Source organism: Acidovorax sp. SUPP1855, assembly GCF_030158955.1.
GTDB lineage: Bacteria > Pseudomonadota > Gammaproteobacteria > Burkholderiales > Burkholderiaceae_C > Paracidovorax.
In genome coordinates this window covers 1-109,422 of sequence record NZ_BQXI01000017.1, presented here as the reverse complement: position 1 = coordinate 109,422, position 109,422 = coordinate 1, and the positions used below count along the sequence as shown (strand labels likewise).

The 109,422-nt window shown below is 65.9% G+C and carries 109 protein-coding genes and 1 other RNA gene; 58 read left to right on the top strand and 52 right to left on the bottom strand.

Going from position 1 to position 109,422, the window contains the following annotated elements; translation table 11 throughout:
- The 4 genes from AVMA1855_RS16015 to AVMA1855_RS16000 all read left to right on the top strand — a co-directional run.
- The coding region (locus AVMA1855_RS16015) for a hypothetical protein (protein WP_284426468.1) at positions 1 to 240 on the top strand (240 nt) is incomplete at its 5' end.
- A 658-nt stretch (positions 241 to 898) separates the two neighbouring features.
- Positions 899 to 1,027 carry a hypothetical protein gene (locus tag AVMA1855_RS16010; RefSeq protein ID WP_284426467.1) on the top strand — a complete coding sequence of 43 codons (129 nt, stop codon included), beginning with the start codon at positions 899 to 901 and terminating at the stop codon, positions 1,025 to 1,027.
- Positions 1,021 to 1,302 carry a hypothetical protein gene (locus tag AVMA1855_RS16005; RefSeq protein ID WP_284426466.1) on the top strand — a complete coding sequence of 94 codons (282 nt, stop codon included), beginning with the start codon at positions 1,021 to 1,023 and terminating at the stop codon, positions 1,300 to 1,302. The genes AVMA1855_RS16010 and AVMA1855_RS16005 overlap by 7 nt, the downstream gene beginning before the upstream one ends.
- Positions 1,283 to 1,789 carry a hypothetical protein gene (locus AVMA1855_RS16000; protein ID WP_284426465.1) on the top strand — a complete coding sequence of 169 codons (507 nt, stop codon included), beginning with the start codon at positions 1,283 to 1,285 and terminating at the stop codon, positions 1,787 to 1,789. The genes AVMA1855_RS16005 and AVMA1855_RS16000 overlap by 20 nt, the downstream gene beginning before the upstream one ends.
- Before the next feature lie 211 nt (positions 1,790 to 2,000).
- Here the strand turns inward: AVMA1855_RS16000 and AVMA1855_RS15995 are convergent, their stop codons facing one another.
- The 5 genes from AVMA1855_RS15995 to AVMA1855_RS15975 all read right to left on the bottom strand — a co-directional run bounded on the left by AVMA1855_RS15995 (position 2,001) and on the right by AVMA1855_RS15975 (position 12,100).
- Positions 2,001 to 2,933 (bottom strand): manganese catalase family protein, encoded by a 933-nt coding sequence (locus AVMA1855_RS15995; protein ID WP_284412686.1) that lies wholly within the window; start codon positions 2,931 to 2,933, stop codon positions 2,001 to 2,003.
- Between the two features lie 389 nt (positions 2,934 to 3,322).
- A complete protein-coding gene (gene nadE / locus AVMA1855_RS15990; RefSeq protein ID WP_284426464.1) occupies positions 3,323 to 4,171 on the bottom strand; it encodes an NAD(+) synthase in 849 nt (282 codons plus the stop codon).
- A 324-nt stretch (positions 4,172 to 4,495) separates the two neighbouring features.
- Positions 4,496 to 9,115, bottom strand: coding sequence for a PAS domain S-box protein (locus AVMA1855_RS15985; RefSeq protein ID WP_284426463.1), 4,620 nt, complete (start codon positions 9,113 to 9,115; stop codon positions 4,496 to 4,498).
- 340 nt (positions 9,116 to 9,455) lie between these two features.
- Positions 9,456 to 10,865, bottom strand: a complete 1,410-nt coding sequence (locus tag AVMA1855_RS15980; RefSeq protein ID WP_284426462.1) for a sigma-54-dependent transcriptional regulator — start codon at positions 10,863 to 10,865, stop codon at positions 9,456 to 9,458.
- An 83-nt stretch (positions 10,866 to 10,948) separates the two neighbouring features.
- On the bottom strand, positions 10,949 to 12,100 hold the full coding sequence (locus tag AVMA1855_RS15975; RefSeq protein ID WP_284426461.1) for a sensor histidine kinase: 1,152 nt from the start codon (positions 12,098 to 12,100) through the stop codon (positions 10,949 to 10,951).
- A 282-nt stretch (positions 12,101 to 12,382) separates the two neighbouring features.
- Here AVMA1855_RS15975 and rpoN point away from each other — a divergent pair, with 282 nt between their 5' ends.
- From rpoN to AVMA1855_RS15955, 4 genes are all read left to right on the top strand, one after another.
- Positions 12,383 to 13,753 carry an RNA polymerase factor sigma-54 gene (rpoN, locus tag AVMA1855_RS15970; RefSeq protein ID WP_284426460.1) on the top strand — a complete coding sequence of 457 codons (1,371 nt, stop codon included), beginning with the start codon at positions 12,383 to 12,385 and terminating at the stop codon, positions 13,751 to 13,753.
- 51 nt (positions 13,754 to 13,804) lie between these two features.
- Positions 13,805 to 14,083 (top strand): hypothetical protein, encoded by a 279-nt coding sequence (locus tag AVMA1855_RS15965; RefSeq protein WP_272568929.1) that lies wholly within the window; start codon positions 13,805 to 13,807, stop codon positions 14,081 to 14,083.
- A gap of 118 nt (positions 14,084 to 14,201) precedes the next feature.
- A complete protein-coding gene (locus AVMA1855_RS15960; RefSeq protein ID WP_284403773.1) occupies positions 14,202 to 14,513 on the top strand; it encodes a KGG domain-containing protein in 312 nt (103 codons plus the stop codon).
- A gap of 282 nt (positions 14,514 to 14,795) precedes the next feature.
- Positions 14,796 to 15,245 carry a hypothetical protein gene (locus tag AVMA1855_RS15955; protein ID WP_284426459.1) on the top strand — a complete coding sequence of 150 codons (450 nt, stop codon included), beginning with the start codon at positions 14,796 to 14,798 and terminating at the stop codon, positions 15,243 to 15,245.
- 45 nt (positions 15,246 to 15,290) lie between these two features.
- Here the strand turns inward: AVMA1855_RS15955 and AVMA1855_RS15950 are convergent, their stop codons facing one another.
- The 3 genes from AVMA1855_RS15950 to AVMA1855_RS15940 form a co-directional block, all read right to left on the bottom strand.
- Positions 15,291 to 16,754 carry an iron-containing redox enzyme family protein gene (locus AVMA1855_RS15950; protein ID WP_284426458.1) on the bottom strand — a complete coding sequence of 488 codons (1,464 nt, stop codon included), beginning with the start codon at positions 16,752 to 16,754 and terminating at the stop codon, positions 15,291 to 15,293.
- Positions 16,755 to 16,847: 93 nt separating this feature from the next.
- Positions 16,848 to 18,173 (bottom strand): phosphoribosylamine--glycine ligase, encoded by a 1,326-nt coding sequence (locus AVMA1855_RS15945; RefSeq protein ID WP_284426457.1) that lies wholly within the window; start codon positions 18,171 to 18,173, stop codon positions 16,848 to 16,850.
- Positions 18,170 to 19,141, bottom strand: a complete 972-nt coding sequence (locus tag AVMA1855_RS15940) for a methyltransferase (RefSeq protein WP_284426456.1) — start codon at positions 19,139 to 19,141, stop codon at positions 18,170 to 18,172. Before AVMA1855_RS15940 ends, AVMA1855_RS15945 begins: the two co-directional genes overlap by 4 nt.
- A 342-nt stretch (positions 19,142 to 19,483) precedes the next feature.
- Here AVMA1855_RS15940 and carA point away from each other — a divergent pair, with 342 nt between their 5' ends.
- From carA to AVMA1855_RS15920, 4 genes are all read left to right on the top strand, one after another.
- Positions 19,484 to 20,647, top strand: coding sequence for a glutamine-hydrolyzing carbamoyl-phosphate synthase small subunit (gene carA, locus AVMA1855_RS15935; protein ID WP_284401007.1), 1,164 nt, complete (start codon positions 19,484 to 19,486; stop codon positions 20,645 to 20,647).
- Positions 20,647 to 23,892 carry a carbamoyl-phosphate synthase large subunit gene (gene carB, locus AVMA1855_RS15930; RefSeq protein WP_284426455.1) on the top strand — a complete coding sequence of 1,082 codons (3,246 nt, stop codon included), beginning with the start codon at positions 20,647 to 20,649 and terminating at the stop codon, positions 23,890 to 23,892. The genes carA and carB overlap by 1 nt, the downstream gene beginning before the upstream one ends.
- Before the next feature lie 185 nt (positions 23,893 to 24,077).
- A complete protein-coding gene (gene greA, locus AVMA1855_RS15925) occupies positions 24,078 to 24,554 on the top strand; it encodes a transcription elongation factor GreA (protein WP_272568938.1) in 477 nt (158 codons plus the stop codon).
- 15 nt (positions 24,555 to 24,569) lie between these two features.
- Positions 24,570 to 24,977: a DUF4149 domain-containing protein gene (locus AVMA1855_RS15920; RefSeq protein WP_284401003.1), complete on the top strand. Its 408-nt coding sequence runs from the start codon at positions 24,570 to 24,572 to the stop codon at positions 24,975 to 24,977.
- A 36-nt stretch (positions 24,978 to 25,013) separates the two neighbouring features.
- Here AVMA1855_RS15920 and AVMA1855_RS15915 read toward each other — a convergent pair whose 3' ends face one another.
- Positions 25,014 to 25,736, bottom strand: coding sequence for a glycosyltransferase (locus AVMA1855_RS15915; RefSeq protein WP_284426454.1), 723 nt, complete (start codon positions 25,734 to 25,736; stop codon positions 25,014 to 25,016).
- Between the two features lie 20 nt (positions 25,737 to 25,756).
- Positions 25,757 to 26,233 (bottom strand): YhbY family RNA-binding protein, encoded by a 477-nt coding sequence (locus AVMA1855_RS15910; protein ID WP_272568941.1) that lies wholly within the window; start codon positions 26,231 to 26,233, stop codon positions 25,757 to 25,759.
- A 21-nt stretch (positions 26,234 to 26,254) separates the two neighbouring features.
- On the opposite strand from AVMA1855_RS15910, the gene AVMA1855_RS15905 reads away from it, so the two are divergent.
- From AVMA1855_RS15905 to glmM, 4 genes are all read left to right on the top strand, one after another.
- A complete protein-coding gene (locus AVMA1855_RS15905; RefSeq protein ID WP_284426453.1) occupies positions 26,255 to 26,917 on the top strand; it encodes an RlmE family RNA methyltransferase in 663 nt (220 codons plus the stop codon).
- A 190-nt stretch (positions 26,918 to 27,107) separates the two neighbouring features.
- Positions 27,108 to 29,027, top strand: a complete 1,920-nt coding sequence (gene ftsH / locus AVMA1855_RS15900) for an ATP-dependent zinc metalloprotease FtsH (RefSeq protein WP_284426452.1) — start codon at positions 27,108 to 27,110, stop codon at positions 29,025 to 29,027.
- A gap of 84 nt (positions 29,028 to 29,111) precedes the next feature.
- The gene (folP, locus tag AVMA1855_RS15895; protein WP_284426451.1) at positions 29,112 to 29,951 is read left to right on the top strand and encodes a dihydropteroate synthase; all 840 of its coding nucleotides are present in this window, start codon (positions 29,112 to 29,114) and stop codon (positions 29,949 to 29,951) included.
- 34 nt (positions 29,952 to 29,985) lie between these two features.
- Complete coding sequence (glmM, locus tag AVMA1855_RS15890; protein WP_284426450.1) at positions 29,986 to 31,320, top strand: phosphoglucosamine mutase; 1,335 nt, start codon at positions 29,986 to 29,988, stop codon at positions 31,318 to 31,320.
- A gap of 53 nt (positions 31,321 to 31,373) precedes the next feature.
- Here glmM and AVMA1855_RS15885 read toward each other — a convergent pair whose 3' ends face one another.
- Positions 31,374 to 33,593: a sensor domain-containing protein gene (locus AVMA1855_RS15885; protein ID WP_284426449.1), complete on the bottom strand. Its 2,220-nt coding sequence runs from the start codon at positions 33,591 to 33,593 to the stop codon at positions 31,374 to 31,376.
- A 259-nt stretch (positions 33,594 to 33,852) separates the two neighbouring features.
- Here AVMA1855_RS15885 and AVMA1855_RS15880 point away from each other — a divergent pair, with 259 nt between their 5' ends.
- The 3 genes from AVMA1855_RS15880 (at position 33,853) to AVMA1855_RS15870 (ending at position 37,452) form a co-directional block, all read left to right on the top strand.
- On the top strand, positions 33,853 to 34,689 hold the full coding sequence (locus AVMA1855_RS15880) for a GNAT family N-acetyltransferase (RefSeq protein WP_284426448.1): 837 nt from the start codon (positions 33,853 to 33,855) through the stop codon (positions 34,687 to 34,689).
- A 70-nt stretch (positions 34,690 to 34,759) separates the two neighbouring features.
- The gene (gene ppk1 / locus AVMA1855_RS15875; protein ID WP_284426471.1) at positions 34,760 to 36,991 is read left to right on the top strand and encodes a polyphosphate kinase 1; all 2,232 of its coding nucleotides are present in this window, start codon (positions 34,760 to 34,762) and stop codon (positions 36,989 to 36,991) included.
- Positions 36,988 to 37,452, top strand: a complete 465-nt coding sequence (locus AVMA1855_RS15870) for a SixA phosphatase family protein (protein WP_272568952.1) — start codon at positions 36,988 to 36,990, stop codon at positions 37,450 to 37,452. Before ppk1 ends, AVMA1855_RS15870 begins: the two co-directional genes overlap by 4 nt.
- A 51-nt stretch (positions 37,453 to 37,503) precedes the next feature.
- On the opposite strand, the gene AVMA1855_RS15865 is transcribed toward AVMA1855_RS15870, so the two are convergent.
- From AVMA1855_RS15865 to AVMA1855_RS15855, 3 genes are all read right to left on the bottom strand, one after another.
- Positions 37,504 to 38,022 carry a hypothetical protein gene (locus tag AVMA1855_RS15865; RefSeq protein WP_284426447.1) on the bottom strand — a complete coding sequence of 173 codons (519 nt, stop codon included), beginning with the start codon at positions 38,020 to 38,022 and terminating at the stop codon, positions 37,504 to 37,506.
- A 15-nt stretch (positions 38,023 to 38,037) separates the two neighbouring features.
- Positions 38,038 to 39,516, bottom strand: a complete 1,479-nt coding sequence (locus AVMA1855_RS15860) for a Ppx/GppA phosphatase family protein (RefSeq protein ID WP_284426470.1) — start codon at positions 39,514 to 39,516, stop codon at positions 38,038 to 38,040.
- Positions 39,517 to 39,641: 125 nt separating this feature from the next.
- Positions 39,642 to 40,316 (bottom strand): fasciclin domain-containing protein, encoded by a 675-nt coding sequence (locus AVMA1855_RS15855; protein ID WP_349817116.1) that lies wholly within the window; start codon positions 40,314 to 40,316, stop codon positions 39,642 to 39,644.
- Positions 40,317 to 40,327: 11 nt separating this feature from the next.
- On the opposite strand from AVMA1855_RS15855, the gene pstS reads away from it, so the two are divergent.
- From pstS to phoR, 7 genes are all read left to right on the top strand, one after another.
- Positions 40,328 to 41,368, top strand: a complete 1,041-nt coding sequence (pstS, locus tag AVMA1855_RS15850; protein WP_284426446.1) for a phosphate ABC transporter substrate-binding protein PstS — start codon at positions 40,328 to 40,330, stop codon at positions 41,366 to 41,368.
- Between the two features lie 72 nt (positions 41,369 to 41,440).
- Positions 41,441 to 42,454 (top strand): phosphate ABC transporter permease PstC, encoded by a 1,014-nt coding sequence (gene pstC, locus AVMA1855_RS15845; protein WP_284426445.1) that lies wholly within the window; start codon positions 41,441 to 41,443, stop codon positions 42,452 to 42,454.
- Entirely contained in the window at positions 42,451 to 43,332 is an 882-nt protein-coding gene (gene pstA, locus AVMA1855_RS15840) for a phosphate ABC transporter permease PstA (protein WP_272568960.1), read from the top strand. The genes pstC and pstA overlap by 4 nt, the downstream gene beginning before the upstream one ends.
- A gap of 19 nt (positions 43,333 to 43,351) precedes the next feature.
- The gene (gene pstB / locus AVMA1855_RS15835) at positions 43,352 to 44,134 is read left to right on the top strand and encodes a phosphate ABC transporter ATP-binding protein PstB (protein ID WP_272547864.1); all 783 of its coding nucleotides are present in this window, start codon (positions 43,352 to 43,354) and stop codon (positions 44,132 to 44,134) included.
- 11 nt (positions 44,135 to 44,145) lie between these two features.
- Positions 44,146 to 44,847 (top strand): phosphate signaling complex protein PhoU, encoded by a 702-nt coding sequence (gene phoU / locus AVMA1855_RS15830; RefSeq protein ID WP_272547863.1) that lies wholly within the window; start codon positions 44,146 to 44,148, stop codon positions 44,845 to 44,847.
- Positions 44,848 to 44,863: 16 nt separating this feature from the next.
- On the top strand, positions 44,864 to 45,571 hold the full coding sequence (phoB, locus tag AVMA1855_RS15825) for a phosphate regulon transcriptional regulator PhoB (RefSeq protein ID WP_272568962.1): 708 nt from the start codon (positions 44,864 to 44,866) through the stop codon (positions 45,569 to 45,571).
- A 53-nt stretch (positions 45,572 to 45,624) separates the two neighbouring features.
- Positions 45,625 to 46,998, top strand: a complete 1,374-nt coding sequence (gene phoR / locus AVMA1855_RS15820; RefSeq protein WP_284426444.1) for a phosphate regulon sensor histidine kinase PhoR — start codon at positions 45,625 to 45,627, stop codon at positions 46,996 to 46,998.
- Here phoR and AVMA1855_RS15815 read toward each other — a convergent pair.
- The 3 genes from AVMA1855_RS15815 to AVMA1855_RS15805 form a co-directional block, all read right to left on the bottom strand.
- Positions 46,961 to 48,319 carry an MATE family efflux transporter gene (locus AVMA1855_RS15815; RefSeq protein ID WP_284426443.1) on the bottom strand — a complete coding sequence of 453 codons (1,359 nt, stop codon included), beginning with the start codon at positions 48,317 to 48,319 and terminating at the stop codon, positions 46,961 to 46,963. The two genes, phoR and AVMA1855_RS15815, sit on opposite strands and share 38 nt — an antisense overlap.
- Positions 48,319 to 50,034 (bottom strand): hypothetical protein, encoded by a 1,716-nt coding sequence (locus tag AVMA1855_RS15810; RefSeq protein ID WP_284426442.1) that lies wholly within the window; start codon positions 50,032 to 50,034, stop codon positions 48,319 to 48,321. Before AVMA1855_RS15810 ends, AVMA1855_RS15815 begins: the two co-directional genes overlap by 1 nt.
- Before the next feature lie 176 nt (positions 50,035 to 50,210).
- A complete protein-coding gene (locus AVMA1855_RS15805; RefSeq protein WP_272568968.1) occupies positions 50,211 to 50,471 on the bottom strand; it encodes a type B 50S ribosomal protein L31 in 261 nt (86 codons plus the stop codon).
- 142 nt (positions 50,472 to 50,613) lie between these two features.
- Here AVMA1855_RS15805 and sbcD point away from each other — a divergent pair, with 142 nt between their 5' ends.
- Positions 50,614 to 51,834, top strand: coding sequence for an exonuclease subunit SbcD (gene sbcD / locus AVMA1855_RS15800; RefSeq protein WP_284426441.1), 1,221 nt, complete (start codon positions 50,614 to 50,616; stop codon positions 51,832 to 51,834).
- A complete protein-coding gene (locus AVMA1855_RS15795) occupies positions 51,831 to 55,292 on the top strand; it encodes an AAA family ATPase (protein WP_284426440.1) in 3,462 nt (1,153 codons plus the stop codon). Before sbcD ends, AVMA1855_RS15795 begins: the two co-directional genes overlap by 4 nt.
- Here AVMA1855_RS15795 and AVMA1855_RS15790 read toward each other — a convergent pair.
- Positions 55,256 to 56,470 (bottom strand): citrate synthase family protein, encoded by a 1,215-nt coding sequence (locus tag AVMA1855_RS15790; RefSeq protein ID WP_284426439.1) that lies wholly within the window; start codon positions 56,468 to 56,470, stop codon positions 55,256 to 55,258. The genes AVMA1855_RS15795 and AVMA1855_RS15790 overlap by 37 nt on opposite strands.
- Positions 56,471 to 56,570: 100 nt before the next feature.
- Between AVMA1855_RS15790 and AVMA1855_RS15785 the strand changes: the two genes are divergently transcribed.
- Positions 56,571 to 57,980 (top strand): CoA transferase, encoded by a 1,410-nt coding sequence (locus tag AVMA1855_RS15785; RefSeq protein WP_502870340.1) that lies wholly within the window; start codon positions 56,571 to 56,573, stop codon positions 57,978 to 57,980.
- Positions 57,981 to 58,087: 107 nt separating this feature from the next.
- Here the strand turns inward: AVMA1855_RS15785 and rho are convergent, their stop codons facing one another.
- Both rho and trxA read right to left on the bottom strand, forming a co-directional pair.
- Positions 58,088 to 59,350, bottom strand: a complete 1,263-nt coding sequence (rho, locus tag AVMA1855_RS15780) for a transcription termination factor Rho (RefSeq protein ID WP_272547856.1) — start codon at positions 59,348 to 59,350, stop codon at positions 58,088 to 58,090.
- Positions 59,351 to 59,614: 264 nt separating this feature from the next.
- The gene (gene trxA / locus AVMA1855_RS15775) at positions 59,615 to 59,947 is read right to left on the bottom strand and encodes a thioredoxin TrxA (RefSeq protein WP_272568977.1); all 333 of its coding nucleotides are present in this window, start codon (positions 59,945 to 59,947) and stop codon (positions 59,615 to 59,617) included.
- Positions 59,948 to 60,056: 109 nt separating this feature from the next.
- Here trxA and AVMA1855_RS15770 point away from each other — a divergent pair, with 109 nt between their 5' ends.
- The 3 genes from AVMA1855_RS15770 (at position 60,057) to AVMA1855_RS15760 (ending at position 67,494) form a co-directional block, all read left to right on the top strand.
- Positions 60,057 to 62,624, top strand: coding sequence for a PD-(D/E)XK nuclease family protein (locus AVMA1855_RS15770; protein WP_284426438.1), 2,568 nt, complete (start codon positions 60,057 to 60,059; stop codon positions 62,622 to 62,624).
- 10 nt (positions 62,625 to 62,634) lie between these two features.
- Entirely contained in the window at positions 62,635 to 66,057 is a 3,423-nt protein-coding gene (locus AVMA1855_RS15765; protein ID WP_284426437.1) for a UvrD-helicase domain-containing protein, read from the top strand.
- Between the two features lie 69 nt (positions 66,058 to 66,126).
- Positions 66,127 to 67,494 carry a TIGR03862 family flavoprotein gene (locus AVMA1855_RS15760; RefSeq protein WP_284426436.1) on the top strand — a complete coding sequence of 456 codons (1,368 nt, stop codon included), beginning with the start codon at positions 66,127 to 66,129 and terminating at the stop codon, positions 67,492 to 67,494.
- Here AVMA1855_RS15760 and AVMA1855_RS15755 read toward each other — a convergent pair whose 3' ends face one another.
- Together AVMA1855_RS15755 and ffs are read right to left on the bottom strand one after the other, a co-directional pair.
- Entirely contained in the window at positions 67,495 to 68,712 is a 1,218-nt protein-coding gene (locus AVMA1855_RS15755) for a GGDEF domain-containing protein (RefSeq protein ID WP_284426435.1), read from the bottom strand.
- Between the two features lie 448 nt (positions 68,713 to 69,160).
- Positions 69,161 to 69,257: signal recognition particle sRNA small type (gene ffs, locus AVMA1855_RS15750), an RNA gene on the bottom strand.
- 154 nt (positions 69,258 to 69,411) lie between these two features.
- On the opposite strand from ffs, the gene dnaX reads away from it, so the two are divergent.
- The 6 genes from dnaX to AVMA1855_RS15720 all read left to right on the top strand — a co-directional run bounded on the left by dnaX (position 69,412) and on the right by AVMA1855_RS15720 (position 74,624).
- The gene (gene dnaX, locus AVMA1855_RS15745) at positions 69,412 to 71,424 is read left to right on the top strand and encodes a DNA polymerase III subunit gamma/tau (protein ID WP_284426434.1); all 2,013 of its coding nucleotides are present in this window, start codon (positions 69,412 to 69,414) and stop codon (positions 71,422 to 71,424) included.
- A gap of 85 nt (positions 71,425 to 71,509) precedes the next feature.
- Positions 71,510 to 71,842: a YbaB/EbfC family nucleoid-associated protein gene (locus AVMA1855_RS15740; RefSeq protein ID WP_272568985.1), complete on the top strand. Its 333-nt coding sequence runs from the start codon at positions 71,510 to 71,512 to the stop codon at positions 71,840 to 71,842.
- Between the two features lie 168 nt (positions 71,843 to 72,010).
- Positions 72,011 to 72,601 (top strand): recombination mediator RecR, encoded by a 591-nt coding sequence (gene recR / locus AVMA1855_RS15735; RefSeq protein WP_284400952.1) that lies wholly within the window; start codon positions 72,011 to 72,013, stop codon positions 72,599 to 72,601.
- Between the two features lie 65 nt (positions 72,602 to 72,666).
- Positions 72,667 to 73,071, top strand: a complete 405-nt coding sequence (locus AVMA1855_RS15730) for an MAPEG family protein (RefSeq protein ID WP_284426433.1) — start codon at positions 72,667 to 72,669, stop codon at positions 73,069 to 73,071.
- 170 nt (positions 73,072 to 73,241) lie between these two features.
- On the top strand, positions 73,242 to 74,294 hold the full coding sequence (locus AVMA1855_RS15725) for an ABC transporter substrate-binding protein (RefSeq protein WP_284426432.1): 1,053 nt from the start codon (positions 73,242 to 73,244) through the stop codon (positions 74,292 to 74,294).
- 177 nt (positions 74,295 to 74,471) lie between these two features.
- A complete protein-coding gene (locus tag AVMA1855_RS15720) occupies positions 74,472 to 74,624 on the top strand; it encodes a DUF3096 domain-containing protein (protein WP_272547845.1) in 153 nt (50 codons plus the stop codon).
- A gap of 85 nt (positions 74,625 to 74,709) precedes the next feature.
- Here the strand turns inward: AVMA1855_RS15720 and AVMA1855_RS15715 are convergent, their stop codons facing one another.
- A complete protein-coding gene (locus tag AVMA1855_RS15715; RefSeq protein ID WP_284403829.1) occupies positions 74,710 to 76,239 on the bottom strand; it encodes a transglycosylase SLT domain-containing protein in 1,530 nt (509 codons plus the stop codon).
- Positions 76,236 to 77,012 carry a hydroxyacylglutathione hydrolase gene (gene gloB, locus AVMA1855_RS15710; protein ID WP_284426431.1) on the bottom strand — a complete coding sequence of 259 codons (777 nt, stop codon included), beginning with the start codon at positions 77,010 to 77,012 and terminating at the stop codon, positions 76,236 to 76,238. Before gloB ends, AVMA1855_RS15715 begins: the two co-directional genes overlap by 4 nt.
- On the opposite strand from gloB, the gene AVMA1855_RS15705 reads away from it, so the two are divergent.
- Entirely contained in the window at positions 77,011 to 77,865 is an 855-nt protein-coding gene (locus tag AVMA1855_RS15705; RefSeq protein WP_284403833.1) for a class I SAM-dependent methyltransferase, read from the top strand. The two genes, gloB and AVMA1855_RS15705, sit on opposite strands and share 2 nt — an antisense overlap.
- Before the next feature lie 5 nt (positions 77,866 to 77,870).
- Complete coding sequence (rnhA, locus tag AVMA1855_RS15700; RefSeq protein ID WP_284426430.1) at positions 77,871 to 78,320, top strand: ribonuclease HI; 450 nt, start codon at positions 77,871 to 77,873, stop codon at positions 78,318 to 78,320.
- Between the two features lie 39 nt (positions 78,321 to 78,359).
- Here the strand turns inward: rnhA and AVMA1855_RS15695 are convergent, their stop codons facing one another.
- The 9 genes from AVMA1855_RS15695 to AVMA1855_RS15655 all read right to left on the bottom strand — a co-directional run bounded on the left by AVMA1855_RS15695 (position 78,360) and on the right by AVMA1855_RS15655 (position 87,870).
- Positions 78,360 to 78,692, bottom strand: coding sequence for a thioredoxin family protein (locus AVMA1855_RS15695; RefSeq protein ID WP_284426429.1), 333 nt, complete (start codon positions 78,690 to 78,692; stop codon positions 78,360 to 78,362).
- A gap of 154 nt (positions 78,693 to 78,846) precedes the next feature.
- Positions 78,847 to 80,211: a molybdopterin molybdotransferase MoeA gene (moeA, locus tag AVMA1855_RS15690; protein ID WP_284426428.1), complete on the bottom strand. Its 1,365-nt coding sequence runs from the start codon at positions 80,209 to 80,211 to the stop codon at positions 78,847 to 78,849.
- Entirely contained in the window at positions 80,208 to 80,756 is a 549-nt protein-coding gene (locus AVMA1855_RS15685; RefSeq protein WP_284426427.1) for a GNAT family N-acetyltransferase, read from the bottom strand. Before AVMA1855_RS15685 ends, moeA begins: the two co-directional genes overlap by 4 nt.
- Complete coding sequence (gene mobA, locus AVMA1855_RS15680; RefSeq protein WP_284426426.1) at positions 80,753 to 81,430, bottom strand: molybdenum cofactor guanylyltransferase; 678 nt, start codon at positions 81,428 to 81,430, stop codon at positions 80,753 to 80,755. The genes AVMA1855_RS15685 and mobA overlap by 4 nt, the downstream gene beginning before the upstream one ends.
- Positions 81,431 to 81,433: 3 nt before the next feature.
- A complete protein-coding gene (gene moaA / locus AVMA1855_RS15675) occupies positions 81,434 to 82,573 on the bottom strand; it encodes a GTP 3',8-cyclase MoaA (RefSeq protein WP_284426425.1) in 1,140 nt (379 codons plus the stop codon).
- Between the two features lie 73 nt (positions 82,574 to 82,646).
- Positions 82,647 to 83,417, bottom strand: coding sequence for an SDR family oxidoreductase (locus tag AVMA1855_RS15670; protein ID WP_284426424.1), 771 nt, complete (start codon positions 83,415 to 83,417; stop codon positions 82,647 to 82,649).
- A 46-nt stretch (positions 83,418 to 83,463) separates the two neighbouring features.
- Complete coding sequence (locus AVMA1855_RS15665) at positions 83,464 to 84,768, bottom strand: FAD-dependent monooxygenase (RefSeq protein WP_284426423.1); 1,305 nt, start codon at positions 84,766 to 84,768, stop codon at positions 83,464 to 83,466.
- Positions 84,769 to 84,772: 4 nt separating this feature from the next.
- On the bottom strand, positions 84,773 to 85,750 hold the full coding sequence (locus AVMA1855_RS15660) for a LodA/GoxA family CTQ-dependent oxidase (RefSeq protein WP_284426422.1): 978 nt from the start codon (positions 85,748 to 85,750) through the stop codon (positions 84,773 to 84,775).
- Entirely contained in the window at positions 85,717 to 87,870 is a 2,154-nt protein-coding gene (locus AVMA1855_RS15655; protein WP_284426421.1) for a LodA/GoxA family CTQ-dependent oxidase, read from the bottom strand. Before AVMA1855_RS15655 ends, AVMA1855_RS15660 begins: the two co-directional genes overlap by 34 nt.
- Before the next feature lie 454 nt (positions 87,871 to 88,324).
- On the opposite strand from AVMA1855_RS15655, the gene AVMA1855_RS15650 reads away from it, so the two are divergent.
- Positions 88,325 to 88,876, top strand: coding sequence for a hypothetical protein (locus AVMA1855_RS15650; protein WP_284426420.1), 552 nt, complete (start codon positions 88,325 to 88,327; stop codon positions 88,874 to 88,876).
- Positions 88,876 to 89,046, top strand: a complete 171-nt coding sequence (locus AVMA1855_RS15645; RefSeq protein WP_284426419.1) for a hypothetical protein — start codon at positions 88,876 to 88,878, stop codon at positions 89,044 to 89,046. The genes AVMA1855_RS15650 and AVMA1855_RS15645 overlap by 1 nt, the downstream gene beginning before the upstream one ends.
- 1 nt (position 89,047) lies before the next feature.
- Here the strand turns inward: AVMA1855_RS15645 and AVMA1855_RS15640 are convergent, their stop codons facing one another.
- The 18 genes from AVMA1855_RS15640 to AVMA1855_RS15555 form a co-directional block, all read right to left on the bottom strand.
- Entirely contained in the window at positions 89,048 to 89,401 is a 354-nt protein-coding gene (locus tag AVMA1855_RS15640; protein WP_284426418.1) for a Mor transcription activator family protein, read from the bottom strand.
- On the bottom strand, positions 89,398 to 90,060 hold the full coding sequence (locus AVMA1855_RS15635) for a regulatory protein GemA (protein WP_284426417.1): 663 nt from the start codon (positions 90,058 to 90,060) through the stop codon (positions 89,398 to 89,400). The genes AVMA1855_RS15640 and AVMA1855_RS15635 overlap by 4 nt, the downstream gene beginning before the upstream one ends.
- 60 nt (positions 90,061 to 90,120) lie before the next feature.
- Complete coding sequence (locus tag AVMA1855_RS15630) at positions 90,121 to 90,393, bottom strand: HU family DNA-binding protein (protein ID WP_284426416.1); 273 nt, start codon at positions 90,391 to 90,393, stop codon at positions 90,121 to 90,123.
- A gap of 188 nt (positions 90,394 to 90,581) precedes the next feature.
- Positions 90,582 to 91,016, bottom strand: a complete 435-nt coding sequence (locus AVMA1855_RS15625) for a hypothetical protein (RefSeq protein ID WP_284426415.1) — start codon at positions 91,014 to 91,016, stop codon at positions 90,582 to 90,584.
- Positions 91,013 to 91,633, bottom strand: a complete 621-nt coding sequence (locus AVMA1855_RS15620; RefSeq protein ID WP_284426414.1) for a hypothetical protein — start codon at positions 91,631 to 91,633, stop codon at positions 91,013 to 91,015. The genes AVMA1855_RS15625 and AVMA1855_RS15620 overlap by 4 nt, the downstream gene beginning before the upstream one ends.
- Positions 91,630 to 92,106, bottom strand: a complete 477-nt coding sequence (locus AVMA1855_RS15615) for a hypothetical protein (RefSeq protein ID WP_284426413.1) — start codon at positions 92,104 to 92,106, stop codon at positions 91,630 to 91,632. Before AVMA1855_RS15615 ends, AVMA1855_RS15620 begins: the two co-directional genes overlap by 4 nt.
- Complete coding sequence (locus AVMA1855_RS15610; RefSeq protein ID WP_284426412.1) at positions 92,103 to 92,330, bottom strand: hypothetical protein; 228 nt, start codon at positions 92,328 to 92,330, stop codon at positions 92,103 to 92,105. The genes AVMA1855_RS15615 and AVMA1855_RS15610 overlap by 4 nt, the downstream gene beginning before the upstream one ends.
- On the bottom strand, positions 92,330 to 92,875 hold the full coding sequence (locus AVMA1855_RS15605) for a hypothetical protein (protein ID WP_284426411.1): 546 nt from the start codon (positions 92,873 to 92,875) through the stop codon (positions 92,330 to 92,332). Before AVMA1855_RS15605 ends, AVMA1855_RS15610 begins: the two co-directional genes overlap by 1 nt.
- Before the next feature lie 14 nt (positions 92,876 to 92,889).
- Entirely contained in the window at positions 92,890 to 93,159 is a 270-nt protein-coding gene (locus AVMA1855_RS15600; protein WP_284426410.1) for a hypothetical protein, read from the bottom strand.
- A 9-nt stretch (positions 93,160 to 93,168) separates the two neighbouring features.
- A complete protein-coding gene (locus tag AVMA1855_RS15595) occupies positions 93,169 to 93,366 on the bottom strand; it encodes a hypothetical protein (RefSeq protein ID WP_284426409.1) in 198 nt (65 codons plus the stop codon).
- Positions 93,366 to 93,593 (bottom strand): hypothetical protein, encoded by a 228-nt coding sequence (locus AVMA1855_RS15590; RefSeq protein WP_284426408.1) that lies wholly within the window; start codon positions 93,591 to 93,593, stop codon positions 93,366 to 93,368. The genes AVMA1855_RS15595 and AVMA1855_RS15590 overlap by 1 nt, the downstream gene beginning before the upstream one ends.
- Positions 93,590 to 93,739, bottom strand: a complete 150-nt coding sequence (locus tag AVMA1855_RS15585; protein ID WP_284426407.1) for a hypothetical protein — start codon at positions 93,737 to 93,739, stop codon at positions 93,590 to 93,592. The genes AVMA1855_RS15590 and AVMA1855_RS15585 overlap by 4 nt, the downstream gene beginning before the upstream one ends.
- A complete protein-coding gene (locus AVMA1855_RS15580; protein ID WP_284426406.1) occupies positions 93,736 to 94,974 on the bottom strand; it encodes an ExeA family protein in 1,239 nt (412 codons plus the stop codon). The genes AVMA1855_RS15585 and AVMA1855_RS15580 overlap by 4 nt, the downstream gene beginning before the upstream one ends.
- A 5-nt stretch (positions 94,975 to 94,979) precedes the next feature.
- Entirely contained in the window at positions 94,980 to 96,803 is a 1,824-nt protein-coding gene (locus AVMA1855_RS15575; protein WP_284426405.1) for an integrase, read from the bottom strand.
- Between the two features lie 5 nt (positions 96,804 to 96,808).
- Positions 96,809 to 97,432: a hypothetical protein gene (locus AVMA1855_RS15570; RefSeq protein ID WP_284426404.1), complete on the bottom strand. Its 624-nt coding sequence runs from the start codon at positions 97,430 to 97,432 to the stop codon at positions 96,809 to 96,811.
- A 340-nt stretch (positions 97,433 to 97,772) separates the two neighbouring features.
- On the bottom strand, positions 97,773 to 98,084 hold the full coding sequence (locus tag AVMA1855_RS15565) for a helix-turn-helix domain-containing protein (RefSeq protein WP_284426403.1): 312 nt from the start codon (positions 98,082 to 98,084) through the stop codon (positions 97,773 to 97,775).
- On the bottom strand, positions 98,081 to 98,341 hold the full coding sequence (locus tag AVMA1855_RS15560; RefSeq protein WP_284426402.1) for a hypothetical protein: 261 nt from the start codon (positions 98,339 to 98,341) through the stop codon (positions 98,081 to 98,083). The genes AVMA1855_RS15565 and AVMA1855_RS15560 overlap by 4 nt, the downstream gene beginning before the upstream one ends.
- 2 nt (positions 98,342 to 98,343) lie before the next feature.
- On the bottom strand, positions 98,344 to 98,814 hold the full coding sequence (locus tag AVMA1855_RS15555; protein WP_284426401.1) for a hypothetical protein: 471 nt from the start codon (positions 98,812 to 98,814) through the stop codon (positions 98,344 to 98,346).
- 96 nt (positions 98,815 to 98,910) lie between these two features.
- Between AVMA1855_RS15555 and AVMA1855_RS15550 the strand changes: the two genes are divergently transcribed.
- Positions 98,911 to 99,156 carry a hypothetical protein gene (locus AVMA1855_RS15550; RefSeq protein ID WP_284426400.1) on the top strand — a complete coding sequence of 82 codons (246 nt, stop codon included), beginning with the start codon at positions 98,911 to 98,913 and terminating at the stop codon, positions 99,154 to 99,156.
- Positions 99,157 to 99,183: 27 nt separating this feature from the next.
- On the opposite strand, the gene AVMA1855_RS15545 is transcribed toward AVMA1855_RS15550, so the two are convergent.
- The gene (locus AVMA1855_RS15545; protein ID WP_284426399.1) at positions 99,184 to 99,447 is read right to left on the bottom strand and encodes a DNA-binding protein; all 264 of its coding nucleotides are present in this window, start codon (positions 99,445 to 99,447) and stop codon (positions 99,184 to 99,186) included.
- A 187-nt stretch (positions 99,448 to 99,634) separates the two neighbouring features.
- Here AVMA1855_RS15545 and AVMA1855_RS15540 point away from each other — a divergent pair, with 187 nt between their 5' ends.
- The 15 genes from AVMA1855_RS15540 (at position 99,635) to AVMA1855_RS15470 (ending at position 109,375) form a co-directional block, all read left to right on the top strand.
- Entirely contained in the window at positions 99,635 to 99,985 is a 351-nt protein-coding gene (locus AVMA1855_RS15540) for a helix-turn-helix domain-containing protein (RefSeq protein ID WP_284426398.1), read from the top strand.
- Between the two features lie 36 nt (positions 99,986 to 100,021).
- On the top strand, positions 100,022 to 100,447 hold the full coding sequence (locus AVMA1855_RS15535) for a hypothetical protein (protein ID WP_284426397.1): 426 nt from the start codon (positions 100,022 to 100,024) through the stop codon (positions 100,445 to 100,447).
- 129 nt (positions 100,448 to 100,576) lie between these two features.
- Complete coding sequence (locus AVMA1855_RS15530; RefSeq protein ID WP_284426396.1) at positions 100,577 to 100,942, top strand: putative holin; 366 nt, start codon at positions 100,577 to 100,579, stop codon at positions 100,940 to 100,942.
- A 2-nt stretch (positions 100,943 to 100,944) separates the two neighbouring features.
- A complete protein-coding gene (locus AVMA1855_RS15525) occupies positions 100,945 to 101,544 on the top strand; it encodes a transglycosylase SLT domain-containing protein (RefSeq protein WP_284426395.1) in 600 nt (199 codons plus the stop codon).
- Positions 101,545 to 101,546: 2 nt separating this feature from the next.
- The gene (locus AVMA1855_RS15520) at positions 101,547 to 101,678 is read left to right on the top strand and encodes a hypothetical protein (protein WP_284426394.1); all 132 of its coding nucleotides are present in this window, start codon (positions 101,547 to 101,549) and stop codon (positions 101,676 to 101,678) included.
- Positions 101,675 to 102,208: a hypothetical protein gene (locus tag AVMA1855_RS15515; RefSeq protein ID WP_284426393.1), complete on the top strand. Its 534-nt coding sequence runs from the start codon at positions 101,675 to 101,677 to the stop codon at positions 102,206 to 102,208. The genes AVMA1855_RS15520 and AVMA1855_RS15515 overlap by 4 nt, the downstream gene beginning before the upstream one ends.
- Entirely contained in the window at positions 102,198 to 102,434 is a 237-nt protein-coding gene (locus AVMA1855_RS15510) for a TraR/DksA C4-type zinc finger protein (RefSeq protein ID WP_284426392.1), read from the top strand. The genes AVMA1855_RS15515 and AVMA1855_RS15510 overlap by 11 nt, the downstream gene beginning before the upstream one ends.
- Positions 102,431 to 102,862: a hypothetical protein gene (locus tag AVMA1855_RS15505; protein WP_272569195.1), complete on the top strand. Its 432-nt coding sequence runs from the start codon at positions 102,431 to 102,433 to the stop codon at positions 102,860 to 102,862. Before AVMA1855_RS15510 ends, AVMA1855_RS15505 begins: the two co-directional genes overlap by 4 nt.
- Positions 102,859 to 103,173: a hypothetical protein gene (locus AVMA1855_RS15500; protein ID WP_272569196.1), complete on the top strand. Its 315-nt coding sequence runs from the start codon at positions 102,859 to 102,861 to the stop codon at positions 103,171 to 103,173. Before AVMA1855_RS15505 ends, AVMA1855_RS15500 begins: the two co-directional genes overlap by 4 nt.
- Before the next feature lie 25 nt (positions 103,174 to 103,198).
- The gene (locus AVMA1855_RS15495) at positions 103,199 to 103,765 is read left to right on the top strand and encodes a phage protein Gp27 family protein (RefSeq protein WP_349817115.1); all 567 of its coding nucleotides are present in this window, start codon (positions 103,199 to 103,201) and stop codon (positions 103,763 to 103,765) included.
- On the top strand, positions 103,765 to 105,435 hold the full coding sequence (locus AVMA1855_RS15490; protein ID WP_284426390.1) for a hypothetical protein: 1,671 nt from the start codon (positions 103,765 to 103,767) through the stop codon (positions 105,433 to 105,435). The genes AVMA1855_RS15495 and AVMA1855_RS15490 overlap by 1 nt, the downstream gene beginning before the upstream one ends.
- Before the next feature lie 4 nt (positions 105,436 to 105,439).
- Positions 105,440 to 107,041: a DUF935 domain-containing protein gene (locus tag AVMA1855_RS15485; protein ID WP_284426389.1), complete on the top strand. Its 1,602-nt coding sequence runs from the start codon at positions 105,440 to 105,442 to the stop codon at positions 107,039 to 107,041.
- A gap of 104 nt (positions 107,042 to 107,145) precedes the next feature.
- Positions 107,146 to 108,372, top strand: a complete 1,227-nt coding sequence (locus AVMA1855_RS15480) for a PBECR2 nuclease fold domain-containing protein (protein WP_284426388.1) — start codon at positions 107,146 to 107,148, stop codon at positions 108,370 to 108,372.
- Positions 108,373 to 108,389: 17 nt separating this feature from the next.
- Entirely contained in the window at positions 108,390 to 108,950 is a 561-nt protein-coding gene (locus AVMA1855_RS15475) for a phage virion morphogenesis protein (RefSeq protein WP_284426387.1), read from the top strand.
- A 44-nt stretch (positions 108,951 to 108,994) separates the two neighbouring features.
- Positions 108,995 to 109,375: a hypothetical protein gene (locus AVMA1855_RS15470; protein ID WP_284426386.1), complete on the top strand. Its 381-nt coding sequence runs from the start codon at positions 108,995 to 108,997 to the stop codon at positions 109,373 to 109,375.
- The last annotated feature ends 47 nt before the right edge of the window (positions 109,376 to 109,422 follow it).

The window sequence follows — 109,422 nt, the reverse complement described above, 5'->3', positions numbered from 1 at the left end:
CCGGGCCTGCAAGGCCCCTCATGCACCCAGGCGCAGACCGCTGCTGGGCCTCATCACGCTCAAACGGCTGCTGGCGCCCACTCATTCCTGTTCGGATTCGTCAAACATGGGGTTGTGAGAGGCTCCCAAATTAGACGTTCGTTTATGGACTTTGCTTTTTGGCAATCAAAGCTCGCGGCATGTACTCCCGAAGCAAGTGCGAAAAGCGAGAGTAAAAATCCGCCGATTCGTATGATTTGAGTCTGGCTAGTTCTCATTTTTCTGGAATTCCCTCTGGCAGGTGATGAATTTTTACGGCAGGACTTTGCTGCTCTTAGTAGTATCCGATTGTGTTCAATAGTACCCGCTTTGAACGCTTCGCTTCCATCGACTGCCTTGAACCCACGTCCGCAAGTTCTGCATGCTGTGCCCCTGCTTACGGGGACACTACGGGGTACACTTTGGGGGCACACTGCCACCTTCCTTTGGACTCTCCGAACGTAGTGGAGCTTTGTAGTAGGCGTCTAAGCCCTTGAAAACATAGGAGTTTTTGGCAGGGGAAACACTTCAAAGTGTAAAAAATTGGCTCCCGCCAGCTCCACCACTCAAAACACCGCCACACTCTGACAACGTCAGGCTGTGGCGGTTTTTTCTTGCCCGAGCGCTTCGCGGAGTGTTGCGCCCGTCGCGCCGAAATCGCCCGCGAGTCGGACTTGCCGATTCCTGCCGTTGCCCGACACGCTTCATCATCGAATGTGGCGGTGGCCACCATGGCCCGCATCGACTCCAGGGCCTTGCATCTAAAACCGGTTTTTCCTCGGCATCGCGGCCTGTAGCGCCACTGCGGCATGAGCGCTGCAGTCCTACACCTGCGCCGAACGGTGGTTCGCAAACTGATTCCTCCTGGGAAAAGAAATTCATGCAAACCACCAGACCAGCCGGTATTTCAAACACCGCCAACGCGGCACCTGCCATGACGCGCATTGCTACAGGAACGCAGTCCTGCCAAGTTGCGGTTATCGACATGTCGGAGGTGAAGCCATGGTGAATCAGGTCGATTCCCCGGACGGCAAGCCGCGCAAGGACCCCGATCATCCCAGCCCGGCATTGGTCGAAACAGATCCCGCAATGCAGCGCATGCCGCAGAAACGGCCTGCATCGCAAAAGGAGGGGGAAGAGGGCGCGATGTTGCTGCGGACTCCGGCAAGCCATCAGACCCCCTTCGAAATGGCTAGCCGGACGGCCCTCCGTGCTCCGCCGCCCCTTCATTCATCCCGCCGTGGTCTCTGGAAGGAAATCTCTCATGAACACCCGCAGCCCTGATGCCTTTCCCTTCCCGACGTCTGAAAGCCATCCTTCTCCTGCGCCCGAAGGCACTGCTCCGGCGTTGAGAGCGGCAGCCGATCCGGCACACACGGAGCCGGCTCTCGACCATGGGATCGAGGAGTCGTTTCCTGCCAGCGATCCGTTGTCGATCGCTGTGACTCAGGTTCACGTTCTACCGCCATTGGATTTGCAATCCCTGCCGCATGCTCAGAAAGGGCAGGAGGCAACGGCACGCTCCGTGATGAGCGTGGGGCTGATGGCAGGGACTTTGGCCAGCTTCGCATCGACAGTGGTGCTCGCATGGTGGGGGCGCCATGAGGTGGGCACTACCGGCACGGTGGGTCGTTGGGTCGAACCTGCCGATGGCACTCCACGCCTTGGCGATGACCGCTCCCAGCGGTCCATGGCAACGATCTGTGCGACTTTCGCGGCGGGTCTTGCCGTGGGCTGTGCCGTGGCGCGCCGAGGTCAACGCAGCCGTTGAGAAAACGCATAGATGGCGATCGGAGCACGTGCGCGGTCATGACCGCCACCGTGCACCATCACGCTAACTTGATGATCGGCGCGATGGCTTTTGCGCTGCAGGATGCCATTGACTGCGCGTGCGAACCAAAAACCACCCGGGGCTTGCCCCCGGGCTGCGGAAAGTACCTCATCGGGACATCACCAAGGCCGCGGGAACGCGCTCAGGCGCATTAGTCTTCGAGCGTTTTCGGTACGTTGCGCAAACCGCCCGCATCACCCACAGGGTCCAGATCCTCTCCCATGCCCAGTTCGGCACCCGTGGTGGGATCGATGTCGGGCTGCGATGCCGTGCGTTCAGCCATCTGCTCCACGGCGGGCGCTTCCAGCTCGTTCAGGGTCACGGTCGCCAGGCCATCGCCGCCATCCACCGCTTCCGCGCCCTGGGGCAGGGGAACGACGTTCCAGCGGTCCCCTTCGTTCCATGCGCCCCGCACTTCGGGCTCTCCCTGCGAGGTGCGAAAGTACACGCTGGTGAAGCGCGGATCGCCTGGCAGCTTGCCGGGAGGGAAGTTCGGTTCGATGGCATAGAGCGCTTTTTCAAACGACTTCTGGTGGGCGATCTCGCGCGTCATGAGGAAAGTCAGCGCGTCCTTCACGCCCGGGTCGTCCGTGAGATTGATGAGGCGTTCGTACACGATCTTCGCGCGGGATTCGGCTGCGATGTTCGACCGCAGGTCGGCGGTGGGCTCGCCGATGGTGTCGATGTAGGCAGCGGTCCAGGGCACGCCTGCCGAATTGATCAACGCCGGGCCACCCCCGTACAGCACCTGGGTGAGGTGGCTGTCGTTCCCTGCGCCGGTGATGGAGCGGTAGAGGTCGCCTTCCTTTTCAACGCCTTCCGCCAGCCGGCCCTTGGCGCCCTTGTTGAGCATGCCCACGATGGTGCCGATGATCTCCAGATGGCTCAGTTCCTCGGTGGCGATGTCGAAGAGCATGTCCTTGCGGCCGGGGTCGTCCTCGCCCAGTGCCTGGGTGAAATAGCGGCAGGCTGCGGCGAGTTCGCCCTGGGGTCCGCCGAACTGCTCCAGCAGCAGGTTGGCGAGGCCGGGATTGGTTTCGCTGATTCGTACGGTGTACTGCAGCCGCTTGTTATGAGAAAACATGAATGCTCCTTGTGGGGTTGAGCCAGCGGGTTCACCGACAGGCGACGCCATGCGGCGTCGATGGGGTCAGGGCAAGCGGTGTGCCGCAGGAGCGGGCCCGGGCCGATGGCATTGCAGAGCGGTGGTGTGGGCGAGCAGATCCCCTGCATCTGCGCTGTCCCGCGTTGCTGGTGGAGACTCCGCGGAACACGCCATGCACCCTGTGAGGCCCATGGCTCGAGCCACCCGCGCCAGTGCCGGTGACGCTTGGCAGTGCATTCAGCCATCGCCACCGGCAGGCTCTGTGGCAGGAGAGCAATTGCTTGCGAGGTGCCGCGCGGTAACTTTTGCAGCGGTTTTTTCTGTTCCCTCGGTAGCGAACGGCCGCTGTCTGGGGAAGTAAAGCCTGTCTAGAGCCCAGGCCGAGCGATGGCCGGCGCCACGGCGGCGTGGCGCTTGTGGGCGCTGGCGAGGTAGGTTTTCACGATGATCCGCTCAGCTTCGCGGTCGATGGGCAGGCCTTCCAGAAAATCGTCGATGGCTTCGTAGCTCACCCCGAATGCGTCTTCGTCGGGCCGCTGCGGTGCCAGCGTTTCCAGATCGGCCGTGGGCACTTTCATCACCAGATCGCGGGGCGCGCCCAACGCGAAGCCCACCGCGCGCACGCGGCGCTTGTTCAGGCCCGCCAGAGGGAGCACGTCGGCCGCTCCATCGCCATGCTTGGTGAAAAATCCCATCAGCGCTTCGGCGGCGTGATCGGTGCCGATGACCAGCCCGGCCGTGGCGCCGGCCACCGCGTATTGCGCCACCATGCGGGCCCGCGCCTTGATGTTGCCGACCAGGAAGTCTTGCGACGCGGCATCGCCCAGGTCCACGCCGGCAGCGATCAGCGCCTGCTGCATGGCATCGACCGATGCGCGGATGTCGACGGTGCGCACCTCATCCGGCGCCATGAAGTCGAGGCACCTGGCGGCCTCGGCCTCGTCCCGCTGCTGGCCATACGGCAGCCGCATGGCGATGAAACGGGCGCTTTCTCCGGAGGCTCGCCGGCGGGCCACGGCCCGCTGCGCCAGGCAGCCGGCGACGAGCGAATCCACGCCGCCGCTGATCCCGAGCACGTAGGTCCGTCGCCCGGTGCGGGCAAGGTACTGGGCCAGGAAATCGACACGGCGCTCCAGCTCGGCCTCCACATCGAACTCGCGCACCACCGACAGGGATTCCAGAATCTGTGATTGGCTGGGTCTTTCGCTCATGTGCATTCGCTCCTCAAGGATGGGTGGTGGTTGGGCGGGGGCGGGGGCGGCGCGGCGCGGACGTCGCCAGTCCGCAAAAGGACCATTGGGCGGCCAAGCGGCCAAGCGGCCAAGCGGCCAAGCGGTCAGGCGCGGTTGTCGGAGGGGGCCGGCATGCCGCTGCGCGTTGCCCGATAGGGGATGGGAGCGCGCGGGGGGGGCACGGTCCGGCAGAGCGGCCCACCCCTCATTCATTTCGGATGCCGCCCAAGCACCATGGATCAAAAAGGCCTCTGCCGCAATAAGTACTAGGGCATTGTGCTATAAAAAATATAGCAAATGGTTGAGGGCTCAGTGCGATGCCTTGCCTCGCTGGCGGGCCTCGATGAGCGCCACGAGTTTCTGGACCTCCACGGGCTTGACCATGTGGGCGTCGAAACCTGCCTCGGCGGCTGCGTTGCGGTCCGCCTCCTGGCCCCAGCCGGTCAGCGCGATCAGTTGCACGTCCTCACCGCCCGGCAGGGTACGCATCTGGCGTGCCACCTCGTGCCCGCTCATGCCTGGCATGCCGATGTCGAGCACGGCCACGTCCGGCATGGCCTGGCGGGCAGCCTCAAGCGCTGCGGGGCCGTCGGAACAGGTGCTCACCTCGCAGCCGGAGATCTGCAGCAGGGTGGCGATGCTCCAGGCCGCATCGGCGTTGTCGTCGGCCACCAGCACCTTGGGCGCCGTGGTGGACAGTTTGCGCAGCGGGGCGGGCGGCTCGGGCTCCGGCAGAGGGGCGAGGGGCTCGGCCTGCGCCAGCGGCAGACGCACGGTGAAGGTGCTGCCCTGGCCGGGGCCCGAGCTGCTGCCCTCCACCAGGCCGCCGTGCAGTTCCACGATGCTGCGCACGAGCGCCAGCCCAATGCCCAGACCCCGTGCGCCGGGCAGGTCGGAAGTTTCCTGCACGAACATGCCGAACATGCTGTGGATGTTGCCCGCTTCCATGCCGATGCCGTTGTCCGTCACGGCGATCACGGCGGTGCGCTGGTCCACGTGGGCCCGTATCCCGATGTGCCCGCCCTGCGGGGTGTATTTGGCGGCGTTGGCCAACAGGTTGGACAGCACCTGGCTGAGCCGCACCGGGTCCGCATCGAGCACCACCGGCGTGTGCGGCAGCACCACCTCCAGCCGGTGCGCGCCGGCTTCGATGGCGGGCTTCGTGGTTTCGATGGCCATGTCCACCACCTCGGACAGCAGGATGCGGCGGCGGTGCAGGGTCAGGCGTCCCAGCCGCAGGCGAGAGACGTCCAGCAGGTCGTCCAGCAGCGTCTTCATGGCGGCGGATTGCCGGTCCAGGATGTTGGACGACTGGGCCCGCTCCCGGTCGTTCAACTGCCCCGACTGCAGCGCTTCGGCGGCATTGCGGATGGAGGCGAGGGGGTTGCGCAGCTCGTGCGACAGCACGGCCAGGAACCGGTCCTTGGCGGCGTCGGCGGCTTCCAGCGCAGAGTGCGCGGCTTCTTTCTGCCGCAGGGCCTCGACCAGTTCGGCCCGGCTGGTCTCCAGGTCTTCCTGGGCCTGGCGGGCACGGCTCTGGTCGCGCAGGATCTTGACGAAGCCGACCACGGCGCCATCGTCCAGCATCGGCATCAACACCCCGCTGGCCCAGAAGGTGGTGCCATCCTTGCGGCGGTGCAGGCGGTCGTCCATGGCGCGGCCATCGGTCAGCGCCTGGCGCACCTCGATCTGCGGCGCGCCCAGGGCACGGTCTTCGTCGGTGAAGATGATGTCGGCGGGCTGTCCGAGCACCTCGGCCTCGGGGTAGCCGAGCAGGCGCTCGGCGCCCACGTTCCAGCGGGTCACGCGCATCTGCGGATCGGTGGAGAAGATGGCGAACTCGACCGCGTTCTCCACGATGAGCCGCAGTTGCTCCTCGCTGCGGCTGAGGGCTTCTTCCGCCCGTTTGCGCTCCGTCACGTCGGTGCACATCACCAGCGCGGCGTCGGCTCGGCCTTGCACGTTCGACAGTCGGCTCACGTTGTTGAAGGTCCAGATCACCGAGCCGTCCTTGCGCATGCAGCGCTTTTCGACCTGGAAGGGCTCGCCGTGGCGGGCGAGCTTGTCGAACAGCCGCGCGCTCTCGGCCCGGTCGTCGGGGTGGACGAGATCGAGCATCGACATGCCCACGATTTCGGCCTCGGAGTAGCCCAGCAGCTCGCGGTAGCTGCGGTTGGTGAATTCGATGCGCCCGTCCAGCGACACTTCCATCACCCCGGCCGTCGCCTGGCTGACGATGAGGCTGAATCGGTCCTGCGAGACACGCAAGGCCTCCTGGCTGTGTTTGCGCTCGGTGATGTCCACGAAGGTGAGCACCACCCCGGCAATGCGGTCGTCCAGCGTGCGGTAGGGCAGGGCCCTGACCAGGAACCACTGGCCGCCGCCCTTGCCGACCTCGCGCTCCATCGGCACCAGCCGCTCCAGCACGCGGCGGGCATCGGAGGTCATTTCCGGGTAGTCGAGGTGGGTCGCCAGGTCGGACAGCGGGCGTCCGATGTCGGTGGGAATCAGCTTGAACAGCGTGATCGCCGAGGGCGTGAAGCGGGTGATGCACAGATCGCGGTCCAGGAACACCGTCGCGATCGCGGTGGCGTCCATCAGGTTGTGCATGTCGCTGTTGGAGTGGCCGAGTTCATCGACCTTGCTCTTGAGCTCGTGGTTGACGGTGGTCAGCTCTTCGTTGATCGACTGCAGTTCTTCGCGGCTGGTTTCGAGTTCCTCGGTGGCCGAGCGCAGCTCTTCGTTCATGGCCTGCAATTCTTCGTTGCTCGCTTTGAGTTCCTCGGTGGAGACCTCGTACTGCTCGACCGTGTCGCGCAGGTGCAGTTTCATGCGCTCAAGCTCTTGCTCCAGGTGCTGCGCCAGGGGCTCGGAGACCGCCATGGGGCGCACCGGCATGGGCAGCAGCGGTTGCAGCGCCGACGCGGGCTGAATGATCACCAGATGAAAACCCGGCGCCTCGTGGAACGGGACGATGCGGACCACCAGCACCATTTCGCCGCCGGCATGGGTGAAGGCCAAAGGCGGGGTCTCCACGGCCATCTTGCGCTGCGCTGCCTGGTAGAGCGCAGCGCGCACCTCGATGCGCAGGTCCTCGTGGATGGCGCGCAGCAGGTTGCGGCTGGGCTCGCCGCCCTGAAAGCGCAGAAACTCGCCGGCATTGGGCGACAGGTGCACGATGTCGTGGCCGGCATCGATCAGCACGGAGGGCGGCGCGATCTTCTCCAGCAGCCGGAAATGCAGCTCGCCCCAGTTGTGGCTGCGGCCCTCGAGAGGCGGCAGATCGCGCGAGGCCGGGGGCGTCGAGGTAAAGGCCGGGCCGGCCAGCACCGGGCCGGACCGCGCGGCATGCTGCGCCTCCATGGCGAGCGAGACGGTGCCGGGCGCGGAATGCCCTGGCATACCCGAGCGCGAGGCGGGGCGGTGGCTGTAGATGCGGTGCTTCTTGTCGAGCACTGCAAACAGGGGACTGTTGTCTTCGACGGATTCCGACGAGCCCAGAAACATCAGCCCGCGGGGCTTGAGCGAGAAATGGAAGGTGTCGAACACGCGGTGCTGGGCGTTGCGGTTCAGGTAGATCAGCAGGTTGCGGCAGGTGACGAGGTCGAGCCGCGAGAACGGCGAATCCTTGAGCACGTCATGCACCGCGAACAGCACCATTTCGCGAATTTCGCGGCGAAGCCGATAGCCGCGGTGCTCCTTCACGAAATACCGGCGCAGCCGCTCTTCCGACACATCGGCCTCGATGGTCGTGGGATAGATCCCCTCGCGGGCGATGCCGATGGCCTCGTCATCCAGGTCGCTGGCGAAGACCTGAATCACCGGCGCCGCATCCACCTTGCGGGCGTATTCGCTGAGCAAGATGGCGATGGAGTAGGCCTCCTCGCCCGTGGCGCAGGCCGCTACCCAAACGCGCAGCGAATCCCCTGGCCCCTTGCCGGCAAACAGCGCCCCGATGTGCGCCTCCAGCACACTGAAGCATTCGCCGTCGCGAAAAAAGTTGGTCACGCTGATGAGCAGATCCTGCAGCAGCGCTCCGGCTTCGCCGGGCCGCGTGCGCAGGCAATCCAGATAGCCCGGCAGCTCGGCGATGCCGTTGACCTGCATGCGACGGCCGATGCGCCGCAGGATGGTGGCCCGCTTGTAGTAGGCGAAGTCCCGTCCGGTCCGCGTTCGCAGGAAGATCAGCACGTCGCGCAGGGCTGCTTCCGTGGCCATGCCATGGGGAATCGGGTTTTCCATGGGCGGGGGTCCCTTCTCCGAAGGCAGCTTCAGGCGGTGCTCGAGCCGGTAGTACTCCAGCAGCCGGCCGGGCATGGCCGCCGCGGGCAGCGTCCAGTCCACCATGCCGGTGGCCAGCGCCGAGCGGGGCATGCTGCTGTGCTCCGCCTCGTCCGGGTCCTGGGCGATGGTGAGACCGCCGCGCTCCTTGATGCGCTTGATGCCGATAGCACCGTCGCCATCCATGCCCGACAGCACGATGGCCGTGGCATGCGGCCCATGGGTGTCTGCCAGCATGCGAAAGAACAGGTCCACGGTCACATGGCCATGGCGCGGGCTCGGCAGGTCGGCCAACTGCAGAAAGCCGTCATAGGTGCGCAGGACCTTGCCCGGCGGGATGACGTAGACGGTGTTGACCTGGACCTTGCAGGTCTCGCGCACCTGCAGCACCCGCAGGGAGGTGGAGCGCTGCAGGATATCGGCCAGCTCGCTGTCGTGGTCGGGCGATAGGTGCAGGATCACTACGAAAGCCAGCCCGGGGTCTTCGGGCATGGACTGCAGAAAGGTCTGCAGGGCCGAGATGCTGCCCGCCGAACCCCCCAGGCCGATCAACGGCAGCATGTGATAGGCCCGCGCCGGCGCCACGCTGTCCAGCGCCTCTCCCACATGCTCTTCGGCTTCGTCGGGGGTGGTCAGCGAGTCATCCATGTTGGCGTCTTTCTAATGAATACCGATTATTGATCGTGGGCCTTGGCGGTCGAAGGCGTGGTCTGGCAGGCGATGGCGGAAAGCATGCATGGGGCCCGTTCGGAGCCGTGTCCGGGTGGGGCGTTTCCGGCGATGGGACGGGAGGCACTGCGCTGGAGGACGGGGGCGGACTGCCGGAGCGGGCAATGGCGTGCACGCCCAGTGTGCCTGGCACGTGGCGGGTTCAGGATTCAGGGCCTTGGCAACGAACCGCGTCGGCGCACCTCCGCAGGCCCGGGGCCCGCGTGAAGAGCCGTGCCTGCGATTGCACGGGGCCGCGACAGCGCCACTGTGCGCCTGGTCAAGCGCTGGCGCCGTATTCCTTCAGCCGGTTGTACAGCGTCTTCATGCTGATGCCCAGCATGGCGGCAGTCTGCTCGCGCCGTTGCCCGCAGTGGGCGAAGGTGGCCAGGATCAGCGCCCGCTCTACTTCCGCCAGGGAACTGCCCAGCGGCAGGCGCAGTTCGGTGGGGGTGGCAGCGCCGTTGGTCGGCAGTGCCACCTCCGGCTGCTGCGGTGCAAGCGGCTGGATTGGAAGCTGCGGCTGCGACGGCACGAGGTCGCGGGGCAGCCAGCGCTCGGTGACCGGCCCTTCCTGCGTCATCACGAAAGCGCGCTGCAGCACGTTGCGCAATTCGCGCACATTGCCGGGCCATCGGTACTCCGCCAAGCGATCCAGGGCGGCAGTGGTCAGCGTCTTTCGGCCCCCCTCACGTGCTGCGATGTCGTCCAGGAAATGCTGTGCCAGAAGGGGCAGGTCTTCCAGCCGGTCCCGCAGGGGCGGCAGGTGAAGGGGGAACACGTTGAGGCGGTAAAGCAGGTCTTCCCGCAACGCGCCATCGACCACGGCCTGGGCCAGTTCGCGATTGCTGGCGGCCACGATGCGCACATCGGTGTGCCGCGCTTCGGTGGACCCGACGCGCATGAAGGTGCCGGTCTCCAGCACCCGCAAGAGCTTGACCTGCAGCTCCAGCGGCATCTCGGTGATTTCGTCCAGGAAGAGGGTGCCGCCATTGGCGCGCTCGAAAAACCCCAGGTGCTGCCGGTCCGCCCCCGTGAAGCTGCCCCGCTCGTGGCCGAAGACTTCGCTCTCGATCAGCTGGGGCGAGATCGCGCCGCAGTTCACCGCCAGAAAAGGCCCATCGCGCCGCCGACTGAGGTCATGGAGGGAGCGGGCAACCAATTCCTTGCCGGAGCCGCTCTCTCCTGTCACGAACACCGAAACCGACGTGCCGGCCACGCAGGCGATCTGCTCGTACACCTCGCGCATGATGGACGACCGGCCCAGCAGGTGGCCGAAGCGGCCGGTCGATTCCCACTGCAGGCGCATGTCCTGGATCTCGGCCAGCAGGGTGGAGGGAGAGCGTGCACGGGACAGCACGGCATTGAGCCGCCGCGTGTCCACCGGCTTGATGAGGTAGTCCGCGGCGCCCAGGCGAAGGGCCTGGATCGAGGTGTCCAGGCTGGCGTGGCCGGTGATCAGCACCACTTCCGAATAGGAGAGCAACTCGGCCTCCTCGCACAGTGAAAGGCCATTGCCGTCTGGCAACTGCAGGTCGAGCAGCACGATATCGGGGCGCTGCAGGGCGATCTGGCGGCGCGCATCCCGGAGCGAAGAGGCTGTGGCTGCCGTGAATCCGCCAGTGTGCAATAAGCTCGCCAGCATGCGCGCGGAGTCGGCATCGTCTTCAACTACCAGGGCATGGGCCATGCAAAGTCTCCCCGAGTAAGAATTTGAAAAAGAGGAATTATTTGCGGCGATTGTGGTTGCTGGTGTAAACGAACGTACAGCGGTCAGTCGCTTCGGGATTCCAACATATCCGTCACTACTTGGGGCCAGTCGGCCCACGCTGCCCATGCGTCGAAACCTGCGCGCCGTGCGCCGGCTGTGTCCAGTGCCTCTTGCTCGGAGTGCATGGCAGGTGCCACGGCCACCATGCACCCGGCGTAGCCTGCTTCTCGGGCTGCGGTTGCGAGATGGCGTGCCGCTGCAGCCGGCTGGGCGCTTGCCAGCACCAGATCCGGCACGTTCTGCAGCAACAGGTCCAGCGCTGGCTGCATCGCTGTGCCTTCCAGCACGAGGTATCCCTGCCGCTCCAGGGTTTGCCCTGCCGCTTGGCGGTCTTGCCCGTCGTGCAGCGCGATCAGCACTTTCGGGCGCCGCAGTCTGGCAGGCGGTGGCGGCGCCTCTGCAAGGCAAGGCAGGGCAAGATAGCGCCCCTCTTCGTCGGCCAACGGAGCGATGCGCCCCCCATGCAATTGAATGACGTGGTCGGCAAGAAGGTCTGCTAAGGTAGCGGGCACACCAATGCGCACATGCAGATTCAGCGGGCATGCAGTTCCCGAGGGCCGCCCCATGTCGTCTCTGGGCAGGCCGTGAGCTTCCACGCGCACCTCGCCCCCTTGCGTGGACACGGTCAGGTCCATGCGCATTCCCGGCGCTCCCGCTTTGCACGCTCGGCAAAGAAGCTGATCGATCACCCGGCGCATCAGGCGGGGATCGGCCATGACCCGCAGGCCTGGAGCGATCTGCTGGGTGCAGTCATAGCCCCCGTTGGAGTTCACCAGTGCCTCCCAGGCCTGCCGCGCCAGCTCCGAGAAGTCCAGTGCCACGCGCCGCAATTCCATGCGACCTTCGCGCGCTGCCAGCACGTCCTGCAGATCTTCCAGCAGTGATGACAGATGCCGCGTCTGCCGCGCGGCCACCGCGCATGCTTCGCTCTGGATGGGCATCGGATGGGGGGCGAGCGCAATCACCTCCAGCGCTGCGGACAGGGCGCCCAGCGGGGTGCGCAATTCGTGCCCCACACCAGCCATGGAAAGCCACTGCGGCACCGCAGCAGGGGCTGCTGCAGGGGGAGGCTGCCCACCTGCGCCATGCCCGCCGGGGACTTCGGCGGATAGGCGAGGCGCTGTAGTCGGGATGGGTGTGGAGGTGTTGTTCATGGTGAGGCAGGGGCGTTCCGCTCGTGATGGTGTTGCCGGGTGCCAGTGCCGCAGCATGCCGCGTGCCAGTCAATGCCGGTAAGAACCGGGCCATGGAGCGCACCTCTGTCTGAAACCGGCAGGAATTGCGGCAATCTCTACCGGTTGAGCGACATGCCATGCATTGAAGGATAGCGCCGGGTGCTGGTTTTCAAGGCTGGGCAAGCGCTTTCAAGGCAAAAGGTTGAGTGGCATATGCCTTGCTTTGTTGCATGGGATGAGCCCACCATCAACGGACCTTCGATGAGCCAGCTTAGTCTGAATACCTCCGCCGCGCTCACCCAGAATGCTTCGCCCCGCTTGCAGCAAGCCGTGCGCCTGCTGCAGATGTCCTCACAGGATTTTGCGCGTGCGGTGCGGGAGGCTTTGGAGAGCAATCCGCTGCTGGAAGCCGACGAGGGGGATGCGCAGCAGGACACGCAAGACGCGCCGTTGAGCGATTGGAATCTGTCGTCCGGCAGCAGCCGGATCCAATCTTCCGACAGCGATGGGGACGGGGCTTGGGAGCAGTCGGCGGCCCCCATCACATTGCGCGCCCATTTGCATGGGCAACTGGACCTGCTTCGTCTGCCGGAGCGCGATCTTCTTTTGGCAAGGGCGGTCATCGAATCCCTGGACGACGATGGCTACCTGCGCGGCGGAGTCGAAGAGATCGAACAGGCGGTGCACACCATGGCCCTGTCTCCGAAGCCGGACGAACAGGAAATCCGCATGGCGTGGCGCCGGGTCCAGGGACTGGACCCTGCAGGCGTTGCCGCAGTGGACCTTCAGCATTGCCTGTTATTGCAATTGCACACCCTGAAGTGCGGCACCAGCCGGGATCTGGTGCGCCGTGCCATTGAAAGCCACCTGAAAGCCGTGGCCCTGCGCGATCCCACACGGCTGTCCGAGGCGCTGGGAGTGTCGCGCGAGGCTGCGGCAGCGGTTTGCGCGCAGATTCGCACGCTCGATCCCAGTCCTTGTCGAGCCTTCCTGCAAGACGATGTGCCGTTCGCGGTGCCTGACATCGTTGCGGTGAAGGGCGGGCGAGGGTGGCAGATGGTGCTCAACGATGCCGTAATGCCCCGTCTTCGGGTGCATTCCGCCTATGCGCGGATGTTTCAGCAGCGCAAGCGCAATGGTGAAAGTGCGGCGTTGAGCGCCTGCCTGCAGGAAGCGCGTTGGCTGGTGGGCAATGTGGCGCAGCGGTTTGCCACCATCCTGGCGGTGGCGCGAGCCATCGGACGGCATCAGCAGGCGTTTTTCGAGCACGGCCCGCTGGCGCTCAAGCCGCTGAAGCTGCGACAGATTGCGCAGGAGGTGGGGGTGCACGAATCCACCGTGTCCCGTGTCACCAACAACAAGTTCATGGCGACCCCGTTCGGCCTGCATGAGCTCAAGTATTTTTTCTCACGCGGGCTGTCCACGCGCAATGGCACTACCTGTGCGCCCGCGGCCGTCAAGGAACTGGTTTCGGAGTTGATTGCGGCCGAGTCGCCCTCACATGCTTTGTCCGATGCGGCGATTGCCAGCCTGCTGGCGCAGCAAGGGTTTTCGGTCGCTCGGCGCACGGTCACCAAATACCGTCAGGCGCTTCGCATTTCGGCGGCGCCGGAACGGCACAGGAACCTTTGAGCCAACCGCCTCCACCCGGCGGGCGGAGACCCCATTCACCAAAGATCAATCATGGCTTTCGCCTGGGCTTCCATCGACGGATTGACCTTGTTTTCCCGCACCTCGGCGGTAGAAGGCCATTGGTGTGGGCTGGTCGATGTGCTGCAGGGCATGCAACCCCAGATCACGACCGTGGCCTGCGCAGAGGTGCGGGCCAGTGCCGCACAAGCGGATTCCGATGCGATCGACTTGGTGCAGACGCTCTATGCGGGCATTGCCCGTCGCAGACATGCACGGCAAGAGGCTGCGCGTTGGGTGGCGCGGGCGAGCCAGCCGGACACCGCGCGTTAGCCGCGCAAGGGCGCGCGTTCGCAATGGGCATGTCGATTGCCTCTGCCTTGGCAAGCCCGGTTTCATGGCCGGGCCTGGGCCGTTCCCCTCCACGGGAGCACATTGAAGGAGTATCGAAATGGCCAACCAAGGCAATCCATCCGGTAGCAATCGTGGCTTCGCCGCCATGGACGCGGCAAAACAACGCGAAATCTCAAGCAAGGGTGGGCAGGCAGCGCATCAAAAGGGCACGGCGCATCAGTTCACCTCCGAAGAAGCCCGCGCAGCAGGCGCCAAGAGCCATAGCAGCCGCAGTTCTGCCGTTGCCAAGGCGGTTGAGGCAGCCAGTTCCGAGGGCGGTGCGTCGGGCAGCGCCCCCAAAGCAAAACCCAAGACGGGAACCGGTCAGCAGCAGGTGGCCGGTGGCGATCCAAATCCCCAAAGCCGTTGATTCCAGCGCCTGAACGGGCGTACGCGCAATGTGTCCGTTGCACGCCGCGCGTAGAGCGCATGACAGTGTCCGTTCAGGCCTCCCCTTTTGCAAATCAAGAAAGCAGCGGTGCCAGCGAGATGCGCCCCTCGGTGGGTGCATTGACGGACAGTGCTGGCACGCCGATTGCCATCAACAGTGGCACGGGTGTCGAATCCTTTCTGCTGCACGGCCCCGGGCATTCGTTTCGGTGGCTGATCCAGCATGGGCTGGAGCACCAGAACCCATTCCATGAGGCAATCCATGAGCACCAATTACCCCACTCGGGCCCAACGCCATCGCGGACTCTTTCAGCAGTTTTCTCCGCTCAATCTCGCGCCTGCCTGGGAGCAATACAGCGTTGTCAAAGCACGGGGAGTGCGCACCATCGCCCTTGGCGGGCATACACCCTACAGCGCCTCGGGATGGGTGGTGGAGCAGGCGGTGGGTTGTATTGAACTGATCGGCGCCAAAGTGGCGGGGCTGGGGCAGATGCTTCTGATCGGCTTCACCCTCAGCGAGCAGCCAGCATCCGCTGGCTTTGAAGTCACGGCCACAGACGCCATTGGCACATTGATCTTGCCGGCCCATTGCTTTGCGGCCTATGTGGCGATTGCGGCCGGGCAGAACACGCACTTCCGCATCGGAGGGAACGGGCAGTTGAATGCCATCGGAAGCGACCCTTCATCGCTGCAAGCGCCGTCGCCCGTATGAATTTTTGCGGTCCACCGCCAGCCTGGGAGGGGCGGCTTTACCGGTTCAGGCTGCCCAGCCTTCGCTGATGAAGAGCCGGGTGGCGAACAACCCCGTCGAAGTCCAATGGGTCGCAGGAGACAGCGCGGCGCTGAGGAACTGCCGGCGTTGCTCTCCTTCCAGGGACTGCAGCTGCTCTTTGAACTGATGCAGTTCGGGGTCCAAAGCAGGCTCTGCGCCCCCGATGGGATTGGCAGTAGAGCGGTGACGTGCCAAGGCCCTGAACGAGGGCAGCCTGCGCGTTTGGTTGGCGGAGGCGGGCTGGGCATGGTCCTGTCCGTCGCGACTGTCTTCGCCGCGGATCCAATCGTGGATCACCTGCAATTCATATCCCGTGAAAACACCGAACATCTCCGCGCGTTCCCCTTGAAGCAAATTCCAGAACCGGCTTTGAGACACCGACGCTCCCAACTGGATCCAACCATTGTCCACCAGCGCGTCCAGCATGGCATCGATGTCGCCCTGGGGCCCCAGCCAATCGTTGACGGTGCGACCGCCAATGCGGCAATAGTCGGAATGCATGCCCGCGCCGGCCGGTGCCTTCCGTTGGAAGATTTTCACCACTTCGGTCCTGGCGTCGAACGATGCGATGACCTCCTGGGTACCGCGCCCGGCATCCGCCAGCTTGCTTCCGGCGCGCACACGCTGCCAGAATTGATCGCGGTCTTGCTGCACTTCCAGCATTTGAAGTACGGCCTCGCAGGCCTGCCAGGCATGGCCGCTGTCTCCGTTGTCGACCGTGACGTGAAGCGTGAAATAGTAGGGGTCGATCCCGAGCTCATTGAGTTCGTATGCCGTGATCAGGAGGTGCAGGGGGAGCTGTTCATAACCTAGGTTGAAGCCGATGACCTCCGGCAGGAACCGCTCGGCATTCCATCCCAATGCCAGCTGCACCGCGCCCTGCAGATAGTTCGCATCGTCCAGTTGCAGGTCTTGCTGAAGGCCGTGCCGCCGCATCAATTGACGATAGAGCGTTACGTGGTTTTTGTGGGCCACGCCGTCTCCGAGTTCTTCCAGGTAGGTCTGGAGCAAAGGCCGCAGCCGTTCGGTCGATGTATGTCGTGCCAACCCGTACAGCCAGGATCCATCCACCAGCTTGGTCGGCGCCACCGATGCCAAAAAGTTCAGCGCATGGGCGCGGTTGCGAAAGTAATGGCGCTCGCCGCCTGCACGCCGCCCGTCCAGGTAGGTTTGATAACGCTGCGCCACGGCCTGTGCGTTTTCGCGGGCCCACGCATGCAGGTCCTCAGATGCTTCGCACAATTCGCTGGGGACGTCTTCGCTTTCGTCCATCAGCCGCTGCAGCCATTGGGCGGCTTGCTGCCGGGCTCGTGGCGTGGGAGAGGGTGTCAGCAGCGCCTCGTACAGGCGGCGATAGGGACCGACTGCATTCGGGCGTTGCGCATCTGAAGCGCGATACGTTGGGCTGCCATGCAGATCGACGGACGGATGAATTTTTTGTGCGAGCATCGTTGGCGATGGACTGGAGGAATGGCTTCATGCTGCGGTGCTGCAATGGGGGGCAGAAGCCACCAGATGGCGCAAACCCCGGTCGGCAAGGTCCTACGCCGCCGATGGTCTCGCTTGCAGCCAGCCCCACGAGCGCAACTGCTGCAGCTCGCCCCCGTCTAGTCGCTCGCCGATGTCGTTGCGATACCGCAGATTGGGCACGATCACGTGGCGAACGCAATCCAGGGCGGCCAGGTGGGCGGCGCGCACCGTTGCGCCCACGCCCGTGGCAACGCCCAGGTAGCCGCACGAGCCACTCGCCACGAGCTGCCCCTGGTGCAGCGCCACCTCTGAAAAATGCAGGCTGTCGCGCTGCGACTGCGTCATGGAGGGATTCAAGAAAACCGGCAGCCCCTTGGAGAGTTCTTCATACCCGTGCCGATAGGGGAACGGCGGCACGGTGAGAACCACGCCGCAGGCAAAACCTCTTTTAGTGCCGAAGTCCGACGTGTCGCGGCGCAGCATTCTGCGAAAGATGGTTTCCCACGGATCGTTGTGAAGGGCTTCGCAGATCGCGAACCCCGGATAGCCGAACCGGCAGGTGAACTCGAGAGGCCACAGCCCGCTTTCGTTGGCGATGAGGTTCACGTTGATGTAACCGCAATAGCCGCCATCACGCAGCAGGGGCGTGAGGGAGCGCAGGACGGTGTCGTACAGGCAGGCGCTTTCCCGGTAGCTGACGATGGTGCCCATCTCTCCGGTGAGTTCGCCCAAGTCGCCCGGGAAAAACCGCTTGTGCTCGAAATCGACACACACGGGCGACAGAAAGTCATGGCCGTTGAAGTATCCGCCGACCCCGATCTCGATCCCATGGATGAACTCCATCAAGATGAAGTCCGGCGCGTCGGCTTGGTCCGCGCGGGCCTTGCCCGCGTGCATGCTCAACAGGGCGCGCACGTCGGCGCCGTCGCCGGACTGGCCGACGTAGTTGCGTGTGCGCTCGCTGGAGGCCCCGTTGAACTTAAGTACATACCTTGCGGGATGGTCATCGAGGAAGGCCATCGCTTCGCCATAGCCGGTGAAACGGTGGCAGCCCGCTACCTGCAGTCCTGAGGCCTGCAAGGCACTCTGCCCGAATGCGCGGTCCGCCTCCAGGCGATCGCCGAGGGCACTGCCGCCGATGACATGAAAGCCTTCGGCGCGCAGCGCATCCTGCAGGTCGCCCTGTGTCGCGGATTCGAAGAGGATCACGCCTTCGTTTCCAGCCGCCTTGATCCATCCCAGTTCGCGTTCCCATCCTTCGACGCGCTGCAGGATGCCCTGGAAGACGTCGTGGCACGCAGGGTCTTCAATCACGACCCGCACCTCGTGGCCGCGGCGCTGGAGGCCGCCGTACATGGCCGCCAGGTCGTTGGTCTGCCCAATGCCCAGAAATCTCATGCAGCCCGCCTTTGCACCACCACGCCGACGGCCGCGATCCGATCCGCCTCGGCGTAGGCCTGCCCCTGCAACTCCTCTCCGAAGACATCGGGGTCCAGTTCTTCATAGTGCACTGCGAAGTCGTGGGCCGTGGCGTAGGCCATGACGGAGTCTCGAAACGCGTCGCGTCCTTCGACGATGGTGGAGCCGGTGTAGAGCAGCAGGCGGCCGCCGGGCGTCAAGCGGTCGAGGCTGTCTTTCATGATGCGCTCGGACAGGGCCTCTCCGAACTGGCCACCCCCATGTCGGTAGACGCGGCTCGCGTCGTCCATCAGGTAGGGCGGGTTGGCGACGATGAGATCGAACCTGCCGGCCACATTGGAAAAGAGGTCGCTTTGAACGCACTGCACGTTGCGGTAGCCAGCGACGGCCACATTGGCTGTGGCATGCAAAAGCGCGCGGGGATTGATGTCCGCCAGCACGATTTCGGATCCGTTGGGCTGCGCTTGCCAGGCCCTCGCGGCAACAAGGCCTCCCGGCCCGGCACCGCACCCCATGTCGGCAATGCGTGGGGATCGAGGCAGAGGCAGCATCCTCAACTGATGGCGAATGAAACTGGCAAACCGGTAGGTGTCCGGCCCGAAGAACACGGCATCTTCTTGTGCCGTCGGGAAGGGGGAGTGCGCGAAGAGCAGTCCGTCGAGCGAACTGAACCGGACATTGCTCTGCAAAAGGCCGGTTGCTGTGGACTGCAGCCAGCCATCGTTCAGCAGGCATGGTGTGAGATCGGCAGGAAGCCGGTCTTTCGAAAACAGCCGGTTCCATCCGAATGCATCGCGCAGGTCCGACCTTTCAGGGTCGTGCGGCCTCGCGAGCACCCGTTGGTGCGTGAGCGGCGTTACCGTGACGAACCGGTAGCCAGCAGCCGCAAGCCATTGCCCGAGCCGTTGAAGGCTGTGTTCGACAGACCGCGTTGTGGATGCTTTCATCGGATTTGGCAAAAGGCCGTGCAAACAGGAAGGAGGGGAGCAGGCGGTGAGGGGACACGCGCGCTGCGGGATGCCAATCGCCGTGATCTTTCAGGAGGCGTTGGCTGCCGCGGTGTAGGACAAAAGAGACTGCTTGGCTCACGATCTTTGGCTTCGATGGACCTGGGTGGCATGGCTGAATGGGCCGCAGAAGTCGGCAGGCTCTTTCAGTGAGGCTACAATTGGAGGCTTTCCCGCAAAAACGTCGCCCGGCAGCAACCAAAGCAATCCCCCAACAAGCAGCAGTCTTCAGGAATGTCTTCCTGCGGACTCCGGGCGACCCGTAACCATTCGGAGAACCCAGTGCTTTTGTCTCTACAGGGATCCTTCCCGCCCGCCATCCTGGCGCTCGCAGACGGCACGGTCTTTATCGGCAATTCGATTGGTGCCACCGGCACCACGGTCGGCGAAGTGGTGTTCAACACCGCGATCACCGGCTACCAGGAAATCCTCACCGACCCGAGCTACTGCCAGCAGATCGTCACCCTGACGTATCCGCACATCGGCAACTACGGTGTCAATACCGAGGACATCGAAGCCGACAAGGTCCATGCCGCAGGCTTGATCATCAAAGACCTGCCGTTGCTGGCCAGCAATTTCCGCAGCACCGAAACTCTCTCGCAGTACCTCGTGCGCGAGAAGACCGTTGCCATCGCCAACATCGACACCCGCAAGCTCACGCGCATCTTGCGCACCCACGGAGCGCAGAACGGCGCCATCGTCGGGCTTGCGGCCGGCGAAGCGGTGACCCAGGCGCGCATCGACGAAGCCCTGGCCGCCGCCAAAGCGGCGCCCAGCATGAAGGGCCTGGATCTGGCCCAGGTGGTGAGCACCTCCGCGGCCTATCCGTGGGACCAGACCGAGTGGAAGCTCGGTTCGGGTTACGGCACCCTTGCCGCGCCGCGCTTTCACGTGGTGGCCTACGACTACGGCGTGAAAAAGAACATTCTGCGCATGCTGGCCGAGCGCGGCTGCCGACTCACGGTGGTTCCGGCCAAGACCCCGGCAGCCGAGGTGCTGGCCATGAAGCCCGATGGGGTGTTCCTGTCCAACGGCCCTGGCGATCCGGCGCCGTGCGATTACGCCATCGAAGCCACGCGCCAGATCATTGATGCCGGCGTACCTACCTTCGGCATCTGCCTGGGCCACCAGATCATGGCCCTGGCCAGCGGTGCGAAGACCTTCAAGATGGACAACAGCCACCATGGCGCGAACCATCCCGTGAAGGACCTGGACAACGGCCGTGTCAGCATCACCAGCCAGAACCATGGGTTTGCCGTGGAGATGGAGTCGCTGCCGGCAACCCTGCGCCCCACGCACATCAGCCTGTTCGACGGCACGCTGCAAGGCCTGGAGCGCACGGACAAACCTGCGTTCTGTTTCCAGGGGCACCCCGAGGCCTCGCCCGGCCCGCACGACATCGCCTACCTGTTTGACCGCTTCACCGCGCTGATGGAGAAGAAATAATGCCGAAGCGCACAGACCTCAAATCGATCCTCATCATCGGCGCCGGCCCCATCATCATCGGACAGGCCTGCGAATTCGACTATTCCGGCGTGCAGGCCTGCAAGGCACTGCGCGAGGAAGGCTACAAAGTCATCCTGATCAACAGCAATCCTGCGACGATCATGACCGACCCGGCCACCGCCGATGTGACCTACATCGAGCCCATCACGTGGCAGACCGTCGAGAAGATCATCGCGAAGGAACGCCCTGATGCGATCCTGCCTACGATGGGCGGGCAGACGGCGCTCAATTGCGCCCTCGACCTGTGGCGCAATGGTGTGCTGCACAAGTACAAGGTGGAGCTGATCGGCGCCACGCCCGAGGCGATCGACAAGGCGGAAGACCGCCTCAAGTTCAAGGATGCGATGACCCGCATCGGCCTGGGCTCGGCCCGCTCGGGCATCGCCCACAGCATGGACGAAGCGTGGACGGTACAAAAGACCGTGGGCTTTCCCACGGTGATCCGTCCCAGCTTCACGCTGGGCGGAACCGGAGGCGGCATTGCCTACAACCCTGAAGAGTTCGAGACCATCTGCAAGCGCGGCCTGGAGGCTTCGCCCACCAACGAACTGCTGATCGAAGAATCGCTGCTCGGCTGGAAAGAGTACGAGATGGAAGTGGTTCGCGACAAGGCGGACAACTGCATCATCATCTGCTCGATCGAGAACCTTGATCCGATGGGTGTGCACACGGGCGACTCGATCACGGTGGCGCCTGCGCAAACGCTGACCGACAAGGAATACCAGATCATGCGCAACGCGTCCCTCGCGGTGCTGCGCGAGATCGGTGTGGATACCGGTGGCTCCAACGTGCAGTTCTCGGTGAATCCGAAAGACGGTCGCATGATCGTCATCGAGATGAATCCGCGCGTATCGCGTTCGTCGGCCCTGGCATCGAAGGCCACGGGCTTTCCGATCGCCAAGGTCGCGGCGAAGCTCGCGGTGGGCTACACGCTCGACGAGCTGAAGAACGAGATCACGGGCGGCGCCACGCCCGCATCGTTCGAGCCCTCGATCGACTACGTGGTCACCAAGATTCCGCGTTTTGCTTTCGAGAAGTTCCCCACGGCCGACAGCCGCCTGACCACGCAGATGAAGTCGGTGGGCGAGGTCATGGCCATGGGCCGTACGTTCCAGGAGTCTTTCCAGAAGGCGCTGCGCGGCCTGGAAGTCGGCGTGGACGGCATGAATGAAAAGACGCAGGACCGCGAACTGCTGGAAAAGGAACTGGGCGAGCCTGGTCCCGAGCGCATCTGGTATGTGGGCGATGCCTTCGCCATGGGCCTGTCGGTCGACGAGGTGCATGACCTCACCAAGATCGACAAATGGTTCCTGGTGCAGATCGAAGAGATCGTGAAGATCGAACTGGATCTGGACAAGCTGACCGATGAAAAGGGGGATGGCGCGCTGGCTGCCATCGACGCCGGTACGCTGCGCGCGCTCAAGAAAAAGGGCTTTTCCGATCGCCGCCTGGCTAAGCTCCTGCGGACGCAGGAAAAGGCCGTGCGGGAGGCGCGCCGGGCACTCAACGTGCGACCCGTCTACAAGCGGGTGGACACCTGCGCCGCCGAGTTCGCCACCAACACGGCTTACATGTACTCGACCTACGAGGACGAGTGTGAAGCCGCGCCCACCACCAACAAGAAGATCATGGTGCTGGGCGGTGGCCCCAACCGCATCGGCCAAGGCATCGAGTTCGACTATTGCTGCGTTCACGCCGCACTCGCCATGCGCGAGGACGGCTATGAAACCATCATGGTCAACTGCAATCCGGAAACGGTTTCGACCGACTACGACACGTCGGATCGGCTTTATTTCGAGCCGCTCACGCTGGAAGACGTGCTGGAAATCGTCGACAAGGAAAAGCCCACGGGCGTGATCGTGCAGTACGGTGGTCAGACGCCCTTGAAGCTGGCGCTCGGCCTGGAGGCCGAGGGCGTGCCGATCATCGGCACCAGCCCGGACATGATCGATGCTGCGGAAGACCGCGAGCGCTTTCAGAAACTGCTCAACGACCTGGGGCTGCGCCAGCCACCCAACGCCACGGCACGCACCGAGCCGGAGGCCCTGGAGAAGGCTGCCGCGTTGGGCTATCCACTGGTCGTGCGCCCCAGCTATGTGCTGGGTGGCCGTGCCATGGAAATCGTCCACGAGCAGCGGGATCTGGAACGCTACATGCGCGAAGCCGTCAAGGTGAGCAACGACTCGCCCGTGCTGCTGGACCGTTTCCTGAACGATGCGATCGAGTGCGATGTGGATTGCCTGCGCGATCCCGAAGGCAAGGTTTTCATCGGGGGCGTGATGGAGCACATTGAGCAAGCCGGCGTGCACAGCGGCGACTCGGCCTGCTCTTTGCCGCCCTACTACCTGAGCAAGGCCACGGTGGATGAACTCAAGCGCCAGACCGCGGCCATGGCCGAGGGCCTGAGCGTGGTGGGCTTGATGAACGTGCAGTTCGCCATTCAGGAAAAGGATGGCAAGGACGTGATCTATGTGCTCGAAGTGAATCCGCGCGCATCCCGCACGGTGCCCTTCGTCAGCAAGGCCACGGGCATCCAGTTGGCCAAGGTGGCGGCCCGCTGCATGGCGGGGCAGTCGCTGGCGAGCCAGGGCATCACGCGGGAAGTCACGCCGCCTTATTTCAGCGTGAAGGAGGCGGTGTTCCCCTTCGTCAAGTTCCCGGGTGTGGACACGATCCTCGGCCCGGAGATGAAGTCCACCGGCGAAGTGATGGGAGTGGGCAAGACGTTCGGTGAGGCTTTCGTGAAGAGCCAGCTGGGGGCCGGCACGAAACTGCCGACGTCCGGCAAGGTGTTCCTCACCGTGAAGAACAGCGACAAGCCGCGTGCGGTGGAAATCGGCCGGCAACTGGTCACCCTGGGCTTCGACCTGGTGGCGACCAAGGGCACGGCTGCCGCGATCTCGGAGGCCGGCGTGCCGGTGACCGTGGTGAACAAGGTGACCGAAGGCCGCCCGCACATCGTGGACATGATCAAGAACGACGAAATCGTCATGGTCATCAATACGGTGGAAGAGCGGCGCAATGCGATTGCCGACTCCCGCGCGATCCGCACGAGTTCGCTGCAGGCCCGGGTCACCACCTTCACGACCATCTTCGGTGCCGAAGCGGCCGTGGAAGGCATGAAGCATCTGGACCATCTGGACGTTTATTCCGTGCAGGAACTGCACGCGCAATTGACGGCCTGAACGGCACAGTCAGGTTAAGCGTCCGGCCGCCTCAAACGCGGCATAATCGCCACTGACCAGAGACCGCCGCGCGGCAACGCGCGGCGGTTTCCTTTTGGGGCGTCCGTTTGTGCATCCACGGGTGTGCAAGACGCCAGGAGGGCCGCGCGTTGCGCGGCGTCGAATTGAACGTGGAGACTGATTCAATGGCCACCATTCCCATTACCAAGCGCGGCGCTGAAAAGCTCAAGGAAGAGCTGCACCGTCTGAAGACCGTCGAACGCCCTGCGGTGATCAATGCCATCGCCGAGGCGCGTGCCCAGGGCGATCTGAGCGAAAACGCCGAGTACGAGGCCGCCAAAGACCGGCAGGGTTTCATCGAAGGCCGCATCCAGGAAGTCGAGAGCAAGTTGTCCGCTGCGCAGATCATCGACCCCACCGCGCTGGACGCGGGCGGCAAAGTGGTGTTCGGTGCCACCGTGAAGCTGGAAGACGAAGAGAGCGGCGATGCCGTCACCTACCAGATCGTGGGCGAGGACGAGGCCGACCTGAAGCTGGGCCTCATCAATGTGTCCAGCCCCATCGCTCGCGCGCTGATCGGCAAGGAAGAGGGCGACACGGCCGAGGTCCAGGCCCCTGGCGGCCTGCGCCGCTATGAAGTGGTGGGCGTGAGCTACATCTGAGCGAAAGACGCTGCCATGTATGACCGCGTGCCTATTCTGGCCGCCGCATTGTGGTGGGGGAGTTTGTCGGCCATCGGGTTCCTGGCCGTACCGCTCCTGTTCGTGCATTTGCCCACACCGGCCGTGGCCGGCAACATGGCCGCACGCCTTTTCGAGGCACAAACCTTCGTCTCGATCGCTTGCTGTGTGTGCCTTCTTCTGTTGTCCAAGCGAAGGCATGCGGAGACGCAGGAGGACTGGGCCCAGGCCGCGCTGGTCTTCGTGATCGGTGGGCTTTTACTGGCGTTGCTGGTGCAGTACGGCGTATCGCCCCGCATCGTCGCTCGCCAGAATCTAAGGCTGTGGCACAGCGTGGGCACCGTGATGTACGCGTTGCAGTGGGGATGCGCTTTGGCCGTCCTGTGGCGAGCGTCCCGGCGCTGATTTCTCGGCGCAGGGGACGGTCCTTTCACTGCCCGTTCACTCTTTCCAGTGCTCGGCCACCCAGGTGGCAGGCTGGATGTGGCGAAAGCGGCGATTGCGCCGGCCTGCCAGGGCATCCGGCGGGTTGCACTCACCGTGAAAGATCACGATGCGCGCGTCGGCCGGAACGATTGGCGGCTTCCAATAATTGGAAGGCCATGCAGGGATGCAGTGGTACTTGAAGCTGGGGCACCAGCCTGCGGGCCAATAGCTCAGCTTGCCCTGCTGATGCAGGAAGTCCGAAAGGTAGGCCTGTTCGTTGCGAAACTTCCGGCGGATGGCATCGAAGTGCCCGCGAAAGTATTCGAGTACGTCGGGGTGTGCACAGATCTCGAACCGATACACCGATGAATTGCCTGTGATGCGCCAGGGGCGTTTGTAGTCATGGATGATCAGGAACTCGCCCGGCGCTTCGAAAAAGGCATCGAGACCGCCTGTGACGACGACATCCACGTCCAGGAACAGTGCGGTGCCTGACAGGCCATGCAGATCGGCGCTGAACGTGGCGAGCTTGGTCCAGCCGCGCTCCGGAATGCCGGCGGGTAGGTCCAAGGCGGGAATCGGAAGGCATTGCACTTCGGCCCGGATGCCCGTCGAATCATCCGTCAGGCAGACAAAGCGAAAATCGCCAGTGAGATGACGCCGGACCATGGCGTAAAGCCGGTTCACATATTCGGGGCCGTATTTGGTGCCCCATTTCATGCAGATCACGTGGCGCATTCGCGCCGTGCTGGAGCCCATCAATCGGCCTGGCGCTTCTTGACGGATTTCTGCTTGGGCTTCTTGGCCCGCTTGATCTGGCCGCCGGGCGTCAATCGCTGGTTGCCAAGGACGCGCAACTGCTTGATCTCGGGCCGCTGGCCGCCACGCTTGCTGAATTTGAGCACTTTCACATCGCGCGGGCCGGGCATGCGGTCTTCGTCGACGGTGCGCTCCTTGGGAGGCTGCGGGCGCCAGAGCACCAACAACTTGCCGATGTGTTGGATGGGCGCAGCGTTGAGTTCTGCCGCCAATGTCTGGTAAATCTGTTCGCGCGATGTCCGGTCGTCGCTGAAGACGCGGACTTTGATCAATCCGTGGGCATTGAGGGCGGCGTTGATTTCTTTTTGGACAGCGGGGGTCAACCCATCGCCGCCGATCAGGACGACGGGGTCCAGATGGTGGGCATTGGCGCGGTGTTCCCGGCGCTCTGCGGGAGTCAATTGAATTTGGGGCATGGGCCGTATTATCGAGGCAGGATGAAAACAAACACGAAAAGCAAGAAGGTGAACAAGGCGTGGCTCCACGACCATGTCAACGACACCTACGTCAAGCTAGCCCAGAAAGAGGGCTACCGCGCCCGTGCCGCTTACAAACTCAAGGAGATTGACGAGCAACTGGGGCTGATCAAGCCAGGGCATGTCGTGGTGGACCTGGGGTCCTCCCCCGGTGCCTGGAGCCAGTACCTGCGGCGGCGCATGTCGCCAGGAGGCGCGGCAGTCGGCCAACTGAACGGCACCATCATCGCCCTGGATCTGCTGCCCATGGAGCCGATCGAGGGGGTCGGCTTTCTTCAGGGAGATTTCCGGGAGGACGACGTTCTTGCGCAGTTGCAGGAAGCCGTCCAGGGGCGGGCTGTCGACGTGGTGGTTTCCGACATGGCTCCCAATCTGTCCGGAATCGAGTCCGCCGACGCAGCGCGCATTTCCCACCTGATCGAGCTGGCCATCGAATTCGCCGTGCAGCACCTCAAACCCGAAGGGGCGCTCGTGGTCAAGCTGTTCCATGGCAGTGGGTATGCGCAGCTGGTGCAGTTGTTCAAGGAAACATTCAAGGTGGTCAAGCCCATCAAGCCCAAAGCCTCGCGGGACAAATCTTCCGAGACTTTTTTGGTGGGAATCGGCTTGAAAAAGCAGGCTTGAGCAGTATGAATGCGGTTCGTCAGCGGTTCCGACCCATGCCAATGCATTCTTCCTATGGGTTGACCATGGCCTCTGCTGGGGTAAATCGCATCGCCTTCCACCTTGAAACGCCTAAAATGCGCCCTAAATGCGCTAGGACGTCTCCATGACACGTTCGTGGCGTTATCCCCTTTTGCTTCTGGAGCCCCGCTTGAACAATCAGTGGTTTTCAAAAATTGCCGTGTGGCTGGTCATCGCCATGGTGCTCTTTACGGTGTTCAAACAGTTCGACACCCGTTCAGGCGCCAGCGCGGGCTCCGTGGGGTACTCCGAATTCCTGGAGGAGGTCCGCAGCAACCGGATCAAGAGCGCGACCATTCAGGAAGGGCAGGGTGGCACGGAGATCGTCGCCACCACCACTGATGACCGCAAATTGCGCACTACCGCGACCTATCTGGACCGCGGATTGGTGGGCGATCTGATCAACAACAACGTCAAGTTCGACGTCAAGCCACGGGAAGAGGGCTCGCTTTTGATGACCCTGCTCGTCAGCTGGGGCCCGATGCTGCTGCTGATCGGCGTGTGGGTGTACTTCATGCGTCAGATGCAGGGTGGCGGCAAGGGCGGGGCTTTCAGCTTCGGCAAGAGCAAGGCCCGCATGCTGGACGAGAACAGCAATCAGGTGACCTTTGCCGACGTGGCAGGGTGCGACGAAGCCAAGGAAGAAGTCAAGGAAGTCGTCGACTTCCTGAAAGACCCTCAGAAATTCCAGAAGCTCGGTGGCCGCATTCCACGGGGCCTTCTGTTGGTCGGCCCTCCTGGCACGGGTAAAACGCTGCTGGCGAAGTCCATCGCTGGCGAAGCCAAGGTTCCGTTTTTCAGCATTTCCGGCTCCGACTTCGTGGAAATGTTCGTGGGCGTGGGCGCGGCCCGCGTGCGCGATATGTTCGAGAACGCCAAGAAGAACGCGCCTTGCATAATCTTCATCGATGAAATCGATGCGGTGGGCCGCCAGCGCGGCGCCGGCCTGGGTGGTGGCAATGACGAACGCGAACAGACCTTGAACCAGATGCTGGTCGAGATGGACGGCTTCGAGACCAATCTCGGGGTGATCGTGGTGGCCGCCACCAACCGCCCTGACATTCTGGATGCCGCCTTGCTGCGTCCGGGCCGATTCGACCGCCAGGTGTATGTGACGCTGCCCGATATCCGCGGCCGTGAGCAAATCTTGAACGTCCACATGCGAAAGGTGCCTGTGGGCCAGGACGTGAACCCGAGTGTGATTGCACGCGGAACCCCTGGAATGTCGGGTGCGGACCTCGCCAACCTTTGCAACGAAGCGGCTTTGATGGCGGCCCGCCGCAATGCGCGCACTGTGGAGATGCAGGACTTCGAGAAGGCCAAGGACAAGATCATCATGGGCCCCGAGCGCAAGAGCATGGTCATGCCCGAGGAAGAGCGCCGCAATACGGCCTACCACGAGTCCGGCCACGCACTGATCGGCAAGCTGCTGCCCAAGTGCGATCCGGTTCACAAGGTCACCATCATCCCCCGTGGCCGTGCACTGGGCGTGACCATGAGCCTTCCTGAAAAGGACCGCTACAGCTACGACCGCGAGTACATGCTGAACCAGATCAGCATGCTGTTCGGCGGACGGATTGCCGAAGAGGTGTTCATGAACCAGATGACCACCGGCGCTAGCAATGATTTCGAACGTGCCACATCGATCGCCCGCGACATGGTGACGCGCTACGGCATGACGGAGGCCCTGGGCCCGATGGTCTATGCCGAGAACGAGGGCGAGGTGTTCCTCGGCCGCTCGGTGACCAAGACCAACAACATGAGCGAGCAGACGATGGAAAAGGTCGATGGCGAGGTTCGCCGCATCATCGACGAGCAATACGCGCTGGCACGCAAGCTGATCGAAGACAACAGCGACAAGATGCATGCCATGGCCAAGGCGCTGCTGGAGTGGGAGACGATCGACACCGAGCAGCTCGACGACATCATGGCAGGCAAGCCTCCGCGCCCTCCCAAGGACTGGACGCCTCGCACGCCATCGTCGGGTGGGGATAACCCGGGCGGCGGCACGCCGGCCGTGACGACCGAACCTGCTCCTTCGGCCGCTTGAGCCTGCGGCGGAACGCTGCAACCAACAACGGGGCCTGTGTGCCCCGTTTTTGTGTTCTTCTCGTTTAAACCATTCCACGTGTCGATGCACTGGCAGACCAGCCGATTCCAGATCGATCTCTCACGGCCTCGGGTCATGGGTATCGTGAATGCCACTCCGGATTCCTTCTCCGATGGCGGGCGGCACGCCACCACCCTGGACGCGATGCGCCACTGCGAAAGCCTGCTGGCGCAGGGGGCTGACATTCTGGACATCGGGGGGGAATCCACCCGCCCAGGCAGTCCCGCCGTCTCGCTGGATGAGGAGTTGGCTCGGGTGTTGCCGCTGGTTCGGTCGGCGGTGGGCCTGGGCGTGCCGTTGTCCATCGACACCTACAAGCCCGAGGTGATGCGTGCGGTGCTGGACTTGGGCGCTGACATCATCAACGACATCTGGGCCCTTCGGCAACCCGGAGCCATGGCCGTGGTGGCCGGCCATCCTGCATGCGGGGTGTGCCTGATGCACATGCACCGCGACCCCCAAACCATGCAGGCGGCTCCGATGGAGGGAGACGTGGTCTCTCAGGTGCTATCTTTTTTAGAGCAATGTGCCTTGGATTTACATGCGCTGGGGGTCGAAAAGAGTCGCATCGTGTTGGACTGCGGCATTGGCTTTGGCAAGACGGTGGAGCAGAACTTCGCGCTCCTCGCCAGCCAGCCTTTGCTGTCCCGCGCGGGCTACCCCTGGCTGGCAGGCTGGTCGCGCAAATCGTCGCTCGGTGCGGTCACGCAGTGGCCGGTTTCCGAGCGCATGGTCCCCAGTGTGGCAGCGGCGTTGTTGGCCGTGGAGCGTGGCGTGCGCATCGTGCGTGTGCACGACGTGCGCGAAACGGTCGCCGCATTGCAAGTCTGGCAGGCCTCTCAAATTCCCCCACCCTCACTCTAGCCTGCGGATATCCTTCAGGCGGAGGCAAAAAATCATGACACGTCGATATTTCGGTACGGATGGCATCCGCGGCACCGTAGGGCAGGCGCCCATCACTCCCGACTTTGTGCTACGGCTCGCGCATGCGGTGGGCCGTGTTTTGCGCCGCAAGGAGGAGCGGCCTACGGTGTTGATCGGGAAGGACACGCGCATTTCCGGCTACATGCTGGAGAGCGCGCTGGAGTCCGGCTTCAACTCTGCAGGGGTGGATGTGGTACTGCTGGGCCCTTTGCCCACGCCCGGCGTGGCGTACCTGACCCGTGCCCAGCGCGCCAGCCTGGGTGTTGTGATCAGCGCCAGCCACAATGCCTATCCGGACAATGGCATCAAGTTCTTCAGCGCTCAAGGGACGAAGCTCTCCGATGAGTGGGAAATGGCGGTGGAGTCGGCGCTGGATGAAGCCCCCGTCTGGGCGGACTCTGCCTCTTTGGGCAAAGCGAGGCGCCTGGAGGATGCGGCAGGCCGCTACATCGAATTTTGCAAGAGCACGTTCCCGCAGGATCTGACCCTCAAGGGGGTGAAGATCGTGGTGGATGCGGCCCACGGCGCGGCGTATCACATCGCGCCCAAGGTGTTTCATGAATTGGGCGCGGAAGTGTTGGCCATCGGCTGCTCCCCCGATGGCCTGAACATCAACCACCAAGTCGGTGCGACCCATCCCGAAGCCTTGGTGCGGGCGGTCCGCGCCAACCATGCGCACTTCGGCGTGGCGCTGGACGGGGATGCGGACCGGCTGCAGATGGTGGATGCAGCAGGGCGGCTCTACAACGGCGACGAACTGCTGTATCTCATGGCCTCGGACCGTTTGGGCCGGGGCGAGCCGGTGCCTGGCGTGGTCGGCACGCTCATGACCAACATGGCGGTAGAGCTTGCGCTCAAGGCGCAGGGCATACAGTTCGTGCGGGCCAAAGTGGGCGACCGGTATGTGCTGGAAGAGTTGGCCCGCCATCGCTGGCTTTTGGGCGGAGAGGGTTCAGGACACCTGTTGGCCCTGGACCGCCATACGACCGGCGATGGCCTCATCAGCGCCCTCCAGGTGCTTCAGGCGTGTGTACGCAACGCCTGCGGTTTGCCGGACATGCTGGCGAATGTGCAGCTCTTTCCGCAGGTGCTTCTCAATGTCCGGCTCGCACCGGGGCAGGATTGGAAGAGCAACACCACTTTGTCAGACACCTTGCGCTCCGTCGAGGCGGCGTTGGGCGAAACCGGGCGGGTATTGATTCGCGCGAGCGGAACCGAACCTCTGCTGCGCGTGATGGTGGAGGCCAGCAATGCCGACCATGCCAATCACTTCGCGCAGCAGCTGGCCGACGCGGCGCGTGCGGGGTGAGTCCACCTCTGCAGCGGGCTCCGGGGCTGAGTCGGCGCAGGGTCTGATCCGGCCTATTGCGTGGCATGCTGCCGCTGCAGCAGGGCGGTGATCTGGTGGGCGGGCAAAGGCTTGCTGAAGTAATAGCCCTGTGCTTCATCGCACCCTTGCTCGCGAAGGTATGACAGCTGCTCGCTCGTTTCCACGCCCTCGGCCGTGGTCCGGATGCCCAGTGCCTGGGCCATGCGAATGATGGCGCTGACGATGGCCCGGTCGTTGCTGTCGTTGCCCAGGTCCCGCACGAACGACTGGTCGATCTTGAGCTTGTAGATTTGGAAGCGCTTGAGTTGGCTCAGCGAAGAATATCCCGTTCCGAAATCGTCCATGGACATGCGCACGCCCCGGGCATGGAGCTGGTCCATGGTGGCAATGGCGGAACGGGGGTCGTCCACCGCGACGCCTTCGGTCAGTTCGAGCTCCAGCCGGTTGGCCCGCAGCGAGGTGCTGTCCAGGAGTCGGCTGACCAGTTCGGGCAACTGCGGCTGCCTGAACTGCAGTGCCGATAGATTGACCGCCATGGCCAGCCAGTCCATGCCCATGGTGTGCCAGTGCTGCAACTGGTCCAGGGCTGTCTGCATGACCCACTCACCGATCTGCAGGATTTGGCCGCTGTCTTCTGCGATGGGGATGAACTCCGCAGGGGAGATGCTGCCCAGGTCGGGGTGCTCCCAGCGGAGCAGTGCTTCCACGCTGCGGATCTCCCCTGTCGCGATGGTGATCTGCGGTTGGTAGTGCAGGTGCAGTTGGTTGCGCTCCAAAGCGCGGCGCAGGGCATTCTCCAGCAGGAGGGCGCGCACCGACTGGGCCTGCATTTCCGGGGTGAAGAAGCGGTAGGTGTTGCGACCGTCCAGCTTCGCCCGGTACATGGCCACATCGGCGGACTGGGTCAGGGTGTCGAAATCTGCGCCGTCCTGTGGAAACAGCGCGATGCCCATCGAGGGTGCCATCGTGAGTTCGTGGTGCCCGATCTGGTAGTGCTGGCGCGACGCCTCCTGCAGCTTGCCTGCGACCCGTGCCGCCCCATGCGCGTTCGCTCCGGGCAGCAGCAGGATGAATTCGTCGCCCCCTAAGCGCGACACGGTGTCCTTGTCGCGGACGACGGCCCGCAGCCTTTTGGCGATTTCCACCAGCAACGCGTCACCCACCCGATGGCCCAGCGAGTCGTTCACGTGCTTGAAGTGATCGAGGTCGAGGAAGATGACGGCCAGCGGCGTGCCCCCTTCGCTGGCGGCGCGGATCGCGTGGTGGCTGCGCTCAGCCAGGAGCGTGCGGTTCGGCAGGCCGGTCAAGGGATCGTAGTGGGCCAGCCAATAGATGCGTTCCTGGTCGTGCTTGCGATCGTTGATCTCGCGATGCAGGTTGTCCACGGTCTCGCTGAGCTGCCGGGTGCGCTGGTGCACCTGAAGCTCCAGGTCGGCGTGCATCCGGGCCAGCTCTGCCTGTGCCTGTCGCTGCTCGCTGACGTCCATGGCAATGCAAACCGATCCATTGGCCGGGCGGGCGGGGTCGATGGCCTTGACACGCACCTCGCACACCACGGCGCGGCCATCCTTGCCGCGCAAGGTCATCTCGCCCACGAAGATCTTGCCATCCAGCAGTGGTTCATAGCAGCGCTTTTTCGCGTCTTCCCAGTCCGCGTCGCTGAAATGCCACTGCCGCGTCGCTGCGTTGGCCAACTCTCCAGGACCATAGCCCAGCATCTGTTCGAAGTGCTGGTTGCAGCGCGTCATGCGCTGGTTGGAAATGAAGGCGATGCCCACCATGGCCTGGTCGAAAAGGGCCTGCTTTTCCTGCACCACGGCATGAAGCTGGGTTTGCGCATGCCGCTGCTCATCGATGTCGTCGATGATCCAGATGGATCCTTCCGCCGTGTCGGCTGGGTTGATCAGCCGACCGGCCAAGCTGCTCCAGAACAAGCGGCCGTTGCAGCGCCGCATCTGGCATTCCGTGCGATAGGTGTCCCCGCGCGCGAGCACCGGATAGGCATTGCGCCCCAGTTCCCGGAAGGCGTCGAGGGTGGGATACAGGGCCTGACTGCTGAGCCCGATGGTTTCTTCGACCGTTTCATAGCCAAAGATATCGGCATAGCGCTGGTTGCAGCGAACGATCTGCCGTTGGCGGATGAACACGATGCCCACGCCGGCGCTGTCCAACAAAGTCTGCTGCTCGCGAAGGATGCGTTGCAAAGTCGGCCCGGACTGAGAAAGTACGGGCGCATCAAGCGTGGGGCACATGGAAATGAGTGAAGCCCTGGCGGGCGGCAAGTTGTACGAAAGTGTAGCAGTCGCCCCTGAAATCCTGGGTTCGGGATTGTCTCGATCAAAAGCGCGATGGATGCCTTTTCCTGGGAGGGCTGGCGTTCTCCTTTCCACGTCATGAAGCTGTCATGGCCTGGACATGGCGGCGTCACTGCCGTTTGCCACAGTCTCGTCCAAGCGGGAAGGGCAACGCTCCTTCAAGCTGTGATCCAACCACCCTTGCAGGGAGAGACGAGTGAACGAACTACCCATCCCGACGATGCCCTTGTGTCCAGACTCATTGCCCAGGGGGTCACTTCATCGCCCTGGCCATTCGGGCGATGTGGCAAGCCGTTTGTCCACCGAGGGCGGCGTGGAAGTGGCTTGGGCGCGGCACCTCGACGAAGTCCGGGAAGCCCAGCGCCTGAGGTTCGAGGTGTTCGCGTCGGAGATGGGGGCGCGCCTCAATACCTCGGTGGCCGGCCATGACGTGGATCTTTTCGACGAATATTGCGAGCATCTGCTGGTTCGGGACATGGTCACGCGTCAGGTCATTGGCACCTACCGCGTACTCACTCCCGCTCAAGCGCGCCGGGTCGGCGGTACCTACAGCGATACCGAATTCGACCTGACGCGGCTGCGCACACTCCGCTCTCGCATGGTCGAACTGGGACGCAGCTGTGTCCATCCGGACTACCGGCACGGTGGCGTGATTCTGGCGCTTTGGAGCGCCCTGGCGGACTTCATGGTGCGCAATCAACTCGACACCATGATCGGTTGCGCCAGCATTCCCATGCTGCACAACGGGGTGGTGAGCGGCGATGCGGCTGCAAGCATCTGGAGCCAGGTGCAGAAGTCGCATCTGGCGCCCATCGAGTTCCATGTGCGCCCGCGGCTGCCGCTGCCTGTGGACCAACTGGACGGGTCGCTGGCGATCGAGCCGCCCGCCCTCATCAAGGGCTATTTGCGCCTGGGGGCACGTGTTCTCGGTGCGCCGGCCTGGGACCCTGATTTCAACTCAGCCGATTTGCCAATGCTCATGCGCATTGCGGATTTGCCTTCGCGATACCGCAAGCATTTTCTCGGAGTGTGACGGCGCCTTATCTGTCATGAACATCAGCAAACCTTCCGTGACGCCTTCACCGGACTGTCATGAAAATGTCATGGTGACTGCCAATACTGGGGTGGAACCCATCCCTTCCAAAGCAGCCATGCCGTCGCCTTCCGAGCCTCTCCCCGAATCGCCTCTTCAATCTGCTGTGCCTACCGGGGAAGTCGAGGGGGCCAATGTGCCTCCTTTGCCAGAGAAATCGTTGAACTCCGATCCTGATTTTCTCAATCGCGACCACAGCATTCTTGCTTTCAACGAGCGGGTATTCGACTGGGCCGCCCGGGTCGATGTGCCGCTGCTCGAGCGTCTGCGATACCTCTGCATCGTTTCGTCCAATCTCGATGAATTTTTCGAGGTGCGTGCCGCGGCCCATCTGACTGCCGCTCAGAACGGCGATACCAAAGGCCCGTATACCGTCGCTTCGTTCGAGGAGCTGGCTGCCAAAGCCCATGACCTTGTCGCGCTGCAATACGCGCTGTACAACGACTCGCTCACCCCGGCCTTTGCGGCCCAGAACATCCACATCGTGTCGCACGGCGACCGTACCGGGGCACAGAGACGCTGGGTGAACGAATACTTTGATCGGGAAGTCCGGCCTTTACTGATTCCGGTCGGCCTGGACCCGTCGCATCCGTTTCCACAGGTCGCCAACAAGTCACTGAACTTCATCGTGCGTTTGAAAGGCAACGATGCCTTCGGACGAGAGAACGAGATTGCCATCGTCAAGGTGCCTCGCGTCTTGCCGCGCCTGATACGCATGCCCGCCAAAGTGGCTGTGACGGGAGCGCAATTTGTCAGTCTGTCCAGCATTGTGCGGGCACACCTGGCGGGGCTCTTCACCGGGCGCGAAGTGACGGAGTTTTCCCAGTTCCGTGTCACGCGCCATTCCGATCTGGCCGTGGATGAAGACGATGTGCGCAACCTGCGCACGGCCCTGCGCCAGGGTCTGGAGCATCGCCACTATGGCCAAGCGGTGCGGCTGGAAGTGTCATCGAGCTGCTCACGGTTCTTGTCCGATTTCCTGCAATTGCAGTTTGCCCTTCCCGATGCGGCGCTGTACCGCGTGCACGGCCCTGTGAATCTGGTCAGGCTTTCGCAGTTGGTGGACCTGGTGAACGATCCAGAACTGCTGTTTCCTCCATGGCGTTCGGTCTGGCCGCGTCAAATCCAGTCGGGAAGCTCGCTCATCGAACAGATCGGGCGGCGCGATGTGCTGGCCCACCAGCCTTTCGAGAGTTTCGACGCGGTGCTGGCCTTTCTGCGTGAGGCGGTGAACGACCCGCAGGTGCTTGCCATCAAGCAAACCATTTACCGCACGGGGGCCGATTCGGAGTTGATGGAGTTGCTGCGGGAGGCCGTTCGGCGCGGCAAGGAAGTCATGGCGGTGGTGGAACTGAAGGCGCGCTTCGACGAAGAGGCCAACATCAATTGGGCGGAAGCCCTGGAGTCCATCGGGGCGCAGGTCGTGTACGGTGTGGTGGGCCTGAAGACACACGCCAAGATGCTGCTGGTCACGCGCCGCGAAGGGCGGCACCTGCGCCGTTATGGCCATCTTTCCACAGGCAACTACAACCCGCGGACCGCCCGCCTGTATACCGATCTGAGCTATTTCACGGCCGATGCCGAAGTCACCGCCGACATGGATGCGGTGTTCAATCATCTGGCGAGCCAGAACAAGCTGCCCAAGTTGCGCAAGCTGGTGCTCGCGCCTTTCCATTTGCAGCAGCACATGCTGGACATGATCGAGCGGGTGGGGGAGGCTGCGGCGAAGGGCGACGATGCCCGCATCGTGGCCAAGATGAATGCCCTGACGGACGATGTGCTGATGCGCGCGCTCATCAAGGCGGGGCAGCAAGGTGCGCGCATCGATCTCATCGTCCGCGGTGCCTGCATGCTGCCGGCGCAACGCAAGGGCACCACGGACAACATTCGAGTGCGCTCGGTCATCGGACGTTTTCTGGAGCACACCCGGGTGTTCTATTTCCGGGCGGGCAAGTCAGAGGATCTGTATCTGTCCAGCGCAGACTGGATGAACCGCAACATGCTGCGGCGTGTCGAACTGGCCTGGCCCATCACGGACAAGGAACTGCGGCAGCGCATCATCGATGAATGTCTGGTGGCTTACCTTCAGGACGATCGGGATGCCTGGACTCTGCAGCCCGATGGTACGTATGAGCGCGCGCCGCATCCCGTGTCTGGCAAAGGTGCGCAAAAAGCGCTGATGGACCGCTATGCTGCGGCGGCCGGCCGAACAATGGCCCACGGCGGCAGCTCCAAGGCATGATGGACCTGATCCTCTGGCGCCATGCGGAGGCTGAAGAGCTTCGTGAGGGAGAAGACGATCTGGATCGTCCTTTGACCGCGCGCGGAGAGAAACAAGCTGCGCGCATGGCGGCTTGGCTGGATCGGCAACTGCCAGATGGGTTGCGCGTGCTGTCCAGCCCCGCACGTCGCACCGAGGCTACCGCGAAGGCCCTGGGGCGCAAGTACAAACTGCGCGCCGAGCTGCTGCCTGGCGGCACCCCGCAGGAACTGCTTGAACTGGCGCAATGGCCGAAGTCCCGCGGTGCCGTGTTGGTGGTGGGGCATCAGCCAGTGTTGGGTCAAGCCGTGGCAAGCCTTTTGGCCTTGCAGGCACCGGAATGCGCCATCCGCAAAGGGGCGGTGTGGTGGCTGCGTCAGCGGCAACGGCCGGAAACCACGGAAACCATCCTGCTGGCTGTGCAGTCCCCGGATTTTCTCTGAGACCGGCACCACCATGAGCGCCAGGGCCAACCGGCGCTCGATGCCCTTGGCTTACTTGCGCGCCGTTTTCGCCGGCTTGGCAGCCTTCTTGGCGACGGGTGCAGGCTGCGCAGGCGTTTGCGCCTTAGGCCGGCCGGTCTTGATGGACGGAACAGCCTGCAGTGCCTTGGCCAATGCATCGTCACCCAACGCCGAGAGCAGCTTGAGGCCCGCACGCAGCAATTCGCTCTTCTTGGCTGTTGTGCCCAGTTGCCCGGTGCGCAGCTTCAACGCTTCGATGGCGGCGTACTCGTCTTTGGGAATGGTGAAGCTGTCACGCACGAGCTTGGGCTTCTTGGCCTTGGTGTCGCGGGCCGGGCTGGCTACAGCGGGCTTGGCCGCCGCCTTGCGGGCCGGGGCTTTCTTTGGAGCAGCTGCCTTGCTGCGTGCGGCGGGCTTGGCCGAAGAGGCGGCATTCGCTGCGGGAGCAGGGGTTGCTGCGGTGTTCGAGACAGAAGTGGTGGAAACGTCTGACGTATTGGGCATATGAGTCGAATGAAAAAACGGTATATACAGTTTATACCGTTTCATCCGACGATTGGTCCATCACTGCAGCTCTGCTGCGAACTCCCAGGGCGTTTTGATCCATGCCGTGCTCTCTTCTCGGAGAAGATGAGCGGACTGCGGATACGCGGCCGACCAGCCGGGGCGTGTGGACAAAGCGAATCGATTGCCTTGCTGGGAAAGCGACAACCCTTGCATGTCAGGCGTGCGGCGGGCGTGGCACAGCGCCACGGCGATCCGCAGGCAGACCAGCTGCAGCGCCAGGTCGGGATCGTCAAGGTCGGTTTCGAGCTTGCGGACCTTCCCCCGATGGCCTTTCACCAGCAGGCCCAGCCGGTGCAGTTCCCATACTGCAAAGCCGGCAGCGTCGGTATGGTCCAGGATGTACGCGCCATGGTGGTGGTACTCGCTGTGCGAAATGCGGCAGCCCACTTCGTGCAACTGCGCGGCCCACGCCAGTTTTCGCTCGGCGCGCTCGCAGTTTTTGCGGCACGCCTGCGTGAACAACGAACAGGCCGTCTTTGCGACCCGCTCCGCGTGCTCGATGTCCACCGCGAAACGGTGCATCAATCCCCGCACCGTGGAAGAGCGCAAGTCCGTTTCCGGCAGTTCACGGTCGAGCAGGTCGTACAGGGCCCCTTGGCGCAATGCCCCTTGAGCCACCTGCATCTGATCGATCTGCAACAACTCGAAAATGGCACGCAGCACGCTGAGTCCGCCGCCGATCACGCTGCGGCGTTCTTCCTTGAGCCCCTCCATGCGCAGGCGGTCTGCCGATCGGACACGCAGCAACTGCTCCTGCAGCCAATCCAGCCCTTGACGCGTGACGAGTCCACTGGGATGGCCTGCTGCGGCCAGCACATCCCCCACTGCCCCGACCGTGCCAGAGGACCCGTAAGCCACGTCCCAGGTGTCCGGCCGGTAGACGTTGAGCGCTTCGTCCAGCACGGCCTGGGCCGCGATCTCGGCCGTTCGGAATGCCTGGGGCGTGAAGATGCCTTCCGGAAAATACCGGCTGGACCAGGCCACGCTGCCCACCCGATAGGACGCGACGGCACGCGCCGAAAATTGCTGCCCCAGGATCAGTTCGGTGGATCTTCCGCCAATGTCCACGACCAGCCGACGCTCGTCGGACTGTGGAAGCAGCCGCGCAACCCCTTGATAGATCAGGCGGGCTTCTTCGGGGCCCGAGACCACTTCGATCCGGTGACCCAGGATGTCGCTGCCGCGTTGGAGAAACACCTCGCGATTGCGCGCTTCGCGCAGGGTCTGCGTGGCGACGGCACGGACGTGATGGGGTTCGAAGGCGGTCAGGCGTTCGGCAAAGCGGGCAAGGCAGTCCCAACCACGCTGCATGGCCTCGGGGGTCAGGTTGCGGTCTTCATCCAGGCCATTGCCCTGACGAACCGTTTCCTTGAGGTATTCCACACGCTGGATATGGCCGTGTTCGAAACGCCCGATTTCCAGGCGAAAGCTGTTGGATCCGAGATCCACAGCGGCAAGCAGTGTTCCGTCGTGCATGTTGTTGCGCAAGGCGAGCTGGTTTTCAGGCGGGGCAGCATAGCACCTGCCTCTCCAGTCGATGGCGCATCTGAGCTGTGCCAGGAAGGGCGGGAGATGCCGCCCCTCCTGCAATGTCGATTCAGTTACTTCTTGGCCGGTGGCATCAGCACGCGGTCGACCACGTGCACCACCCCGTTGCTGGCGGGAATGTCGGCTTGAACGACCATCGCATCTTCCACGGTCACGAAGGTGCCGGCGCGCGAAAGGGTGATCTCGCTGCCTTGCAGGGTTTTCGCCGAGCCAGGCTGGATGTCGGCCGCAGTCAGTCGCTTGGGAACGATGTGGTAGTTCAAGACGGCCTGGAGCTTGGATTTATCGGCCTGGAGTTCTGCCATCGTCTTGGCTGGCACAGCCTTGAATGCTTCATCGGAAGGGGCGAAGACCGTGTAAGGGCCGTTGGCAGCCAGCGTATCTGCCAGACCGGCTTGCGTGGCCAGTGTGCGGAATGTGCTGATGGAGGGGGTTGCCGCCAGCGTGGCGGGAATGGAGCCGGAGGCGCTGGGGCCCGTGGCACAAGCGCTCAGCGTCGCGGCAGTCAGGGCAGCGAGCAAAAAAGGAAAGACGTAGCGGCGGTACATGTGGTTCTCCGAAGGGTTGCCGACGGGGTCGGTGCGCCGGAGGCTACGCAGCAATGATGACGATTGCGTGACAAGTGCGGGCAGCTGTCCCTCTGAAAATCGTGAATGACAGCTTGCAGGAGCTGTCACGATGGTGTCATAAAGCGCTTCTAGAGTCGCCTCACTGATTCTTTCAACCAAGAGGTTCCTACATGAAACTGTCTGTGATTCGGATTCTGGTGTCTGGTGTGGTCGCGGCCGGCGCTTTTTCCAGCGCCTGGGCCCAGCAGGAAGCCACGGGTGCTGGCGCGAGTTTCCCCGCACCGCTGTATTCCAAGTGGGCTGCCGACTACAACAAGGCCACCGGCGTCAAGATCAACTACCAGTCGGTGGGCTCGGGTGCCGGCCTGCGCCAGATCGAAGCCAAGACGGTGGACTTCGGTGCGTCCGACGCTCCCCTCAAGGATGACGAACTGGCCAAGAAGGGCTTGCTGCAGTTCCCCACCGTGATCGGTGGCGTGGTTCCCGTGGTGAACATCAAGGGCATCTCGCCCGGCCAGATCAAGCTGAGCGGGCAGGTGCTGGGCGATATCTACCTGGGCAAGGTCACGAACTGGAACGATGCGGCCATCAAGGCGCTGAACCCCGGCGTGAACCTTCCGGACGCCGCCATCGCTCCCGTCCGCCGTGCGGACGGCTCGGGCACCAGCTTCATTTTCACGAACTACCTGTCCAAGGTGAATGCCGAGTGGAAGTCCAAGGTGGGTGAGGGCACCGCCGTGAACTGGCCCACCGGCGCCGGCGGCAAGGGCAACGAAGGCGTTGCTGCTTTCGTGGGTCGTCTGCCGAACTCCATCGGCTACGTGGAATACGCCTATGTGAAGCAGAACAAGCTGAACTACGTCCAGCTGCAGAATGCGGACGGCGCTTTCGTGTCGCCGGAAGACAGCGCCTTCAAGGCCGCCGCTGCCGGCGCCGACTGGGCCAAGAGCTTCTATCAGATCCTCACCAACCAGCCAGGCAAAGATGCATGGCCGATCACGGGTGCCACCTTCATCCTGATGCACAAGACGCAGGACAAGCCCACGCAGGCAACCACCTCGCTCAAGTTCTTCGAGTGGGCCTACAAGTCGGGTGACAAGACGGCGGCGGACCTGGACTACGTGCCCATGCCCGACTCCGTGAAGAACATCATCATCAAGTCCTGGGGTGACATCAAGGACACTTCCGGCAAAGCCGTTTCGCTGAAGTGATCCCATGGTGGCCCGCCGACGCGGGCCACCAGTTCGTTTTTTCTTATGGAAGGCACAGCAGTGTCCAGCACCATGCCAGTACGTCAGTCGTCCTCGATGCCGGTTCGCGCCGAGGCTCCCCGTACCACGCCGCCCCCGCGGTCGCCACTCCTGTCGGGCGTGATGGCCGATCGGGTTTTCGGCTTTCTCGCCCGCGGTGCGGCCCTGCTCACGCTGGCGCTTCTCGTGGGTATTTTGTTGTCGCTCGTGGTCGGTGCCTGGCCCTCGATCGAGAAGTACGGCCTGACCTTCCTCACGCGCAGCGTGTGGGACCCCGTGCAGAACGACTACGGCGGCCTGGTGATGATCTATGGCACGCTCGCCACATCGTTCATCGCGTTGCTCATCGCCGTTCCCGTGAGCTTCGGCATTGCGCTGTTCCTGACGGAGCTCTCGCCCGCCTGGCTCAAGCGTACCTTGGGCACCGCCATCGAGTTGCTGGCGGCGGTTCCTTCCATCGTGTATGGCATGTGGGGCCTGATGGTGTTCGGCCCCATTCTGGCCACCTGGGTCCAGCAGCCGCTGCAGTCGCTGTTCAGCGGTATTCCTTATCTGGGCGCCCTGGTGTCCGGCCCCCCGGTCGGCATCGGCATCCTTTCGGCCGGGATCATCCTGGCCATCATGATCATTCCGTTCATCGCAGCGGTGATGCGGGATGTTTTTGAGGTCACTCCTGCGCTGCTCAAGGAGTCGGCCTACGGGCTGGGCTCCACCACCTGGGAGGTGGTCTGGAAGGTCGTGCTGCCCTATACCAAGACGGGTGTTTTGGGAGGGGTGATGCTGGGCCTCGGCCGCGCTCTGGGCGAGACCATGGCCGTGACCTTCGTGATCGGCAACATGAACCAACTCAATTCGCTGTCGGTCTTCGAAGCCGCCAACAGCATCACCTCCGCGCTGGCCAACGAGTTCGCCGAAGCCGGCGAAGGTCTGCATCAGGCCTCGCTCATCTACCTGGGCCTGGTGCTGTTCTTCATCACCTTCGTGGTCTTGGCCCTGTCCAAGGTGCTGCTGTCCCGACTGCAAAAGAACGAAGGAACCCGCGCATGAGCACGTCGCAAACCCTCATCACGGCCGCTGAAATGGCGCAGGTGCGCCAGCGCCGCTACGACAGCCGCAAGCGTGTGAACAACATCGCCCTGACGCTCTCGCTCGCCGCCATGGTGTTCGGAGTGTTCTGGCTGGTGTGGATTCTCTGGGAGACCATCCGCCTGGGCATCGGCGGACTCAGCCTGGCGCTCTTCACCCAGATGACGCCCCCTCCCAACGAGGTCGGCGGCATCTCCAACGCCATCTTCGGCTCGCTCGTGATGGTGTCGCTCGCCACGTTCGTCGGCACCCCCATCGGCATCATGGCCGGCGTGTACCTGGCCGAATACGACACGCGCGGCTGGCTGGCCTCCACGACTCGCTTCGTGAACGACATCCTGCTCTCGGCGCCCAGCATCGTCATCGGCCTGTTCGTGTACGCGGTGGTCGTGGCCCGGTTCAAGAGCTTTTCCGCCTATGCCGGTATCCTGGCGCTGGCGCTCATCGTGATTCCCGTGGTCATCCGCACCACCGAGAACATGCTGGTGCTGGTGCCTGCCAGCCTGCGCGAAGCGGCCTATGCGCTCGGAACGCCGAAGTGGAAGGTGATCACCATGGTGACGCTGCGTGCTGCCCGGGCCGGCGTGATCACCGGTGTGCTGCTGGCGGTGGCCCGCATCGCTGGGGAGACCGCACCGCTGCTGTTCACGGCGCTCAACAACCAGTTCTGGAATGCCGACCTGGGCAAGCCCATGGCCAGCCTGCCGGTCACCATCTTCAAGTTCGCCATGAGCCCTTACGAGAACTGGCAGCAGCTCGCCTGGGCAGGGGTGTTCCTGATCACCGTCGCCGTCCTCGGCCTCAATATCCTGGCCCGCGTGCTCACGCGCCAGAAGTAAGCAATACAAGGAAGACACCATGCCCTCCCCAACGCCCGCTGTGTCCGAGACGCCGAAGATCACGGTCCGCGACCTGAATTTCTACTACGGCAAATTCCACGCCCTCAAGGGCATCAACCTCGACATTCCGGAGAAGAAGGTCACTGCCTTCATCGGTCCGTCGGGCTGCGGCAAGTCCACCTTGCTGCGCACCTTCAACCGCATGTTCGAGCTGTATCCCGAGCAGCGCGCCGAAGGCCAGATCGTGCTGGACGGCGAGAACTTGCTCACCAGCAAGCAGGACGTGGCGCTGATCCGCGCCAAGGTCGGCATGGTGTTCCAGAAGCCCACGCCGTTTCCCATGTCGATCTACGACAACATCGCGTTCGGCGTGAAGCTCTTCGAGAGCCTGAACGCCACCGACATGGACGATCGGGTGGAATGGGCGCTGCGCAAGGCGGCCCTGTGGAATGAAGTGAAAGACAAGCTGCACCAGAGCGGCTCCGGCCTGTCCGGCGGGCAGCAGCAGCGGCTGTGCATCGCGCGTGGCATCGCCATCAAGCCCGAAGTGCTGCTGCTGGACGAGCCATGCTCGGCACTGGACCCCATTTCCACCGCCAAGGTGGAAGAGCTGATTGCAGAGCTCAAGAACGATTACACCGTGGTGATCGTGACGCACAACATGCAACAAGCTGCGCGCTGCAGCGACTACACGGCCTACATGTACCTCGGCGACTTGATGGAGTTCGGCGAAACCGAACAGATGTTCTTCAAGCCGCAGCGCAAGGAAACCGAGGACTACATCACCGGCCGGTTCGGCTGAGGAGCAACAACATGCCCGACAAGCACCTTTCTTCGCAGTTCGACAGCGAACTCAACAGCATTTCCGCCCGCGTCATGGAACTGGGCGGGTTGGTGGAATCGCAGATCCGCCAGGCCATCTACGCACTTTCGCAGTTCAGCGTGGAAGCCGCCGACCAGGTGGCTGCCACCGAGCACCGCGTGAACGCGATGGAAGTGGAGATCGACCACGAGCTGTCGTCCATCATCGCGCGCCGCCAGCCGACCGCGCGTGACCTGCGCCTGCTGATCGCGTTCTCCAAGGCCACTGCCAATCTCGAGCGCATGGGCGACGAGGCCAACAAGATGGCGCGCATGGTGAAATCCATCATCGAAAGCGGCTCTGCCCGGCTGCTGCCCACCAGCGATCTGCGGGTGGCGGCGGATCTGGCCTCCGGCCTGCTGCGCAAGACGCTGGATGCCTTTGCCCGCCTGGACACCAAGGCGGCCGTGGCGATCCTCAAGGAGGACGACCTCATCGACAAGGAGTTCGATGGTTTCGTGCGCAAGCTCATCACGTACATGATGGAAGACCCGCGCACCATTTCGGCCAGTCTGGACCTGCTCTTCCTCGCCAAGGCGATCGAACGCATCGGTGACCATTCCAAGAACGTTGCCGAACTGATCATCTACCTCGTCAAAGGCAAGGACGTGCGCCATACTGCGCTGGACCAGATCGAGTCCGCCGTGCTTTGAAAGGCGGTGCATAGCCATGAAGAGACTTCCCCGTGTACTCATCGTCGAGGACGAACCCGCAATCGCCGAACTGATTGCGGTCAACCTGCGGCACAACGGTTTTCAGCCCATTTGGTCGGAAGACGGCGAATCCGCTCAGCGCGAACTGGATGCGGTGCTGCCCGACGTGATCCTGCTGGACTGGATGCTTCCGGGCCAGAGCGGCCTCACGCTCGCCCGCAAGTGGCGCGCCGATGCGCGCACCAAGCCCATCCCCATCCTCATGCTGACGGCGCGCGGCGATGAGCCGGACAAGGTCGCCGGCCTGGATGCCGGTGCCGACGACTACATCACCAAGCCGTTTTCCACGCAGGAGCTGCTGGCGCGCATTCGCGCCGTGCTGCGTCGCCGTGCGCCCGAACAGGTCAGCGACAGCGTGACCATCGGCGAATTGACGCTGGACGCCGCCACCTACCGCGTGACCTTCCAGGGGCAGCAACTCAAGATCGGCCCGACCGAGTTCAAGCTGCTGCACTACCTGATGAAGCACCCCGAGCGCGTTCACAGCCGCGCCCAGTTGCTGGACAAGGTGTGGGGCGACCACGTCTTCATTGAAGAGCGTACCGTCGATGTGCACGTCAAGCGCCTGCGGGAGGCCCTGGGCGTGGCCGGTGCCATGGTGGAAACGGTGCGCGGCGCGGGGTATCGCCTCACGGCACAGCCTCCGGCACTGATGCGGGCTTGACGTTCGCTTTGCGGCGCCGTGCGCGCCGCGCCCTCTGACCCGTACTGCACGACATGGCTTGGCGCTTTTTCTTCTTTTTCTCCTTTCAGTTGGCGGGTCTGGCTGTGGGATGGTGGCAGGGCGGACCGTGGGGGGCGATGCTGGCGGCGGCGTTGGCAGCCTGGGTGTGGTTCATCTGGGATTTGTTGCGCGGCGCGCGCGTTGTGGCGTGGCTGCGGGAAGGTGACCTGGCCCGAGCGCCCAGCCTGCGTGGCCTGTGGGGCGAGGCGGCCGATCGCGCGCGGCGGCTGCTGCGCCAAAGCCAGGCGGAAGTGGCCGCAAGCGACGCACGGCTGCAGGAAATTCTGGCGGCGCTCCAGGCCACGCCCAACGGCGTGGTGCTGCTGGACGGTGAGGGGCGCATCGAATGGTGCAATCACATCGCCGCCAGCCAGTTCGGGTTCGACGCGCAGCGCGACGTCATGCAATCCATCGGCAACCTGGTGCGCGATCCGGACTTCAGCGCCTACTATTCCAGCCAGGATTTTTCACACGATGTCGTGCTGCAAGGCCGCGACAGCACGGCCTCCCGGCCGGTGCGCATCTCGGTGCACCTCCACCCCTATGGCGACGGGCGCAAACTGCTGCTGTCGCGCGACGTGACGGCGCTCGAGCAGGCGGAAGCCATGCGCCGGGATTTCGTCGCCAACGTGTCGCATGAGATCCGAACCCCCCTCACCGTCTTGACCGGCTTTGTCGAGACGCTGCAAACGCTGCCGCTCTCCACCGAAGAGCGTTCACGCTACCTGGGCATGATGTCTCAGCAGGCAGCACGCATGCAAAGCGTGGTGCAGGACCTGCTGACCCTGTCGCGGCTGGAAGGGAGCCCGTTACCCGGCATCACCGAATGGACACCGGTGGAGGTGCTGCTGCGTCGCTGTGAGGACGAGGCCCGCGGCCTGTCCGCCTTGCTCACCCAGAACCAGCCCCGGCCGCACACGATCCAGTTTCCTTTGCTGGAAACCATGCGCGCGGCAGGCCAGCTGGGTGGGGTGCCGGCCGAGTTGCAGAGCGCTTTGTCCAACCTCATCGGCAACGCGGTCCGGTACACCCCTGCCGGCGGCTCCATCACCGTCGAATGGCTGACGCTGGAGGATGGCAGCGCACGCTTTACGGTGCGCGACACGGGTCCGGGGATCGAGGCGGTGCATCTGCCCCGTTTGACGGAGCGCTTTTACCGCGTGGACCGCAGCCGCTCGCGCGAGACCGGGGGCACGGGCCTGGGGCTGGCCATCGTCAAGCATGTCCTGCAGCGCCATTCGGCATCGCTCGACATTTCGAGCACGGTAGGGAAGGGCTCGGTCTTTTCCGTCACCTTTCCTGCGGGCCGGGTGCAGAGCCGTCGCCCGGTCACTGTGCTGGAGGCGGGAGCGGTTGCCCAGGCCTGAGCGCCCTGGCCAGCATCGTGACGAACACCATGGCGGTCGTGATGAGGGCCGCGGCACTGGCCCCCCAGAATGCCGACGGTGATCGAAGTGCCTCCCATCCCAGGGCACCTTCGTAGGCCAGCAGGTAACCGCCGGTCAGTCCGCCGCCCCACAGCAGCACGCAATAGACGACCAGCGGCGCGAGCGTGATGCGGTAGCAGCGCAGGATGAAAACGCAGACCGTTTGCAGCGCATCGGCGACGTGATAGATCGATACCCAGACCAGCAGCGAGGCTGTGAGCCAGGCGACTTGGGCCGAAGACGTGTAGAACGGTGCGATATGCCCTTTTGCTATGAAAAGCATAGCTGCCAAGGCAATACTTATCCCGGCAGAGAGGCGAAAACCCATCCAGGCTGCCGCACGGGCGCGGGATTCGTCGCCCGACCCGCGCCAGAAGCTCACCCGTGCGCTGGTGGCAATGGACAACGACAACGGCACCATGTACAGCACGGCGGTGAGGTTGGACGCGATCTGGTGCGCCGCCGCCGCGATGTTGCCTTGCCGGGCGATGAAGAGCGCCATCAGCGTGAACGACGTCACCTCCACCAAAATGGCCAGCCCCGCCGGGACGCCCAATTGGGCGAAGCGGCCGATCTGCGCCCAGTCCGGTTTTTCCAGCCGCCGCCACAGGTCGAGCGGCATGTACAGCGGCTGGGTGTTCAGCAGCCAAGCCGCCACAACGAGCAACGCGTAGTTGACCACCAGGGTGGCCCAAGCGCAGCCCACTGCGCCCTGCGCTGCAAGCCCGGCACCGCCGAAGGTGAACCAGATCGACAAGGGAATCTTGACCAGCAGCGAGCCCACCTGCAGCCAGGTGACCAGCTGGGGGCGTCCCAGCGCCTGATTGAGCGTGCTGTAGATACGGAACAGAAGGGCCGGGGGGAGTGCCAGCGCCAGCACGCCCAGGTAGCTGCCCACCACGGCGCGCAGCGCTTCGGGCACCTGGGTCCACCGCAGGATGGCGCCGGGCGACACCAGCACCACAATGCCCATCGCGCAGGCGATGGCGCACAGGTACAGCGCCTGCCGCACCGTTCGGCCGATGCCTTCCCGTTCTCCCGCTCCGCGCTGCTCGGCCCAGACCGGCAGGAGGGCCTGCAGCGCGCCCATGAGCGCCACATAGATGCTGACGTAGATCGCCGACCCGATCGACAGGGCCGCCAGGGCGGCGGCGGAATGCCGGCCGGCCACGATGGTGTCCGTGACGCCGAACGCCATGACCGCCAGCTGCCCGGCCAGCACGGTGCCGGCATGCCGCGCGATGGTGGCGCGTTCGGACATTACCGCAGCGTGGCCGCGCGCCGCAGCACCAACAGTTGGTCGTTCTTGTCGGTGGGCCGAGGGAGCTGCGTCACTCGCGACCACTCTGGCGGCGAGGCGATATCGCCGCCGGGTGGCTGGGCTTCGCTATCGGCCACCAGCCACTGGCAATCGGACGTGGCCGGCAGCCGGCGGCCGTCGGTCGGCTGCAGCGAGAGCCCGCCGTGGTACTGGAGCGCCGCCACCTGGGCGCGGCTCAGGCCATGGGTGATGATGCAGCCCGGCTGCGGGCCCAGCACGGCCATCAGGTTGTTGATCTGCGGGCGATAGCTGCGGCCATAGTCGAGCAGTGGCAGCCACAGCGTCATGAGCAGCAGCCAGCCCAGCGTGGCACCGCTGGCAGGCAGCACCAGGCTCTTCCAGATCACGGCCCGGTCGCGCGAGGCGCGCCACCACACCAGCGCACACCATGCAGCGGTGGCAATGAGCGCGAGCGTGAAAGCGACGGCCGAAAAGTGCGGCACGAACGCCGGGGCCAGCCGGGCCACGTTGGCCGCCGGTTTGGACGGCACGCCCGTCTGCAGCGACAGCCAGATCACCCAGATCGTGATGGCGGAGGCACTGAAGAAAAGCAAAGTGAACCAGTCGATCAGCGACGCGATGGCGCGGCGCAGTGTGGGCAGCGCGAACGCCGCCAACGCCGCGAGGGCCGGCAGCCCCAGCAGCAAGGCGCGGTCGGCGGGCTGGGTGGTGATGGTGGCGCCCAGCGTGACCACGGTGAACCACAAAGGCAGCAACAGATGGCGGTGCATGGCGCGGCTGGTGATCTGGTGGCGCCAGCGCCACAGGGTCCACAACGCCAACGGCCAGGCCGGCCACGCGAACCAGGTCAGCAGGCGCAGCAGGCTTTGCCAGTCCTTCGCGCCCTCTGCGCTGCCCACGATGCGCCAGCGCCAGAGGTTCAGCTTCCAGGCCAGCAAGGCGGCCACCACCGTCAGGCCCAGCAAGGCCAGCGCCCAGGTGCGGCTCGAACGTGGTTCGTGGTCGGCTGTGCGCAGCACCAGCAAGGCGCTGCCCGCGCCGAGCAGGGCGGCCATGGTGGGCGCCCCGCTCAACACCAGTCCGATCAGCCCGAGCGCGGCGGCCGCCGTGGGCATTGCGGTGCGATAGGGCAGGGCCGATGCTGCAAAGAACAGCAGGGCGGTGCAGGCCAGTTGGGTGAGATAGCTGGTGATCTCGTGCGACAGTTGCGCCAGTCCCAGGCACGCCAGCAGGGCCAGCAAACCGCCGTCGGCCATGGCGCGGGCGTAGTCGGCGGGCAGGGCCTCGCCGCCGAATGCAAAAGCCACCGGCTGGGCCCCCGGACTTTTTGCCAGGTAGTAAACGCCGTACCAGGTGGCCACGAGGGTGGCCGCCAGCAGGGCAATGAAAGGCAGCCGCGCCGCCATTTCCTGTGAGAGCCAGGAGGGAGCGATCTGCAGGGCCAGCGCCCCCAGCCAGTACGGCAGCAGGCCTTCCGTTTCGGGGGGCATTCCGGCCAGCGAAGGGGACAGCCATGCCGTTGTGCCGTGCGCCAGCTCCAGCATGTAGCCGAACGCGGTGACGTCGGCGTTCTTCCAGGGGTCTCGCATGACGAACCCGGGCACCACATACGCCAGGCACAGCAGCAAGAGCGCCCAGCGCGGCAGCGGGCGGACTGCGCCTTGGGTGACGATGGCAGGGGTGGGGTGGATCACTCGGCTCGTTCTGGTGGCGGAAAAGGACGCCCGAGAATACGGGCAAAAAGACAAAGAAAAAGGCAGCGCGGTCGAGCCGGGCTGCCTTTCTTCAAACGGTGTTGTCGGCCTGCGGTAGCAGGCCGGCTGCCTTGCGGCACCGCAGGCCAGGGCCTGCACACATCGTTGTCCGCCGATTACTTCGCTGCGGTCGTCTTGCCGAAGCGGTTGCGGAACTTCTCCACGCGGCCGCCCATGTTGTCCACGGACTTTTGCGTACCGGTGTAGAAGGGATGCGATTCGCTGGAGGTGTCCAGCTTGAACAAAGGCAGTTCGCGTCCGTCATCGGTCTTGCCCATTTCCTTCGTGTTCACGCAGGAGCGGGTCACGAACTTGAAACCGTTGGACAGGTCCACGAACAACACTTCGCGGTAATTGGGGTGAATGCCTTCTTTCATGGCATGGTCCTTTCAGGGGCTGCTGCGGTAGCCACGCCGCACCCATTGCGTCGCACTTTCCGCGGAAATTAGCCTTCGATTATTGCATAGGCCCGCCAAAGTGAGACCATTGCCACTCCAGAACTTCTCCAAAAGCCACGAATTGCGCCTCCTGCATACCTCCGACTGGCATCTGGGCCAACACTTCATGGGCCAGACACGACAGGCCGAACACCTGGCTTTCATCGACTGGCTGGCGCAGCAGGTCCGCGCGCAGGCGGTGGACGCCGTGATCGTGGCAGGCGACGTCTTCGATACCGGAGCCCCTCCGAGCTATGCGCGCGAACTGTACAACCGCTGCGTGCTGGCGTTGCGCGACGCCGGGGCGCAATTCGTCGTGCTGGGCGGCAACCATGACTCCGTTTCCGTGCTCGGCGAAAGCCGCAGCTTGCTCGCGCATCTCAATACCCGGGTGGTGCCGGGCATGGCGGAGCGGCCCGAAGACCAGGTGCTGGTGCTTCATACCCGCGCTGGCGTGCCGGGAGCGGTGCTGTGCGCCGTGCCGTTCTTGCGCCCGCGGGACCTGCTGCTGAGCCAGCCCGGGCAAAGCGCGGCCGACAAACAGTTGGCGTTGCAGGCATCCATCCGTGCCCATTACCAGGCCTTGCATGCCCTGGCCGTCGAGCGCAGCGCCGCGCTGGGCGGCTTGCCCATCGTGGCGACGGGGCACCTCACCACCGTTGGCGCCAGCGCCAGCGAATCGGTGCGCGAAATCTATGTGGGCACGCTGGAAGCCTTTCCCACCAACGCGTTTCCACCAGCCGACTACATCGCGCTGGGCCACATTCACCAGCCGCAAAAGGTCGGAGGGCTGGAGCATGTGCGCTACAGCGGATCGCCGATACCGCTGAGCTTCGACGAGGCACGCCAGCGCAAGGAGGTGCTGCTGGTCGATTTCGACCTGGCGGGCCTGAAGTCCGTGACGCCGCTGCCGGTCCCCTGTTTTCAGCCGCTGGCCAGCGTGCGCGGCCGCCTGGCGGAACTGCCGACGGCATTTGCCGAAGCTGCCAGCCGTGGAAGCGATTCGTTGCCGGTGTGGGTCGAGGTGGAAGTGGCCCATGACGACTACCTTGCCGATCTGCAGGTGCGCGTGGCCCAGATGGCGGAAGGCCTGCCGATCCAGATCCTGCGTGTGCGCAGGGCCCGCAATGTGCTTCCCACCGTGCTGGATGCCGCTGCGGGAGAAACCCTCGATGAACTGGGCCCCGCAGAAGTCTTTGCCCGCCGGCTGGCGGTCCAATCGCTCGAGCCGGCACTGGAGGAGCGGCTTTCGGCGCTGTATCGGACCGTCCTGGCCGACCTGCAGGAAAGGCCCGCGCCATGAGAATCCTGAGCCTGCGCCTCAAAAACCTGAATTCGCTCAAAGGCGAATGGCGCATCGACTTCACCACGGCACCCTTTGCCGGCAACGGCCTGTTCGCCATCACGGGCCCCACCGGGGCGGGCAAGACCACCATCCTCGATGCGATCTGCCTGGCGCTTTACCACCAAACGCCGCGGATCGCTGGCGTGTCCCAAGGGGGCAACGAGGTCATGACTCGGCACACCGCGGAATGCCTGGCGGAAGTGGAGTTTGAAGTTCGCGGCGCCCGCTACCGGTCGTTTTGGAGCCAGCGCAGGGCACACGGCAAGCCCGACGGGGCCTTGCAGCAAGTGCAGGTGGAATTGGTGGCCCAGGTCCGCGGCGAACGCGAAGGCGAAATCTTGACCACCAGGGTGCAGGACAAGCTGCGCCAGACGGAAGTGCTCACCGGGCTCAATTTCGAGCGTTTCACCCGGTCCATGCTGCTCGCGCAGAGCGGCTTTGCGGCCTTCCTCGAAGCCAGCGCTGGCAAGCGTGCGGAGTTGCTGGAGGAGTTGACGGGGACCGATATCTACGGGCAGATTTCGCAGCGGGTGTTCGAGAGTGCGCGGGACGCGCGCGCGGTGCTGGAGCAACTACGGGCCCGTGCCGGTGGCGTGGAGTTGCTGGACGAGGCCACGCGCGCCACGCTGGTGGATGAAGCTGGCCGCCTAGCCTTGCATGCGCGGGCACTGCAGGCGCAGCGAGAGGCCGCCGCCCGCGAGCGCCAGTGGCTGGCGGACAAGGACCGTGCCCAGATGCGGCGTGACGAGGCGGTGCGACATCGGGAGCAAGCCCAGGCCGAATGGGATGCCGGTGCCGAGGAAAGCCTGCGCCTTGCCGCCAGCGAGCCCGCTGCGCGGTTGCAGCCGGTCCATGCCGCATGGCAGGCCGCGCGGCACGATGCGGTGGCCGTGGTTCGGCAACGGGATGACGCGCAGGTGCGGCATGGTCAGGCGGTGGATCGCTGCGCCCGAGCGCTTCGCCAGGTGCAACGCAACAGCCAGCGCCTGGCCCGGTTGCGCAAAAACGAATGGCAGGATGTTGTGCAGGCCCGCGAGACGCTGTCCCAAGAACTCGCAGCAGTGCCCCAGCACGCCCAACTGGGGGAATGGTTGAGCGGATGGCGCGAGCAATTCGGCGCCCGTGCGCACCGGCTGCAGGCGATGGCCGAAGCCCGGATGCGTCAGGAAAAACAAGGCAGTGAGTGTCAGGCCCTGGAGTTAAAACGCGCCGGCCATGAACAGGCCTGCCAACGTGCCGCTGCGGCCTTGAACCAGGCGCAACAGGCGGCCGTGGCAGCGCGCCAGGTCCATGAGCGCCTGACGATGGGGCGTGAAGAATCCGCATGGCGCAATGCCCCGTTGCAACTGCTGGAGCGCAGCCATGCCTGGGAGCGCCTGGGCCAGAGCCTGAGCGCATGGCGGCAAGCCCAATCGCGCCAGTCGCAATGGCTGGCGGCCCAAACGGAGCGGCAGCGGCAGGAGGCGGACGAAGCGCAGGCCGTGCAGTCGCTGCGCGATCGCTATGCCAGCCTGCATCGGCAAGTGCAGGACCAGGAAAAGCTGCTGGCGCAAGAGCAGCGCATTCAGGCCCTGGAGGCGCATCGCAGCCATTTGCAGCCGGGCGAGGCCTGTCCGCTGTGCGGATCGACCACCCATCCCGCGATCGAAGACTACGAGGCGCTGGACGTTTCCGCGACCCAATCCGCACTGGAGACGCTGCGCGCACAGCGCGACGAGGTGACCGAGCAAGGGCAGGCGCGGCGCTCCCGCCTGGCCGCGCTGCAGGCGCAGAGCGATCAGACGGCGCAGCAGATCGCCGAGGGAGAGCAGGCCTTGGCACAGTGGCTGACGCAGTGGCAGGCGTGCTGCGCGGCCAGCGATTGGCCGGTGGATGCCGTGGACGCCCAGGCCATCGCCGACGCCCAGGCCCGGCACGCGGCAGCGCTGGAAGCCGCGCAACAGCAATGGGTGGAGATCGCCCAGGCACGAACGCGGCTCGATGAGACGCTGTCCGCACTGCAACAGGCCGAACAGGCCGAACGCGCGGCCCTGCAGCAGCGGGCCCTGTCGGACAAGGATCTGCAGGCGGCCCGAGAGCGGGCGGATGAGTTGGCGCGGCACCTCCAACAGCAGCAGAGCCAGCACGCCGAGGCCGAAGCGGCGTTGGCGGACCAATTGCAAACGTTGGGCTACACGCTGCCCAGCGATGGGGCGGACTGGCTGCAACAGCGTGCGCAAGAACATCGCGCATGGCAGGCGGCGCAAGCGCGCCTTCAGGCATTGACGGCCAGTGAATCGGCATTGAAGCAGGTGGCCGACATGGCGGGGGAGGCCGCCCTGCGTTGGGCGGCCGTGGGAGCGCCTGGCACGGGGGCCGAAGTCGATGCCCTGCTGCGGGAAGAGCCCGAATCCGGGTGCGAAGACTTGGTGCAGGCGGTCGAACAAGCCGAGGCGCTCTGGCGTGCGGCAGAGAACGAGCTGGCCACGCTGCAAGGCATGCTGGAGTCCTTGCAGCGCCGGCATGCCGAGGTGCAGGCGGCCCAGGTCCGGGCCAAGCAGGATTGGGTGCAGGCGCTGTCGCTCAGCCCTTTCGCCGATGAAACCGCTTTTCACGCGGCAGGCATGGGCGAGCCTGAGCGCGAAGCGCTGCGCGCACGGCTGGCGCAGCGGCAGCAGGCGCTGGCCGAGGCGAACGCCCTGCAGGCCGCCGCCAATGCGGCCTTGGCGGAGTTGCAATCCCAGCCGCTCACCGAACGGAGTTCAGAGGATCTGGCCGCGCTGATGGCGCAGTGGGAGGCCGAATTCACCTTGACGCAGCAGCAGCAGGGCGCCATCGCGAGCCGGCTGCAAGACGACGCGCAGCGCCGCGATGGCCTGCAGGCGCTGTTGGCACAGATCCAGGCCCAGGAGGCCGACCACGATCTGTGGCAGCACCTCAATGGCCTGATCGGCTCTGCAGACGGCGCTAAATACCGGAAGTTCGCGCAGGGCCTCACCCTGGACCACCTGGTGCATCTGGCGAATCGCCAACTGGGACGGCTGCACGGGCGCTACCGGCTGGGCCGCCGCTCGGTGGGCGAACTGGAGCTGGAGGTGATCGACACCTGGCAGGCCGATGTGGCGCGCGACACCCGCACCCTGTCGGGCGGCGAGAGCTTTCTGGTGAGCCTGGCGTTGGCGCTGGCGCTTTCCGACCTGGTGAGCCACAAGGCCAGCATCGACTCGCTCTTTCTCGACGAGGGATTCGGCACGCTGGATGGCGAAACGTTGGAAACCGCCCTGGATGCGCTCGACACCCTCAACGCCAGCGGAAAGACCATCGGCATCATCAGCCACGTGGAGGCCCTCAAGGAACGCATCCCCGTGCAGATTCGCGTGCACAAGGGCGTGGGCCTGGGCTACAGCGCGTTGGAGCGGCGATTCTCCGTGGGCTGAGCGGGCCGCGGTCCGTTGTACGCAGCGCGCGGCCGGATGAGCTGTCCGCTGTCGCGTTGCTCCAGCGCATGGGCCACCCAGCCGATGGATCGCCCCAGGGCGAACAGGCCGAAGGCCGCTCCTTCCGGAAGCGCCAGATGGCGTCGAAGGGCGACCAGCGCCAAATCGATCGAAGGCCGTTGGCCGGTCAAGGCCTGGGCCTCCGCGATCCAGCGCTGCAAGCGTTCGTTGTGCGGCAGCAGAGGGCGCAGCAGGCATTCGGCGCGCACATCCCCTTGCGGATAGAGGTGGTGGCCGAAGCCTGGCAGGTCCTCTCCCCGTGCCAGGCGCTGGCGCAGGCGTTGCTCCGGCGCGGCGTTGTTCAACTCGTCCCAGAGGGCTTCCACGCGTGCGGTGGTGCCGCCGTGCTTGCCGCCCGTGAGCGCGGCCAGACCGCCGATCACCGCGGCCCGCAAGCTCGCGCCGGTGGAGGCCACACACCGGGCGGTGAAGCTGGAAGCGTTGAGTTCGTGGTCGGCGCAAAGCACGAGCGCCTGGCGCACGAGGTCCGCCCCGTGGTGGTCCAGCCCCCATGCCGCGGCGCATTGTCGATGGATGGGGGCCGTTAGGGGTGCCGTGCCCAGCAGGCACGCGGCCAGCAGCCGCACCAGCGCACCGCATCCTTGCGCCAGCCGCTCTGGCGACGTCTGCCACACAGCGGTGCTGGCGTCCTCGCTGCCCGCGGTAAAGAGCGGTAGCAGCGTTTCTTCGGGTCGGAGCCCGGCCAGGCAGGGCTGCAATGCCGCCATGGCCCGGGGCAACGCAGGCGTGTCGGGCCCGAAAGCCGATTCGGTGGGGCAGCGCCACAGTCGGCCTGCGAGATCTTCCACGGTGCACGCGGCGGCCAGCGGGATGGCGTTTTCTCCACGGTAGTAAAGCTGCCCATCCTCGATCAATGTGATGGAGGACTCCAGCACCGGCAAGCCCCAGTCCAGCGCCGCCTTGACCACCTCCTTCGGCTTACGACCCCGCGTGCGCTGACCTGCGAGCCTTTCCACATCCTGCTGCAGGTATCGGCTTTCACGGGTGCTGTCGCCCGCGTGGGCTGGCAGCAGGCCCCGGCTCACATAGGCGTAGAGCGTCTGTCGGGAAACACCAAGGCGGGCGGCAGCGTCAGGGGCGGACAGATAGGCGGGCATCACGGCTCCCCGGTAGAAATAGATTGATGTTGAAAATATAAATCAATATTGACAATTTAATGGGTTGATCTAGGCTGATGCATCGTTTTTGAGGCCTGCCATGTCCACCCATTCCTCCGCTCCTTTGCCCCCTTCTGCGTCATTCACCCATTTCGCGCGCACGCTGTGGAAGGGCTTGGGCGGCACAACGGATCCGATGGATGCGCTGTCTTTCACGGGCGCTGGGCAATTGCCATCGGTCTTTCCCGTGACCGACCTGGCCAGTGCCTCGATGGCGGTGGCCGGTCTCGCATTGGCGGAGGTCGCGGCACCTTCCCGCGCACTGGTGCCGCAGGTTCGGGTGGACCGGCGGCTGGCGTCCTTCTGGTTCGGTGGATCGTTGCGTCCGATCGGCTGGGCCCTGGCACCGCTGTGGGATACCGTCGCAGGCGACTACCAAGCTGCGGATGGATGGATCCGCTTGCACACCAATGCGCCGCACCACCGTGCCGCAGCGATGGCCGTGCTCGGCGGGGTGACGGACCGCGAGTCGGCAGCCCAGGCGGTCGCTCGCTGGCGTGCGAGCGATCTGGAGTCCGCCATCGTGGAGCAGGGCGGTTGTGCCGCAGCCATGCGAAGCCTGGACGAATGGTCGTCCCATCCGCAGGGAGAGGCTGTCCAGGCGGAACCGTTGCTCCACATGGCCTTTGGCGCGGAGGGGCCTGAGCGCTCCTGGGTGGGAACGGCGCAGCGCCCGCTGCATGGCGTGCGTGTGCTGGACCTCACCCGCATCCTGGCGGGGCCGGTGGCGACGCGTTTCCTCGCCGGCTTTGGCGCCGAGGTCCTGCGCATCGACCCGCCGGGCTGGGAAGAGCCCGGCACCGTGCCCGAGGTGGTTCTGGGCAAGCGCTGCGCGCGCCTGGACCTTCGGCAGGCCGCCGACCGCGCGGTGTTCGAGCATTTGCTGCGCCAGGCCGACGTGTTGGTACACGGGCTGCGGCCGGAAGCCCTGGAGCGGCTGGGACTGGGCGTTTCATGGCGGCGCACGGTCCATCCCGGATTGATCGACGTCTCGCTCGACGCCTATGGGTGGAGCGGTCCGTGGCGCGGACGCCGGGGCTTCGACAGCCTCATTCAGATGAGCACCGGCATTGCCGAGGAAGGCATGCGCCGGACCGGGCGGCAGGTGCCGGTGCCACTGCCCGTGCAGGCCATCGACCATGCCACCGGCTACCTGATGGCGGCCGCGGCCCTGAAGGCGCTGGCGCACCGCCGGCAGACCGGCCGGGGCTGCGAGGTGCGGGCGTCGCTGGCGCGAACCGCCCACTGGCTGGCACAGGCGCCGTCGTCGCTGGACCGGGAGCCGCTGTTGACCGAGTTTTTGCAAGACCAGTCTCCGGAGATCGAAGCCACTGCCTGGGGGCCGGCCAGGCGTTTGCTGGCGCCGCTGTCCATCGAAGGCATGCCGATGCGCTGGGAGCTGCCTGCACCTGCGCTGGGATCGTCCATCGCCGCGTGGTCCTGTACTTGAGCGGGGAGGTTGCGGCCTGCAGCAAAGAGCCCCGCAGGCCGGATGGCCTGCGGGGCTTTTGGGTGTGCAGGGGAGCGGCGCAAGCCACCCCATGCGGACGGCAAAAATCAGCCGCCGCGGCGCATCATGTCGAAGAAGTCCACATTGGTCTTCGTCGCCTTCATGTTCTTGATCATGAGTTCCATCGACTCGATCTCGTCCATGTTGTACATGAACTGGCGCAGGATGCGGGTCTTTTGCAGGATCTCGGGCGGCAGCAGCAGCTCTTCGCGGCGGGTGCCGCTCTTGTTGAGCTCGATGGCCGGGAACACGCGCTTTTCGTACAGGCGGCGGTTCAGGTGGATTTCGCTGTTGCCCGTGCCCTTGAATTCTTCGAAGATCACTTCGTCCATGCGGCTGCCGGTATCGACCAGCGCCGTGGCGATGATGGTCAGCGAACCGCCTTCTTCCACCTTGCGAGCCGCGCCGAAGAAGCGCTTGGGGCGCTGCAGCGCAGCGGCATCCACGCCGCCCGACAGCACCTTGCCGGAGGAGGGCACGACGTTGTTGTAGGCACGGGCCAGGCGCGTGATGGAGTCCAGCAGGATCACCACGTCCTTCTTCAATTCGACCAGGCGTTTGGCCCGCTCGATCACCATCTCGGCCACGTGCACGTGGCGTGCTGCAGGCTCGTCGAAGGTGGAGGCGATGATTTCGCCCTTCACGGTGCGCTGCATTTCGGTCACTTCCTCGGGGCGCTCGTCAACGAGCAGGACCATGAGGTGAACGTCGGGGTTGTTGGCGGTGATGGCGTGCGCGATGTGCTGCATCATCATCGTCTTGCCGCTCTTGGGCGGTGCGACGATCAGTGCGCGCTGGCCGCGGCCGATGGGGGCGATGATGTCGATGATGCGGCCGGTGATGTTCTCTTCGCCCTTCATATCCCGCTCGAGCTTCATTTGCTCCTTGGGGAACAGCGGCGTCAGGTTCTCGAACATGACCTTGTGCTTGTTCTGCTCCGGCGGGCCGCCGTTGACCGCATCGAGCTTGGTCAGCGCAAAGTAGCGTTCCCCGTCCTTGGGGGTGCGCACTTCGCCTTCGATCATGTCGCCGGTGTGCAGATTGAAGCGCCGGACCTGGCTGGGCGAGATGTAAATGTCGTCGGTGCTGGCGGTGTAGCTCGTGTCGGGGCTGCGCAGGAAGCCGAAGCCATCCGGCAGGATTTCCAGCACACCGTCGGCGAAGACCTGCTCACCGGCCTTCGCGCGCTTTTTGATGATCGCGAACATCAGCTCCTGCTTGCGCATGCGCCCGGTGTTCTCGATCTCCAGCTCTTCGGCCTGCTTGAGCACTTCGGACACGTGCAGTGCCTTGAGTTCGTTTAAATGCATGGGGTGACTCCTGAACGGAGCGGATTTGAATCAGGGGGGAGGCCGGGAGCCGGGCTGCCGCTGTTTGCGGACCTCGGATGGCCTGGGGATCTGGAACCGGCCGCTAGTGCATGCGGACGCGATGATCTGCGGCGATTATGACAGGAAAAAAAACCGGTTTGCCAAGGCACGTGCAGCAAGATTGCTGCCATCGAACAATGCGGGCACGCGGGATGGCGCGCTGCGGACGAGGCCGCCGCCCACGCCAGCCCCGACCGTCACCAATCAGGCCAGTTGCTGGTCGATGAACGCGGTGAGCTGCGTCTTGCTCATCGCGCCGACCTTGGTGGCGGCCAACTGGCCGTCCTTGAACAGCATGAGGGTCGGGATGCCGCGGATGCCGAACTTGGCAGGCACTTCGCGGTTCTCGTCCACATTCATCTTGGCGACGGTCAGCTTGTCTTTGTAGGTGTTTGCGACTTCGTCCAGGATGGGCGCGATCATTTTGCAGGGGCCGCACCATTCGGCCCAGTAATCCACCAGCACCGTGGTGCCCGGTTGCAGCACATCGGTTTCAAAACTGGCGTCGGAAAGGTGTTTGATGAGTTCGCTTGCCATGGCACATTCCTTTGTGGAGCAAGTTGAGGTGGGCGGGTCCGGATAAAGTCAGGGGATTGTGACAGAAAGATATTTCCCGCCCCACGGTGTGGCCGCGGCCTCCACCGCTATGACAGTCATAGCGAAAAACGATGCGCCCGGCAGCGTTTGGGGCCCGGTGCTGGACCGGGTGCAGGCCCACATCCGGCGCACCGGCGCACACCCTGCGGCCACCGTGGTGCTGGTGCCGTACGCCCAGCTCATGGCCGAGGCGCAGCGCGAATGGGCGCGCCGCGTGCCCGACGGCTTCGCGCCGCGTTTCGAGACCACCCGGAACTGGGCCTCCCGCATCGCCCCGTTCGTGCCGGAAGGCGATGACCTCTCGCACGACATGGGGCGCGACACCCTCACGGCGCGCGCGTTGCTCGACCGGGTCGGCCTGACCGAGCAGCGCGACGTGCTGGCCGCGCCGCTGCTGGAGGCGGCGGCGCAACTGGCCAGCGTCGTCTGCGCCGTGCCGCCGTCCGAGCGCGACGAGTGGGCGGTGGGTGCGCGCGAATCGATGCCCCCCGCAGGCGATGGCGCGGCACTGCGCTACGAGGCGGCGGTGGCGCGCATCGCCCTCGAATGGGTGCTGGCGTCCCGCCACGCAACGGACGTGCTGTTCGATCCGGGCACGCAATCGGCCGTGGATGCGCTGGTGGTGCTTGGCGGCTTCCAGGCCGATCCGCTGGCCAAGACGCTCTGCTCCCGGTGGGGCGACCGCGCGCTGTCCCTGCCGCTCGGTGAGCCGCCTGAAACGGCGCTGCCCGCGCTCGGCGAGGTGTTCCTGCACGAGGCCGCCGATGCCGAGGACGAAGCCCAGCGCGCGGCGGCGTGCGTGCTGCACCGCCTGGCGCAGGGCCACGCGCCGCTGGCCCTGGCCGCGATCGACCGGGCCTTGACGCGCCGCATCAGCGCGCTGCTGCAGGGCCGCGGGGTGGCCGTGCACGACGAGAACGGCTGGACCTTGTCCACCACGCGCGCGGCGTCCCATGCCATGGTGGCGCTGCGGGCCTGTGCCTGGAACGCCTCCGCCGACGCGGTGCTGGACTGGCTCAAACACGTGCCGGCCGTCAGCCCGCAGGCGGTGGGCGCGGCCGAGAAGTGGCTGCGCAGGGCCGGCACCGGCCACTGGACGGCCATCGAGGAACGCAGCGATGCCATGCCGCCTGCAGCGGCTGCAGTGCAAGCGCTCATCGCGCAGGTACAGGCTTGGCGCACGCCCTGGCAGGCCGCGAGGCCGGTGGCAGCATGGCTGGACGCACTGCGCGAACTGCTGCAGGCAACAGGGCAATGGGAGGCGCTGCAGGCCGACGCCGCGGGCGAGCGCGTGCTGGCGGAGCTGCGGCTGCAGGACGGGTTGCCCTCCGATCTGGAGGGGCTGGCGAGCGCCGGGAGGCCCATGGCGCTGGCCGAGTTCACCCGCTGGGTGAACGAGGTGCTGGAAGCCGCACGCTACCGGCCCGGCCACGACGGCAGCGCCTCGGTGTTCGTCGTGCCGCTGCCGCAGATACTGGCCCGCCCGTTCGCCACGCTGGTGGTGCCCGGCTGCGACGAAAAGCGCCTGCAGCCCGCTCCCGAGCCCCCCGGCGCCTGGACCCGGGCGCAGCGCGAGGGCCTGGGCCTGCCCACCCGCGAGGCGCTGGAAGCCGCCCAGCGCGCGGCCTGGCGCAATGCCTTGTGCACCGCTCACGTGGACGTACTGTGGCGCAGTGGCGACGAGGGCGGCGAGCCTTTGCTGGCCAGTCCGCTGGTGCTGGCCCTGCAGCTTGCCGGCCAGGCCCGCGCCGGCACCGACCCGCGAAGTGCGCGCGAAGTGCCGCTCGCACCCGTGCCCCGGCCGATGCCGACGGGCGAGGCACTGCCCTTGCTGCAGTTGTCCTCCACCGCCTATTCCGATCTGCGCCACTGCCCCTACCGCTTCTTCGCGCTGCACCAACTGGGTCTGAAAAAAGCTGACGAACTGGGCACCGAAGTGGACAAGCGGGATTTCGGCACTTGGCTGCATGCCGTGCTGCAGCACTTCCACGAGGCGTTGCAGGCGGCGCCCACGGAAGCGCTGCCGGCGCGCCGCGCGCTCATGGATGCCGCGGCCGAGGCCGTCACCCGGGCGCAGCGGCTGGCGTCGGGCGAGTTCCTGCCGTTCGCCTCCGGCTGGCCGGCCCTTCGCGACGGCTACCTTCGCTGGCTGCAGGACCACGAAGGGCAGGGCGCTGCCTTCCGGCAGGCCGAGGTGCGCTCGACGCAGTCGCTCGGTCGGCTCCAACTGGTGGGGCTGCTCGACCGCATCGATGCCGTCCGCTCCGGCGTGCCGGGCGAAGCGCCGACGGTGCTGGTGATCGACTACAAGACCGAGAACGAAGCCGTCACCCGCAAGCGCCTGGCCGCCGGCACCGAGGACACACAGCTGGCGTTCTATGCAGCGCTGCTTCACGACGACCACCTGCGCGCGGCCTACGTGAACGTGGGCGAGCGCGGCGACACGCGGACCTTCGAGCAGCCCGACATCGTGGCCCTGCGCGACCAACTGGTGGACGGCATCCTGCACGACTTCGAACGCATCGCTGCCGGTGCCGCCATGCCGGCGCTGGGCGAGGGGGCCGTGTGCGACCACTGCGCTGCGCGCGGCCTGTGCCGCAAGGATTTCTGGGCATGAAGAACGCACCATGACGCTGGCCGCCTACGAACACAACGGCCGCCCGGTCACGCGCGAGGCGTTTTATGCGATTGCCTGTGACCCGGACCGCAGCGTGGCGGTGGAAGCCTGCGCGGGCGCGGGCAAGACCTGGATGCTGGTCTCCCGCATGCTGCGCGCCTTGCTGGACGGCTGCGCGCCGCACGAAATCCTGGCCATCACTTTCACGCGCAAGGCCGCGGGCGAGATGCGCCAGCGCCTGCAGGAATGGCTGGAAGAGTTTGCCCAGGCCGAGCCCGAGCGCCTGGCCCGGGAACTGGTCGCCCGCGGCATCCCGCCCGATCGCGCCCTGGAAAAGCGCGCGCTGCTGCAGACGCTGTACCGCTCGATGCTCGAATCCGGGCGGCCGGTGCAGATCCGCACCTTCCACAGCTGGTTCGCCGCGCTGCTGGGCACGGCGCCGCTGGCGGTGCTGCACGCGCGCGGGCTGCCCGGCAACTACGAACTGCTGGAGGACGACGCCGAGGCCGTGCGCCAGGTCTGGCCGCCGTTCCTGCAGCAGGTGGCCGACGATTCCGCGCTGCATGCCGACTACCTCGCGGCAGTGGCCTCGCACGGGCGGTCGCAGACGCACAAGGCCCTGGGCGCGGCGCTGTCCAAGCGCATCGAGTTCGAACTGGCGGACGCGGCCGGCGTGATCGACGCCTCGGTCCCGCCGTTCCATGCGCACTTTCCCGACCTGCAGGGGCTGGACAGCCCGGCCCACGCGCTGGAGGGCGATGCGGTGCGCGCCCGCTGGCTGGGCCGCGCGAGCGCCCTGGGCGCCGAATCCAACAAGACCCCGCAAAAGGCGGCCGACGCAGTGGTCGATGCCTTCGCGTGCGAGGACCCGCACGAGCGCCTGGAGCGCTTGCGCCGCGCCTTCTTCGTGGCCAAGGAAGACCGGCTCAGCAAGAACCTGGAGAAGTTCGCCGCGGCGCAGGAAGCCGAGGCCGAGCTGCAGCGCCTGTGCCTGGCACGCCGCCAGCACGAGGCTTGGGGCCACCACCACCGCATGGCCCGGCTCACGCGCGCCCTGGTGGCTGCATTCGCTGCCCTCAAGCGCGATCGCGGCTGGGTGGACATGAACGATGTCGAGCGCACGGCGCTCGTCATGCTGTCCGATCCGGTGCTGAGCGGATGGGTGCAGGAGCGACTGGATGCGCGGGTGCGGCATCTGCTCGTGGACGAATTCCAGGACACCAATCCGCTGCAGTGGCAGGCGCTGCACGCCTGGCTGTCGGGCTATGTGGGCGCGGGCGGGGGGCGTGCGCCCAGCGTGTTCATCGTGGGCGATCCCAAGCAGAGCATCTACCGCTTTCGGCGTGCCGAGCCGCAGGTGTTCCTGGCCGCGCAGGCCTTCGTGCGCCAAGGCCTGGGCGGAGACCTGCTGAGCTGCGACCACACGCGCCGCAATGCCACGGGCGTGATCGACGCGGTCAACCACGTCATGCAGGCCGCGCAGGGCCAGGGGGAATACGCCGGCTTTCGCGACCACACCACCGAGTCCACCGACCCGGGAATGCGGCTGCGCCTGCCTGCCATCACCGCGCCCGACGATGGCGCGGGCCCTGCCTTCGACCCCATGGCGTGGCGCGACAGCCTCACGCAGCCGCGGCACGAGGCCGAGGAAACCCTGCGCATGCGCGAATGCACGCAGGCCGCCCGCTGGGTGGCCGGGCGCATCGCCGACGGCGTGCCGCCGCGCGAGGTGATGGTGCTCGCCCGCAAGCGCGACCGACTGGCCGCCATGCAGGACGCGCTGCGCGACCTGCACCTGCCCTGCGTGCAGCCCGAAAAAGCCGAGCTGGCCGAGGCGCCCGAAGTGCAGGACGTGGTGGCGCTGCTGGATGCGCTGGTCTCGCCGGGTCACGACCTGTCGCTGGCCCGCGCGCTGCGCTCGCCGCTGTTCGGGGTGGGCGACGACACGCTCGTGCGGCTGGCGCTGTGGCGCCGCCAGCCGGAGAACCTCGAATGCAGCTGGCTCGATTTGCTATTAAAAAGTAAGCATCATGCCCTAGAATTTATTGTGCTGGGAGCCGATTTGGCTCTGTACAAGGGTTGGTTCGACGCATTGCCGCCCCACGACGCGCTGCAGGCCTTCTACACCCACCGCGACGTGCTGGCCCGCTATGCCGCTGCCGCGCCCGCCACCCAGCGCGCGAGCGTGCTCGCCAATCTGCGCGCGCTGCTGTCGGCCGCGCTGCAGATCGACGGCGGGCGCTATCTCACGCCCTACGCCTTCGTCCGGGCGATGAAGCGCGCCGGCCAGCGCGCGCCGGGCCGGGTGGACGCGCAGGCGGTGCGCCTGCTCACCGTGCACGGCGCCAAGGGCCTGGAAGCGCACAGCGTGCTGCTGCTGGACACCGACACCCGCCCGCAAAAGGCCGAGACCATGGGCGTGCTGGTGGACTGGCCGGGCGAAGAGCCGCTGCCGCGCCGCTTCGTGTTCCTCGCCAGCGAAAGCACGCCGCCGCCCAGCGCGGTGGACATGCTGGCCGCCGAACAGGCCGAGCGACAGCGCGAAGAACTCAACACCCTGTACGTGGCCATGACGCGGGCCAAGCACTGCCTGGCGGTCTCGTCGGTGCAACCCTCGTCCTCGGCGCCCGGCAGTTGGTGGAACCGGCTGGCGCCCCTGCTGCAGGATGAGGACGAGAACGTCTTGGCTGAACCGGCCGGCGAAGCATCATTGCCGCAAAACGATGGGCGGGCGCAGGACCATGCCTTGCTGGCCGAACTGCCGGCCTGGTCGCCGCCGCTGAAGCCGGAGCCCGATGGCCCGGCCGTTCCTGCGGTGGCCGTATCCACCCCGGCATCGCGCCAGGGCGAGGCCATGCACCAGTTGTTGGAGCAGGCCGCCATGGCAAGCGCCGGCGGGCCGGCCCCTTCCGGCGGCGGATGGCCCGCCACGCGGCTGGCACGGCTGGCGGCAGACTTCGACCTGGCGCCGGAGTCCGCCACCCTGGCCGCCGAGATGGCCCAGCGCATCCTGGGCGGCCAGGGCGCATGGGCATGGCAGGCCGACGCGGTGGACCGGGCGGTGAACGAGGCCACCATCGTCCACGCCGGGCAGACCTTGCGCATCGACCGTCTGGTGCGGCGCGTCGATTCCGGCGGCGAGCCGGTGTGGTGGGTGCTCGACTACAAAAGCGCGGTGGACCCTGAGCGCCGCCCCCATCTGATGGCCCAATTGGCGCGCTACCGCGAAGCCGTTCAGGCCCAGATGCCGAGCCACGTGGTGCGCGCGGCGTTCCTCACCGGCGACGGGCGGATGGTGGAGGTGGGCAGCGAGACTGCGCCACCGCCACCGCCACCGCCACCGCCACCGCCACCGCCACCGCCACCGCCACCGCCACCGCCACCGCCACCGCCACCGCCGGCTCCGGCTCCGGTGCAGGGCGCTCTGTTTTGATGGCGCGGCGCGCTGCAGGCTCTCTGCTTGCGGCGCCGCGCCCCGATGTTTCAAAAGCAAAGGTTGAAGATGACTGTTTCCGAATCGATCGCCCCCGTGCTGGCCTGTGATGTCGCCGTGATCGGCGGCGGCCCCGCCGGCCTGATGGCGGCCGAAGTGCTGGCCCGTGGCGGCCTGGCCGTGCATTTGTTCGACGCCATGCCTTCCGTGGGGCGCAAGTTTCTGCTGGCGGGCAAGGGGGGGCTCAACCTCACGCATTCCGAGGCGTTCGAGCCGTTCGCGGCCCGCTTCGCCGAGCGCCGCGCCGCCATCGAGCCCCTGCTGCAGGCCTTCGGCGCCGATGCGGTGCGCGCTTGGGCGCAGGGCTTGGGGGTGGAGACCTTCGTCGGCACCTCGGGCCGGGTGTTCCCCTCCGACATGAAGGCCGCGCCGCTGCTGCGTGCCTGGCTGCATCGCCTGCGCGGCCAGGGAGTGGTGTTCCACATGCGCCACCGCTGGCTGGGCTGGAGCGACCCAGCCGCCGCGCAGGACGGCGATGCGACTCCAATGACACTGGGTTTCACCAGCCCTGCGGGCCTGGTGCCGGTGCAGGCACGGGCCGTGGTGCTGTCGCTGGGTGGCGGCAGCTGGGCCCGGCTGGGCTCCGATGGCGCGTGGGTGCCGCTGCTGTCCGAAAAGGGCGTGCCGGTGACCCCGCTGCGCCCGGCCAACTGCGGCTTCGACACGGTGCGTGCCGGTGGCGCACCGGCCGGCGAGACGCGGCGGGAATTCCTGCGCGAGCTGATCGGGCGGGCACCCGATCCGGCCGGCTGGACGCCGCATTTCACTGAGCGCTTTGCCGGGCAGCCCTTCAAATCGGTCGCGCTGCATTTCTCCGACCACCAGGGGCGCACGTTCAGCCGCCGGGGCGAGTTCGTGGCCACCGCCACCGGCGTGGAGGGCAGCCTGATCTACGCTGTCTCCAGCCTGCTGCGCGACGGGATCGAGGCGCACGGCCACGCCACCTTCACGCTGGACCTGCTGCCCGACCACACGCCAGAGCGCGTGCTCAAGGAAGTGCGCCATCCGCGCGGTGCCCGCAGCCTCAGCAGCCACCTCAAGAGCCGACTGGGGCTGGACGGCATCAAGATGGGCATCCTGTACGAGCAACTGGGCAAGGAGGGCATGAACGATGCCGCCGCCCTGGCCCAGGCCATCAAGGCGCTGCCCATCACCGTGGGCGCGGCCCGGCCGCTGGACGAGGCCATCAGCACCGCGGGCGGGGTGCCGTTCGAGGCGATGGATGGCCGCCTCATGCTTAAGGCCCTGCCCGGTGTTTTCTGCGCGGGCGAAATGCTGGACTGGGAGGCCCCCACGGGCGGCTACCTGATGACCGCCTGCATGGCCAGTGGCATGGCGGCGGCCGAAGGCGCCAAGGCCTGGCTGCAGCGGACCTGATCAGGCGCCCTGGGCCAGGGGCGTGGCCGGTGCCGGCGCCGGCGCGCCTGAGTCGCCATCGGGGCCGAAGTGCATGCAGAAACGGTTCTTGCCTTCGCGCTTGGCCCGGTAAAGCCCCAGGTCCGCGCGCCGGATCAGCTCGGAGGTGGTGCAGTCCGCCTCTCCGCGGGTCAGGCCGGCGCTGATGGACAGCCGGCGGCCCTGAAACGCAGGGTGGTCGGCCGGCACCGCGTACAGCGTGTTCACGGTGGCGACCAGCGCCTGGGCGAGTTCGCAGGCCTCGGGCAACGTGGCGGCATCCACCACCACGCCGAACTCCTCGCCGCCCAGGCGGCCGCACAGGTGCCGGCCGGCCTGCCGCTTCAGTGCCGACGCCACGTCCTTCAGCACCACATCGCCCTGGTCGTGCCCGAACTGGTCGTTGATCGACTTGAAGTCATCGATGTCGATCATCATGAAATACAGGCCTTCGATGTACCCCGCGTCCTGCAGCGACTGCATGTGCTTGAGCAGGCTGCGGCGGTTGGCCAGGCCGGTCAGCGCATCCTGGTAGGCCAGGGTTTCCAGTTCCAGTTGCTGCCGGTGGCTGTCTTCCCGCAGGCGAAAGAGGGCCATGTTCAGCAGCATTCCGCACAGCGACGACAGGGTGACGATCAGCATGCTCCAGACCGGGTCATGCGCGGAACGCATCTGCTGGAAATCGCCGTGCCCGAACGCGAGCCAGATGACGGCCACTGATGCCAGGTACTGCCATGTCGAAATGAACATGAAGGCGATCAGCAACGTGAAGGCCACCCCCAGGGCCAGGCAGAAGTAGACCCCGACCGGGCTCGGCACCGAAAGCAGCCAGAACCCGTGGGCCAGCAGGCCACAGGCCGGCAAGGCGGCTAGCACGACCCTGCCAGGGGTGCTGGCGAACATCGATGTGATGATGCAACAGTAGAAGGCGATCGCCAGCAGGGCGAACAGGATGTTGTCGTAGTGGTAGGTGGGCGCAGCCGTCCACCACGCCGCCAGCCAGCCCAGGGAGCCGAACGCAAGGAGGGAGCCGTTGACGCGCCGCATCTTTTCGAACGTGAACTGGTCCAGCGGCTTGGCGTTGGACTTTTCATCGATCACAGACGGGCTGGCACTGGCGACACGCGCCGGATCGGCCGCCGGTGGCGCATCAGCCGTGTCGCACAGGTAGGCGGTTCCTTGCGCTTGACCTTCTGCCATATCGGTTCCTCAAAAGAAACAAATGGTAACTTGAAAATGCTAAATGTGAACATTTTGGCAAGCCGCCTGGGGCCTTAACCCTTGAACGGCGGGCTTGGCATGACAGTCGGAGCGGACCGGTCTGGCTTCCCTGGGGCATGCGCCACTCGATCAAAGCAGCCATGGCACGGGACGGGGTTGGCAGGAAAGCACGGAATATGCCGAACCAATGGGCCATTGCCTGTTTTCATGGGTTGGGGTGGAACGCGCGCGTTGCAGGGGGCGCACAGGGTGGGCAGGCCTGGGCTGCGAGCGGTGGGTGCTCAAGCGGCGCTCGCCGGTCAGAAAACCGACCAAGCCGGATGCCGCGAAGGTGTCGGAAAGGGAAAGAAGCCGCGGGGTGGGCTTCTTGGGGGACATGCCCTGCGCCAGGGGCCGTGATGGCATGGCAGGGATGGCTGGAAAGATAGTTGACGAGCCTTACCCCCGGCACTGACTCTACAGTTAGGGCTGCTTGGTTCCCCACCTGACCCGGTTGGCTGCTTCACCATGCGGGGAGGCCCGTCACCGCCGATTGTAGGCGATAAAGCAGGAGGTTCTGGCCCGGCCGACCCTGCGCGCCGTACAGGTGTTGGCCACGGTGGCCTGACAGCGGGGCGCGGTGTGGAATCGGTACCCCGGCGATCCGGGAGGGCGCGCCCGGCCACATAGAATCCCCCCATGTCTTACCTCGTGCTCGCCCGCAAATACCGTCCCAAGACCTTCTCGGAGATGGTGGGCCAGGAGCATGTGGTGCAGGCGCTGTCCAATGCGCTCACGCAGCAGCGGCTGCACCATGCCTATCTTTTCACCGGCACGCGCGGCGTGGGCAAGACCACGGTGTCGCGCATCCTGGCCAAGTCGCTCAATTGCCAGGGCCCGGACGGGCAGGGCGGCATCACGGCCACCCCTTGCGGCGTGTGCCAGGCCTGCACCGACATCGACAGCGGCCGCTTCGTGGACTACACCGAACTCGATGCCGCCTCCAACCGTGGTGTGGACGAAGTGCAGGGCCTGCTGGAGCAGGCGGTCTACAAGCCGGTGCAGGGGCGCTTCAAGGTCTTCATGATCGACGAAGTGCACATGCTCACCAACACGGCGTTCAACGCCATGCTGAAGACGCTGGAAGAGCCGCCCGAATACCTCAAGTTCGTGCTGGCCACGACCGATCCGCAAAAGGTGCCGGTCACGGTGCTCTCGCGCTGCCTGCAGTTCAACCTGCGCCCGATGGCGCCCGAGACGGTGCTCGAGCACCTGGGACGCGTTCTGGCGCAGGAGAACGTGCCGGCCGAACCCCAGGCGCTTCGCCTGCTGTCGCGTGCGGCGCGGGGCTCGATGCGCGATGCGCTTTCGCTCACCGACCAGGCCATCGCGTTCGGCAGCGGCCAGTTGCAGGAAGCGGGCGTGCGCCAGATGCTGGGCAGCGTGGACCGGTCGTACGTGTTCCGCCTGATCGAAGCCCTGGCCCAGGGCGATGGCCGCACGGTGGTGGAAACCTCCGATGCCCTGCGCTTGAACGGCTTGTCTGCCGCCTCCACGCTGGAGGAGATGAGCGCGGTGCTCCAGCGCATGGCCGTCATGCAGGCCGTGCCGAACATGGTCCAGGCGCTGGATGCCAACGACCCCGAGGCCGTGGAAATCGCCCGCCTGGCCGCGCAGATGCCCGCGGACGAAACCCAGCTGCTCTACAGCATTTGCCTGCACGGCCGTGCCGAACTGGGGCTGGCCCCCGACGAATACGCGGCGCTGACCATGGCGCTGCTGCGGCTGCTGGCCTTCAAGCCGGCGGATGGCGCGGCAGCCCCAGCCCCTTCGGCTGAAAAAAAAACTCTGACGCCGGTTGATCCGGCACCCGCACAGCCCGCGAGCCGGGTGGCAACCGCCCCCGATGCGATGCCATTGCAGCGGCCGGCGGCCGACTCGGCGCGCGATGCGGGTGAGCCTGCAACGCCGGCGCAGGCCGCCAACTCCGCTGTGGCCGCGACGGAACCGTCCGTCGCAGCCACACCGGTGCCCGCGCCCGATTCCACCCCCCCGTGGGAAGACGCCTCGGCGCCGGCGCAGACCCCTCCCGGCGAGCCGGGGCCGGCAGCGGCCCCTGTGCGGCTGCCGGTCCATTCGCCCGAGGATTTCCGCCGCGCGGCGGCCCCACCTGCACCCGTGCCAGCGCCTGCGCAACGACCGGTGGCGCCGGCGCCGTCTTCGCCGGAGTACATGGCGATCCCCGTGCGCACGTCGCCCGAGCCGGGCGCGCGCCTGCAGCCCCTCGCGCCGACGGGCTCCCTTCCTGCATCCGCCCGCTACACGGCCACGGAAGAGGGCGATGTCTGGCACGCCACCGTGCAGCAACTCGTGGCTGCCGAAGCCATTGCGGCGCTGGTGCGGGAATTGGCCCTGCAGTCCCAGTTGGTGGCGCGCGACGCCGGACACTGGCTGCTGCGCGTGGAGCGTGAATCGCTCAACCAGCCAGTGGCGCGCGAGCGCCTGCGGGCGGCGCTGGAGGCCGCGGGCCATGCGACCCAGATCAGCGTCGAACTGGGCGTGGTCATCGACAGCCCGGCGCGGCGCAATGCGGCCGCGGCGGCAGAGCGCCAGCGCGTGGCCGAGGAGATCGTGCACAACGACCCCTACGTGCAGACGCTGGTGCGGGACTTCGGCGCCAAGATCGTGCCGGGCAGCATCAAGCCGGCGTGACGGAAGGCGTTGCCCTCTGTCACACGGTTCATTCGCTCATTCATTCAAGCCTCCCCTTCATTCCCATCAGAAAAGGAAAACTCACATGTTCAACAAGGGACAACTCGCCGGCCTCATGAAGCAGGCCCAGGCCATGCAGGACAACCTGAAGAAAGCCCAGGACGAACTCGGCAACATCGAAGTGGAAGGCGAATCCGGCGCGGGCCTGGTGAAGGTGCTCATGACCTGCAAGCACGACGTCAAGCGCGTGACCATCGACCCCAGCCTGCTGGCCGATGACAAGGACATGCTTGAAGACCTGGTGGCAGCCGCCTTCAATGCGGCCGTGCGCAAGGCCGAGGAAACCTCGCAGGAAAAGATGGGCAAGCTGACCGCGGGCATGCCGGGCCTGCCTCCCGGAATGAAGTTCCCTTTCTGACACAGACGGCCGTCCCTGCCCGTGCGACTGCAGCGGCTGGAGCCTCGGTGGATGGCCTGGGACAGGGGCCGGATCGTCGCTTGCCTTTCGTTTGCGGCCGCCGGGCGCGCCGCACCTTTTCCATGCCTTTCGCGGGCATGTCTCTCTGATTCTTGAACGGCGCCTTGCATGTCCGACACCAATTCCCTCGATGCCCTGGTCCAGGCGCTGCGCCGTCTGCCGGGCGTGGGCGTGAAGTCGGCGCAGCGCATGGCTTTTCATCTGCTTCAGCACGACCGCGAAGGGGCCGAGGTGCTGTCGCGGGCGCTTCATGAGGCGACGGTGTCGGTGCACCACTGCGAACGCTGCCACACCTTCACCGAAGCGGCGGTGTGCGACACGTGCCTGGACCCGGAACGCGATGCCAGCCGGCTGGCCGTGGTGGAAACCCCCGCCGATCAGGCCGCGCTGGAGCGCACGGCGGCATTTCGCGGACTGTATTTCGTGCTCATGGGGCGGCTGTCGCCATTGGACGGGGTGGGGCCGAAGGACATCGGGCTGCAAAAGCTCATGGAGCGGGCCACCGATGGCGTGGTGCAGGAGGTGATCCTGGCCACCAATTTCACGGCCGAGGGCGAGGCCACGGCCTATGTCATCAGCGAGGCGCTCAAGAGCCGGGGGCTGCATGTGACCCGGCTGGCGCGGGGCGTCCCGGTGGGCAGCGAACTGGAATACGTGGACCTGGGCACCATCGCGCATGCGCTGGTCGATCGCCGATGACACTATAAAATTGATAGCTGCCAGCGCAATATTCAGTTGCGCTGGAGCATGAAAAGGCTTTAACCATGAACTCCCTGCATGTGGCGCATTTCACCGTCGCCTACTGGTGTGTGCTGCTGATGGCGCTGCTGCCCACTGTGTGCGCCCTGATCGCCAAGCGCGGCAGCTTCCAAGTGTCCGACAACCGCGATCCGCGAGGATGGGCCGCTCGGCAGACCGACTGGCGCGCCCGCGCGCTGGCTGCGCAGTCCAACACCTTCGAGTCGCTGCCGTTCTTCATCGGTGCGGTGGTGATCGCGCACCAGTTGGGGGCCGGTCAGACGCTGCTCGATATTCTGGCGTTCCTCTTCGTGATGCTGCGCGTCTTCTACGTGATGATGTACGTGTCCGACCTGCCCACCGCCCGCAGCGCCGTGTGGCTGGGGGCGCTGGTGGTCAACATCGCCATTCTCTTCATCGGCTACCGCTGAGGCGCCGCGGTGGTGGTGCCGCGGCGATCCACTGGCCTGGATCGCCCTGGTACCCATCGCACTAACCCGACTTTCCTTCCATGTCCCTCAGGGATTGCCCTGACGGGGCCGCTGCGCACCGGTGGCACGATTGCTGCACTGCAGCATTTTCTTGAATTCGCTTTTTCCCCATGGATTTTCCTCGCATCCGCCGCCGTCACTTCGGTACCTTTTCCGCCCTCTCGATGGCGGGATGGGTGGGCGCGGATGCCTCGGCGGTGCCGTCCCCGTTCAAGGCCGGGACCGGTCCGCTTCGGGTGGCGGTCGGGGGCTCGGGGCTGCTATATCACCTGCCGCTGACCATCGCCCAGGAGCTGGGGTTCTTCCGGGCCGAGGGGCTGCACGTGGTGGTTCAGGACTACCCGGGCGGTGCCCTGGCCCTGCAGGCACTGCAGGACGGCGAGGCCGATGTGTGCTCGGGCGCATACGACCACGTGCTGCGCCAGCAGCTGCTGGGCCGCAGCTATTGCACCATCGTGCTGCAGGGGCGGGCGCCGCAGCTGGCCCTGGCGGCATCGGCGCGCGCCTGGCCCGTCAAGAGCGTGAGCCGCTTCAAGGGCATGCGCGTGGGCGTGTCGGCCCTGGGGTCTTCCACCCACCATGTGGCGCAATTGATGCTGTCGCGGGACGGCGCGCCGCTGGACGAGGTGTCCTTCGTCGGCGTGGGCTCCGCCCTCGGGGCGGTGGCCGCGCTGCGACAGGGGCGGGTGCATGCGCTGTGCCATGCCGACCCGATCGTCAGCGCGCTCGAGCAGCGCGCCGAGGTGCGGGTGCTGTGCGACACGCGCTCGCTCAAAGGGTCGCAGGAGCTGTTCGGCGGCAGCATGCCGGCCGCCAGCCTCTATGCGCCGCAGTCGTTCGTGCAAAAGCAGCCGGCCCGCTCGCAGGCCCTGGCCAATGCCATGGTCCATGCCCTCAAATGGCTGCAGACGGCCAGCCCGGCCGACCTGGTGCGCGCCGTGCCGTCCGGCTACCTGCTGGGCGAGCGGGGCGCCTACCTGGCGGCATTCCACAAGGTACGCGACACCTTCTCGCCCGACGGCCTCATGCCCGATGACGGCCCGGCCAATGCGGCACGGGTGGTGGCCCGCCTGCGATCCGAACTGGCGCCGCTCAAGATCGATCTCGGGCGCACGTTCACGAACGAATTCGCGCGCAAGGCCAAGCAGAAGTTCAACGCCTGAAGGGTGGGGGGCACACGGTGCCGTGCCGGGGGCGGCCGGCACTTTGGCTGAATTGTCCGACACACGGCGGCAAGGGTGTGGCGCTAGAGTCGACGGGGCGCCAGCGGCGGTCTTGCCTCGGCGCTGCAACGCACCGATTGCGCTCCTTCATTCCATCACTCCAACAAGGATCTCTCCATGTCGCTGAACCTCAGTATCGGCCCCCTCGTTTCCCTGATCGCAGGCATCCTGATCCTGGTCATGCCCCGCCTGCTGAATTACATCGTGGCCCTGTACCTCATCGTGATGGGCGTGCTGGGACTGGTCGGCATGCACAACCTGCGCCTCTGAAGCGCAAAGTTGCCGGGCGCGCCCCGCGCAAGCGCTGGACGGCCAGCCTCTCCGGGGCAATGCCTTGGTTCGGCCCGGCTGCCGCTCAGCGCTTCTTGCGCGAGGGCGTTCCACCCTTGCGGGTGGGGGCCGCAGGGGCCTTGGCGCCGCGCGTGGAGGTCTGCTTGATGGCCGGGCGCGCGGACGAGGTGGCGGCCAGCTTCACCGGCAGATACATCACGACCTGCTGGCCGGCCTTGAAAGCGGCGTTGGCCTTGACGTCGTTCCATTCGGCCACGTTGGCGGCGCTCACCTTGTAGCGGTTGGCGATGCTGGCGACCGAGTCGCGCTTGCCGGCGCGCACCGTGGTGCGCCGCGTGACGATTTCCGGCGTGAAAGCGACCTGCCCGTTGTCTGCCACCTGGCTGGACACGTCCTGGCGCGTGGTGGTGGCGCGGGGCACCATCAGGGCCGAGCCCGCCTTGATCATCATGCGTGGCGGAATGCGGTTCACGCTGCGCAGGTCGTTCTCGCTCATGCCGACGCGTTGGGCGGCGGTCGCCACCGTCATGGTGGTGGGCACGCTCCAGACCGTCCAGCTGGCGTACTGGCCTTCGCGGTGGGCTTCCAGGTTCTTGAGGAACACCTTGGCGTTGTCCCAGGGCAGCAGGATCTGCGGCATGCCCGCGGCCAGGATCACGGGGCGGTGCAGCGAGGGATTGAGTGCGCGGAAGTCCTCTTCGCGCACCCCGGCCAGGCTGGCCACCAGCGAGACATCGATGTCGTGCGTGATGTCCACCGTCTGGAAGTAAGGGTGGTTTTCGATGAGCGGCAATTCGGTGCGAAACGCCTGCGGGTTGGCGACGATGTTCTTCACCGCCTGCAGCTTGGGCACGTACATGCGGGTTTCGGCCGGCATGGTGAGTTCGGTGTAGCTGGTGCCCAGGCCCAGCTTCTGGTTGCGGGCGATGGCCCGGCTCACGCTGCCTTCGCCCCAGTTGTAGGCGGCCAGCGCCAGGTGCCAGTCGCCGAACATGCCGTACAGGCGCTGCAGGTAGTCGAGCGCGGCGCGCGTGGAGGCCAGCACGTCGCGGCGGTCGTCGCGGAAGGCGTTCTGCTTGAGTTGGTAGTCGCTGCCGGTGGCCGGCATGAACTGCCACATGCCGGCGGCCTTGGCGCTGGAGACGGCCTGCGGATTGAAGGCGCTCTCGATGTAGGGCAGCAGGGCCAGTTCGGTTGGCATGCCCCGCAGTTCGAGCTCTTCGACGATGTGGAACAGGTATTTGCTCGAGCGCTCGGTCATGCGCTGCATGTAGTCGGGGCGCGTGGCGTACCACTGCTCGCGGTCGCGCACGAGGTCCTGGTCCAGGTCGGGCATGGCGAAACCGCGGCGGATGCGGTCCCACAGGTCGGAGGGCGCGTAGAGCGATGCCACCTCGCCGTTGCTGGCCTGCACGGCCGAGATGGGCTGCAGCGGCCCGGAGGGGATCAGGGGGGTGTGGGAAGAAGACGAGGTGTCGGTGGTGGCCGGCGCAGAACCGTCCTTGTTCGCGGCGCTTCCGGGCGGGGTGCCTTGCGTGGCGCAGCCGGTGAGCCAGACCACGCTTGCCAGGCCCAGGATGTGCAAAATTTTCATTGAAACTCGTTTTTCCATTGGCGCAGCGCCGCGAGAACGGCCACTGCATCTTGGGGATCGACCTGCGCATCGAAGGCCCGGGCGGCCTGGGCCACCGTGGGTTGCCGCGTGCGCAGGAAAGGGTTGATGTCGCGCTCGGTGGCCAGGCGCGAGGGCAGCGTGGGCAGGCCCTGCTGCCGCAGCGCCTCGCAGTCGTGGGTGTATTGCCGCAGCGCCCCGTTGCCGGGCTCCACCGCCCGGGCGAACTTCAGGTTGGACAGCGTGTACTCGTGTGCACAGCACACACGGGTGTCGCCTGGCAGCGCGGCCAGGGTGTCGAGCGACGCCTGCATCTGCGCGGGCGTGCCTTCGAACAGCCGGCCGCAGCCGCCGGAAAACAGGGTGTCCCCGCAGAACAGCACGGGGGCGCCGTTCACATCGGGGGCGTAGTAGGCGATGTGCCCCGCCGTGTGGCCGGGCACGTCGAAAACCTGGAAGCGCAGGCCCAGCACCTCGGCCGTGTCGCCCTGCACCAGGCGGGTGATGGGCTCGGGCACGGTTTCGTGCGCGGGGCCGAAGACGCGGGCGCCGGTGGCCTCGCGCAGCGCCGGCACGCCGCCGACATGATCGGCATGGTGGTGCGTGACTAGAATCGCCTGCAATGGCAGGTCCAGGGTTTGCAATGCCTGCAACACCGGGCCCGCTTCTCCCGGATCGACCACGACCGCAGCCTGCGCGTCGTGCAGCATCCAGATGTAGTTGTCGGTAAAGGCGGGCAGCGGCAGCAAGTTCATGAGCGATGAAATTATAGGTTTGCACCACTGGTTCGACTCTTCCCCCGGCCGATACCTGCTGGCGTGGGAGCAGGAACGCTATGACGAGCTGGTGGCCGACATCTTCGGCTACCACGCCCTGCAGCTCGGAATGCCGGGTTTGCAGGGGCTGCGCGCCAACCGCATGCCCCACCGCTGGCTGGCGCTGGGCGCGGAAGAAACCCTGCTGTGGACCGACGAGGCGGCCGGCTGGCACGCGGCCGGGGCCCTGGGGGGCGGAGAACCGGGCGAGCCCGCCCTGCTGGCCGATCCGGTGGCCCTGCCTTTCTCGGAGAACAGCCTCGATCTGGTGCTGCTGCCGCATGCGCTGGAACTCAGCATCGACCCCCATGCCGCGCTGCGCGAGGTGCAGCGCGTGCTGGTGCCCGAGGGGCGGGTGGTCATCAGCGGACTGAATCCCGTGAGCCTGTGGGGCCTGCGCCAGCGCCGGGCGCGGCTGTACCAGCGCCTGGGTGCGGGCGGGCGGCTGTATCTGCCCGACGTGGGCGAGTTCATCGGCCACTGGCGGCTGCGCGATTGGCTGCGGCTGCTCAATTTCGAGGTCGAGTCGGTCAGCTTCGGCTGCTACCGGCCGGCGGTGCGCAGCGCGCCCTGGCTGGAGCGTTTCGACTGGATGGACGGACTGGGGGCCCGCTGGTGGCCGATACTCGGGGCCGCCTATGTGGTGGTGGCGGTCAAGCGCGTGCACGGCGTGCGGCTGCTGGGCGCGCCCTGGCGCCGCGCGCCCAAGGGCGCTGCGGCGCCGGTGCCGGTGGCCAATCGCGGCACGGTCCGCGATGGCGGGCCGGCCTTTCATGTGGATGGACGGGAGTAACGTTTTTGAATCAGGTTGTGATCTATACCGACGGGGCTTGCAAAGGCAATCCGGGCCCTGGCGGCTGGGGGGTGGTGCTGCGTTCGGGCGCGCTGGAAAAGGAATTGTTCGGGGGGGAGCTGGGCACGACGAACAACCGCATGGAGCTGCTCGCGGTGATCGAGGCCCTGGGCGCGCTCAAGCGGCCGTGCGAGGTGACGCTGTTCCTGGACAGCCAGTACGTGCGCAAGGGCATCACCGAGTGGATTCAGGGCTGGAAGAAAAAGGGCTGGCGCACGGCCGCCGGCCAGCCGGTCAAGAACGTGGAGCTGTGGAAGCGGCTGGACGATCTGGTGGCCCAGGGCGGCCATGTGATCGACTGGCGCTGGGTGAAGGGCCATGCGGGCGACCCGGGCAACGAGCGCGCCGATGCCCTGGCCAAAAAAGGTGTGGACAAGGCGCTCGGGCGCGGTTGAGGCCGCCGTCGAGGCCCGCGTCCGCCAGGCCTGCGTCCGTCAGGCCCCGGGCGTGATCGCCTGCAGGCCGGCCTGCAGCGGCTCCGGTCCCTGGGGCCGCACCACGCGGTCCACCTCCTTGCCGTCGCGCAGGAAGACGAGGGTCGGCCAGAGCTTCACGCCGAAGCTGCGGCCCAGGCGCTGGCCCGGTCCGTCCTCGACCTTGACGTGGGCCACATCGTCCCGGCTCTCCAGCGCGGCCTGGATGAACGGCTGCGCCCCCTGGCAGTGGCCGCACCAGGGCGTTCCGAACTCCAGCACCGTGGCACCGGCCAGGCGGTCCACGTCTTCGCGGGCGGGGGGCTGTTCGAGGTGGCGGGCGCAATAGGTCATGGCGATGGGGTCCTTGTCATGTTGTTATAGGGAGGGCGTGGGTTGGCCCGGCGGGGTTGGCCGGGGGAACCTGTCTTTCAGCATAGGCCTGTGCCCGCAGGCACGGCGTCCGGCGCATGCGCCGCCGGGCTGTGGGACCGGACTGGCAGGCGGTTCACAGCGCGCCATCGAACATCATCACGTCCACGGTCTCCCCCGCGGCCACCGGCCCCCGGGGCGGGTGCAGCACGATGAGGCCGTTGGCCTGCACCATCGAATGGAGCATCCCCGAGCCCTGGTGGCCGGTGGTGCGCACCTGCAGAGATCCATCCGGCGCGGTGCTGACGATGCCGCGCTGGTACTCGGTGCGGCCGGCCTTCTTGCGCAGCGGCTCGGTGGTCACCGCGCGCAGCAGGGGCGGGGCCGCGCGGGTGCAGCCCATGGCGCGCAGCAGCGCAGGCCGCACGAACGCCAGGAAGGCCACCATCACGGCGACGGGATTGCCGGGCAGGCCGAACCAGAGGGTCCCGTTGGTTGAAACGGGTTTGCTATTATTTTCATAGCTATATGCCCTAGTACTGATTGTGCTGAAGGCCATTTCGGCATCTGCTCCTGAGGCGTGCTCGCTGCGCAGCCGCCCCACCGCCATCGGCCGGCCGGGCCGCATGGCGACTTGCCAGAACGCCACGTCGCCCAGCCGCTGCACCGCAGAGCGCAGGTGGTCCGCATCGCCTTCGCTCACGCCCCCGCTGGTGATGACGGCATCCGCCTGCTGCCCTGCCTGGCGCAGCGCGGCTTCGAGTTGCGCGGGCGAATCGGGCACCACGCCCAGGTCGATCGGCTCCACGCCCAGACGGGCCAGCAGGCCGATGATTGCGTAGCGGTTGCTGTCGTACACGGCGCCCTCGCGCGGGGCGTCGCCCGGGGCCAGCAACTCGTCGCCGGTCGAAAAGCACGCCACGCGCAGGCGGCGCAACACGGTGACGGTGGGCAGGCCCAGGCTGGCCACCAGGCCGAGCGCGGCGGGGGTGAGCCGCTCGCCACGGGCCAGCGCCACGCCGCCCTGCACCAGGTCTTCGCCCGTGCGGCGCCGGTGGTCGCCGGGCTGCACCGCGTCGGCCGCGAGGTGCACGGTGCCGCCCTGCACGGTGGCCAGCTCTTGCGGCACCACCGTGTCCAGCCCTGGCGGCATGACGGCGCCGGTCATGATGCGAACGCATTCCCCGGGTGCGGCACGGCCCGCCCAGGGCCTGCCGGCCAGGGCGGTGCCGGCCGCCCGCAGCGACAGCGGCTGGCCGGCGCGCAATGCCGAGCCGTCGAATGCATAGCCGTCCATGGCCGAGTTGTCGTGCGGCGGCACGCTGATGGGCGAGACAAGGTCGCAGGCCAGCACCCGGTCAAGCGCCGCGGACAGCGCCACGGTTTCGGTGCCGGCCACCGGCTGCACCAGTTGTTCGAGGAATGCGGTGACGGCCTCGGCACCCAGGGCGTGGGCGTCGTAGCCGGGCAGGCCGGCGGCGATCTGTGCAAGGGTCTTCATGCGGCAGAAAAAAGAGGAGAGGCCGGCAGCCACCGCACCATGTGCAGCTTGTCGTGCCCGATGCCCTGGATGACCACCGCGCGCGGCAGCAGGCCCCAGGCGCGAAAGCCCGCGCGCTCGTACAGGCGCACGACGTGGGTGTTGGCGGCGGTGACCGTCAGCACCAGCTGTTCCAGCCCGGCCACCTGCTCGGCGAGCTGCACGCAGGCCTGCACCAGCGCGCGTCCGACGCCGCCGCGCTGCGCGTGCGGCGCCACCATCATGCCCACCACGCTGGCGCAGTGGCGCTGCTGCAGGCGGGCCTCGCGCTCGCAGCCGATGCTGCCGAGCAACTGGCCGTCCGCGGCGAACGCCCCGAGGAAGAAGGTGCCCGTGGCGGGCGCGCCGAAGCGCTCGGCATACGACTGGGCCGGGCGCAGCACCGCGCTGGCGTGGTCGGAGGTGAAGGCCTCGGGCGCGCAGCGCAGCGCCTCGTCGCGCAGGGCCTTGTAGGCATGCAGGTGCGCGGTGCCGAGCACGTCGATCCGGAAGGGGTCAGGGGTCATGGGGCGAGCGCGCGTTCGAGCGCGTGCAGTTCGGCCAGGGTGTTGGCGTTGCAAAAGCCGAGCGGGTCGTCGCCGGGCTGGTCGAAGGCGGCCACGGCGCACGGGTGCTGGGCGATCCAGGCGCCGATCTTGCGGCCGCCGCCCGCCATGAATTGCGCGAGCGACTCGCGCAGCGAGGCCCGCAGCAGGCAGAACACCGGCTGCGTGCGCAGGAGAGCGGGGCCCGGTGCGCCCGGGTGGAGGGCGTCGGTGGCCGGCCCATCGGCTTGCGGCGCGGCGGCGATGGCCAGATCCGCAGGACCGCCTGCCGTGTCCATGGCCCACGCCGCGGCCATCAGGCGCCGGGCCAGATCGGGCGGAAACAGCGGCGTGTCGCAGGGCACGGTGAGCAGCCACGGGGTTTCGCAGCGCGACAGGCCGGCCAGAAAACCCGCCAGCGGCCCGGCGTGGCCGGGCTCGGCATCGGTCACGACCGGGACACCAAAGGTGGCGTAGCGGTCGAGGTGGCGGTTGGCGCTGACGAGCCGCGGGCCGACCTGGGACTGCAGCCGCTGCAGCGCATGCAGCGCCAGCGGAACGCCCTGGAAGGGCTGCAGGCCCTTGTCCTGCCCGCCCATGCGCGAGCCCTGGCCGCCGGCCAGCACCAGCCCGGTGATGCGGGTGGCGTCATCCATGCGTCAGCCGCCGATGTAGCTCATTTCCACCCGCCGCGCGCCCTGGCCGGTGTCCGCAGGCAGGCTGCTGCGCAGCTCCGAATAGCGGTCGCCGCGGCCGTTCCAGATGCCGGCGATGGCGGCGGCGATGTCGGCATCGGTGGCACCGCCGCGCAGCAGGCTGCGCAGGTCCCAGCCCTGGGTGGCGAACAGGCACAGGTAGAGGCTGCCTTCCATCGACAGGCGGGCGCGGTTGCAGTCGCCGCAAAACGCTTGCGTGACGCTGCCGATCACGCCCACCTCGCCCAGCGCCGGGTCGTGGCGCCCGGTGGCATCGGCGTAGCCCCAGCGGCGGGCGGTTTCCCCGGGGGCCTGTTCGGGCAGGGGCACCAGGGGCAGGTGGGCCTGCAGCCGCTCGATCACGTCGGCGGATGGCAGCACCTCGTCCATTCGCCAGCCGTTGGTGGCGCCCACGTCCATGTATTCGATGAAGCGCAGCGTCACGCCCGTGCCGCGAAAGTGCCGCGCCATGGGCACGATCTCGTGGTCGTTGGTGCCGCGCTTGACCACCATGTTGACCTTGATGCGCGCGAACCCCGCGGCCTGTGCCGCGTCGATGCCGGCCAGCACCTCGGCCACCGGAAAGTCCACATCGTTCATGTGCCGGAACACCGCGTCCTGCAGGCTGTCCAGGCTCACCGTGAGGCGGTTCAGCCCGGCGTCCTTGAGCGCCTGGGCCTTGCGCGCGAGCAGCGAGCCGTTGGTGGTCAGCGTGAGGTCGGGCGCCGTGCCGTCCGGCATGCGCAGCTGCGCCAGCATGCCGACGAGGTTTTCGAGGTGCTTGCGCAGCAGCGGCTCGCCGCCCGTGAGCCGGATCTTGCGCACGCCGTGGTCGACGAAGCTGCGGGCCAGGCGGGTGATTTCCTCGAAGCTGAGCAGCGCGCTGTGCGGCAGATAGGGGTAGTCCTTGTCGAACACCTCCTTGGGCATGCAGTACGCGCAGCGGAAGTTGCAGCGGTCGGTCACGCTGATGCGCAGGTCCCGCAGCGGGCGAGCGAGCGTGTCGGTCAGCCATCCCGATGGAATCCCGGACAGGCCCTGCGGCACGGCGGGGCGCAGCGCAGCGATGCGCTGGTCCACCAGGGGGATGACACGTTCAGCCATGGGTCGATTTTGCCGCATGGGGTGCGGTAGGGTTATCGGCGCAATGGGCCGCGCCGCTGTCGGCCGGCAGCGATCAGACGCAGCGGGCGCCATCCACCTCGATGCACACGCCGCTCACGAAGGCCGCTTCGTCGCTGGCCAGGTACAGCGCCGCGTTGGCCACGTCGAGCGCGGTGGAAAAACGCCCCAGCGGAATCGAGGCGAGAAATTGGGCGCGGCGCGCGTCGTCCACCGGCCCGCCGGCGAACTCGGCGGCCAGGCCCGTGTCGGGGTTGAACACGGGGTTGATGCAGTTCACGCGGATGTTGTCGGGGCCCAGCTCGGCCGCCATCGACTTGCTGGTGGTGATGACCGCGCCCTTCGACCCGTTGTACCAGGTGAGGCCCGGGCGGGGCCGCAGGCCGGCGGTGGAGGCGATGTTGATGAAGCTGCCGCCCGTTGTGCCCGGGTTGGCGCGCATGGCCGGCACGGCGTGGATGGCCGAGAGGTAGAGGCTTTTGACGTTGATGGCATACACCTTGTCGAACTCTTCCTCGCTCACCTCCAGCATGGGGCGGTTGCGGTGCGTCCAGCCGGCGTTGTTCACGACCACGTCGAGCCGGCCATGAAGGCGCACGGCCTCGTCCACCAGGGCTTTCATGTCGCTAGACCGGGTGACGTCGGCGGCGAAGAAGTCCGCCGTGCCGCCCGCGGCGCGGATCTCGGCCGCCACGCGCTGGCCCCCGGTGGCCTGGATGTCGTTGACGATGACCCGGCCGCCCTCGGCCGCGAGCCGCTTGGCGATGCCTTCGCCGATGCCGTTGCCGGCGCCGGTGACGATGATGGATTTGCCTTGCACGCGCATGAAGCCTCCGATGACGCTATGTTTTCGATAGCTGCCTGCGCAATTTTCACCAGGGCGGTGGCGGGATTCCGTTGGATGGGTTCTCGCGGCCGGTGGCCGTCGGCTGCGCGGGCGGCCAAGGCAGTGTAGCCACCGCTTTGCCGCCCGGCGTGCCCGGCACTGCCCCCTGCGCGACAGGGTGGCCCGCCTGCCGGCGCGCCCAGAAGGCGGAACCGGGCCAGCGTGTTTCCATCGCGTAGAAGCCCTGCAGCTGCTTGCGGTACACCCGGTGGATATCCCGCAGGTGGTCGGCATAGCGCTGCGGCGCCTGCAGGTCGCCCGCCCCGTGCGCCAGCACCGCCTGTGCCGCGCGCATGCCGGTATAGAGCGCGTTGCCGATGCCCTTGGACGACAGCGGGTCGAAGGCGAGGGCGGCGTCGCCCACCGCCAGCCAGCGCTCGCCGGCCGCGCAGTCGAGTTCGGCGCTGCAGGCATCGGCTCCCTGCACCGCGCCGTGGGGGCGATAGCCGTGCTCGGCGCACAGCGCGCCCAGGTGGGTGGTGTGCTGCAGGTGCTGCCACAGGCCATCGTCGTCCAGCAGGGTGCGGCGGTCCAGCAGGTCGGCATCGCCCAGGAAGGCCACCACGCGCTCGCCGCTGGGCAGCAGCACGCTGTACCACCATCCGTCTTCGACCGCCTCGACCCAGGTGCGGCCGTCCAGATCGGTATGGCTGTCGGTGCGCAGGCGCTGGTAGAAGGCCAGCAGCCGGTCGTAGTGGCGGCGGCGCGCACCCAGCCGGCAGGCCTGGGTGGCCATGCGGCCGCTGGCGTCGATCAGCCAGTGCGCCGTCACGTGCGACAGGGATTCGCCCGCGCGGCGCAGCTGCAGCCGGTGCAGCGGGCCGGATGCCTCCTGCGGGTCTGCCGAGGCGGTGCCGGTGCTGCTGGCGGGATTGGCGCCCTGCGCATCGTCGCACTGCAGGTGGGTGGAAAGCGCGACCGTGCAGCCCGCCTCGCTGGCGGCGGCCCGCAGCGTGGCGTCGAAGCGCACGCGGTCCAGCTGCAAGCCATTGCCATGCAGCTGGCGCAGGGTGTCGTTGGCGTGGCCGGCCAATCCGCCCCAATAGGCGAGGGTGCCGTAGCTGGGGCGGTGGCCGTCCGCCAGCACGCGATCAAGCACGCCAAGCTCCCCCAGCAGGCTGCGCACGGGTGGCGGCAGGCCCTCGCCGATGCGAAAGGCCCGATCGCCGCCGCCGTCGGCCAGCAGCACGCGCAGGCCGGCGCGGGCCAGGGGAATGGCACAGGCCGCGCCGGCAGGGCCACCGCCAGCGATGGCCACGTCGAACGCCTGCGCGGTTTCCAGGCGGGACACGCGCTCAGCCGCCCGGCGGCCGGCGGCGCACCGGCAGCGGCGCGTTCCGGGCTTCGGCGTGCGAGCCGAAATTGGCGCCGTGCGGCAGCGGGCGCGCCTTCGGGTGGATGGGGGCGGTGGCATCGGCCGCGTCGCTTTCGACGGCAGCGGCGCCCAGCAGGCGGGTCTGCGCGGCCAGCGCGGCGTCGCTGAGGCTGGCGGCGTCGGCGGCCGAGACATCGGGGCCGTAAGACGCCACCATCATCTGCGCCGGGAAGGCCGGATCGTCCGGCACGCCCGGGCGCACTTCCACGAGCCCCATCGATCCGAAGATGCGCACCATTTCTTCCATCTGCCCGGCCGTGGTGCCGTGCAGCGGCTTGTTCCAGCTGGTGCGGTTGGAGAACGCCTCGATGCGCCGGGCCATGGGCTGCTGCCGGTCCACGACGATGGCGTAGTCCTCGGCCGTCAGCACGTGGTTGGGCACGCGGGCCGGCCAGAAGGTGGGCGCGAACGGGTCGTACGCGGTGTCGTACCCCGCCCGGCAGTAGGCCGTGTCGGCCTGCCAGGGCAGGCCCATCCAGCGGTTGATGTCGCCGGGCCCCTGGGCATACAGCGGCCCCCGGGCCGACAGCGCGGTGGCCTGGTCGAGCGTGGGCCCATAGCTGGGCTCGGCCGTGCCCGCCGGACGCTGGCGGATGCGGAACGGGCGGCTGTACAGCGTCAGATGGCGCATGGGCCAGGTCATCTCGCAGCCGGGGTGGAAGGCGTCGGCCAGGCAGAACTCCAGCGCCGCCCGGTCCAGCGTGGCGGGTTGCTGCGCGAGCGGCACCGCGTCGATGCTGGCCGGCAGCTGGCGGCCGGCATCCCAGTCGGAGACGAAGTCGCCTTGCACCCAGCGCGCCAGCACATTGCTCTGCGTCTGGCTGATGCTGGCGTTCTGGCGCGGGCTCTGGCCTGCGGGCACCGTCATCGCATCGCCGTACAGCCAGGGCCAGGGCATCTGGTTGCCGTCCGGTGGGCTGGGGGGCGGAAGCTGTTGAACACCTGCCGGCGCAGCTCGGCGTTGGGGTCATAGCCGCCTGCGGGGGGCAGGGCGGAGAGCCGCTCGATCAGCGCGGGGTTCTCGAAGTCGTACTGCCCCTGGTGGCCGAACAGGGTGGCGAAGCCCTGGTTCACCCATTGCAGGCCCGACAGGCGCTGCAGGATGGGGTACACGTCGTCGGCGAACGAGATCGTGGCCGGCGCGGGCAGCCAGCCGGCCTGGACGTACAGGTCCTGCAGCAGGTCGTAGAGCGTGCGCTGGGTCTTGACCTGCGGTGCGTAGTTGGGCGGGGCGGTCACCACCCAGGCGGATTCCACCGGGATGTCCTGGCCCTCGATGCGCACCGTGGCCGAGACCGGGCCGTCGCAGGTGTCGTCGTACCAGCCGTCGGCGTTGATGAACGAGTCGCCGTCGGCCGGGTTGAAGATCGGGCTGCCCGTGGGCGAGGCCGAGACGCCGTGGCCGGGCAGGAACACCAGCCGGCCGCTGGCGTCGGTCTGCAGCTCGCCGATCTTGACCGGCACGCCGGTGAACTGCCCGGTGCAGGGCACCGACGCCGCGTTGCGGCCCGCGATGCGCTGCACGCCCGCGTCGATGACCAGCGTGTCGCGCGCGGCGTTCTTGGCATTGCGCAGCGGCAGCTGGGTTTTGGCCGCCTCCGGAATGTCGAGCGCGATCTGCCACTGGTACCAGGCCGCCTTGCTGTTGGCGACGTGCACGGACCATTCGATGTCGGCCCAGTCGGCGGTCAGCTCGCGCACCACGTCGCCCGCGGCGTTGTAGCCGTAGATGCGGAACTGCGCGGCCTCGCGCTTGAGCGCGCCGGTGGCATCGCGGTAAAAGCCCTGGGGCTGCGGCGGCGGGTTCACCACCTGAGGGCCCAGATAGAACGCTGTCTCGCTATTGCCCACCCGGGCGATGCCGATGGCCGGGTGGATGGCGGCGCGCACGATGCGCGTGTCCTTCGCGGCGGGGTAGTCCACGCCGGGCGCGTACTGCGCCGGACGGGGCACCACGGGCTCGCCCAGCGGCACGCCGTTCACGTTGCGGCGGTTTTCGGACGAGGCCCGGTACACGGCCTTGCGCGCCTCGGCGATGCTGCCCATGGGCATGTGCTCGGGCAGGGCATGCCAGGGGTTGTAGGCCAGGTTTTCGCCGTAGCCCGACTGGCCGCGGGCATCCAGGTCCTGCTGGGGCAGCTCCAGGATACCGACTTCGATCGGCACGCTGGCCTGCTCGCTCCAGCGCACCGTGGCGGCGTCGAGCGGCATGTCATGGTCGTTGGTCTGGAACTGCACCAGGAAGCGAAAACGCGCCGGGCCCTTGCGCAGGCGGGCATGCAGATCGGCCCGCAGGTAGAACGGGTCGTCGAAGTCCGGCGGCGCGTCGGCCGGCGGCGCCTGCACCGGCTCGATCTTGTATTTGACGAAGCGGCCCTGGCCGAAGCAGGAGGGCAGCACGCTCCAGTAGTCGGTGGCCAGCACGGAGTCCACCGTCTTTTCCATGTCGTTCAGGATCTGCGCGGTGACGGGGTGCGCCTTCAGGTAGGCATCGCCCCGGCCGTGCAGCGATTCGCAGGTGAACTCGCACATGTCCCGCGCGGTGTCGGTGAAGAACACATCGTGGTTCTGCAGGATGAAGTCGTGCGTGGTGGCGTCCTGATCAGGCTCCAGCAGCTTGCGCCCCTGCACCCCGAACAGCTTGATCGCGATGCCCGTGGTGCCCTTGAGGTCGGGGTTGCCGGGCTGCACGTCGGCCGAGAAGCGCACCCACACCGGGTACTGCGGCGCCTGTCCGAACACGCCGACCCGCAGCTCGGATGGCAGATTCGGATCGATGGTGAACTGGCCATGCGCCACGCCGTGCAGGCGCAGGAACACCGGCCGCGTGGCGGGGTCGCGGCCCGCCGCCATGCCCTTGCCCTGGAAATAGTCCACGAACAGCTGTTGGAGCCCGGCCACCGGATCGCTGTCGCAGCAGCAGGGGCTGGGCGGCAAGGTCGGGGGCAGGGTGATGGGTGTGCCGGCGCAGGTGCTGGTGGCGGCCGACGGCGCGGGTGGAACTGACGTGCTTTTCATCGCAACCCTCCTTTGTTTTATGGATCGTCCTGGACGATGTAACGCTCCCTCCCGAAAAGGCCGGCGTGAACGCCGTGCGCTTTGGGACCCGAACATTCTGCGGGGGAACGGCAGGGGGAATATTCAGGGTTTCCACCCGGTGGAAAAAGAGCGACGCCACGGCGCGGCGCGTGTATGCAGGCGCAAATCCCACAAAACCCTGCGCAAAATGAAGGGAGTTGAGATAAACCCAGTCCCTGCACTGCGATAAATCGGGATTTAAGGGGACCAGATGGGATTTAACGAATCGGCCCACTGAAATCAGATTGCAATCACTGCAACGCCCTGTTTCCAGCTGGCGGGGCAGCTTGTAAGTCTAGCGAAAGCAGCACCATCGGTAATCCGGGGGCCGGCAGGGAGGCCGGTACGCCTTCCGCGCATCGTGGAGCGGCGTGACTAAAACAAGCCGGGACCAATGGCCGATAACTCACTCACCTGCCGCCGCGAGGGCTGCAACACACCCGTCCAGATATCCGATACGGGCACCATCAACCGACTCATGCTCAAGCTGCGGCAGCTATACGTGCAATCCACGCAGGCGGCCGATGAAGCCACCCAGTACTGGGCCGACGTCGCCACCCAATCGCAGAGCCCTTTGGCGCCGCTGGCCCACGTGCCAGGCGTGTTCGCGGCGCTTTGGACCCCTGATGTTGCACCTACCACAGCAACAGTGCTGGGCACGGCCGGATATGGCTTTGCAGCGCTGCCCAAAAGCCTTATCCACTTCACGACCAAGGCCGGGGCCGCAGGCATCGCGCGAACCGGCGTCATCAACTCCAGCAAATTCGGGCTGCACGGATTCTTCGGTCCCGGTGTGTACATGGCGAGATTCGGCCGGCCTCTGAACATGATGATAAAAGAGTCGGCCAGCATTCCGATCCACCTCCCTACGCCTGCGGGCACTGTCCGAATCCTCCCTTACCTCGTGTACGTGCGCTGGGGCTTCAACGGCGTGAAGATGCTCTGATGAAACGCCCTCGCTTTTCGACCCTTTTCGGCTGGTTCGCCGTGCTCTTCGGCTGGAGCTGCTGGGTGCTGGCCTACGTGCAGGCCAACTGGTGGTGGGTGGTGGTCTCCGTGATCCCGTATGTGATCTACCAGGCATTCTTCAACAAGGACGGGCAGGACGGCGACTGAGCTACTCGAACAGGTCCGACTGAGGGCCGCTCGCCAGCTTGGCTTTGATGCGTTTGATGAGCTTGCGGATGCCGCTCATGGTCATGTCGTACTCGCGGGCCAGCGCGTCATAGTTATCACCCTGGAAGCGCTCGTAGATCTCGATCTCCAGCCGCGTGAGTTCGCGGCGATGGTCCTTCGGGAAGCTGATGACCTGGCCGCCCCAGTGCAACGCGAAGTGATCGGCCAGGCCGTTGGCCACCACCAAGGCAAAGTTGGCCGGGATGCCGTTGTCCGTCAGGAACCGCTCGGTCGTTGTGACCATATCCGCCAGCAGCGCAGCGCGGCGGATCGAACTCCGGTTATCGCGGCTCACCTCCCGCCCCCCAGTGCAGCGACTTCGCCGGCCACGGGTCGCTGCAGGGCGTCCATGAGCGCCTCCCAGGCCCACCAGAGCATGTCAAACCCTTCGCCCCGCAAGAGGTACTGCTGCGCGGCCTTGGCGCGTTCCAGCTGGGCCTCGGTCAGCGGCTGGGCCTTGTGCGCGGCCACCAGGTCAACGCGCAACGCTTCGAGTGCGGCGGGGAGATAGCGCATGGCCCACTTCTTGAGCGTCTCGATCAGCAACGTGCTGTCCTCGCCACGGGCCCAGCGCAGGTCATCGACCTTGACCGTGCGGCGCACGTAGGCGGCCAGGGCCTGCTCGGAAGGATCGCGAACCGCACCGAGGGCATGCAGGAAAAGCCACAGCGCGCGCACCTTGGATGCGTCCGGATTGACCGTCATCGAACGCGAGCCGGCTGGCTTGCGCACTTTGAAACCGGCGCGCTTGAGCCGCTCCAGTGCGGCCTTGAGGTCCGCGTAGCTCATCGCGGCCGCCGAATCGTGACGCCCGCCCGAAGCCGCGCGCAGGATGTCACGGTAGCCCGGCTCGTCCAGCGTTCCCGCGCGCTCCAGGTCACGCCGTGCCACGTGAACCAACTTGATGAGGCGGGCGCGGCCGGCATCGGCGGAAGGTTTTTGCTTTGTCGTCATGGCTTGGGTCCAGGTGGCTCACCACTGCCCCCAAGCGGGGGCAGCAGAAAGCCGGCTGGCTCAGTTCAGCGCATCCTTCAGCGGCTTGCCTGCGGAGAACTTGGGTGCCTTGCTGGCCTTGATCTTGATGGCCTCGCCCGTCTTCGGATTGCGCCCCGTGCGTGCCGCTCGCTTGGTCACCGAGAACGCGCCGAAGCCCACCAACGTGACGCTGCCGCCCCGTTTCAAGGTGTCCCGGATGGACGTCAAGGCCGCCTCCAGGGCAGCGCCCGCGGCCACTTTGGTGATACCGGCTTGGTCGGCCATGTTTTCGATCAATTCAGACTTGTTCATTCGCTACTTTCGAGAGTTAGAAAAATCCCGGTGGACGGCACCGGGCACCGGATCGGTCAGCGAACTGGAACGCCCCGATCTGCGGCAGTTGCGGCCTGCCAAGGCCGTGGCACACACCGCTTGCCACGTCTTTCTCTAGGGGGGCAGCGTCAAGCACTTTTTGAACTCGTCGAGTGCTTCGTCGCGCGTCATTTGGGGTGACCCTTCTCGAATCGCTCGACCTTGGCGACGCGGTACCGGATGTGCCGGAAGGCCTTTTCTTGCTTTTCATAGAAGTGCACCAAGTCACCCACAGCCAGCAGAGCGGGCTGAAACACCTTTTTGCCGTGCCAGACGGACGCCTGGAAAGGCTCGCACCCGATCACCGTGCCCTTTGCATCCAGTTCCCAGCGCAGGAAGTCCTGGCCTTGGTCCTCAAAGGTCACCACCGTAGCCACCCTGTCCAGATGGCGGATGCGGCGATGCACAGCGCTCGCCACGGTCTTCTGCAGACCAGGCACGAGCAGCGCCGCGTCGCACTGAGCACGTTCAAAAGAGCTCACAAGGCGCAGGCGGTCGTCCGCCGTGACGTGATAGGTCGGCACGCCGCCATACACGCCGGCTTTGAAAGGGTTGTTGGTCATTTGGTCCTCCAAACCCGGATTCCGGTGTCGAGCGTGCGGGTCGTGAGGGTCTTGCCCGTCGCGTCCTTGTAGGCCTTCACGGCGGTGCTGATCGAGGACCGGGCGGCATAGGGGACGAGGAACGAATCGCCCGGCTCCAGCTTTTCCAGCAGCGGCGACCAGTCCATGACCTTCACGCCCGATGGCAGGGGCACGTCCTTCTCGATGGGCACCGTCAGCGCATCCATCGTGAAGCGCGGGGACTGCTTCCTGGCCCGTGGGGCCGGGGCCGCAGTCGGCGGGGTGGGTAGTTCGTCCCGGCGCGCCGCACGACCTTCGGCCGACGCGATGCCCTTGCGTTCCAGCCATCCGTGAAAACCGCCACTGCCAGGCTGCTCCGGTGGATTCAGCGCGACCTTGCCGGCGCGGTAAATCAGCTCGCCGCTCTCGTTGTCTTCGGCGCGCACCAACAGGCTGGCCTGGACAGCAGGGCCGAGTAGCGTGTGGACGTTGCGGCGGTCGCAGTCGCATTTGGCGGCGATCAGATCGGCGTCCAATTTCTCGTCGGGGTGTGCCTGCAGAAACTGGGTCACCTTCCAGGCGACTGAGTTCTCGCGGGGGGTGTAGGCGGCGCTCATGCCGCACCGCCTTCCTGCGTTGCGATGGCCGCACCTTCGGCCGGGACAATCTGCACCCGCTCCAGCGTCAGCGGATCGGTGCCATAGGCTTCTCGGAAGTCGGACCCGATCCTAGGCACACCAAAGCCGTCGCTTCCGGTTCCGATGCCTGTATGCGTCCAGCGGGCATCCTCAGCATTGGTGAAGATGACGCCTTGACGGCATGGCGCGAAGACAGCCCAGTATTGCCGGGCTGCAGGCTCGCCGCTGCCATGGATCGCGGGGACAGCCTGATAAGTCAGGTTCTCAGCGAATTGGCTGCTGTACCACTCCTCGTCGAAGCCGCCCGCAGCGGCTGCGGCGGCAGTGGCCAGATCGAAGAGCTCCGATCCGGGGCCCGCGAGAAAAGCCATGCGCGGGTCGCTCTTGATGCGCTGCAGGAGGTGCGCCACCACTCGCTCGAAAAGACGCAGGTGATCTTCGGTCATGCTCATGCTGTCGCTCCCTTGCGCTCTGGCGCTTTGTGTTCCTTGCACACCGCCTGGGCCGTCACACCGAACCCGCCAAGGGTGCAGCGCCACGGATAGACGTCGTTGTATGCGCCGCTTCGGGGAGCCTGCTCGCCGTGGCTGCAGTTGCGGCAGCACGGGCGCTGGTTGGCGTTCAGGTAGCCCATGGCCGCCTTCTTGTTGTCGATAGGGGTTGTGCGGAACACCATCACGACAACTCCGCGTTGGCTTCTTTGATCGCCGCGTTGATGACCGAGGTCACAGCCTTTTCGATGGTGCTGTCCACGCTCTTGATGAGCGGCTGGTCGCCAGCGCCCTCAACAGAGACGCCCAGGCGCTTGAGGACCTTCGGGTCCAGCTGGGCCAAGGCGCTGGCCACAGGCTTTTCCGTGGTCTTGATGAGCAAGTCGGCCTGCTCCGCCGTGATCTCGCCGGCATCAACCAGGCGGCGGATGCGGTCGCACACCTTCTCGTCGTCGTCCCACTGCAGGGACCCGTTGGACAGCAGCATGCCGAACTTGATGCCGTCCACCACGTAGGTGCGCGGCTTCTCGAACAGTTCGGGATGGGCCTTGATATGGTCCACCAGCTCGTTGTGCTCCTTGGCGACCTGGCGGGCCACGCGCTTGATATCGGCGAGCGAACCATTCTTCACGGTGTCGAGATTGCTCTGCAGCGTGAGAAACAGGGCGGAAAGGCGGTCGCGGTGTTCGCTGAGAGCGGAGGCGCGCTTCTGGGCTTCTTGAAGTGACATGGGTTACCTCTGGATCAATGGATGGCGTTGCAGTCGGGGACTTGTGTGGCGGTCGAGGCTTTGAGCAACTCGCCCGCAAGTTCGGCCAAGGACATGGAGCACAAGCCGATGGCGTGGGGAGGCAGGGTTTGCGCGTGGAATCGGTAAAGCATCACCAGGGCCTCCAGGACCACCACGGTGCGCAGTGGCTGGTGCGGGCGCAGCACTTTGTCGATGATTTGGGCTGCGAGCGCCGCCCCATCGGCTTGCAGATTGGCCTGGGTGAATTCGTTTTTTTCGGGCATGGCAGGCTCCTAGCAGCGGTAACCGCGGCTATCGATGCGCTTGTGGTCATCCGCCCCGGCGCGGGTGGCCGGGGCGGGGCTGGTCGTCCAGACAGGCGCACGCATGAGGTCGTATTGCGCGGCCGGCGCCGGGTCTGCAGGGCGCAGGGAGGGCCGCTCTTTGTCGCGGGGCCGTCCCCGGCCGGGAAGGATTCGTTCGGTGGTCATCAGAGCAGCCCTCCACCGATGCGGCGGGCCGGGAGCCGGTCCAGCTCGGGCTGGATGCCCAGGCACATTTGCTGGCCTACCGCCATGCCCTGCAGATGCACGCGGTCCATGCGGGTGTCCAGCTTGTAGATTTCCGCCGCGGCGATCAGCAGCATGGTCGTGAGCACCATGACCAACGCGCTCAGCAGAACGACCAGGGGAACGCGGGGATAGCGGCGCGTGTTCATGCTGCCTCCCTGCGCGGTACTACGGACTTCACGCCTTCCAGGTGGAGCGCTGCATTGATGGCCTCCCAGTCCGACGCGAACGCACCGCGCAGATGGCCCTTGGAGCCGTCATCCATGCGGATCAGGATCAGGTAGGGGCGCATCATTCCTCCCGTCCGACCTGGGCCACCAGCTTGCCCGTCACCAAGTCCTCGCCGCCCTGATGCGCCAAGTTCATGGCGCCGGACACGAGGTTGTTGATGGCGAGTGGATAGCACAGCGACCGCGGGCCCAGGCTGCGCTGGCCGCGCACACGGGTTTCAGTGGTGACGCGCAGGCGTGCCACGATGGCCTCGGCAGCATCGCTGGCAAACACCTTGTCGTAGTTGCCACCGATCCGGGCGAACTTGTGGCGCAAGTAGGCTTCCACATCGTTGTCCAGCGGCTCGATGAAGCGCTTTTCGCAGCGCTGCACCACCTCGCGCACGTCAAAGGATTTCTCGTCCATGCGCCAGTCGAGCTCGGTCTGGCCGATCAGCATCACGGCCAGCAGCGGCGTGAAAGCGCCGTCGTCCATCTCGTAGAAGTTCTTCAAGTGCTTGATGGTCTGCACGGCCAGGCGGTGGGCCTCTTCGATCACCAGGACATGCCGATTGCCCGCGTTGGTGCTGGCGCGCAGCGCATCGCGCATCTGGCGCAGGCGGGCCTGGTAGGACTGCTTGATGGGCTCGCCCGGCGTGATGTCGCGGATGATGATTTCCACGAGGTCACTGGCGCGCAGCGGGCGGCTCTTGCGGTCCCCGTTGTCCAGCCCTTCGATGCCGGGCTCGATGACCACGATTTGCTTCTGGCTGGTCTGAATCCACTTGATCAGGTCCTTGCGCACCGTGGACTTGCCGGCGCCCGATTCGGCGATCACGGCCAGCATGCCGCCATGCTCGGCCACGTTGCGCACGGCAGCGCGCACCTTGCGCGTGTTCTCATTGAGAAACACATCGGCCACGCTGCGCATTTCGTTGGTGAAAGGGTCCCGCTCCAGCGCGAAGTAGTCCCTCGCGTCGGGGGTGATCGTGTGCTTGCGTAGTAGCATGTCCTCGTCCTTGAGTTGATTGAGGTTGGTTCGGGGGCTTGGAGTCGAGGCGTTTGCCTCAGTGGGCTGGGCAGCGTTGGCGCGCTGCCCGGCACACTCTTCAAAAGCGGTTGCCACCCTCTCAGGGGCAATCCCGCGTTGAATCAGGAGTTGGGTGATATCGCGCTTGAGCCTGAATTCCAGGCCCTGGCCTTTGGGCCAGCGGTCGTGCTTGAGCGCAAGGCTCACCGTGGCAGCGCTCACCTTGAGCAGGCGCGCCAGTTCGGACTGGCTGATGTTCAGCTCCAACAAGATGGATTGCAGGTTCAGCATGGGCGTCACATCCCCACAGCGCGCAGGCCACCGAATGCTTCGGGCTGCTCGACCTGGCCGCGCTGGAATTGCGCGACCAGGGCATCCACTTGGTCATCCGGCATGACCTCGGGCCACCGGGCCTTGATGAATCGGTTCTCGTCCCGCGTGACCGGGCGACCGATCTGCTTGGCGATGCGCTGGATCGCCAGCGCCGTATCCACCTGGTCCAGCACTGCGGCGTTCGCCACCGGGTTGGCAACGTCCAGGGCGGTGCCCTTGCGTGGCAGGTAGGACGGCAGCACGGCATCGTTCATGCGCCGCATCGGATCGACCATGCCGCGCAGCCCCGCCGCTGGCTGGGCCTCCTTGCCCTTGGCCTGCGCCTTGCGCGCCGCCTCGGCCGCGGTCACGGTGGTGGTGCCCGTGGCGAGCTGGTCGATCTCCTTCATGTGCCGCTGCGCCGGGGTTTCGGCGTGCGCTTTGAACTGCTCGCCGATCACGGCCGCGCCGTCCAGGAAGCCGAACTCCGAACGCTCCTTGCGCTCCAGAACGTGATAGACCTCGCGCCCCGCATCGTCCACGCCGATGGCCTGGGCCGAGTCCGGGCGCCAGGCATTGCGCACGATCTGCAGTTTCTGTCGCACGATCACGCCCGGCACGTGGGAGACGTCCCAGGTCTCGCCCAGGAACTCCACTTCGAGGAAGTCGTTCACCGTGCGCTCCTGCGGCGCGGAGACAGCCAGTTCTCGGCACAAATCGATGCCGGGTGCAATCACCAGCTGCTCGGCCTGGATGCGCATGAACGCCTCGAAGCGGGTCATGCCATGGCGGCTGTGGACCTGCGTGGCGTTGAACCAGCGCGCCCACTTGAGGGCCGCCGCGTTGATCTCTTCCAGCGTCTCCAGGCGCATCAACTTAAACGTGGATTCGAAGCTGCGCTCCACCATGTCCTGGGCCTTCTCCACCTGCCCCTTGGCGCGCGGGTTCTTCGGCTTGTTGATGACCACGCGCACGCGCAGGGCCTTGCACAGGTTGAGAAACGGCGGGCTCGTGTTGGCGCCGCCCGGGTCCAGCGTCACCAGCACCGGCACGCCATGGAACGGGTTGCCCTCGCGCTGGTGCATGGCCTGGATGAACGTTTCTGCCAGGTTGCCCCCGGTTTCGCCGCCCGTGACGTACCAGACGAAGATGGCACCGCTGGTGTGGTCGGTCACCACATAGCGCCACAGGCTGGCCTGAATGACCCGCACCAGGTTGTCGGGCTTGTTCGAGTAGTCCTCGTCGTGGCGCGTCATCCGCAACCCGGTGTCCTTGCCCTTGGAGGGCAGGTAGAACAACACGCTGCGGCTGGCGTCGATCTGCCAGACGTGGTTCGGGTGCCGGCTGGCCTGGTGCACGGCAGGCGCAGGCGCCAGCAGCTGGTCGGGATGCAGGCGGTAAGTGCGCAGCGCGGCGATGATCGCGCTGGTGGACAGCCGCAGGATTTCGCCATCGCTGTCCACGCGCTCGGCGCGGATTAGTTCGTTGGCGCGCAGGTCCTCCACGGCATCAGCGATCGATTTCAACCGCTTATTGTTCTTGCGCATGTGCTCCAGCAGCATGAAGCTGATGCGAGCGGCTTCGTCGCGCGTGAGGGCCGTTTGGCCGGCATCGCAGCGGCGTTTACGGGGTTTGGCAGACACGATGGAGACCTCCTTGATTTTGCGGATGACAGTGGCAACGGATAGCTGGAGCTCGGCGCTCGCCGCTTCGTAGATCGGCGTCTTTGCGCCCCAGGGGGCCGCTTGCAGCGCCTGGCTGTAATGCACCAGGCGCTGCGTAATGGCGGGGTTGGTTGCGCGGGCCATGGGGTTCAGTTCGCCAGGGGCGTGACGCCTGTAGGCGCTGTCATGTCTTCCATCCAGGCGGGGCGTTCGCTGTCCACCAGGTCCACGCCGAGGCGGCCGGCGATGGAGCGCAGCGCGGAGGCCAACTGCTGCAGTTGCCCAGCCATCCATGCGTCTTGCGAAATGCCGCTGGCTTCTGCGTGGTCGCGCAGGTTTTCCAGGCCCTCGCGCAAGGGGCCGTTCACGATGCCGGCCACATCCAGCGCCAGCTTCTCCACCCCGGCCCGGTGGTGGGTTGCTACCTCGTCGGGCGTGGCCTGCGCCAGGCGGCGGGCCTGCTTGCGCAGTGCCTCCTTTTCGTTGACGAGCGCCCGCTTGTCCTCGGCGAGGCTTTCCACCTGGTCGTTGGCGTCCTGCAGTTCTTCCTGCAGGGCGGCTTTTTCCTGAGCGGTCCGAACCGCCAGTTCGTGCAGCACGTCCAGCACCTGTTCGCGGGTGGTGGCCTCTTCCACCGCGCGGCGCACCAGTTCCTGGTCGGGGGCAGGCAGCGCCTTGATGGCGTTGTAGTCGCGCTGGTGCAGGCCCAGACGCTCGGCTTGCTCGAAGGCTTCCTGGCCGATGGTTCGCTGGTTGCCCAAGATCATTTGCATCCGGGCGTAGCCTCTACCGAGCTTGACCTGGCAAAACTCATCCAGGCTCGCAAAATTCAAACCGTTTGAAGCCTCGGGATTGCGCAGGAGGCGCCAAGCCTTTGATTTCTTTACGTTTTCATAGATGGCGAGGGCTGCAGACTCTGAAACCGTTTGAATAAAAGTCAGTGCTTCAAGCCTTCCAAGGTCGATTCCTGCAGCGAGAACTTCGTCCATCGCGTCATGCGCAGCCGCGAGCTGCGCAGGAGCGGCATCCAACGTGGCCAGGGATGTCTCGTTGAGCTTCGGCGCCTCTGCGGGCGCCGTGGTGGTCTTGGGGGTGCGTGCCATGTAGTGCTGCTCAGTTGGTCAAGGTGTAGTTGCGCTGGACCTGTTCCAGGTCGTTCTTCGCGCGTTCAAAGTCAGCCATGACGCGGAACGTCAGGCGGCTGAAACGGGTGGTGATGTGAAAGCGCTCGGTGGACTCGTCCTTCTCGACCCAGCCCTTGCCGATCAACACGGCCGCGGTACGGGTCACGTAGGACGGGGGGCAGCGCATGGCGGCGGCCAGATCCTTGTTGGACATGCCGTCCACGACGCGGCCAGCCAGGCACTCCAGCATTTCCAGGGCGCGCAGCACCTGGGCGCCGGTTTTCGTGTCGTCCTGGCTCATGCGGGCACCTTGCGGCGAGCTCGCAGCAGCTCCACGGCCTGGGCCGCGGCGCGCTCTGCGGGGGTCGGGCCGTACCAGTGCTGAAACACCACGGTGCAGCCATTGGTGTCTTGTGCTGTCTTGCACAGAACGGGCTTGTCAGCGGAACCTGTGCTGCTTACCGGAAGGCCGATCCGGTCGAAGTCTTCGCGCTTGGCGATGCCGACATAGATGTAGTTGGGTGTCATCACGCTCACCCAGTTGGAATCGATGGTCATGGTCAAAGCTCCAGTTCCGGCGCTGCATAGCGCGCCACGTTGTGGTGATGGAAAGCCACCTGCTCCAGGTGCGTGCGAAGCGCTTCCAGGGTGGCGGCGGGGTCGGCAGAAGACGGGTCGGCATAGAACGCGGTCAGCAGTTGCAGCGCGGCGGCGCAACTGCTGTTGACCGCCAGCAGATCGGCTTGGCCCACGTTGCGGCCCGTGGGCATGGGGATGGACAAGCGGCCCGCTGCCGCGGCATACCAGTCGGTGACGTAATGGCAACCGCAGGCGAGCTCGTAGGCCGGCACCAGGATGGCGGGCATCCGGCCGGTGCCCAGCCACTTGTAGAGGCTGTCGTGGGTCACCCCCATGCGGTCGGCGATGCGCTCGACGCTCAGGTTGTGGCGGTCCTGCGCGAACTCCTTGCACAGCCGCAGGGCATGCACCAGGCTGTTGGCTCGCAGGTGTTTCCAGGTGCGGCGGGTCATTGGAAGTCTCCTGAGCACGACGCTTCCAAAAGCACTTTCCCTTGGAAGGCGGACCGCGAGCAAAGTCCATCCATCGCAAACACAGAGGGGGACGCAATGGACGCACGCAATTTCGATGAACTGGCAGGCCGTGTGGAAGGCGTGGGGCAGGCGCTGCTGTATCTCACGGCCGAGCTGGAGATGGCCGGCATCATTGACGGACCTCGCTTGGCTCAAGCGTGGCGCACAGCACAGCGCCCGAACGTGCTTCCAGTGCTGGAGACGGCTCGCCGCACGCTGCTTGAACTGGCGCATGCGCTGGATGAGGCACGAAAGAACCGCCAAGCACTGGCGCTCCGATGACGAAGCCGAAGGCATTGGCTGCGCAAGTCATGCCAGCGCTCCCGCCTGGCTGGCCTTGGCCGAAACACGTACAGGGGCCACCCGTGCCGGACGAGTGGTGATCACCCCGTTCTTCATGCCCAGCAAGACAGCGATGTTGTGGCTCATGCCGCGCATGCACTTCTTGCGGCCGGCCAGGATTTCACGCACGAGGGCATCGCTCACCTTGTTTTCGCGGGACCACTGGGCGATCGATATGCCCTGGTAATCAAGCCAGGCGCGGGCTTCGGCGGCGGTTCTTAGCTTCTTCATGGCGTGCCAGAATGGTGTGATTTGGTGTGGTCAAAACAGGGGGAAACAGAACATCGGGTTCGGAATGTGGAGCGGACTGCGGTTCATTTTTTTGCCCTTGCTGGTGGTGCTTGGTGGTGCTTGGCTGGCTTGGGTGTGATTATGGTGCGGATATCCGCACCTTGCAATAGAAAGTGCAGACATTTGCATGATTGGGGAACGTTTGCGTGAGGAGCGAGAGCGGCTTGGTTTGACGCAGCCTGCTTTTGCTGACGCCGCTGGCGCAAAGAAGCGCACCCTCATTGATTGGGAGAAAGGGGTGTCTTCGCCGACGGCTGTTCAGCTATCTGCGCTCGCTGGAATTGGTGTGGATGTGCTGTATGTCCTGACTGGGCAATCCAGCCAGCCAGCAACTGCGCCGGAGAGGCTGACCCCTCGGCAGCGCGCATTGCTCAACAACTACGAGCACACGAGTGAAGAGGGCAAAAGAATCATCGAAGGCACAGCCGATTTGGCAGCTAAATCAGCGGCCGCCGGGGGGCGCAATAAGGCCGCGTGAGGCGGCGAACCAAACTTTTTTTAACGAGGGAGAAGAATGAATAAGTACATACTTTTGACAGCGTTACTCGCGCCATTCGCTGCACATTCAGCCGGGAATGAGTTGGCCGAACTGAAAAACAAGAACTTGGTGCTTTCAACGAACGCAGACACTTGCGTGCTCATCGGTCGCACTGCTTTCGTTGAAGCGCGCACGGCTGCACGGCCAATCGCCACTAGCGAGGCAGAGGTCTGCGTTGTCGAAGGCAAAGACGCAGCGAAGACTGCACACGCAGAGATGAAGTCAGCATTCAAAAAGAAGGCACAAACTGAGCTGACGGAGTGGCGTTTGGAGTGGATGGCCACCTTTGATGCAGCCGTCCCTAAAGTGGGTGATTCCGAAAGCACGTATGTCAGCCGGGTCAAGGCCGCACGTAGCAACGTGGACCGGGCGACGAACAAGATTGAAATAGCGCTGGAGTAGTAGGTACGCGGCCTCATTCAGCAAGCAAGGTGCTGATAGTGGCCGCGTCCACAAGACGCGCGATGCCCCTCTGCAGACACTGACGGCTTACCCCTCACGGGGCCGTCACTGTCTGCCCAGGAGGGGCCAATGCAACTCAGAGATTCCATCCCCGTTTGGCTGCGCGCACCGCGCAATTCGCTCTGGCTCGTCCTCGCCGTCGTGCTGATCGTGTTGATCGCGGCGATCGCCCCGCAAAAGCTCAGCCTCACGATCTACAAGGCCTCGCTCGTCGCGCTCGCCGCCGTCATGGGCTACTGGCTGGACCGGGCCCTGTTCCCGTATGCCCGGCCCGACAGCTACCTGCATAGAGACTGGCGCCTGGGCACCACCGAGCCCGAGCATGACGCTGATTTTCCCATCGTGCAGCCCTACCTGCGCGCGTTCTGCGCGGCACAACTGCGCCGGGCCATCGTGGTCGCCGCGGTGGTCATCGGCGTGGCCCAGGGCATCTAGCCATGCGCCGCCGCGTGCTTTGCCTGGCGCTGGCCGCAGCGTTCGCGCAGTGGCCTGTCGCCCGCGCCCAGGTGCCGGATGACGCCCTGCGCTACCGCTCCCTGCTGATCCGTGTGGCGCAGGCCGAATGGGGCCTGCAGGCGCCCGTGGCGGCCTTCGCTGCCCAGGTGCACCAGGAGTCCGCATGGAACCCCGATGCCGTCTCTCGGGTGGGCGCTGCGGGCTTGGCCCAGTTCATGCCGGCAACGGCGCGCTGGATGCCGTCGATCCGTCCCAACTTGGCGAATCCGCAGCCCTACAACCCTGCGTGGGCTCTCCAAGCCATGGTGGCCTACGACCGCTGGCTGTACGACCGCACGCCGGCCCGCTACAGCCCGCTCGATCGCATGCACGTGGCCCTGCGCAGCTACAACGGCGGCCTGGGCCATTGGCAGCAGGAAGCCGCAGCCACGGGCCTGCGCTTGCCCGATCGCCTTCAGGTCGATGCAGCGTGCGGGCTGGCCCGCCGCGCGCCCGTGCACTGCGCGGAAAACCTGGGCTACCCCCACCGAATCCTCGTGGTCCTGCAGCCGCGCTACGCCGCGTGGGGGCCCGGGCTATGAGCATGGCATTCCTGCTTTTGGCTGTGGGCTGCGTGCTGGCTATGGCGGCCAAGGACGGGGTGTTTTTGGAAACCGTGCTCGTGTTGAGCCTCATCGCCGCGGTGGTGTCTTGTGCGAAGGAGCACGCCGCATGACCAATCCACCCTATCGCCTCATTGGGATTGCCCTGCTGATCTGCGCGGCGATCTACGGCGTCAAGCGCTGGGAAGCCCGGCTCATCGCCCGCGGCGATGCCCAGGGCGCAGCCCGCGTGCAAACCGACTGGGACGACCAGGAAAACGCCCGCAATGCCGCCACCGCCCGCGACAACGCCTCCAAGTTCCGCAACGCTGAAAGAGTCGCCGATGAAGATGCCCAACGCGAGGCCCAGCGCCTGGCCCGTGATGCTGCTGCCGCTGGTGCTGTGCGCGGGTTGCGCGCCGAGATTGCCCGCCTCAACCAGCGCCCCGATCCCTACTCAGCAGGAGATGCCGGCCTTGCCGCCTGCACTCGCGAAGCCGCCACCGCCCGAGAGCTTCTCGGAGAAAGCAGCGCTGCATATCAAGGGCTGGCAGCAGAGGCTGACGGACTCCGGGACCAGGTGACCGGCTTGCAGGGCTTCGCCCTCAACGTGTGCCGCGCTGGCCGACCAGCCGGGCTGCAGGGAGTCGCTCTTGGCCGATGACATCGACCGCGCCAGCGAGCGCGAGGAAGAAGACCTGGCCATCGCACTGCGCGAGCAGGCGCGCCGGGCAGGCCTGGCCGGAAAGACCCTGGCCGACTCGGCCACGGTCTGCCAGCAGGCCGGGTGCGATGAGCCGATACCACTGGTGCGCCGCCAGGCGCTGCCGGGGTGCCAGCTGTGCGTGGACTGCCAGGCACGGCGAGAAAGAAGCAAGGGACGGCGATGAACATACAGGTGGATTTTTGGCAGTTGGTGGGCCTGCTGGTGGCCTTCCTGGGCGCTTGCGGTGCTGGCGGCGGGCTGCTGCTCAGTCAGGTGCAAAAGCACTTGGACGAGCGCTTCGCGATGCAGGAAAAGATGCGCGAGGAACGCTCCGCGAGCCAGGACAAGGCCCGCGAAGACCAGCACAAGCAGCTGACCGTGCGGCTCGATGGCCTGGAGCAAGTGAACCGCGACGAGACGCTGCAGTGGCAGCGCGTGGAGCGGGAATTCTTGAAGCACATGGCGGAACTGCCCGTGAAGTACGTCATGCGTGACGACTACATCCGGGGTCAATCGATCATCGAAGCCAAGCTCGATGGGCTGGCCGGCAAGCTGGAAAACGCCCAGCTGCGCGCCGTCATCAACCACAACCAGGGAGCCTCCCACCTATGAACCCCGCCATTGACCAGGCACGCATCCGGCGCGAAGCATTGCGCTGGCTTGTCCTGCTCACACTGAACAACGCCCGGCCCATCGGCGCGTTCGAGGGTCCGATCCTGTCCGTCGCGCAGAGCGAATACCCGGACGCCACGCCCATCGAGCTGCGCCGCGAACTGGACTACCTTGCCGACCGCGAGCTGGTGCGGATCGACAAGCAGCCTTCGGGCAGATGGCATGCCGACCTTACGCGCTTCGGCACCGACGTGGCCGAGTACACGATCACGTGCGAGCCGGGCATCGCACGCCCCGCAAAGTACTGGTAGGCGTCGCATGGGAAGAAAGAGCACCGTGAGCCGCCTGCCGGCCGAGATCAAGACGTATATCGAGGCCATGCTCGCCACTGGCGCGCAGACCCTGGACGAGATGATCGCCGACCTGCAGGAGCGGTTTCCCGGTGAGGCGAGCGCGGGCCAGTTGCCCAGCCGCGCCGCGTTGCACCGCTACGGCACCAAGCTGGACCGGCGCCTGGCCGCGATCCGCGCCAGCACCGAGGCCGCCAAGATCATCCAGGCGCATGCTGGCGACGACCAGGACGCCCGCAGCGGAGCGCTGACCGCCCTCATTCAGACCGAGTTGTTTGAGGCCATCCTGGACGTGCAGGAGGCCGTGGACGATCCCGAAAACCCCATCGATCCCGCCGAACGTGTGGGGATGCTATCGGCTGCAGCGAAGAACATCGCAACGCTCACTCGATCCAGCATCAACCTCAAGGAGTTCCAAGCCAAGGTGGAAGACGCCACCCGGCGCAAGATGCTGGCCGAGCAGCAGGCGAACCTCGAGAAGATCGCCAAGAGCCAAGGCATGAGCCAGGAGCAGCTTGATTTCTGGATTCGGGACTTCCTCGGGGTGCGCTGATGGCCGAAGTGATCCAGCCGCTGGCGAGCACCGTCCGCGTCGTCGAATGGGACGAGCTGCCGGCCCGTGCCCGATCGATCCCGGCCAACCTGAACCCGGTGGCCGAGGGCGTGCTGATGCTGCACCAGCGCCAGGCCGTGGCGCTCCCGCATTCGATCATCGCCATCCCGAAGGGCCGGCGGACCGGCATCACGTTCGCGGTCATGCTGCGCAAGACGCTGGTGGCGGCCGCCAGCAAGGAGGCCGGTGGCGATAACGTCTACTACATCGGGGACACCAAGGAAAAGGGCCTGGAGGCCATCGGCTACTGCGCCAAGTTCGCACGCGTGATCGCCAAGGCCCAGGGCCAGGTCTCGCAGATTGAAGAGTTCCTGTTTGAGGACCAGGACCCCGCCACTGGCAATACCCGCCGAATCACGGCGTACCGAATCCGGTTCGCCAGCGGCTTCCAGATTTGCGCGCTGTCCAGCCGACCCGCCAACATCCGCGGCCTGCAGGGCCACGTCGTCATCGATGAGGCCGCATTCCACATGGACGTGCAGGGCGTGCTCGATGCGGCCACCGCGCTGCTGATCTGGGGCGGCCAGATCACGGTCATCAGCTCGCAGAACGGAAAGAACAACCCGTTCGCGCAGTTCGTGAGAGACATCGAGGCCGGCCGCTACGGCGAGGACGCCGCGGTGTTCACGGTCACCTTCGATGAAGCGGTGGCGAACGGGCTCTATGAGCGCGTGTGCTGGATGAAGGGCAAGACCCCTACGGCCGAAGACAAGGCCAAGTGGTACGCCAAGATTCGCAACGGCTACGGGGTGCGCAAGGCGGCCATGCGCGAGGAGCTGGACGTGATCCCGCGCGACGGCAACGGCGTTTGCCTGCCCGGCGTCTGGATCGAGAACGCCATGACGCTGGAGCCTAAGCGCGTCCTGCGCCTGGCGCTGGACGATGACTTCTTGCTCAAGAGTCCGGCAGAGCGCGAGGCCTGGACGAAAGACTGGATCGAGCGCAACCTCGACCCCGAGTTGCGGCGACTGGACCCGCAACTGCGCCACGTGTTCTCCCAAGACTATGCGCGGCATCGTGACTTTTCCGTCTGGGGCGCCATCTCGCTGGGGGCCGGCATGCGCCGCCAGCTGCCGCTGTGCATCGAAATGCACAAGGTGCCCTATGCCCAGCAGCGGCAAATTATTTGGCACGCGATCCAACACCTGCCGCGCCAGTGCGGCGGTGCCATGGACGCCACGGGTTCCGGCGAGACGCTGGCCGAGGAAACCGCCGACAAGTTCGGCCGCAGCCGCGTTCACCAGGTCAAGCTGAACCGGGGTTGGTACGGCACCTGGATGCCCAAGCTGGTTCAGGCCTTCGAGGACGGGGTGATCGAGATTCCGGCCGACCCCGATATCGCGGGCGATCTGCGTGCCATCGAGGAGGTGGACGGCATTGCCATGGTGACCAAGGCCCGCCGCAAGGACATCAAAGACCCCGACCTGTACCGCCACGGCGACGCGGCCGTCATGCTTTGCCTTGGCTGGTTCGCCACGCTGCATCTGAGCGCGGCCTTCGACTTCATCCCCGTGCCCGCGCTGCCGCGCGGCTTCGACAACCTCGGCGCGGAAGGCGAGGACCAGGACGACGACCTCCTGGCCCACGCAGAAGCGCACGCCACCTGGTAGAGCCATGGCAACCTCCCGCATCCTCGGCCCTGACGGCCAGCCCATCACCACGCCCGACCTGAAAGAGCCGCAGACCTCGCGGCTCTTGCACTTGCAGGGCGAACTGCAAAGCCACCCCACGCGCGGCCTCACGCCGACCCGGCTCGCGCGCATCCTGGACGCAGCGGAACAGGGCGACCTCACGGCCCAGTTCGAACTGTTCGAGGACATGGAGGAAAAGGACGGCCACATCGCCAGCGAGATGAGCAAGCGCCGCCGTGCCTGCGTTCTGGACTGGGAGGTGGTCGCGCCTCCCAACGCCAGCACGGCCGAATCCAAAGCCGCCGAGCAGCTGGGCGAGCTCATGACCGAGATTCCGGATTTCGAGGACATGGTGTTCGACGTGACCGACGCCATAGGCAAAGGCTTTGCCTGCCTGGAACTGGAGTGGCACCGCGTGGAACGGTGGTGGGTGCCCAAGACCATCACGCACCGCCCGCAGAACTGGTTCAGCCTGCACCGCGGCTACCGCCAGGAACTGCGCCTGCGCTCCAACACCACCGAGGACGGCAAGCAGGGCGAGGCCCTGCAGCCCTTCGGCTGGATCACGCACGTGCACAAGGCCAAGAGCGGCTACCTGGAGCGGTCGGCCTTGTTCCGCCAGCTGGTCTGGACGTACCTGTTCAAGAACTACAGCGTCGGCGACCTGGCCGAGTTCCTGGAGATCTATGGCATCCCCCTGCGCGTGGGCAAGTACCCGGCCAGCGCGAGCGAAAAGGAAAAGGCCACCCTGCTGCGCGCCCTGGTGGGCGTGGGCCACAACGCCGCGGGCATCGTGCCCGAGGACATGGTGATCGAGTTCCACAACGCGGCCACGGGCGACCCGAAAGCCTTCGAGCTCATGATGAGCTGGTGCGAGAAGAACCAGAGCAAGGTGATCCTGGGCGGCACGCTCACCAGCGGCGCCGATGGCAAGAGCAGCACCAACGCGCTGGGCAACATCCACAACGAAGTGCGCAAGGACCTGCGCGACGGCGACGTGCGCCAGTGCAATACGACGCTGAGCCGCGACCTTGTTTACGCGATCGCTGCCCTCAACGGACTGGCGCCGGGCGGCATGCGCCGCGCACCCCTCATGCGGCTCAATGCGCAAGAGCCCGAGGACCTCACGGCCTATGCGGATGCGCTGCCCAAGCTCGTGGCCATCGGCGTGCGCCCCACGGTGCAGTGGGCCCACGAGCGCCTGGGCATTCCCGTGGCGCAAGACGGCGAGGCCGTGCTGGCCCCGCCCGCCGCCCCTGTGCCGCCAGTGCCCCCGGTGCCCACCGGCACGGCGGCCACCACGGCAGTGGTGCCGACCGGCCAGGCCGTGACGCTGCCGCCTTCCGCGCTCATGCAGCCCCAACTGGCACAGAACGTGGCCCCGGCCGTGGCAGGTTGGATCGACCGCGTGCGCGAGCTCGTGCAGCGCGCGCAGTCCCTCGCGGAAATCCGTGACGGCTTGGATGCGCTGCTGCCTGGCATGACCCTGGACCAGTACGCCGCAGCCATGGCCGAGGCCCTGACCGCGGCCCAGCTCGCAGGCCGCTACGAAGTGCTGCAGGAGGCCGCCAATGCCAACCCCTGACCTTGGCCGATTTAAGCCCGGTCGGCGAGCCGCCGCCCCCGTCGCCCATCCTCGCGCGCCGACAGGCGCTGTAAACGCCCATAAACGGGTTTGCCGGGGGTCCGGTGGCTGATGCAGCCTACGGCAGTCTGCCGTTCCGCGAACAAGCGGAATTCTTTCGCCGCAAACTCAACCTGCCCACCGATGGCTGGACCGACCTCTACAACGGGGAACACGACTGGTCCTTCGTCGTGGCCGGCGCCAACCGGGATGCGATCGTGGCCGACTTCCGCGGCGCGGTGGAGCGGGCCATCGCGGGCCAATCCACGCTGGAGGACTTCCGCAAGGACTTCGACCGCATCGTGGCCACGCACGGTTGGGACTACAACGGCGGGCGCAACTGGCGCAGCCGCGTGATCTACGACACCAACCTGTCCACCAGCTACGCGGCCGGGCGCTGGCAGCAGCTGCAGGCGGCCCCGTACTGGCAGTACGAGCACCAGGACTGGGTGGAACACCCACGGCCGATCCATGTGAGTTGGAACGGTCTCGTCCTGGAGAAGGGCGATCCTGCCTGGGAGGTCATGTTTCCGCCCAACGGCTGGGGATGCCATTGCAAGGTGCGCGGCCTGTGGTTGCGAGACTTGGTGCGCCTGGGCAAGTCCGGCCCCGACCAGGCGCCCACCTTCAACTACGTCGAGCGCACCATCGGCCAGCGCAGCCTCAATGGCCCGCGCACGGTGCGCGTGCCCGAGGGCATCGATCCTGGCTTCGAGTACGCACCGGGTGCGGCCCGCATGCGCAGCGCTGTCCCGCCCGAGCGTCCCGGCCCCCTGGTGCCAGGCAGTGCGGGCGGGCCCGGCGTGCCCAACCGCGGCCCGGTCGATCCCCTGCCACCGCCGCGGCTGCTGCCGGCCTCCGAGCTACTGCCCGCGGGCCTGGATGCACCCGCGTCCGTCGATGCCTTCCTGGGCGCCCTGGGCGTGGAGCCCAGCGCCCCAGCCATCGTGCGCGACGTGATCGGCGAGCGCGTCGTGGTAAGCCGCGACATGTTCCTGGACGGCCAGGGTGCCCTGGAGGCCAACGGGCGCGGCTTGCCTTTGCTGGCCCGCGCGCTGCTGGACCCCGACGAGATCTGGACGCGCGTGGAATGGCTCCCTGCGCAGGAGCGCGCGGTGGTGCGGCGCCGGTACGTTGCGCGGTTCCTGGTCGAGGGCGAGCCCGCGCCATCCCTGGCCGTGTTCGAGGTCGGCGCGGACGGCTGGAGCGGAATCACCGTCCTGCAGGACGCCGCGCAGGCCGCGGACGATTGGCGCATCGGCGCGCTGCTGTACCGGCGCGAAGCGCTCTGACGAAAGGCGGGAGAGACATGGCAGGCACCCAGATCACGATGACGGTGGAAGACCGGCTGGCCCGCGCAATGCTCGCGCGCCAGGCGCTGCCCTCCACCGGCCCGCTCGCCCCGCGACTGGGCGAATACCTGCAGTCGTCCACGCAGGCGCGCTTCAAGACGCAGACGGCCCCGGACGGCACGCCCTGGGCGCCGTTGAAACCCCGTTACGCGCGGCGCAAGAAGTACCACCAGGACAAGGTGCTGACCCTGCGAGGCTACCTGCGCAGCGGCATCCACTACCAGGTGGTGGATGACAACACCGTGGCGGTCGGCACCAATGCCAAATACGGCGCGATCCACCAGTTCGGCGGCGAGATCGACCAACTCGAGCGGGCCGCCACCGTGCGCTATCGCAGCGTGGCGGGCAAGGTGCTGTTTGCGGGCAAGAAGCACAAGACCGCCACCGAGCGGGCCGTGACGATCCCGGCGCACAAGGTCAAGATGCCGGCGCGGCCCTACCTGGGCATCAGTGCGGCGGACGATGCGGAGATTCGGGAGATCATCCGGGAGTGGGTGGTGGAGCGTAGCCGCGGCTGAGCTCACAGGGAATAATGGTCACTCCATTTCTTAGGGAGAGACGCATGAACGATTTTGAAGGCGTGGACGCGGAGGGTGGGGAAAGCGCCAAATCTGAAATAGTGCCGGGATCGAAGGTTGAGACCGCGCTGGCTGTGCTAGGTAAAACTTCGGCCGGGAATTTGGTTAAAGCCGTTTCTTCTCTGTGCACGGCCTTGACGGACATACCAGTCGCCTGGCTAGAGGGTTTTGCTGCCCGAGAAAGAGCGAATACGGCTGGGCAGGTACTCATCTCAAAAACCACAGCGCAGCGCATTTCCAACGAGCTTGAAGTGCCGGAAACATACGTCGAGGCAGCTATGCACAAGGGAACCTCTCAAAACCCATCCGGTCCCTTGTTGATCGAGAACGCGTGCTCCATCCTTTGCCATGATCACTCCCCGTAGCGCCCTGAAGTTCGACCTGTTCGCTGAGGCCTCGCGCCAACACAAGA

Bases quoted from the DNA above. Each gene is read 5' to 3' on its own strand.
- AVMA1855_RS15595 (WP_284426409.1), bottom strand. From the start codon at position 93,366: ATGACCACCGAACGAATCCTTCCCGGCCGGGGACGGCCCCGCGACAAA.
- trxA (WP_272568977.1), bottom strand. From the start codon at position 59,947: ATGGCAAGCGAACTCATCAAACACCTTTCCGACGCCAGTTTTGAAACC.
- AVMA1855_RS15650 (WP_284426420.1), top strand. From the start codon at position 88,325: ATGGCCGATAACTCACTCACCTGCCGCCGCGAGGGCTGCAACACACCC.
- AVMA1855_RS15790 (WP_284426439.1), bottom strand. From the start codon at position 56,470: ATGCCCGCCTATCTGTCCGCCCCTGACGCTGCCGCCCGCCTTGGTGTT.
- AVMA1855_RS15540 (WP_284426398.1), top strand. From the start codon at position 99,635: ATGATTGGGGAACGTTTGCGTGAGGAGCGAGAGCGGCTTGGTTTGACG.
- AVMA1855_RS15580 (WP_284426406.1), bottom strand. From the start codon at position 94,974: ATGCTGAACCTGCAATCCATCTTGTTGGAGCTGAACATCAGCCAGTCC.
- AVMA1855_RS15520 (WP_284426394.1), top strand. From the start codon at position 101,547: ATGGCATTCCTGCTTTTGGCTGTGGGCTGCGTGCTGGCTATGGCGGCC.
- AVMA1855_RS15740 (WP_272568985.1), top strand. From the start codon at position 71,510: ATGTTCAACAAGGGACAACTCGCCGGCCTCATGAAGCAGGCCCAGGCC.
- AVMA1855_RS15965 (WP_272568929.1), top strand. From the start codon at position 13,805: ATGGCTTTCGCCTGGGCTTCCATCGACGGATTGACCTTGTTTTCCCGC.
- AVMA1855_RS15615 (WP_284426413.1), bottom strand. From the start codon at position 92,106: ATGAGCATGACCGAAGATCACCTGCGTCTTTTCGAGCGAGTGGTGGCG.
- AVMA1855_RS15475 (WP_284426387.1), top strand. From the start codon at position 108,390: ATGGCAGGCACCCAGATCACGATGACGGTGGAAGACCGGCTGGCCCGC.
- AVMA1855_RS15705 (WP_284403833.1), top strand. From the start codon at position 77,011: ATGAGCGATGAAATTATAGGTTTGCACCACTGGTTCGACTCTTCCCCC.
- AVMA1855_RS15815 (WP_284426443.1), bottom strand. From the start codon at position 48,319: ATGTCCGAACGCGCCACCATCGCGCGGCATGCCGGCACCGTGCTGGCC.
- AVMA1855_RS15630 (WP_284426416.1), bottom strand. From the start codon at position 90,393: ATGAACAAGTCTGAATTGATCGAAAACATGGCCGACCAAGCCGGTATC.
- AVMA1855_RS15865 (WP_284426447.1), bottom strand. From the start codon at position 38,022: ATGAAACGGTATAAACTGTATATACCGTTTTTTCATTCGACTCATATG.
- AVMA1855_RS15985 (WP_284426463.1), bottom strand. From the start codon at position 9,115: ATGGATGACTCGCTGACCACCCCCGACGAAGCCGAAGAGCATGTGGGA.
- moeA (WP_284426428.1), bottom strand. From the start codon at position 80,211: ATGAAGACCCTTGCACAGATCGCCGCCGGCCTGCCCGGCTACGACGCC.
- AVMA1855_RS15945 (WP_284426457.1), bottom strand. From the start codon at position 18,173: ATGAGATTTCTGGGCATTGGGCAGACCAACGACCTGGCGGCCATGTAC.
- pstC (WP_284426445.1), top strand. From the start codon at position 41,441: ATGCCAGTACGTCAGTCGTCCTCGATGCCGGTTCGCGCCGAGGCTCCC.
- dnaX (WP_284426434.1), top strand. From the start codon at position 69,412: ATGTCTTACCTCGTGCTCGCCCGCAAATACCGTCCCAAGACCTTCTCG.
- AVMA1855_RS15670 (WP_284426424.1), bottom strand. From the start codon at position 83,417: ATGCGCGTGCAAGGCAAATCCATCATCGTCACCGGCGCCGGCAACGGC.
- AVMA1855_RS15860 (WP_284426470.1), bottom strand. From the start codon at position 39,516: ATGCACGACGGAACACTGCTTGCCGCTGTGGATCTCGGATCCAACAGC.
- AVMA1855_RS15620 (WP_284426414.1), bottom strand. From the start codon at position 91,633: ATGAGCGCCGCCTACACCCCCCGCGAGAACTCAGTCGCCTGGAAGGTG.
- AVMA1855_RS15605 (WP_284426411.1), bottom strand. From the start codon at position 92,875: ATGTCACTTCAAGAAGCCCAGAAGCGCGCCTCCGCTCTCAGCGAACAC.
- moaA (WP_284426425.1), bottom strand. From the start codon at position 82,573: ATGGCTGAACGTGTCATCCCCCTGGTGGACCAGCGCATCGCTGCGCTG.
- AVMA1855_RS15720 (WP_272547845.1), top strand. From the start codon at position 74,472: ATGTCGCTGAACCTCAGTATCGGCCCCCTCGTTTCCCTGATCGCAGGC.
- AVMA1855_RS15575 (WP_284426405.1), bottom strand. From the start codon at position 96,803: ATGGCCCGCGCAACCAACCCCGCCATTACGCAGCGCCTGGTGCATTAC.
- AVMA1855_RS15885 (WP_284426449.1), bottom strand. From the start codon at position 33,593: ATGTGCCCCACGCTTGATGCGCCCGTACTTTCTCAGTCCGGGCCGACT.
- AVMA1855_RS15535 (WP_284426397.1), top strand. From the start codon at position 100,022: ATGAATAAGTACATACTTTTGACAGCGTTACTCGCGCCATTCGCTGCA.
- phoU (WP_272547863.1), top strand. From the start codon at position 44,146: ATGCCCGACAAGCACCTTTCTTCGCAGTTCGACAGCGAACTCAACAGC.
- AVMA1855_RS15490 (WP_284426390.1), top strand. From the start codon at position 103,765: ATGGCCGAAGTGATCCAGCCGCTGGCGAGCACCGTCCGCGTCGTCGAA.
- AVMA1855_RS15760 (WP_284426436.1), top strand. From the start codon at position 66,127: ATGACTGTTTCCGAATCGATCGCCCCCGTGCTGGCCTGTGATGTCGCC.
- AVMA1855_RS15610 (WP_284426412.1), bottom strand. From the start codon at position 92,330: ATGGTGTTCCGCACAACCCCTATCGACAACAAGAAGGCGGCCATGGGC.
- AVMA1855_RS15755 (WP_284426435.1), bottom strand. From the start codon at position 68,712: ATGGCAGAAGGTCAAGCGCAAGGAACCGCCTACCTGTGCGACACGGCT.
- AVMA1855_RS15960 (WP_284403773.1), top strand. From the start codon at position 14,202: ATGGCCAACCAAGGCAATCCATCCGGTAGCAATCGTGGCTTCGCCGCC.
- AVMA1855_RS15975 (WP_284426461.1), bottom strand. From the start codon at position 12,100: ATGAACAACACCTCCACACCCATCCCGACTACAGCGCCTCGCCTATCC.
- AVMA1855_RS15805 (WP_272568968.1), bottom strand. From the start codon at position 50,471: ATGAAAGAAGGCATTCACCCCAATTACCGCGAAGTGTTGTTCGTGGAC.
- pstS (WP_284426446.1), top strand. From the start codon at position 40,328: ATGAAACTGTCTGTGATTCGGATTCTGGTGTCTGGTGTGGTCGCGGCC.
- AVMA1855_RS15980 (WP_284426462.1), bottom strand. From the start codon at position 10,865: ATGGCCCATGCCCTGGTAGTTGAAGACGATGCCGACTCCGCGCGCATG.
- AVMA1855_RS15635 (WP_284426417.1), bottom strand. From the start codon at position 90,060: ATGACGACAAAGCAAAAACCTTCCGCCGATGCCGGCCGCGCCCGCCTC.
- AVMA1855_RS15545 (WP_284426399.1), bottom strand. From the start codon at position 99,447: ATGAAGAAGCTAAGAACCGCCGCCGAAGCCCGCGCCTGGCTTGATTAC.
- AVMA1855_RS15500 (WP_272569196.1), top strand. From the start codon at position 102,859: ATGAACCCCGCCATTGACCAGGCACGCATCCGGCGCGAAGCATTGCGC.
- AVMA1855_RS15565 (WP_284426403.1), bottom strand. From the start codon at position 98,084: ATGAGCCAGGACGACACGAAAACCGGCGCCCAGGTGCTGCGCGCCCTG.
- gloB (WP_284426431.1), bottom strand. From the start codon at position 77,012: ATGAACTTGCTGCCGCTGCCCGCCTTTACCGACAACTACATCTGGATG.
- AVMA1855_RS15940 (WP_284426456.1), bottom strand. From the start codon at position 19,141: ATGAAAGCATCCACAACGCGGTCTGTCGAACACAGCCTTCAACGGCTC.
- AVMA1855_RS16010 (WP_284426467.1), top strand. From the start codon at position 899: ATGCAAACCACCAGACCAGCCGGTATTTCAAACACCGCCAACGCGGCA.
- AVMA1855_RS15470 (WP_284426386.1), top strand. From the start codon at position 108,995: ATGAACGATTTTGAAGGCGTGGACGCGGAGGGTGGGGAAAGCGCCAAA.
- AVMA1855_RS15955 (WP_284426459.1), top strand. From the start codon at position 14,796: ATGAGCACCAATTACCCCACTCGGGCCCAACGCCATCGCGGACTCTTT.
- rpoN (WP_284426460.1), top strand. From the start codon at position 12,383: ATGAGCCAGCTTAGTCTGAATACCTCCGCCGCGCTCACCCAGAATGCT.
- recR (WP_284400952.1), top strand. From the start codon at position 72,011: ATGTCCGACACCAATTCCCTCGATGCCCTGGTCCAGGCGCTGCGCCGT.
- AVMA1855_RS15590 (WP_284426408.1), bottom strand. From the start codon at position 93,593: ATGAACACGCGCCGCTATCCCCGCGTTCCCCTGGTCGTTCTGCTGAGC.
- AVMA1855_RS15515 (WP_284426393.1), top strand. From the start codon at position 101,675: ATGACCAATCCACCCTATCGCCTCATTGGGATTGCCCTGCTGATCTGC.
- AVMA1855_RS15570 (WP_284426404.1), bottom strand. From the start codon at position 97,432: ATGCAAATGATCTTGGGCAACCAGCGAACCATCGGCCAGGAAGCCTTC.
- rho (WP_272547856.1), bottom strand. From the start codon at position 59,350: ATGCATTTAAACGAACTCAAGGCACTGCACGTGTCCGAAGTGCTCAAG.
- AVMA1855_RS15585 (WP_284426407.1), bottom strand. From the start codon at position 93,739: ATGATGCGCCCCTACCTGATCCTGATCCGCATGGATGACGGCTCCAAG.
- phoB (WP_272568962.1), top strand. From the start codon at position 44,864: ATGAAGAGACTTCCCCGTGTACTCATCGTCGAGGACGAACCCGCAATC.
- pstA (WP_272568960.1), top strand. From the start codon at position 42,451: ATGAGCACGTCGCAAACCCTCATCACGGCCGCTGAAATGGCGCAGGTG.
- greA (WP_272568938.1), top strand. From the start codon at position 24,078: ATGGCCACCATTCCCATTACCAAGCGCGGCGCTGAAAAGCTCAAGGAA.
- AVMA1855_RS15995 (WP_284412686.1), bottom strand. From the start codon at position 2,933: ATGTTTTCTCATAACAAGCGGCTGCAGTACACCGTACGAATCAGCGAA.
- AVMA1855_RS15685 (WP_284426427.1), bottom strand. From the start codon at position 80,756: ATGACCCCTGACCCCTTCCGGATCGACGTGCTCGGCACCGCGCACCTG.
- AVMA1855_RS15715 (WP_284403829.1), bottom strand. From the start codon at position 76,239: ATGAAAATTTTGCACATCCTGGGCCTGGCAAGCGTGGTCTGGCTCACC.
- AVMA1855_RS15525 (WP_284426395.1), top strand. From the start codon at position 100,945: ATGCGCCGCCGCGTGCTTTGCCTGGCGCTGGCCGCAGCGTTCGCGCAG.
- AVMA1855_RS15530 (WP_284426396.1), top strand. From the start codon at position 100,577: ATGCAACTCAGAGATTCCATCCCCGTTTGGCTGCGCGCACCGCGCAAT.
- AVMA1855_RS15695 (WP_284426429.1), bottom strand. From the start codon at position 78,692: ATGACCTATTGCGCCCGCCACCTCGAACAGCCCCCCGCCCGCGAAGAC.
- AVMA1855_RS15730 (WP_284426433.1), top strand. From the start codon at position 72,667: ATGAACTCCCTGCATGTGGCGCATTTCACCGTCGCCTACTGGTGTGTG.
- mobA (WP_284426426.1), bottom strand. From the start codon at position 81,430: ATGGATGACGCCACCCGCATCACCGGGCTGGTGCTGGCCGGCGGCCAG.
- AVMA1855_RS15905 (WP_284426453.1), top strand. From the start codon at position 26,255: ATGAAAACAAACACGAAAAGCAAGAAGGTGAACAAGGCGTGGCTCCAC.
- AVMA1855_RS15560 (WP_284426402.1), bottom strand. From the start codon at position 98,341: ATGACCATCGATTCCAACTGGGTGAGCGTGATGACACCCAACTACATC.
- AVMA1855_RS15625 (WP_284426415.1), bottom strand. From the start codon at position 91,016: ATGACCAACAACCCTTTCAAAGCCGGCGTGTATGGCGGCGTGCCGACC.
- AVMA1855_RS15660 (WP_284426422.1), bottom strand. From the start codon at position 85,750: ATGCCCTGGCCCTGGCTGTACGGCGATGCGATGACGGTGCCCGCAGGC.
- AVMA1855_RS15725 (WP_284426432.1), top strand. From the start codon at position 73,242: ATGGATTTTCCTCGCATCCGCCGCCGTCACTTCGGTACCTTTTCCGCC.
- phoR (WP_284426444.1), top strand. From the start codon at position 45,625: ATGGCTTGGCGCTTTTTCTTCTTTTTCTCCTTTCAGTTGGCGGGTCTG.
- AVMA1855_RS16000 (WP_284426465.1), top strand. From the start codon at position 1,283: ATGAACACCCGCAGCCCTGATGCCTTTCCCTTCCCGACGTCTGAAAGC.
- AVMA1855_RS15870 (WP_272568952.1), top strand. From the start codon at position 36,988: ATGATGGACCTGATCCTCTGGCGCCATGCGGAGGCTGAAGAGCTTCGT.
- AVMA1855_RS15950 (WP_284426458.1), bottom strand. From the start codon at position 16,754: ATGCTCGCACAAAAAATTCATCCGTCCGTCGATCTGCATGGCAGCCCA.
- AVMA1855_RS15505 (WP_272569195.1), top strand. From the start codon at position 102,431: ATGAACATACAGGTGGATTTTTGGCAGTTGGTGGGCCTGCTGGTGGCC.
- AVMA1855_RS15485 (WP_284426389.1), top strand. From the start codon at position 105,440: ATGGCAACCTCCCGCATCCTCGGCCCTGACGGCCAGCCCATCACCACG.
- AVMA1855_RS15655 (WP_284426421.1), bottom strand. From the start codon at position 87,870: ATGAAAAGCACGTCAGTTCCACCCGCGCCGTCGGCCGCCACCAGCACC.
- AVMA1855_RS15770 (WP_284426438.1), top strand. From the start codon at position 60,057: ATGACAGTCATAGCGAAAAACGATGCGCCCGGCAGCGTTTGGGGCCCG.
- AVMA1855_RS15910 (WP_272568941.1), bottom strand. From the start codon at position 26,233: ATGCCCCAAATTCAATTGACTCCCGCAGAGCGCCGGGAACACCGCGCC.
- pstB (WP_272547864.1), top strand. From the start codon at position 43,352: ATGCCCTCCCCAACGCCCGCTGTGTCCGAGACGCCGAAGATCACGGTC.
- AVMA1855_RS15555 (WP_284426401.1), bottom strand. From the start codon at position 98,814: ATGACCCGCCGCACCTGGAAACACCTGCGAGCCAACAGCCTGGTGCAT.
- carB (WP_284426455.1), top strand. From the start codon at position 20,647: ATGCCGAAGCGCACAGACCTCAAATCGATCCTCATCATCGGCGCCGGC.
- folP (WP_284426451.1), top strand. From the start codon at position 29,112: ATGCACTGGCAGACCAGCCGATTCCAGATCGATCTCTCACGGCCTCGG.
- AVMA1855_RS15795 (WP_284426440.1), top strand. From the start codon at position 51,831: ATGAGAATCCTGAGCCTGCGCCTCAAAAACCTGAATTCGCTCAAAGGC.
- glmM (WP_284426450.1), top strand. From the start codon at position 29,986: ATGACACGTCGATATTTCGGTACGGATGGCATCCGCGGCACCGTAGGG.
- AVMA1855_RS15600 (WP_284426410.1), bottom strand. From the start codon at position 93,159: ATGCCCGAAAAAAACGAATTCACCCAGGCCAATCTGCAAGCCGATGGG.
- AVMA1855_RS16005 (WP_284426466.1), top strand. From the start codon at position 1,021: ATGGTGAATCAGGTCGATTCCCCGGACGGCAAGCCGCGCAAGGACCCC.
- AVMA1855_RS15920 (WP_284401003.1), top strand. From the start codon at position 24,570: ATGTATGACCGCGTGCCTATTCTGGCCGCCGCATTGTGGTGGGGGAGT.
- AVMA1855_RS15550 (WP_284426400.1), top strand. From the start codon at position 98,911: ATGGACGCACGCAATTTCGATGAACTGGCAGGCCGTGTGGAAGGCGTG.
- nadE (WP_284426464.1), bottom strand. From the start codon at position 4,171: ATGCACATGAGCGAAAGACCCAGCCAATCACAGATTCTGGAATCCCTG.
- AVMA1855_RS15785 (WP_502870340.1), top strand. From the start codon at position 56,571: ATGTCCACCCATTCCTCCGCTCCTTTGCCCCCTTCTGCGTCATTCACC.
- AVMA1855_RS15765 (WP_284426437.1), top strand. From the start codon at position 62,635: ATGACGCTGGCCGCCTACGAACACAACGGCCGCCCGGTCACGCGCGAG.
- ppk1 (WP_284426471.1), top strand. From the start codon at position 34,760: ATGGTGACTGCCAATACTGGGGTGGAACCCATCCCTTCCAAAGCAGCC.
- AVMA1855_RS15645 (WP_284426419.1), top strand. From the start codon at position 88,876: ATGAAACGCCCTCGCTTTTCGACCCTTTTCGGCTGGTTCGCCGTGCTC.
- AVMA1855_RS15915 (WP_284426454.1), bottom strand. From the start codon at position 25,736: ATGCGCCACGTGATCTGCATGAAATGGGGCACCAAATACGGCCCCGAA.